General features: G+C 66.2%; 82 protein-coding genes and 2 pseudogenes (1 of these 84 running past the window's edge). 41 read left to right on the top strand and 43 right to left on the bottom strand.

Annotated features, from left to right (window positions below; genetic code table 11):
• From KYG_RS09745 to rpmH, 7 genes and pseudogenes are all read right to left on the bottom strand, one after another.
• A pseudogene (locus tag KYG_RS09745) lies at positions 1–524 on the bottom strand (hypothetical protein); the annotation flags it as partial.
• A gap of 110 nt (positions 525–634) precedes the next feature.
• Positions 635–1,126 (bottom strand): Crp/Fnr family transcriptional regulator, encoded by a 492-nt coding sequence (locus KYG_RS09740; protein WP_008904717.1) that lies wholly within the window; start codon positions 1,124–1,126, stop codon positions 635–637.
• Positions 1,127–1,248: 122 nt separating this feature from the next.
• Positions 1,249–2,673: a tRNA uridine-5-carboxymethylaminomethyl(34) synthesis GTPase MnmE gene (gene mnmE / locus KYG_RS09735; RefSeq protein ID WP_008904716.1), complete on the bottom strand. Its 1,425-nt coding sequence runs from the start codon at positions 2,671–2,673 to the stop codon at positions 1,249–1,251.
• Between the two features lie 147 nt (positions 2,674–2,820).
• Complete coding sequence (yidC, locus tag KYG_RS09730; RefSeq protein ID WP_008904715.1) at positions 2,821–4,530, bottom strand: membrane protein insertase YidC; 1,710 nt, start codon at positions 4,528–4,530, stop codon at positions 2,821–2,823.
• Positions 4,527–4,823: a membrane protein insertion efficiency factor YidD gene (yidD, locus tag KYG_RS09725; RefSeq protein ID WP_034693951.1), complete on the bottom strand. Its 297-nt coding sequence runs from the start codon at positions 4,821–4,823 to the stop codon at positions 4,527–4,529. Before yidD ends, yidC begins: the two co-directional genes overlap by 4 nt.
• Positions 4,824–4,825: 2 nt before the next feature.
• On the bottom strand, positions 4,826–5,338 hold the full coding sequence (locus KYG_RS09720; RefSeq protein ID WP_008904713.1) for a ribonuclease P protein component: 513 nt from the start codon (positions 5,336–5,338) through the stop codon (positions 4,826–4,828).
• Positions 5,339–5,411: 73 nt separating this feature from the next.
• Positions 5,412–5,546, bottom strand: a complete 135-nt coding sequence (gene rpmH / locus KYG_RS09715) for a 50S ribosomal protein L34 (RefSeq protein WP_005798102.1) — start codon at positions 5,544–5,546, stop codon at positions 5,412–5,414.
• A 384-nt stretch (positions 5,547–5,930) separates the two neighbouring features.
• On the opposite strand from rpmH, the gene dnaA reads away from it, so the two are divergent.
• The 3 genes from dnaA (at position 5,931) to gyrB (ending at position 11,367) form a co-directional block, all read left to right on the top strand.
• Positions 5,931–7,355: a chromosomal replication initiator protein DnaA gene (gene dnaA / locus KYG_RS09710; protein WP_008904712.1), complete on the top strand. Its 1,425-nt coding sequence runs from the start codon at positions 5,931–5,933 to the stop codon at positions 7,353–7,355.
• Between the two features lie 130 nt (positions 7,356–7,485).
• Positions 7,486–8,604 carry a DNA polymerase III subunit beta gene (dnaN, locus tag KYG_RS09705; RefSeq protein ID WP_008904711.1) on the top strand — a complete coding sequence of 373 codons (1,119 nt, stop codon included), beginning with the start codon at positions 7,486–7,488 and terminating at the stop codon, positions 8,602–8,604.
• Between the two features lie 144 nt (positions 8,605–8,748).
• The gene (gyrB, locus tag KYG_RS09700) at positions 8,749–11,367 is read left to right on the top strand and encodes a DNA topoisomerase (ATP-hydrolyzing) subunit B (RefSeq protein ID WP_008904710.1); all 2,619 of its coding nucleotides are present in this window, start codon (positions 8,749–8,751) and stop codon (positions 11,365–11,367) included.
• 152 nt (positions 11,368–11,519) lie between these two features.
• Here gyrB and KYG_RS09695 read toward each other — a convergent pair whose 3' ends face one another.
• From KYG_RS09695 to hsdR, 6 genes are all read right to left on the bottom strand, one after another.
• Positions 11,520–11,951 (bottom strand): hypothetical protein, encoded by a 432-nt coding sequence (locus KYG_RS09695; protein ID WP_008904709.1) that lies wholly within the window; start codon positions 11,949–11,951, stop codon positions 11,520–11,522.
• Positions 11,939–12,517, bottom strand: coding sequence for a type II toxin-antitoxin system MqsA family antitoxin (locus KYG_RS09690; protein WP_008904708.1), 579 nt, complete (start codon positions 12,515–12,517; stop codon positions 11,939–11,941). The genes KYG_RS09695 and KYG_RS09690 overlap by 13 nt, the downstream gene beginning before the upstream one ends.
• A 13-nt stretch (positions 12,518–12,530) precedes the next feature.
• On the bottom strand, positions 12,531–12,962 hold the full coding sequence (locus KYG_RS23275) for a hypothetical protein (RefSeq protein ID WP_139019349.1): 432 nt from the start codon (positions 12,960–12,962) through the stop codon (positions 12,531–12,533).
• Between the two features lie 12 nt (positions 12,963–12,974).
• The gene (locus KYG_RS09680; RefSeq protein ID WP_008904706.1) at positions 12,975–14,654 is read right to left on the bottom strand and encodes a restriction endonuclease subunit S; all 1,680 of its coding nucleotides are present in this window, start codon (positions 14,652–14,654) and stop codon (positions 12,975–12,977) included.
• Between the two features lie 11 nt (positions 14,655–14,665).
• Positions 14,666–16,144, bottom strand: coding sequence for a class I SAM-dependent DNA methyltransferase (locus tag KYG_RS09675; RefSeq protein ID WP_008904705.1), 1,479 nt, complete (start codon positions 16,142–16,144; stop codon positions 14,666–14,668).
• Between the two features lie 99 nt (positions 16,145–16,243).
• Entirely contained in the window at positions 16,244–18,712 is a 2,469-nt protein-coding gene (hsdR, locus tag KYG_RS09670; RefSeq protein WP_008904704.1) for an EcoAI/FtnUII family type I restriction enzme subunit R, read from the bottom strand.
• 115 nt (positions 18,713–18,827) lie between these two features.
• On the opposite strand from hsdR, the gene KYG_RS09665 reads away from it, so the two are divergent.
• Together KYG_RS09665 and KYG_RS09660 are read left to right on the top strand one after the other, a co-directional pair.
• A complete protein-coding gene (locus tag KYG_RS09665; RefSeq protein WP_008904703.1) occupies positions 18,828–19,241 on the top strand; it encodes a YkgJ family cysteine cluster protein in 414 nt (137 codons plus the stop codon).
• 94 nt (positions 19,242–19,335) lie between these two features.
• Complete coding sequence (locus KYG_RS09660) at positions 19,336–20,160, top strand: DUF72 domain-containing protein (protein ID WP_139019348.1); 825 nt, start codon at positions 19,336–19,338, stop codon at positions 20,158–20,160.
• A gap of 18 nt (positions 20,161–20,178) precedes the next feature.
• Here the strand turns inward: KYG_RS09660 and KYG_RS09655 are convergent, their stop codons facing one another.
• Entirely contained in the window at positions 20,179–20,496 is a 318-nt protein-coding gene (locus KYG_RS09655; protein ID WP_008904701.1) for an acylphosphatase, read from the bottom strand.
• A 77-nt stretch (positions 20,497–20,573) separates the two neighbouring features.
• Between KYG_RS09655 and KYG_RS09650 the strand changes: the two genes are divergently transcribed.
• The 4 genes from KYG_RS09650 (at position 20,574) to KYG_RS09635 (ending at position 23,247) form a co-directional block, all read left to right on the top strand.
• On the top strand, positions 20,574–20,834 hold the full coding sequence (locus KYG_RS09650) for an ATP-binding protein (RefSeq protein ID WP_182120972.1): 261 nt from the start codon (positions 20,574–20,576) through the stop codon (positions 20,832–20,834).
• A 142-nt stretch (positions 20,835–20,976) separates the two neighbouring features.
• A complete protein-coding gene (locus KYG_RS09645; RefSeq protein ID WP_008904699.1) occupies positions 20,977–21,414 on the top strand; it encodes an OsmC family protein in 438 nt (145 codons plus the stop codon).
• 70 nt (positions 21,415–21,484) lie between these two features.
• On the top strand, positions 21,485–21,724 hold the full coding sequence (locus KYG_RS09640) for a hypothetical protein (RefSeq protein WP_008904698.1): 240 nt from the start codon (positions 21,485–21,487) through the stop codon (positions 21,722–21,724).
• 137 nt (positions 21,725–21,861) lie between these two features.
• A complete protein-coding gene (locus tag KYG_RS09635; protein ID WP_008904697.1) occupies positions 21,862–23,247 on the top strand; it encodes a homoserine dehydrogenase in 1,386 nt (461 codons plus the stop codon).
• Positions 23,248–23,431: 184 nt separating this feature from the next.
• On the opposite strand, the gene KYG_RS09630 is transcribed toward KYG_RS09635, so the two are convergent.
• Positions 23,432–24,058, bottom strand: coding sequence for an FMN-binding negative transcriptional regulator (locus tag KYG_RS09630; RefSeq protein WP_008904696.1), 627 nt, complete (start codon positions 24,056–24,058; stop codon positions 23,432–23,434).
• Between the two features lies 1 nt (position 24,059).
• Positions 24,060–24,539 carry an OsmC family protein gene (locus tag KYG_RS09625; protein WP_008904695.1) on the bottom strand — a complete coding sequence of 160 codons (480 nt, stop codon included), beginning with the start codon at positions 24,537–24,539 and terminating at the stop codon, positions 24,060–24,062.
• 108 nt (positions 24,540–24,647) lie between these two features.
• On the opposite strand from KYG_RS09625, the gene KYG_RS09620 reads away from it, so the two are divergent.
• Both KYG_RS09620 and KYG_RS09615 read left to right on the top strand, forming a co-directional pair.
• A complete protein-coding gene (locus tag KYG_RS09620) occupies positions 24,648–26,120 on the top strand; it encodes a PLP-dependent aminotransferase family protein (RefSeq protein WP_008904694.1) in 1,473 nt (490 codons plus the stop codon).
• 116 nt (positions 26,121–26,236) lie between these two features.
• On the top strand, positions 26,237–28,117 hold the full coding sequence (locus tag KYG_RS09615) for a radical SAM protein (RefSeq protein ID WP_008904693.1): 1,881 nt from the start codon (positions 26,237–26,239) through the stop codon (positions 28,115–28,117).
• A gap of 101 nt (positions 28,118–28,218) precedes the next feature.
• Here the strand turns inward: KYG_RS09615 and KYG_RS09610 are convergent, their stop codons facing one another.
• Positions 28,219–28,518 (bottom strand): hypothetical protein, encoded by a 300-nt coding sequence (locus KYG_RS09610; RefSeq protein WP_034693908.1) that lies wholly within the window; start codon positions 28,516–28,518, stop codon positions 28,219–28,221.
• A 152-nt stretch (positions 28,519–28,670) separates the two neighbouring features.
• On the opposite strand from KYG_RS09610, the gene dinG reads away from it, so the two are divergent.
• Together dinG and KYG_RS09600 are read left to right on the top strand one after the other, a co-directional pair.
• On the top strand, positions 28,671–30,833 hold the full coding sequence (gene dinG, locus KYG_RS09605) for an ATP-dependent DNA helicase DinG (RefSeq protein ID WP_008904691.1): 2,163 nt from the start codon (positions 28,671–28,673) through the stop codon (positions 30,831–30,833).
• A gap of 115 nt (positions 30,834–30,948) precedes the next feature.
• Positions 30,949–31,455: a pyridoxamine 5'-phosphate oxidase family protein gene (locus KYG_RS09600; protein ID WP_008904690.1), complete on the top strand. Its 507-nt coding sequence runs from the start codon at positions 30,949–30,951 to the stop codon at positions 31,453–31,455.
• A gap of 49 nt (positions 31,456–31,504) precedes the next feature.
• Here the strand turns inward: KYG_RS09600 and KYG_RS24675 are convergent, their stop codons facing one another.
• Complete coding sequence (locus KYG_RS24675; RefSeq protein ID WP_160165343.1) at positions 31,505–31,660, bottom strand: hypothetical protein; 156 nt, start codon at positions 31,658–31,660, stop codon at positions 31,505–31,507.
• On the opposite strand from KYG_RS24675, the gene KYG_RS09595 reads away from it, so the two are divergent.
• From KYG_RS09595 to KYG_RS09560, 8 genes are all read left to right on the top strand, one after another.
• Entirely contained in the window at positions 31,659–32,081 is a 423-nt protein-coding gene (locus tag KYG_RS09595; RefSeq protein ID WP_008904689.1) for a CopG family transcriptional regulator, read from the top strand. The genes KYG_RS24675 and KYG_RS09595 overlap by 2 nt on opposite strands.
• Before the next feature lie 59 nt (positions 32,082–32,140).
• Complete coding sequence (locus tag KYG_RS09590; RefSeq protein WP_008904688.1) at positions 32,141–33,346, top strand: PHB depolymerase family esterase; 1,206 nt, start codon at positions 32,141–32,143, stop codon at positions 33,344–33,346.
• A gap of 90 nt (positions 33,347–33,436) precedes the next feature.
• The gene (locus KYG_RS09585; protein ID WP_034693906.1) at positions 33,437–34,285 is read left to right on the top strand and encodes a DMT family transporter; all 849 of its coding nucleotides are present in this window, start codon (positions 33,437–33,439) and stop codon (positions 34,283–34,285) included.
• A gap of 73 nt (positions 34,286–34,358) precedes the next feature.
• Positions 34,359–34,970: a PolC-type DNA polymerase III gene (locus KYG_RS09580; RefSeq protein WP_008904686.1), complete on the top strand. Its 612-nt coding sequence runs from the start codon at positions 34,359–34,361 to the stop codon at positions 34,968–34,970.
• A 228-nt stretch (positions 34,971–35,198) separates the two neighbouring features.
• Positions 35,199–35,456: a DUF3297 family protein gene (locus tag KYG_RS09575; protein WP_008904685.1), complete on the top strand. Its 258-nt coding sequence runs from the start codon at positions 35,199–35,201 to the stop codon at positions 35,454–35,456.
• Positions 35,453–35,965 (top strand): ribonuclease HI family protein, encoded by a 513-nt coding sequence (locus KYG_RS09570; protein WP_008904684.1) that lies wholly within the window; start codon positions 35,453–35,455, stop codon positions 35,963–35,965. Before KYG_RS09575 ends, KYG_RS09570 begins: the two co-directional genes overlap by 4 nt.
• A gap of 81 nt (positions 35,966–36,046) precedes the next feature.
• Positions 36,047–36,568 carry a C40 family peptidase gene (locus KYG_RS09565; RefSeq protein ID WP_008904683.1) on the top strand — a complete coding sequence of 174 codons (522 nt, stop codon included), beginning with the start codon at positions 36,047–36,049 and terminating at the stop codon, positions 36,566–36,568.
• A gap of 190 nt (positions 36,569–36,758) precedes the next feature.
• The gene (locus KYG_RS09560) at positions 36,759–37,859 is read left to right on the top strand and encodes a 3-deoxy-7-phosphoheptulonate synthase (RefSeq protein WP_008904682.1); all 1,101 of its coding nucleotides are present in this window, start codon (positions 36,759–36,761) and stop codon (positions 37,857–37,859) included.
• Positions 37,860–37,877: 18 nt separating this feature from the next.
• On the opposite strand, the gene KYG_RS09555 is transcribed toward KYG_RS09560, so the two are convergent.
• A complete protein-coding gene (locus KYG_RS09555) occupies positions 37,878–38,336 on the bottom strand; it encodes a PaaI family thioesterase (protein WP_008904681.1) in 459 nt (152 codons plus the stop codon).
• Positions 38,333–38,797 (bottom strand): MerR family DNA-binding transcriptional regulator, encoded by a 465-nt coding sequence (locus KYG_RS09550; RefSeq protein WP_008904680.1) that lies wholly within the window; start codon positions 38,795–38,797, stop codon positions 38,333–38,335. The genes KYG_RS09555 and KYG_RS09550 overlap by 4 nt, the downstream gene beginning before the upstream one ends.
• A gap of 243 nt (positions 38,798–39,040) precedes the next feature.
• Here KYG_RS09550 and KYG_RS09545 point away from each other — a divergent pair, with 243 nt between their 5' ends.
• Positions 39,041–43,930 carry an EAL domain-containing protein gene (locus KYG_RS09545; protein ID WP_008904679.1) on the top strand — a complete coding sequence of 1,630 codons (4,890 nt, stop codon included), beginning with the start codon at positions 39,041–39,043 and terminating at the stop codon, positions 43,928–43,930.
• Positions 43,931–44,871: 941 nt separating this feature from the next.
• Here KYG_RS09545 and KYG_RS09540 read toward each other — a convergent pair.
• Positions 44,872–45,489 carry a Spy/CpxP family protein refolding chaperone gene (locus tag KYG_RS09540; RefSeq protein ID WP_008904678.1) on the bottom strand — a complete coding sequence of 206 codons (618 nt, stop codon included), beginning with the start codon at positions 45,487–45,489 and terminating at the stop codon, positions 44,872–44,874.
• A gap of 361 nt (positions 45,490–45,850) precedes the next feature.
• Between KYG_RS09540 and KYG_RS09535 the strand changes: the two genes are divergently transcribed.
• Positions 45,851–46,888, top strand: coding sequence for a recombination-associated protein RdgC (locus KYG_RS09535; protein WP_008904677.1), 1,038 nt, complete (start codon positions 45,851–45,853; stop codon positions 46,886–46,888).
• A 31-nt stretch (positions 46,889–46,919) separates the two neighbouring features.
• Here KYG_RS09535 and KYG_RS09530 read toward each other — a convergent pair whose 3' ends face one another.
• From KYG_RS09530 to KYG_RS09480, 11 genes are all read right to left on the bottom strand, one after another.
• A complete protein-coding gene (locus tag KYG_RS09530; protein WP_008904676.1) occupies positions 46,920–47,648 on the bottom strand; it encodes a gamma-glutamylcyclotransferase in 729 nt (242 codons plus the stop codon).
• A gap of 21 nt (positions 47,649–47,669) precedes the next feature.
• A complete protein-coding gene (locus tag KYG_RS09525; protein ID WP_034693937.1) occupies positions 47,670–48,443 on the bottom strand; it encodes a pirin family protein in 774 nt (257 codons plus the stop codon).
• Positions 48,444–48,753: 310 nt separating this feature from the next.
• Positions 48,754–49,932: an acyl-CoA dehydrogenase family protein gene (locus KYG_RS09520; RefSeq protein WP_008904674.1), complete on the bottom strand. Its 1,179-nt coding sequence runs from the start codon at positions 49,930–49,932 to the stop codon at positions 48,754–48,756.
• Positions 49,933–49,992: 60 nt separating this feature from the next.
• Entirely contained in the window at positions 49,993–51,180 is a 1,188-nt protein-coding gene (locus KYG_RS09515) for an acetyl-CoA C-acyltransferase family protein (protein WP_008904673.1), read from the bottom strand.
• A 29-nt stretch (positions 51,181–51,209) separates the two neighbouring features.
• Positions 51,210–51,998 carry an enoyl-CoA hydratase/isomerase family protein gene (locus tag KYG_RS09510; RefSeq protein ID WP_008904672.1) on the bottom strand — a complete coding sequence of 263 codons (789 nt, stop codon included), beginning with the start codon at positions 51,996–51,998 and terminating at the stop codon, positions 51,210–51,212.
• Between the two features lie 69 nt (positions 51,999–52,067).
• On the bottom strand, positions 52,068–53,888 hold the full coding sequence (locus tag KYG_RS09505) for a long-chain fatty acid--CoA ligase (RefSeq protein WP_008904671.1): 1,821 nt from the start codon (positions 53,886–53,888) through the stop codon (positions 52,068–52,070).
• Between the two features lie 172 nt (positions 53,889–54,060).
• A complete protein-coding gene (locus KYG_RS09500) occupies positions 54,061–54,894 on the bottom strand; it encodes an ABC transporter ATP-binding protein (protein ID WP_008904670.1) in 834 nt (277 codons plus the stop codon).
• Between the two features lie 13 nt (positions 54,895–54,907).
• Positions 54,908–56,095, bottom strand: a complete 1,188-nt coding sequence (locus tag KYG_RS09495; protein WP_008904669.1) for an ABC transporter substrate-binding protein — start codon at positions 56,093–56,095, stop codon at positions 54,908–54,910.
• A gap of 62 nt (positions 56,096–56,157) precedes the next feature.
• Entirely contained in the window at positions 56,158–57,195 is a 1,038-nt protein-coding gene (locus KYG_RS09490; RefSeq protein WP_008904668.1) for a branched-chain amino acid ABC transporter permease, read from the bottom strand.
• Positions 57,195–58,073 (bottom strand): branched-chain amino acid ABC transporter permease, encoded by an 879-nt coding sequence (locus tag KYG_RS09485; protein ID WP_008904667.1) that lies wholly within the window; start codon positions 58,071–58,073, stop codon positions 57,195–57,197. The genes KYG_RS09490 and KYG_RS09485 overlap by 1 nt, the downstream gene beginning before the upstream one ends.
• Positions 58,073–58,945, bottom strand: a complete 873-nt coding sequence (locus tag KYG_RS09480; RefSeq protein ID WP_008904666.1) for an ABC transporter ATP-binding protein — start codon at positions 58,943–58,945, stop codon at positions 58,073–58,075. The genes KYG_RS09485 and KYG_RS09480 overlap by 1 nt, the downstream gene beginning before the upstream one ends.
• Before the next feature lie 149 nt (positions 58,946–59,094).
• On the opposite strand from KYG_RS09480, the gene KYG_RS09475 reads away from it, so the two are divergent.
• Positions 59,095–59,904, top strand: coding sequence for a TetR/AcrR family transcriptional regulator (locus KYG_RS09475; RefSeq protein WP_008904665.1), 810 nt, complete (start codon positions 59,095–59,097; stop codon positions 59,902–59,904).
• 66 nt (positions 59,905–59,970) lie between these two features.
• Here the strand turns inward: KYG_RS09475 and cueR are convergent, their stop codons facing one another.
• Positions 59,971–60,492: a Cu(I)-responsive transcriptional regulator gene (gene cueR, locus KYG_RS09470; RefSeq protein WP_008904664.1), complete on the bottom strand. Its 522-nt coding sequence runs from the start codon at positions 60,490–60,492 to the stop codon at positions 59,971–59,973.
• A gap of 149 nt (positions 60,493–60,641) precedes the next feature.
• The gene (locus KYG_RS09465; protein ID WP_008904663.1) at positions 60,642–60,848 is read right to left on the bottom strand and encodes a cation transporter; all 207 of its coding nucleotides are present in this window, start codon (positions 60,846–60,848) and stop codon (positions 60,642–60,644) included.
• 242 nt (positions 60,849–61,090) lie between these two features.
• Between KYG_RS09465 and KYG_RS09460 the strand changes: the two are divergent.
• The 3 genes and pseudogenes from KYG_RS09460 (at position 61,091) to KYG_RS09450 (ending at position 65,981) form a co-directional block, all read left to right on the top strand.
• Positions 61,091–63,447, top strand: a pseudogene (locus tag KYG_RS09460) (heavy metal translocating P-type ATPase).
• A 117-nt stretch (positions 63,448–63,564) separates the two neighbouring features.
• On the top strand, positions 63,565–65,235 hold the full coding sequence (locus KYG_RS09455; RefSeq protein WP_008904662.1) for a methyl-accepting chemotaxis protein: 1,671 nt from the start codon (positions 63,565–63,567) through the stop codon (positions 65,233–65,235).
• Between the two features lie 158 nt (positions 65,236–65,393).
• Entirely contained in the window at positions 65,394–65,981 is a 588-nt protein-coding gene (locus KYG_RS09450; protein ID WP_008904661.1) for a hemerythrin domain-containing protein, read from the top strand.
• A gap of 148 nt (positions 65,982–66,129) precedes the next feature.
• Here KYG_RS09450 and KYG_RS09445 read toward each other — a convergent pair whose 3' ends face one another.
• Complete coding sequence (locus KYG_RS09445; protein ID WP_008904660.1) at positions 66,130–67,233, bottom strand: alkene reductase; 1,104 nt, start codon at positions 67,231–67,233, stop codon at positions 66,130–66,132.
• A 162-nt stretch (positions 67,234–67,395) separates the two neighbouring features.
• Between KYG_RS09445 and KYG_RS09440 the strand changes: the two genes are divergently transcribed.
• Positions 67,396–68,622 carry a YbfB/YjiJ family MFS transporter gene (locus KYG_RS09440; protein WP_034693899.1) on the top strand — a complete coding sequence of 409 codons (1,227 nt, stop codon included), beginning with the start codon at positions 67,396–67,398 and terminating at the stop codon, positions 68,620–68,622.
• A gap of 164 nt (positions 68,623–68,786) precedes the next feature.
• On the opposite strand, the gene gstA is transcribed toward KYG_RS09440, so the two are convergent.
• The 6 genes from gstA to KYG_RS09410 form a co-directional block, all read right to left on the bottom strand.
• Complete coding sequence (gstA, locus tag KYG_RS09435; protein ID WP_008904658.1) at positions 68,787–69,395, bottom strand: glutathione transferase GstA; 609 nt, start codon at positions 69,393–69,395, stop codon at positions 68,787–68,789.
• Between the two features lie 268 nt (positions 69,396–69,663).
• Entirely contained in the window at positions 69,664–70,437 is a 774-nt protein-coding gene (locus tag KYG_RS09430; protein ID WP_008904657.1) for a class II aldolase/adducin family protein, read from the bottom strand.
• 174 nt (positions 70,438–70,611) lie between these two features.
• Positions 70,612–71,073: a carboxymuconolactone decarboxylase family protein gene (locus tag KYG_RS09425; RefSeq protein WP_008904656.1), complete on the bottom strand. Its 462-nt coding sequence runs from the start codon at positions 71,071–71,073 to the stop codon at positions 70,612–70,614.
• A 124-nt stretch (positions 71,074–71,197) separates the two neighbouring features.
• Positions 71,198–72,142, bottom strand: a complete 945-nt coding sequence (locus tag KYG_RS09420) for an RNA polymerase sigma-70 factor (protein ID WP_008904655.1) — start codon at positions 72,140–72,142, stop codon at positions 71,198–71,200.
• A 151-nt stretch (positions 72,143–72,293) separates the two neighbouring features.
• The gene (locus tag KYG_RS25140; protein ID WP_008904654.1) at positions 72,294–72,584 is read right to left on the bottom strand and encodes a YkgJ family cysteine cluster protein; all 291 of its coding nucleotides are present in this window, start codon (positions 72,582–72,584) and stop codon (positions 72,294–72,296) included.
• 13 nt (positions 72,585–72,597) lie between these two features.
• The gene (locus KYG_RS09410) at positions 72,598–73,191 is read right to left on the bottom strand and encodes an NADPH-dependent FMN reductase (RefSeq protein ID WP_008904653.1); all 594 of its coding nucleotides are present in this window, start codon (positions 73,189–73,191) and stop codon (positions 72,598–72,600) included.
• A 272-nt stretch (positions 73,192–73,463) separates the two neighbouring features.
• Here KYG_RS09410 and mnmG point away from each other — a divergent pair, with 272 nt between their 5' ends.
• The 13 genes from mnmG to KYG_RS09345 all read left to right on the top strand — a co-directional run bounded on the left by mnmG (position 73,464) and on the right by KYG_RS09345 (position 86,966).
• The gene (gene mnmG / locus KYG_RS09405; RefSeq protein WP_008904652.1) at positions 73,464–75,449 is read left to right on the top strand and encodes a tRNA uridine-5-carboxymethylaminomethyl(34) synthesis enzyme MnmG; all 1,986 of its coding nucleotides are present in this window, start codon (positions 73,464–73,466) and stop codon (positions 75,447–75,449) included.
• Positions 75,446–76,126: a 16S rRNA (guanine(527)-N(7))-methyltransferase RsmG gene (rsmG, locus tag KYG_RS09400; protein ID WP_008904651.1), complete on the top strand. Its 681-nt coding sequence runs from the start codon at positions 75,446–75,448 to the stop codon at positions 76,124–76,126. Before mnmG ends, rsmG begins: the two co-directional genes overlap by 4 nt.
• A 117-nt stretch (positions 76,127–76,243) precedes the next feature.
• Positions 76,244–76,858 carry a LysE family transporter gene (locus KYG_RS09395; protein ID WP_008904650.1) on the top strand — a complete coding sequence of 205 codons (615 nt, stop codon included), beginning with the start codon at positions 76,244–76,246 and terminating at the stop codon, positions 76,856–76,858.
• 24 nt (positions 76,859–76,882) lie between these two features.
• Positions 76,883–77,695 carry a ParA family protein gene (locus KYG_RS09390; protein WP_008904649.1) on the top strand — a complete coding sequence of 271 codons (813 nt, stop codon included), beginning with the start codon at positions 76,883–76,885 and terminating at the stop codon, positions 77,693–77,695.
• Positions 77,696–77,729: 34 nt separating this feature from the next.
• Positions 77,730–78,269 carry an alpha/beta hydrolase gene (locus KYG_RS09385; RefSeq protein WP_008904648.1) on the top strand — a complete coding sequence of 180 codons (540 nt, stop codon included), beginning with the start codon at positions 77,730–77,732 and terminating at the stop codon, positions 78,267–78,269.
• Positions 78,270–78,278: 9 nt separating this feature from the next.
• Complete coding sequence (locus KYG_RS09380; protein WP_008904647.1) at positions 78,279–79,196, top strand: ParB/RepB/Spo0J family partition protein; 918 nt, start codon at positions 78,279–78,281, stop codon at positions 79,194–79,196.
• 363 nt (positions 79,197–79,559) lie between these two features.
• Positions 79,560–80,915 carry a hypothetical protein gene (locus tag KYG_RS09375; protein WP_008904646.1) on the top strand — a complete coding sequence of 452 codons (1,356 nt, stop codon included), beginning with the start codon at positions 79,560–79,562 and terminating at the stop codon, positions 80,913–80,915.
• A 10-nt stretch (positions 80,916–80,925) separates the two neighbouring features.
• Positions 80,926–81,669 carry a hypothetical protein gene (locus KYG_RS09370; RefSeq protein ID WP_008904645.1) on the top strand — a complete coding sequence of 248 codons (744 nt, stop codon included), beginning with the start codon at positions 80,926–80,928 and terminating at the stop codon, positions 81,667–81,669.
• Positions 81,670–82,083: 414 nt separating this feature from the next.
• Positions 82,084–83,532 carry a COG3014 family protein gene (locus KYG_RS09365; RefSeq protein WP_237707237.1) on the top strand — a complete coding sequence of 483 codons (1,449 nt, stop codon included), beginning with the start codon at positions 82,084–82,086 and terminating at the stop codon, positions 83,530–83,532.
• A gap of 39 nt (positions 83,533–83,571) precedes the next feature.
• Positions 83,572–83,958, top strand: a complete 387-nt coding sequence (locus KYG_RS09360) for a YcfL family protein (RefSeq protein WP_008904643.1) — start codon at positions 83,572–83,574, stop codon at positions 83,956–83,958.
• Positions 83,959–84,136: 178 nt separating this feature from the next.
• Positions 84,137–84,751, top strand: a complete 615-nt coding sequence (gene lpoB / locus KYG_RS09355) for a penicillin-binding protein activator LpoB (RefSeq protein ID WP_008904642.1) — start codon at positions 84,137–84,139, stop codon at positions 84,749–84,751.
• A gap of 188 nt (positions 84,752–84,939) precedes the next feature.
• Positions 84,940–85,902 carry a hypothetical protein gene (locus KYG_RS09350; RefSeq protein WP_008904641.1) on the top strand — a complete coding sequence of 321 codons (963 nt, stop codon included), beginning with the start codon at positions 84,940–84,942 and terminating at the stop codon, positions 85,900–85,902.
• 23 nt (positions 85,903–85,925) lie between these two features.
• Positions 85,926–86,966, top strand: coding sequence for an alpha/beta hydrolase (locus KYG_RS09345; protein ID WP_237707236.1), 1,041 nt, complete (start codon positions 85,926–85,928; stop codon positions 86,964–86,966).
• A 25-nt stretch (positions 86,967–86,991) separates the two neighbouring features.
• Here KYG_RS09345 and KYG_RS09340 read toward each other — a convergent pair whose 3' ends face one another.
• Both KYG_RS09340 and KYG_RS09335 read right to left on the bottom strand, forming a co-directional pair.
• Positions 86,992–88,095, bottom strand: coding sequence for a calcium/sodium antiporter (locus KYG_RS09340; RefSeq protein WP_008904639.1), 1,104 nt, complete (start codon positions 88,093–88,095; stop codon positions 86,992–86,994).
• 119 nt (positions 88,096–88,214) lie between these two features.
• Positions 88,215–88,572, bottom strand: partial view of a flavin reductase family protein gene (locus KYG_RS09335; protein ID WP_034693892.1) — the 3' portion only. The gene runs 281 nt beyond the window's last position; the window shows 358 of its 639 coding nt (coding positions 282–639); its start codon lies off the right edge, out of view; it ends in the stop codon at positions 88,215–88,217.

Here is an 88,572-nt window from a genome sequence, read left to right as displayed (position 1 = left end):
GCCACCGGGGCAGGGCGCCGGGGCAGCGCTGGCGCAGCCTGCAGGGCAGCGCCCTGGGGTGCCACGCCCTTTTGCGGTATGCCCACCGCCACGTGGTCGTTGATGCGCCAGTAAACGGCCGTCACCAGAATGTCATAGCGGGTCTTGGCGGTTTGCGCAATCAGGGCCTCGATCTCGGACAGACGCACGGTTTCGCCGCCGTATTCACGCGCCAGATCCATCATCACCAAAAACTGGCGCCCGCGCTGGTCCAGCGAGAGCACCTTGAACTTGTAGCTGGCCGACAGCACCCCTGCACGCACCATGGCGTCACGCACCACGGTGTACAGCAGCTCACGCCGCTCCATGCGCTCGTTCTTGCGGTTGGCAGCGTGTTCGGGGGGCAGGGGCTCCACCAGCGGCTTGCTCTGGCGGCCGGGCGTAAGCGGCACCGTCGCATCGGCGTTCAACAGCCCCGAGGGTTCGGCCAGCGGCCGGGGCTTGGGGGGGGCAGGTTTGCGGCTGAACCAACTGAACAGGGACATGGCTTGCTTTCTACGGGACGGCGCCGGAAAAATCCGAATCGAGTGTAACGTGCCGTACACCCGTTCGAACCCCGAACAAGCCCGCAGGCCGAATCAGCGCGGGTCGCCTGTCAGGTGGCCGCAACGCGGCGGCGGCGGTTGCCCAGCCGTTTGGCCAGCACCGCCCCGGCGGCCATCACCAGGCCCAGTGCGATGGCAGGCTGGCGGTTGGTGAGTTCGGTAAAACGGATCGCCGGCAGGCTCCAGAGTTTGCAGGGGGCGCTGGCCTGCACCGTGGCGCTGCGCGTGCGGTGCGAAAAGAACGCGCCTTCCCCCACTACAGACCCGGGCCCCACGATGGCCAGCCGCAGACGCTCCTTTTCATCCTGGTAGTGCACGCTGAGGCTGCCGCTTTCGACGAGGTACAGCGTGCGGTCGGTCGCGCCCTGGCTGAAAAGGATTTGCCCTGCGGGCAGCACCACAGGCAGCAGGTAGGACGACAGGATGTCCCACTGCGCCGGGGTCAGCGGATTGGTCATGCTGTCATCGGCGCTGGCCTGTGCGATGGCGTCGATCAGACCTTGCAGGTCCACCTTGGAAACAACAGGCGTGGAGGCATTCATGGTGTGCGAAGCTACCCTTGTTACAGATTGCGCACAAGCGCTGTTTACGTCCGTTTACAACATTAGCGACGAGCGGGCGGCGGCGCCCGGCGACCGGGGCTGCACCGCGCTGCCGGTGCCGCCTACTTGCCGATGCAGAAGCTGGAAAAGATCACGCCCAGCAGGTCGTCGGAGGTGAATTCGCCTGTGATGGCGTTCAACGCAGTCTGCGCCAGGCGCAGCTCTTCGGCCAGCAAGTCGAGCGCGGGGCCCTGTGCGTGCAGCTGGTCGGCCGCCTCTTGCAGGTGTACGCCCACGGCCTCCAAGGCCTGCACATGCCGGGCACGGGCTGTGTACAGGCCTTCGGGCGCCGACTGCCAGCCCGCCACGTCCAGCAGCAGGCGGCGCAGCGCGTCCAGCCCCTCGCCCGTGCGGGCGGACAGGCGCACGCCGGGCCGGGTACTTTCAACTGCCGGGGCTGTCGCACCGGGCGCCTTGTCGAGCTTGTTCCAGACATCAATCACGGGGATGTTCTGAGGCATTTTTTGGCCCATAGCGCTTGCTATGACTGCGTCACCAGCTATGTATTCAGGAGCATCCATGCGCTCCAGGTCGTGCAGGAACAGCACGGCATCCGCCCCCGCGATCTCGTCCCACGCGCGCGCAATGCCGATGCGCTCCACCTCGTCGCTGCTGTCGCGCAGGCCGGCGGTGTCAATGATGTGCAGCGGCACGCCTTCGATCTGGATGGTCTGCTGCACCTTGTCGCGCGTGGTGCCTGCAATCGGCGTGACGATGGCCAGCTCGGCTCCTGCGAGTGCGTTGAGCAGCGAGCTCTTGCCGGCGTTGGGCTGCCCGGCGATGACCACCTTGATGCCCTCGCGCAGCAGCGCGCCCTGGCGCGTGCGCTGCATCACCGCCGCCAGGGTTTGCTGCAAATTCGATAGCTGTCCGCGCGCATCTGCCTTGCGCAGGAAGTCGATTTCTTCTTCGGGAAAATCCAGCGTGGCCTCGACCAGCATGCGCAGGTGGATGAGCGCGTCGCGCAGGCCATGGATCTCGGCCGAGAACGCGCCGCTGAGTGATCGGCTGGCGCTGCGGGCGGCCGCGGAGGTAGAGGCGTCGATCAGGTCGGCAATGGCCTCGGCCTGGGCCAGGTCGATCTTGTCGTTGAGGAAGGCGCGTTCCGTGAACTCCCCCGGCTGGGCGACACGCAAGCCCCGCAGGCGGGGCTGGCCGGTAGCGGTGTCGGCAGCGGCCCCCGCCTCCAGACAGCGCGCCAGCAGCAGCTGGAGCACCACGGGGCCGCCGTGGGCCTGCAGCTCCAGCACGTCTTCGCCGGTGTAGCTGTGCGGACCCGGAAAAAACAGCGCCAGCCCCTGGTCAATGGCTTCGCCCTGGGCATCGCGAAAGGGCAGGTAGGTGGCTTCGCGGGGCTTGAGCGCGCGGCCACACAACGCCTGCACCAGCGCATCCAGCCCCCGGCCCGACACGCGAACGATGCCGACGGCCCCACGCCCCGGGGCGGTGGCAATGGCGACGATGGGGTCTTGGTGGCGGGCAAGCATGTGCGGCGATTTTGGGAATAGAGCGCCAAAAATTGGCGCGGCCCAAGCGCGAGACACCGCGCAAGGGCCGCCCCGCCGCGCTGGTGTCGTCCCCCTTCCCGCGCGCAGCGCGAGAGAAAGGGGGAAGCGGCGCAGCCGCTCAGGGGGTTACTTAAATTTCGGCAAGTTAAATTGGGGTGGCACGCCCATGCGGGTGTTGATGATCCACTGCTGTGCAATCGACAAAATGTTGTTCGTCAGCCAGTACAGCACCAGGCCGGCCGGGAAGAAGAAGAACATCACGCTGAAGATCAGCGGCATGAACCACATCATCTTGGCCTGCATCGGGTCTGGCGGCGCGGGGTTCAACGCGGTCTGCAGCAGCGATGACAGCGTCATCAGCAGGGGCAGGATGAAGAACGGGTCGGGCGTGGAGAGGTCGTGGATCCAGCCGATCCAGGGCGCGTTGCGCATCTCGACGCTGGACAGCAGCACCCAGTACAGCGCAATGAACACGGGGATCTGGATCATGATCGGGAAGCAGCCCCCCATGGGGTTGACCTTCTCCTCGCGGTAGATACGCATCATCTCCTGCTGCATCTGCTGCGGCTTGTCCTTCAGGCGCTCGCGCATCTCCATGATCTTGGGATTGACCGCCTTCATCTTGGCCATGCTGGCGTAGGCCTTGGCATTGAGCCAGTAGAACGCAATCTTGAGCAGCAGCACCAGGCCCACGATGGACCAGCCCCAGTTGCCCAGCAGCTTGTGCAGCTGGTCCAGCAACCAGTACAGCGGCTTGGACAGGATGGTGAGCCAGCCGTAGTCCTTGACCAGCTCCAGGCCCGGGTAGAGCTTTTCCATCTGCGTCTCGACCTGCGGGCCCGCGAACAGGCGCGCGTCGATGGCTTTGCTGGCGCCCGGTTCAATGCTGCCCAGCGAGGTGAGCATGCCCACGGAGTACAGGTTGGTGTCCACCTTGCGGGTGAACAGTTCACGCTGGGTGCCGTCTGCCAGCAGCCATGCGGTGGCAAAGTAGTGCTGCACCATGGCCACATAGCCATTGGGCGAATCGCGGGGGATGTCGACCTTGCCGTTCTCGATGTCCTTGAAATCAACCTTCTGGTACTTCTTGGCGTCGGTGAACACCGCCGGGCCCGTGAAGGTGGAATAGAAGGAGGACTCACCGGGCGGGGGATTGCCGTCACGCACCAGTTGCAGGTAGAGCTGGGGCGACACGGCCACGTTGCCGGTGTTGACCACTTCGTGCTTGACCGCGATGTCATACGCTCCACGCTGGATGGTCCAGGTCTTGACCAGCTTCAGCCCGCCCTGTTCAGGAGACTCGAAACGCACCGTGATCGCGTCTTGCCCATCCTGCAACTCGCGCGGGCCGGGCACGGCAGTCATCAGGGTCTTGTGCGTGGGGAAGCTGCCGCCAATCAGGCCGGTCTGCGCCACGTACACACGTTGCGCGCTCTCGTCCAGCAGCAGGAAGTTGCGGGACTTGTCGGCCATGTCGATGTGCTGCAGCAACTCGGCCTTGATGAGCGAGCCCCCTTCACTGTCAAAGGTCAGGCGGTACAGGTCGGTTTTCACTTCCACCCGTTCGCGCGCAGCCGGTGCGGCTGCCGGGGCGGGCTGGCCAGGCACGGCCGATGCACCCTGCTGCGAGGCCGCCGCCAGCGGAGCACTGGAGACGGGGACACTGGCGGCACCGGTGGCGCCGGATGCCGCGGTGGCAGCGGCTGGCGCGGTGACCGCCGGCGTGGTGGGGAAAAACGTGGCCTGTTTGCCGTTGTGCAGTTGCCACTTGTCCCACAGCAGAACCATGGAAAAGCCAAAAATCACCCACAGGATGGTGCGGCGAATGTCGTTCATGAAGACTTCTTTGGTGAGGATGGTTGGGTGGTGGAGGATTGTTGCAGCCGCGAAAAAAGCCTCATGCCGCGCGGCAGTTCTTGCGGGACCGGGTCATGCCCCCCATCGCACCAGGGGTGGCAGCGTACCAGCCTGCGCACCGTGAGATAACTGCCGGCTGCAGCGCCATGCTGCTCCAGCGCCTGCAATGAATAGACCGAGCAGGTGGGCTCGAACCGGCACGACGACCCCAGCCAGGGGCTGAGTACCAGCCGGTAGCCCTTGACCACGCCCATCAGCAGACGCTGCATCACCGTCATGGTGCCGCCATCACATGCATGGCTTGCACGGCAGGTGCGGCCGTCGCCGCGGTAGCACCCGGGCGCCGCACCGCATGAGCAAACAGCTGCAGCAGCTCTGCGCGCACCGCCTGCTTGAGCTGGTCCGATGTTGCGCTGACAAACTGTTTGCGGTCAAAAGCGGTGCGAAGGCGCACCACATGGGCGGCGCGTGGCAACTGGGCCTCGAAGGTGGCACCCACGGTGTAGATCTGCCGCTTGATGGTGTTGCGTGTCACCGCCCGGCGCGCCCAGCGCTTGGGCACCATGGCACCCAGCCAGACGCCCTGCACGGCAAACAGGGCCTGCGGCCCTTGCGTTGTCGGCAAGGAACCGGGCCCTGTGGGTGCAGCAGCATTGGCCGGGCTGACAGCGATGGCGCCGCCAGCCGCTTCCAGCACCAGACGGTGCAGCGCAAAATGCGCTGTGCGGGATACAGTCCCGCCCGCCATGGCTGCCTGGAACTGGGGACGGGTTTTCAGCCTTTGCATGCAAGCGCCCCGTTGGGAACCTGACGGCACAAACCGGCAGCCATCGGGGAGCAGGCCGTAGACCGGAATGGCCTTAGACGGCCAGGCGCTTGCGGCCCTTGGCGCGGCGTGCGTTGATCACAGCACGGCCGCCGCGGGTCTTCATGCGAACGAGAAAACCGTGGGTACGTGCGCGGCGCGTCTTGGAGGGTTGGTAAGTGCGTTTCATGATGCTATTCCTTGAGGTTCAGTTTCGGACGCTGCGCTTGAAGCCCCTGCCGCCTGCACCACCACACACCCTGCAAGGGCACCTTGGCGGCAGACCAGCGGGGCACAAATGTAGGCGCGCCGGGTCAAATCACCCTGAACACATTCAGGGAAACCCGAAATTATCGCAGGCTTGTTCAGTGCTGGCAATGCCTTTTGGCCGCTGGGCCTATCTCCAGGTTGCGTTTCCCTGATCCAGGGGCAGGTCGCATGGCGATGTTGCCACCGGTTCCAAAGCCCCGGCACCCACATCTGGCGCCTTTTAAAAATTGTGGATAACTGTCTGACAAGCTACAATCCGCCGCCCGGACCCGTTCCTCCTATCCACAACAAGAACCACTCTGAAATGACCGAGGAACCCTCCCGCAGCCCCCTGTCGTCACCCGGCTCCGATGCCGGCCAGGGCCTGTGGCAAGCCTGCGTCGAGCAACTGGCGCAAGACCTGCCCGAGCAGCAATTCAACACCTGGATCAAGCCCCTGGTCGCCCAGGTGGCGGAAGACTTCTCCAAGGTCACGGTGCTCGTGGGCAACCGCTTCAAACTCGACTGGATCCGCGCGCAGTACGCGGGCCGGATAGCGGCACTGCTGGAGGGCCTGTATGGCCAGCCCGTCACGCTGGAGTTAGCGCTTGCTCAGCGGGAATCCGTTGTGCGCACTTACGCGCGCCCCGCGCAGACTGAGCCGTCGAACGCCGCGCCACCGTCGGACTCACCCTCCGGCAATGGCGATGACGCCTCGGCCGGGGCTTTCCGCAACCGCCTCAACGCAGCCCTCACCTTCGAGACCCTGGTGGAAGGCACGGCCAATCGCATGGCGCGCTCGGCCGCCATGCATGTGGCGGGCATGCCCGGCCACCTTTACAACCCGCTTTTCATCTATGGCGGCGTAGGCTTGGGCAAAACCCACCTGGTGCACGCGGTGGGTAACCGCCTGCTGCAGGACAAGCCCGACGCCAAAGTTCTCTACATCCATGCCGAGCAGTTCGTGTCGGATGTGGTTAAGGCCTATCAGCGCCGCACCTTCGATGAGTTCAAGGAGCGCTACCACTCGCTCGACCTGCTGCTCATCGACGATGTGCAGTTCTTTGCCAACAAGGACCGCACGCAGGAAGAATTCTTCAACGCCTTCGAGGCCCTGCTGGCCAAGAAGTCGCACATCGTGATGACGTCGGACACGTATCCGAAAGGCTTGGCCAACATCCACGAGCGGCTGGTGTCGCGCTTCGACTCGGGCCTGACGGTGGCCATCGAGCCACCCGAGCTGGAAATGCGCGTGGCCATCCTGATCAACAAGGCCCGCGTCGAAGGCACCGAGATGCCCGAAGAAGTGGCTTTTTTCGTGGCCAAGAACGTGCGCTCCAACGTGCGCGAGCTCGAGGGCGCGCTGCGCAAGATCCTCGCGTACTCGCGCTTCAACCAGAAGGAAATCTCCATCCAACTGGCCCGTGAGGCGCTGCGCGACCTGCTGTCCATCCAGAACCGGCAGATTTCTGTGGAAAACATCCAGAAGACGGTGGCCGACTATTACAAGATCAAGGTCGCCGACATGTACAGCAAGAAGCGCCCGGCCAGCATTGCCCGCCCGCGCCAGATTGCGATGTACCTGGCCAAGGAACTGACGCAAAAGAGTCTTCCCGAGATCGGAGAATTGTTTGGCGGGCGCGACCATACGACCGTTTTGCATGCCGTGCGCAAGATTTCGGGTGAGCGCCAGCAGCTGACCGAGCTGAACCAGCAGCTGCATGTGCTGGAACAGACCCTGAAAGGCTGATAACCGGTGGGAGAGACCCCGAAAAGAGCCCACCCGGTAAACGGGCAAAATGGCGGGTTATACAGCAGGGGGAGGCACGGCCCGTGCCGCTGTCCACGCACCGTCCCAAAAACCACAAGAGGTTGAAGACATGATCGTCCTGAAGGCAACACAAGACAAGGTTCTCGCGGTTCTGCAGTCCGTGGCGGGCATCGTGGAGCGCCGCCACACGCTGCCCATTCTGGCCAACGTGCTGATCCGCAAGACGGGCAACGCCCTGCAGCTGACGACCAGCGACCTCGAAATCCAGATCCGCACCACGGCCGAACTCGGCGGCGACACTGGCGACTTCACCACCACGGTGGGCGCGCGCAAGCTGATCGACATCCTGCGCACCATGCCCGGCGACCAGACCGTGAGCCTGGAATCGCAGGCATCCAAGCTGGTGCTCAAGGGCGGCAAGAGCCGCTTCACGCTGCAGAGCCTGCCGGCCGAAGACTTCCCGCTGGTGCAGGAGTCCGCCGCCTTCGGCCCCGTGTTCGCCGTACCGCAAAAGACGCTGAAGGACCTGCTCGGCCAGGTGAGCTTTGCGATGGCGGTGCAGGACATCCGCTATTACCTCAACGGCATTCTGTTCGTGGCCGAGGGCAAGACCCTGAGCCTGGTCGCCACCGACGGCCACCGCCTGGCCTTTGCCAGCGCCACGCTGGATGTGGAAGTGCCCAAGCAGGAAGTCATACTGCCGCGCAAGACCGTGATCGAGCTGCAGCGCCTGTTGTCTGATGCGGGCGGCGAGAACCAGCCGCACATCGAGATGCAGTTTGCCAACAACCAGGCCAAGTTCACCTTTGGCGGCATGGAGTTCGTCACCAAGCTGGTCGAGGGCAAGTTCCCCGACTACAACCGCGTGATCCCCAAGAACCACAAGAACAGCATCACCTTGGGCCGCGCCCCCCTGCTGGCCAGCCTGCAGCGCACGGCCATCATGACCAGCGACAAGTTCAAGGGCGTGCGCCTGAACCTGGAGCCCGGCACCCTGCGCGTGGCGTCGAACAACGCCGAGCAGGAAGAGGCCGTGGACGAGCTCGACATCGACTACGGTGGCGACACCATCGAGATCGGCTTCAACGTGACCTACCTCATCGACGCCCTGGCCAACATGGGCCAGGACATGGTGAAGGTGGAGCTGTCGGACGGCAACAGCTCTGCGCTGCTGACCATCCCCGACAACGACAGCTTCAAGTACGTCGTGATGCCCATGCGCATCTGAGGCGGCCCCCGCCCTGCTGCACAGCCTGGTCACGATTACTACAATTTTGATAGCTGTTAGCGCTTACTGGATAAGCGCTAAAGCCCAATTTGACCCATATTGACACATCGGAAACACCGGTTTCCACGGATCCCAAGGCCCACCATGACCGTTGACAACAACATCCCTTCCGAGCCCGAAGCCTCCGGCGTCTCCGGCCATGTTGAGCCCACCCTCACCAAGATCGACACCAACCAGGCCGGCGCGAGCGAAGGCTATGGCGAAGGCGCCATCACCATCCTCGAAGGCCTGGAGGCCGTGCGCAAGCGCCCCGGCATGTACATCGGCGATACCAGCGACGGCACCGGCCTGCACCACCTGGTGTTCGAGGTGGTCGACAACTCCATCGACGAGGCCCTGGCCGGGCATTGCGACGACATTGTGGTCACCATCCACACCGACAACTCCATCAGCGTCACCGACAACGGCCGCGGCATTCCCACCGGCGTGAAGATGGACGACAAGCACGAGCCCAAGCGCTCGGCCGCCGAGATTGCGCTGACCGAACTGCACGCGGGCGGCAAGTTCAACCAGAACAGCTACAAGGTTTCGGGCGGCCTGCACGGCGTGGGCGTGAGCTGCGTCAACGCGCTCAGCAAGATGCTGCGACTGACCGTGCGCCGCGAGGGCAAGGTGCATGTGCTGGAGTTCAGCAAGGGCTTCGTGCAGAACCGCATCGTTGAAACGGTGAACGGCGTCGAAGTCTCGCCCATGCAGGTGCTGGGCGACACCGACAAGCGCGGCACCGAAGTGCACTTTTTGCCCGACACCGAGATCTTCAAAGAGAACAACGACTTCCACTACGAGATCCTGGCCAAGCGCCTGCGCGAACTCTCGTTTTTGAACAACGGCGTGCGCATTCGCCTGAAGGACGAGCGCAGCGGCAAGGAAGACGACTTCTCGGGCGCTGGCGGTGTGCGCGGCTTTGTGGAGTTCATCAACAAGGGCAAAACGGTGTTGCACCCCACATCGTTCTACGCCGCAGGCGAGCGCCCGGCTGAGACGTATGGCGGCATCCCCGGCACGCACATTGGCGTGGAAGTGGCCATGCAGTGGAACAGCGCGTACAGCGAGCAGGTGCTCTGCTTCACCAACAACATCCCCCAGCGTGACGGCGGCACCCACCTCACCGGCCTGCGCGCCGCGATGACCCGCGTCATCAACAAGTACATCGAAGAAAACGAGTTCGCCAAGAAGGCCAAGGTCGAAGTGACCGGCGACGACATGCGCGAAGGCCTGTGCTGCGTGCTGAGCGTGAAGGTGCCCGAGCCCAAGTTCAGCAGCCAGACCAAGGACAAGCTGGTGTCGAGCGAAGTGCGCGCGCCGGTCGAAGACATCGTGGGCAAGCTGCTCACCGACTACCTGCAAGAGCGCCCGGCCGATGCCAAGATCATCTGCGGCAAGATCGTGGAAGCCGCCCGTGCCCGCGAGGCCGCCCGCAAGGCCCGCGAAATGACCCGCCGCAAGGGCGTGCTCGACGGCATGGGCCTGCCCGGCAAGCTGGCCGACTGCCAGGAAAAAGACCCCGCCCTGTGCGAGATCTACATCGTCGAGGGCGACTCCGCCGGTGGCTCCGCCAAGCAGGGCCGCGACCGCAAGTTCCAGGCCATCCTGCCCCTGCGCGGCAAGATCCTGAACGTGGAAAAAGCCCGCTACGAAAAGCTGCTCACCAGCAACGAAATCCTCACGCTGATCACGGCCCTGGGCACCGGCATCGGCAAGGCGGGTGGCACCACCGGGGGCGACGACTTTGACGTGGCCAAGCTGCGCTACCACCGCATCATCATCATGACCGACGCCGACGTGGACGGCGCCCACATCCGCACCCTGCTGCTCACCTTCTTCTACCGCCAGATGCCCGAGCTGGTCGAACGCGGCCACATCTACATCGCCCAGCCACCGCTGTACAAGGTGAAGGCCGGCAAGGAAGAGCTGTACCTGAAGGACGCGCCTGCACTCGACGGCTTCCTGCTGCGCATTGCGCTCAACCACGCCAGCGTGACCACCGGCGGCGCCAACCCGCAAACGCTGACCGGCGACACCCTGGCCGAACTGGCCCGCAAGCACCAGATCGCAGAAAGCGTGATCGCCCGCCTGGGCAACTTCATGGACGCCGAAGCGCTGCGCGCCATTGCCGACGGCGTGAGCCTCAAGCTCGACACCGTGGCCGACGCTGAAGCCAGCGCCGTGGCCCTGCAGGCCAAGCTGCGCGAACTGAACACCACCGGCGCCCCCGCCGAAGTGGCTGGCGAGTTCGACGCCCGCACCGACAAGCCCCTGCTGCGCATCAGCCGCCGCCACCACGGCAACATCAAGAGCAGCGTCATCACGCAAGATTTTGTACACGGCGCCGACTACGCCGCCCTGGCCGAGGCCGCAGAAACCTTCCGAGGCCTGCTGGCCGAAGGCGCCAAAGCGATGCGCGGCGAAGGCGACAAGCAGAAGGAAGAAAAGGTCAGCGACTTCCGCCAGGCCATGAAATGGCTCATCAGCGAAGCCGAACGCACCACCAGCCGCCAGCGCTACAAGGGCCTGGGCGAAATGAACCCCGAGCAGCTGTGGGAAACCACGATGGACCCCAACGTGCGCCGCCTGCTGCGCGTGCAGATCGACGACGCGATCGAGGCGGACCGCGTGTTCACGATGCTGATGGGGGATGAGGTGGAGCCGCGGCGGGATTTCATTGAGACGAATGCGCTGCGGGCGGGGAATATTGACGTTTGAGGCGTTTATTCGCCCCAAGGAAAACAACGACTTATCCAAGTCGTTGTTTTTACTGAATTTTTAACTTCCAACGTTGTTGTTATCTTCGGGCATAGATAACAAAACCAACTCAACACCCGCCTCGTTCGGCTTGGTGTCCGCCATAAAAGCTCTCAGTTGTAGGGCAACCCCAGCGGCAGCTCCCGCGCATCCAGCCCCATGGACTGCAGCTCGCGGCGGAAATGGGTCATCGCCAAAGGGAAGGCCTGGGCGACCAGGGCATATTGGTAGTCACGGTCATCCAGCAAGGCATTGGCCGCCGTCTCTTCCAAGCCCGGTGCATAGATGAATCGGGCTTCGTACTCGGCAGCGCAGGTCGCGATGTCGCTTGCATCTGCCTCATTGGTAGCAGTGGCGTCCAGCTTGATCACCACCCCCACCATCAGCGGTGCCTCCGGCGTATTGGGTACTGCCAAACCGACCTCGATCTCTTGCTGCACCGTCAAGCGCATCTTTGCCCCGGCTGCGTCACCCTTGTTTTTGCCGCTCAGCCCCAGCACACGGAAGCTGCGCAGCGTGGGGCGCGGTGTGTTTACTGCAGGCATAGCACGGCTCCATGGCTGAATGAATGGCGGCGGAACTCGCGGGGGTTGTAGCTTGGGTCGGGGCTGCCTACTTCGGAGCGCACCGCAGTGATGGACACCACTTTGCTCATGGAGCGCAGCGGCGCCTGGGGCTTCGCAATCTCTGCCTGCAAGCCCTTTTCTTCCACCAGCGCACAAAAAGCCGCTGGGCTGCGGCGTACCAGGCGCAGCAGCGTGTCCATGGCCTCCGACTGGGCCACATCGTCGTTTTCGTACTTGCTGAATGCCACCGGCCCACCACCAAACAGCTTGGCAGCTTGCGCCTGGGTCAGTTGGTATTGCTTGCGCAGTGCAGTGATTTCATCACCCGTCAGCAAGCCATCCACCTGCTTGCGGAACGCCATCACGATGCGCTTGTTCAGCTTGCTTTCGGCCATGCCTGCAAAGTCAGAGGTACAGGTGTCGCATTGCTGGTAGTGCGAGGGCAGCTCTGCCTTGTGGCCCTTGTATTCGTACTCCACCATCTGCACCGATGCGGTGACATGGCCTTCACCGCAGATCGGGCAAAGCTCTTGTTGTGCGCTCATTGGGGCACTCCTTTCAAGCGTGGCAAGACACGATCAGCACCAGGGCCCCGGTCTTGCTCACTGCAAACTTCACAAAATATTCCATCCGAACAGTTCGCCCGGTGGCTGGAGCGGTCTCCAGCACGTTGACGCTGTAAGCATCACAGGCCGCCCAGGCACCTTTGCCGTTTTCACACCATTCCGAGTCGATGTAATCCCCCGGTTTCAGCGACAGGATCAAATCGCCCACGCGCTCCAAGTCATCGTCAAACCACTTGCGCACATCCTTGCGGCACTTGTCCGTCCAGGCCTTCAGTCGGCTCTCGTCTCGGGCCAGGATATGTACCCGTTCCAACCCATACAGCGGGCCATTGGCAATCTTGACGCGCCCCTGCCCATTTTCCGGAGGATCCCGACTGTACTCCGAAAGGACCATAATTTTTACCATGGTGGTAATTTTAGACAAGGCGGTGGGGGATTACGCCACAGACGCCACCAGCGCCTCGGCCAGGCGGGCCTGCACGGACTGGCGTTCGGCCAGGCGCTGGCGCAGGTCGGCGCACAGGCGGCGCAGGGCGGTGACGCGGGTGTCGATGCGGGATTGCTCGGCGAGGGGCGGCAGCGGAGCAAGAAAGTTTCGCAACGGCCGAATTCCCACTGTAGGTTGCGCGGTACCCGTCAAGCTTCGGGTAGCTTGCGTATAAATGAGCTGCGAAGACAAGAGATAGCTGAGGTATTGCAGACTCATGTGGATCGAGGGTTTCAAAATTCCGATATGCCGCTGCACGCAAAAAGCCCTATCGGAGTCCACAACGACCGCACGGCCATAGCTCGCGCCTACCACGGTATAGAGAATGTCGCCTTCTTGTGGCCGCCGGTACTCAGCAAGCGCATCAAAGTAGTCTTTCGGCACCAACCTACAACCAGCGAAGTTAAGCCTGCCAGCACTGATATTTCCAATCGTGAGAAATGCGATCCCTTCGGCTGCAACGGGTGGGGGTAAATGATCGCCATCAGTAATTACTCGGAATACGGCATCCAAGCGCACCCACTCCCACCCCACCGGCAACGCAAACGGTTTTTCCTCGTCAGTGATGGGCGGCAGGGGTTTGTCGAGTTTGATCTGGCCGGTGGCGATAAGGCGGTCTTTTTCGGCGCGGATTTTTTGCAGCAGGGCGCTGGCGGGTTCGTCGGTGGGGTCTTGGGGCGCGAGCAGGCCGCGCACGGCCAGTTGCAGCAGGGTTTGCTCCAGGGCATCGATGGCTTCGGGGCGGTCCAGCAGCAGGTCGAAGTGCTGGGCCACGCGCTGCCAGTTGTCGGCCAGCTCTTCGGGCGTGGTGCTGGCGGTGAGCGTGCCCAGCAGGGTGCTGACCAGTTGGGCGTGTTGCGCGGCCTCCAGCTGGCCCTTGGCCTCCAGCGCATCGCACAGGCGCATGAGGGCTTCGACACGGGCGACGATGCGGGATTGTTCGGCCTCTGGAGGCAAAGCGATAAGACCCTGGAAAAAATTGGCGTCATTAATTGCAGGGTAGGCAATGCCAACAGCTTTGCTATTCACGTAGTCCGTGAACGGTTGACTGCGCAAGTAATGCAGCAAGTACTGGGGAACAACACCAGAGTGCGGATGCATAACCGCAAACGCTGTGCTCGCAATGGCTCTTGGTGAGTAATCTCGCTCAATTACTGCGATGTTCTTCAAGTACGGACGTATCGTGGAATAAATCACCGTTCCTAGCGCAACATTCTTTCTCGCACGCGAAGGCGCATCGGCTGCTTCCAGAACCTGAATCGCGGAAGCGACGCACCCCTTTAGGTTATCAACCGAGGCAACGTCGATATAGCTAAATGCCCCCGTTGGCTCCCCTTGCCCTAAGTTATGAGTCACCTCGGGTATGCGCACCCACTCCCACCCAGCTGGCAACTCAAACGGCATTTCCTCTTCCCCAATCTCCGCCAGCGCCTTGTCCCGCTTGATCTTGCCCTCGGCGATCAGCCGATCCTTCTCCGCCCGAATCTTCTGCAGCAGCACGCTCGCCGGTTCATCGGCCGGGTCTTGCGGCACCAGTTTGCCTTGCACGGCCAGGGTAAGGATGAGTTCGCGCAGCTTGGCGACGCCACCGGGGGCGGTGGCGATTAGCTCCATATTTGATAGCAGCATGCGCTTATTCCTCAAGCGCTAGCGGCTGTTTTTGCCAGTGACTGGGCGAGGATGCCCTTCAACTCCTCACGCAGGGCCTGGGCTTCGGCCTGCAGGCGGGCGTAGTCGGCCAGCAGCTCGTCGGGGTCGTGGCTTTGCTGCTCGCCGATGTGGGGGTTCTTTTGGTCCAGGTTGTAGCCAGCGGCCTTGATCTGGTCGATGCCAACCTTCCAGGCCCGTTCGTTTTCCACGCGGGCGGCAAATCCATCGGCCTCAGTGCCCCACCAGGCTTTCTCGGCATCGAACTCGTCGATGCGGATGGGCTTGGTCTTGTTGTAGTTCTTCACGCCCGGTGGGTAGGGGTGTTCGTAGTACCAGATGTGCTGCGTGGGCTGGCCTTTGGTGAAGAACAGCAGGTTGGTCTTGATGCCGGTGTAGGGCGCAAACACGCCGTTGGGCAGGCGCACGATGGTGTGCAGGTTGCAGTGCTGCAGCAGTTGTTCTTTGATGCGGGCCTTGGCGCCTTCGCCAAACAAAAAGCCATCGGGCAGCACCACGGCGGCGCGGCCGCCGGGTTTGAGCAGGTGCTGGATGAGCACGAGGAAGAGGTCGGCGGTTTCCTTGGTGCGCACGTCGGCCGGAAAGCCCGCTTCAATGCCCGGCTCTTCAATGCCACCAAAGGGTGGGTTGGTGAGGATGACGTTGACGCGGTCTGCCGCCGTGTAGTCGCGCAGCGGGCGGGCCAGGGTGTTGTCGTGCACGATCTGGCTGGGCACTTCGATGCCGTGCAGCAGCAGGTTGGTGACGCACAGCATGTGCGGCAGCTGCTTCTTCTCCACGCCGCGAATGCTGTTTTGCAGCACGGCTTCTTGCTCTGCGTTGTGCACTTGTTTGCGCAGGTGCTCGATGGCGCAGACGAGGAAGCCGCCGGTGCCGGTGGCCGGGTCCATGACGCTTTCGCCCAGCTGGGGGTTGGTCATGTCCACCATGAACTGGGTGACGGCGCGGGGGGTGTAGAACTCGCCCGCGTTGCCTGCGCTTTGCAGGTCGCGCAGGATTTTTTCGTACAGGTCGTTGAACTGGTGGCGCTCAGCCTGGCGGTTGAAGTCGATGGCGTTGAGTTTGTTGACCACCTGGCGCAGCAGGTGGCCGCTTTTCATGTAGTTGTAGGCGTCTTCAAACACGCCGCGCACCACGTAGCCGCGCGGGTTGCGCTGCGGGTCTGCGCTCAGGCCCTTGAGGGCGGGGAAGAGTTGCTTGTCCACAAAGTCGAGCAAGGCGTCGCCGGTCATGCCCTCGGCATCGGCCGCCCAATGGCGCCAGCGCAGGTGCTCGGCAATGGGGCTTTGGTAGTCGTCGCGGGTGAGTTCGAGTTCCTCTTCCAGCGCGTCAAACACCTTGAGGAACAGCAGCCAGGTGAGCTGGCTGATGCGCTGGGCGTCGCCATCCACGCCGGAGTCCTGGCGCATGATGTCTTGGATGGATTTGATGACGGGGGTGAGGTTAGACATGGGGTGGAAATTCAGAACAAAAACAGGCCCTTGCGCCTGATAGGTAAGCGCTAGCAGCTATCAAAACAGGAGTATCTGGCAGTACACAACGGCACACAGCTAGTGGGCCGGGTGCGTAGCGTACAGCGCTTGCTCCAGCGCCTGCAGTGCGCTCAGATATTGCGGGCGGCCGCCAAAGCTGCGCACCAGCTCTACGGGGCTGCCCAGGTCGGTGAAAGGCTGGAGTTTGAAGACTTCGTTGCTCTCGATGGTGGCGATGCCTTCGTCGGCGTATTTGTCGAGCAGGGCATCGAGCACCTTGCGGGCCACGGGGCCGTATTGGGTGAAGACGTTGCGCTTTTTGACGCGCTGGGCGCGCTCGCGGCGGGTGAGCGGGGGCTGGTCGTAGGCGACGTGCAGCAGCAGGTCGAACGGGTCGAGGTCTTTGCCGACCTCTGCGGCCAGGGCGTCCAGCAGAACCCCTTCGGACTCCAGTTCGGCCAGCAAGGCGGCCTTGCGGTCGGCCTGCTGCCAGGTTTGCAGAAACTGGTCGAGCGAGTCGTACTTTTTGAGCAGGTTGATGCGGGTGTAGTCGCGCAGGCTTTCGGTGATGAGCTTGCCGTCTGCATTGAGGTACTGCACCCGCTCGCGCGCCACGGCCACGGTGACGTTGTTGCCCAGGGTGTATTTGCGGGGTCCGTCGGTGCCTGCGCCGCCCTCGCCAGGGCCTGCGGTGGTGGGCGGCCAGGCGTCAGGGCCCGCACCACCGGGCTGGGAGGTGGGGGGTAAGTCCACCGGCGGGGGCGGGGCCATGGGCTCGCCGGGCTGGGGTTCGTACACCTGCACGGGTTCGCCGTCGAAGTCTTTGTCGGCAAAGAGTTCGGTGGCGCGTTTGAAGTCGAGAATGGTGAACCAGCTTTTGCCCAAGTCTTCGCGCAGGCGGGTGCCCCGGCCAATGATCTGCTTGAACAGCGTCATGGACTTGATGGTCTGGTCCAGCACGATGAGCTTGCAGGTTTGGGCATCCACGCCCGTGCTCATGAGCTTGGAGGTGACGGCGATGACGGGGTAGGGCTTCTCGGGGTCGATGAAGTTGTCCAGCTCGCGCTTGCCTTCGGTGTTGTCGCCGGTGATCTGCACAACGTACTTTGGCTGGGTTGCGCACAGGTCGGCATTGGCGTTGCTGAGTGCCTTGCGCATGCGCTCGGCGTGCTCGATGTCTTCGCAAAAGACGATGGTCTTGGCGTAGCGGTCGGTGGCCTTGAGGTATTCGGTGACCTTGGCGGCCACGACGGCGTCGCGCTGCTCCATGACGAGCTTGCGGTTCATGTCGGCGCCGGTGTAAATGCGGTCTTCGATGAGGTGGCCGAACTTGTCGCGCTGGCCCTCGGTGGGGCGCCAGCCGAAGGTGTCTTTGTCCAAATCCACGCGCACCACTTTGTAGGGCGCGAGGTAGCCGTCTTCAATGCCTTGCTTCAAGCTGTAGGTGTAGAGCGGCTCGCCAAAGTAGTCGATGTTGGAAACATCTTCCGTTTCCTTGGGCGTGGCCGTGAGGCCGATCTGCGTTGCGCTGGCAAAGTAGGTGAGGATGTCGCGCCAGGCGGAGTCTTCGGCCGCGCTGCCCCGGTGGCATTCGTCCACCACGATGAGGTCGAAAAAGTCGGGGCTGAACTGCTTGTAGATGTTGCGCTCTTCTTGCGTGCCGGTGACGGCCTGGTAGAGCGAGAGATAGATCTCGTAGCTTTTGTCCACCACCTTGGTGGTCTTGTTCACGGCCAGGTCCACGTCTTCCACGGTGACTTGGCCTTGGGCGTCCACCCGCTCCACGCCCTTGGCGTGGGGGCTGAGCTTGGCCATCGCGCCCTTGAAGGGGCGGAAGTCATTGACCATGGTCTGGTCGATGAGGATATTGCGGTCGGCCAAAAACAAGATGCGCTTCTTGGCCCCGCTTTTCCACAGCCGCCAGATGATCTGGAACGCGGTGTAGGTTTTGCCCGTGCCTGTGGCCATGACGAGCAGCACGCGGTTTTGGCCTGCGGCAATGGCCTCGACCGTGCGGTTGATGGCACCGAGCTGGTAGTAACGCGGGGTTTTGCTGGGGGCGTAGTCGGTGGCCGCAATGTGCTCGACTGCAGGCGTCCAGCCCTTCCAAGCGCAGTACTTGGCCCACAGCTCGGCGGGGGTGGGAAATTGGTGCAGCGTCATGTCGCGCTCCAGCACGCCATCGGACAACGTAGCATCGCGAAACACAAAGCCATCGCCATTGCTGGCAAAGCTGAAGGGCACGCCCAATAGCTCAGCATATTGAATGGCCTGGGGCATGCCCGCGCCGACGGAGTGCTTGGCGTCTTTGGCTTCCACCACCGCCAGCGGCACGTTGGGCTTGTGGAACAGCACGTAGTCGGCCCGCAGCATGGAGGCCTTGTCGCGGTGCGATGCTTGGCCGCGCACCACCACGCGGCCGGGGCGCAGGGTGTATTCGCGCAGGATGTGCTGTTCGCGCGTCCAGCCCGCTTGCACCAGTGCGGGCGTGATGAAACGGTCGCAGATGTCGGTTTCGCTGAGATGGCTTTTGGGCGATGCGCTCACTCGTCGGACCTTGTGGTGGGAGGGGTGGACAGCGGGGTGTTGGCTGCCTTGCGAGTATGGCCCAAGTGTTACCAAGTGCAGCGCCCTGTATTGCACGCAGGCACAATCCCACCCCATGCGCTCCCCCATCGCCATCGTTGACGTAGACCGCCTGGACACCTGGACCCGCTACCGTGCAGGCCTGTGCGACACCTGCGCGGCCAACTGCTGCACGATGCCGCTGGAGGTGCAGCTCTCGGACCTGGTGCGGCTGGAACTGGTGCACCCGTTCGAGGCCGAGCATGAAGAAATCCGCCACATCGCCAAGCGGCTGCAGAAGGCGCGGCTGATCGACCATTTCAACCACAAGAACGCGGTCTTCACGATGGCGCGGCGGGCCAGTGGGGACTGCAACTTTCTCGACCCCAAGACGCGGCTGTGCACGGTGTATGACAAGCGGCCCGAAACCTGCCGCCTGCACCCGCAGAAGAAAAGCCCCAAGCCGGGCTACTGCGCCTACGGCGCGCGGGATCTGCAACGCCGCGGCTGAGGCCCTGCGGCGCAGCCAGCGCCCGGCATTGGTATGGAGGCACAAGGGTCCGCTGCTACAGTGGCCGCTCCGTGGACTCGTGAAGGACAACGCCGTGGATACCGATGCCAGCAGCAATGCGCCCCGCAGCAACAGCAGCAGCGGCAGCAGCCCCGGCAAACCGCGCATCTGCGTCGGGATTGGCGGCTGGACCTTCGAGCCCTGGCGCAACAACTTCTACCCCGCAGGCCTTGCGCACAGCAACGAGCTGCATTACGCCAGCCGCCAGCTCACGGCCATCGAGGTCAATGGCACCTACTACAGCACCTTCAAGCCGCCCACGTTTGCCAAGTGGTACGGCGAGACGCCCGAGGGCTTCATGTTTTCGCTCAAGGCCAGCCGTTTTGCGACGAACCGGCGGGTGCTGGCGGAGGCGGGCGATTCGATCGCGCGGTTTGTAGAGAGCGGCATCGCGGAGCTCAAGGACAAGCTCGGGCCCATCGTGTGGCAGTTCATGCCGACCAAGGTGTTTGAGCCCGGGGATTTCGAGGCTTTTCTGGCACTTCTGCCGCGCGAGGTGGGCGGCCGCCGCCTGCGCCATGCGCTGGATGTGCGCCACCCGAGTTTTGCCACGGCGGAGTTTGTGGCGCTGGCCCGCCGATACGGCTGTGTGCCGGTGTGCACCGATTCCGACAAGTTTCCCGCCATTGCGGATGCCGAGGCCGACTTTGCCTACCTGCGGCTGATGCGCAGCCAGGCCGATGTGCCCACGGGCTACACGCCCGAGGCGCTTGCGCAGTGGGCGCAAGGCGTGCGCGCCTGGACGGGCGGCGAGCGGCCGCGTGATGTGTTCGTGTATTTCATCAATGGCGCGAAGGAGCGCGCACCTGCGGGTGCGATGGCGCTGTTGCAGCAATTGGGCATGCGCAGGCGGGCATAGCGCCACCGCGCTTTCGCACTACGCGGTTTCGCGCTGCGTAAAGCCCTGGGGCGGCTCGCCGCCATCGGGCACATTGCCCACCACCACCGCATCCACCCGCGCCGAGGCCGGCCCCTGCTGAGCCCAGTCGATCAGTGCCTGCACGGCGTCTGGCGTGCCCCAGGCGCAGGCTTCGACCCGGCCGTCGTGGCGGTTGCGCACCCAGCCCTGCACGCCCAGGCGGGCTGCGGCCTGCACCATGGACCAGCGGTAGCCCACGCCCTGCACATGGCCACTGACGAGCAGGTGCTTGGTGATGGTGTTCGAAGTGTGAGGGGTGGTGTGGTGGTGCGGCATCGGTGGCGGTGACTGTAACGAACTCGCGGGCATGCGGCGGCACCCATGCGCCGCCGGTGCGTACTATGCTGCCGGGCATGTCCGCACCCCGCAAGGCCCTGCCTGCCATTGATACGCAACGCTGCACAGGCTGCGGGTGGTGCGTGGCAGCGTGCCCGCCGCACGTGCTGACGCTGCAGGTGCTGGGCACGGGCGTGTGGGGGCCCAAGCGCTCCGTGCTGGACGATGCGGCGGGCTGCACCGGGTGCGCGTTGTGTGCGGTGCGGTGCCCGTTTGATGCCATCGCCATGGTGCGGGCGTCGGCCAGCCTCCAGGACCAAAACCCCGTGCCACGGTAGCGGCGTTGTCCCACAGCCGTGCAGGGGCGGGCGTGGTGAGATGGCGGTTTCGTGCAGCGCGGCTGCTGCAACCGGTGCCGTTTTGGCCTGCAACGCATGCCCATTGGCTGCAACCACCCCATCATCCGAAGGAGAACCCCCCATGTCTGAAAAGAAAGCCAGCGTTCACTGGGAAGGTGCCGGAAAGTCCGGCCAGGGCCAGATCAGCACCGAGACCGGCGCGCTCGACAAGTACCCCTATGGCTTTGCCAGCCGCTTTGGCGACGACCGCAAGGGCACCAACCCCGAAGAGATCCTTGGCGCGGCGCACGCGGCCTGTTTCACCATGGCGTTTTCGTTTGCTGCCGACAAGGCAGGCTTCAGGACGGAGTCCATCGACACCACGGCCGCCGTGCGGCTGGCGAAGGAGGGCGATGGGTTTGTCATCGACCGCATCGCGCTCACGCTCAAGGCCAAGGTACCGGGCATGGATGACGCAGCCTTCCAGAAGCTGGCCGCAGATGCCAAGGCCAACTGCCCGCTGTCAAAGGCACTGGCTGCAGTGCCCGAGATCACGCTGACGGCCAGCCTGGTGGGATAACGGATGAGCAGGCTGCGCTGATTAGAGGCCAAATTGGCCTCCAGCGCTTATGCAGCAAGCGCGAGCAGCTATGAAATGTATACCCAACGGCCCGCAGCAGAGTCTGCCCCGCCCACACGCTGGGCCGCTGCGCCTGGTGCTGCGCTACACTGCGCCCTTCATGTCGTACGCTTTCCGCCCCTTCATCAACGCACGCGCCGCTGCCTTCCAAGGCATGGGCATGATGCCGCCCGCACACACGCGGGCCAATGGTGAACAGCGGGCACTGGGTGCACGAATGATTACCACCATTACCACCGCGGCCACCTGAGCACGCGCAGGTGGCCGTTTCGGCAGCCACCTGGTGATCGCTCTCTCTTCTCCCCAAGACGAATTGACTGAAACCCAGCTCTGGCAGCTGGGTTTTTTTGTTTGTCCGTTCGTTTTGTTCGTTAACCGGAGAAGTCCATGGTCCGCGATCCCGTACCGTCCTTTGTTGAAGCCCCATTGCTGCCGCCGTCTGCCACGGCCATGCGCCCCCTGCGTGTGGGCATGATCGGCATTGGCACCGTGGGCGCAGGCACCTTTCGCGTGCTGGCGCGCAACCAGGGGCTGATTGCCGGGCGCGCGGGGCGCGGCATCAAGCTGGTGGTGGTCTGCGCCCGCAGCCTGGCCCGCGCCATGGGCGTGGTGGGCAAGGATGTGGCCCTGACCAACGACCCGATGCAGGTCGCCACCCACCCCGAGGTGGATGTGCTGGTGGAGGCCGCTGGCGGCACCGGCCCCGCGCGCGACTGGGTGCTGGCCGCCATCCGCGCGGGCAAGCATGTGGTCACGGCCAACAAGGCGCTGCTGGCCACGCACGGCAACGAGATTTTTACCGCCGCGCGCCAGCACGGTGTGGCCGTGGCGTACGAAGGCGCGGTGGCGGTGAGCATCCCCATCGTGAAGGCGCTGCGTGAGGGCCTCACGGCCAACCGCATCGAGTGGGTGGCGGGCATCATCAACGGCACCACCAATTTCATCCTGAGCAAGATGCGCGATGAAGGCGTGGGCTTTGCCGAAGCGCTGGCGCAGGCCCAGGCGCTGGGCTACGCCGAGGCCGACCCGACGTTTGACATCGAGGGCATCGACGCCGCGCACAAGATCTCGCTGCTGGCGGCCAATGCGTTTGGCATGCCGGTGCGCTTTGCCGATGCGCAGGTGGAGGGCATCACCGCGCTGCAGGGCCTGGATGTGGCCTGCGCCGGGCAGCTGGGCTACCGCATCAAGCTGCTGGGCGTGGCACGGCGGCGTGGCGATGAAGGCATAGAGCTGCGCGTGCAGCCCGCGCTGGTGCCCGCCACGCACATGCTGGCGCATGTAAACGGGTCGATGAACGCCGTGATGGTCAAGGGCGATGCCTCGGGCGTGACGATGTACTACGGCGCGGGCGCGGGCGGTGAGCAGACCGCATCGGCCGTGATTGCCGACCTGGTGGATGTGGCGCGGCTGGATGGCACCCACGCGGGCCAGCGCGTGCCGCACCTGGGCTTTCACCCCCACGCGGTGGACGGGCAACTGGCGGTGCTGCCCCGCGCAAAGGTGCACACCCGCCACTACCTGCGCGTGCCGGTGCACAGCGCCCAGCAGATCGAGGCCGTGGGCGCCTGGCTGGCCGGGCAGCACGTGCCGGTGCTGCAGGTGGCACTGGCGCATGACACGGCCTTGCCCCCCGGCACCGGCCCCCAGGTGCTGGTGCTGACGGACGCGGTGGCGCAAGCCACCGTGGACCTGGCCGTGCACGCGCTGACCGCGCACACGGCGGTGGCCGGGCCGGTGGTGGCGCTGCGGGTGGAGGTGCTGCAGGGGTGATGCTATCGGTCAACCCCACGGCCGTTCATGCTGAGCCTGTAGACGCGCGGCACACGGCTTCCACAGGCTCAGCCCGAACGGGTTGGGGTGATTGGATCGGGGGGCGAGATTAGTGGTCAAAACAGGCCCTGGCGCTTATCCATCAAGCGCTGGCAGCTATGAAATTTGAATTCTCGGCCCCGAGTCACACCGCCCGCACCAACGCCGCCACGTCCGCCGCGCCGGGTGTTCCCTCGGCCATCAGCCCCTGCACCACGCCGGCACGGTCGGTGGCGGTGCGGTTCTGGCTCACCTTCCAGACGCCCTCCCAGCGCTCCACCGCCAGCTCGATGCCCACGATGGCGGCCAGCAGCTTGTGGATGTAGTCGGGCGGGGCATCGTCAATGCGCCAAGGGTCGGGGCGGTGCGCCTCGTGCCGCTCGCTCAGAATGTGCAGGATGGCGCGCAACTGCACTGGATCGTCCACCGCGCTGAGCGTGCCGTGGGCGTGCACGGTGGCGTAGTTCCAGGTGGGCACCTGCTTGCCGTCGATGGCCTTGGACGGATACCACGAGGGCGACACATAGGCCTGGGGGCCGTGGAACACGGCCACGGCCTGTTGCGGCAGCAGCGGCCACACGCCGTTGCCCCGCCCCACATGGCCCACCAGCGTGCCGTGCGGTCCGCGCGAGGGGTCCAGATACAAAGGCACATGGTTCACATGCAGCGTGCCCTCGTGCGACACGACCAGGGTGGCCAGGGGCTGGGCCTGCACCAGTCCCTGCTGCGCGGCCGGGTCGGTGACTTGAAACTGGCGGTTGGCAATGGTCATGTCAGGCTCCATCCACTTCGAGCACGGGCGCGCAGTCGATCTGCGTCTTGACCGAGTTGGCCAGAAAGCACGATGTGTGGGCGCGGTGGTGCAGGTCGTCCAGCTGGGCAGTGCTGGGCGCGTGGGCCCCATCAAAGCGCGTGACGGGGCGCAACTGCACGTGGGTGACGACAAGCTGCCCCTGCGCGTTCTTGGCCATGGTGCCCACGGCGGCGTCGGCGTAGCTGTTGAGCCGATAGCCCGCGCGGCTGGCGAAGTCCATAAACCACAGCATGTGACAGCTCGACAGGGCCGCGACATAGGCTTCTTCCGGGTCCACCGCTGCCGCGTCGGAATACGGCAGCGGCACGACATGGGGTGACGACGACGCGGCCACGGTGGCGCCGCCATCGAACTGCCACGTGTGGGTGCGGTGGTAGCGCTTGTCCAGAAAGTCATCGTTGCCACGGGACCAGGTGATAGTGGCGGTGTGCTCGGCCATGGATAGGTCTTTCTTGCGGTGGCCGGGCCTTGGAGGCAACACAAGCCCGGGATTTCTAAAATGGCTCTTCAGTTTATGGTTGCATCACCACAACCAAGGGGCCAATTCATGCCAGTTGCCGGAGCCAATCCCAAGACCACAGCCCCCCGGGACGGGCGCCTGGGCCAGTTGCGCCAGCAGGTGTACGAACAGCTGCGCAGCGCCATCGAACAGGGCCGGCTGCCGGCGGGCACGCGCCTGCCGCCGTCGCGCGAGCACGCAGCCAGCCTGGGCGTGTCACGCAACACCGTGCTGTGGGCCGTGCAGCGCCTGCAGGCCGAAGGGTATGTGGAGGCGCGTGTCGGCGACGGCACCTATGTCTCGCAGGCCGCGGGCGCACCGCCCACGCAAGGGCTGGTGGCGCCTCCGCGTGGGCTCTCGCGGCGCGGGCAGCTCATTGCCGAGACGGCTGCCCGCTGGCGCCCGCCGCATGTGGCGGCACGCGCATTCCGCATCGGCGCGCCCGAGGTGGACACGTTTCCGTTTGCGCTGTGGGACCGCCTGGCGCGCCAGGCCCGCCCCGGCCAGCGCAGCGCACGCGCGCAGTACCTGGACCCTGCGGGCGACCCCGAACTGCGCCAGGCCGTGGCACTGTGGCTGTGGGCTTCGCGCGGCATCCGCTGCGATGCGGCGCAGGTGGTGGTGTGCGCGGGCTCGCAGCAGGGCATCGACCTGATCGCGCGGCTGCTGCTGGACGTGGGCGATGAGGTGCTGGTGGAAGACCCCGGCTACCCCGGCATCCGCGCCAGCCTGCTGGGCCACAGCGTGCTGGCGCGGCCGGTGGCGCTGGATGCGCAGGGCCTGCAGATCGACCAAGGCGCGGCACAGTGGCCCGGCGCGCGCATGGTCGTGGTCACACCCACGCACCAGTTCCCCACCGGCGTGTGCATGCATCTCGCGCGGCGGCAGGCGCTGCTGCAATGGGCGCGCACCCACGACGCCTGGGTGGTGGAAGACGACTACGACGGCGAGTTCCAGTACGGCAAGAACGATGGCACGGCCCAGCGCGTGCCCGCACTGTGCAGCCTGCCGGGCTCGGAACGCGTGTTGTACGTGGGCACCTTCAGCAAGACACTGCACCCCGGCCTGCGGCTGGGTTTTGTGGTGGTGCCGCCCGCGCTGGTGGAGGCCTTTGCCATGGCCCGCGCCATCACCGACCGGCACGCACCCGGCGATGCACAAGCCGTGCTGGCGCGCTTCATTGCCGAAGGCCACCTGCTGCGCCACCTGCGGCAGATGCGCGAGCTGTACCAGGCGCGCCAGCAGATGCTGATCGACACGCTGGCCGACGCGAGCAACGGTGCGTGGCAACTGCAACCCAGCGACCGGGGCATGCACCTGCTGCACGAGGTGGCCCCCGGCACCGACGACGAAACCCTGAGCCGCCAGGCCCTGGCTGCGGGCGTGATGCTGGCGCCGCTGTCGCGCTATGCCATGCAGTCGGCGCGACGCGGCTGGCTGCTGGGGTATGCCGGGTATGACCCCGCCGAAATCCGGGCTGCGGCGCGCGTGGTGGGCGCATTGGCACGCAGGCCGGGATAATCGGCCGCTTCACGATCCCCCTGCGGCGGCACCGCATCGCCCCACTGCCTGCTTTCACCATGTCTGCCGTCGCCCCCGCCTCACCCGCCCAGCGTGTCCTCTCCGTCATCCCCCCGATGACGCAGCTGAACACGCCGTATCCCTCCACCGCCTACCTCACGGGCTTTCTGCGCTCGCGCGGTGTCACAGCCTTTCAGGAAGACCTGGCGCTGGCGCTGGTGCTGCAACTGTTATCGCCCGAGGGCCTGAAGGCCGTGGCCGCCAAGGTGGACGCTTTGCCCGCCAAAAAGCAGAGCCCCGCCGTGCAGAGTTTTGCGGCGCAAAAGGACCGGTATCTGGCCACCATCGGCCCCGCCATTGCCTTCTTGCAAGGCCGCGACAGCACGCTGGCGCACCGCATCGTGGGCCGCAACTACCTGCCCGAGGGCCCGCGCTTTGCATCACTGGATGTGTATGTGGATGACGAAGGCGGCGACCCGCTGGGCTGGGCCTTTGGCGCTTTGGGCCTGACCGACAAGGCCAAGCACCTGGCCACGCTGTACCTGAACGACCTGGCCGACGTGCTGCGCGATGCGGTGGACGAGCGCTTCGAGTTTGTGCGTTATGCCGAATCGCTGGCGGGCAGCCAGCCCACGTTTGACCCGCTGGCGAACGCGCTGGCCGCGCCGCACACGCTGGTAGACGACATGCTGGAGCAGCTCACGCTCGCATCCATAGAGCGCCACCAGCCCACCGTGGTGCTGCTGTCTGTGCCGTTCCCTGGCTCGGTGTATGCCGCCTTTCGCATTGCACAAAGCATCAAGGCCCGCCACCCGCACATCGCCACCGTGCTGGGCGGCGGCTTTGTGAACACCGAGCTGCGCGAGCTGGCCGACCCGCGCGTGTTCGACTTCTTTGACTACGCGACGCTGGACGCGGGCGAGCGCCCGTTGCTGGCGCTGCTGGAGCACCTGCGCGGCGAGCGCGGCCGCCAGCGGCTGGTGCGGACCTTTGTGCGCGATGACCGTGAAGGCGGCGATGGCGCGGTGCAGTACATCAACATGATGGAAGCCGATGTGGCCTTTGCCGAGGTGGGCACACCCACCTGGGACGGGCTGCCGCTGGACCGGTATCTCTCGCTGCTGGACATGCTCAACCCCATGCACCGCCTGTGGAGCGATGGGCGCTGGAACAAGCTGACGGTGGCGCATGGCTGCTACTGGAAGAAGTGCAGCTTCTGCGATGTGAGCCTGGACTACATCAGCCGCTACGAAGGCGCCAGCGCCGCCGTGCTGGCCGACCGCATTGAGCAGATCGTGCGCGAGACGGGGCAGACGGGTTTTCACTTTGTGGACGAAGCCGCACCGCCCAAGGCACTCAAGGCGCTGGCCACCGAGCTGATCGCGCGCAACGCTGGCATCAGCTGGTGGGGCAATGTGCGGTTTGAAAAAACCTTCACGCCCGACCTGGCCGAGTTGATGGCCGACAGCGGCTGCATTGCGATCTCGGGCGGGCTCGAAGTCGCGTCGGACCGGTTGCTGCAGCTCATGAAAAAAGGCGTGTCGGTGGACCAGGTGGCCCGGGTGACACGGGCGTTCACCGACGCAGGCATCCTGGTGCATGCCTACCTGATGTACGGCTTTCCCACCCAGACCGTGCAGGACACGGTGGACGCGCTCGAATACGTGCGCCAGCTGTTCGCCAATGGCTGCATCCAGAGCGGGTTTTTTCACCGCTTTGCCTGCACCGTGCATTCGCCCGTGGGCAAAAACCCCCAGGAATACGGCGTCACGCTGGCACCGCTGCCGCCGGGCGCATTTGCCAAAAACGACGTGGCCTTCATCGACCCCACGGGTGTGGACCACGACGCCCTGGGCTTGGGGCTGAAGAAGGCTATCTACAACTACATGCACGGCATCGGGCTGGAGGAAGACGTTCGCAGCTGGTTCCCGTTCAAGGTGCCCAAGACGACGGTGCGGCGCGATCGCATTGAGCGGGCGCTGCGCGAGCGCGGGTGAATGCAACGGCCCATACAGCCGCAGACTTCAAGCCAAAATGGCCGCCATCGCTTGTCGAATAAGCGCCAACAGCTATCAATAGTGAAGCGCCAATAAGGCGATCAATGCTTTTGCTTCTGGTACGCCTTGTCGGCCGGCGGCCCCCGGTCGGTGTCTTGCAACCCACGCTGGACATCACGGTAGGCCTGCTCGATTTGCGGGTCGGGTTCGCCGTGGGTCATGTCCACCGATTCATCCCGCTCGTGGGGCAGCTTGGGCTTTTCTTCCTTGCCGGCCGACTCCCCGGCCTTCACGGGCCCCTGCGTCCTGGGCCCAGGGGCCTGGCGCTTGGTGGTGTCTACCGAGGGTTCCGGGCCGATCGGGGCCGGGGCGGGTTGATCAGGGATTGGGGTATGGGGCATGGGGTCTCCGGGTGCTGGCGGGCTATCTGTTGAATCGTAAAAATGCGCACAACCCAGCCCTGTAGGCCCACAGCCCAAAAGCCCGACGGGTGATGGCGACGGCACGCCAAGCCCTTGCAGCCAACGGCCCGCCGAGCATGCGACACTACTGTATGTCTCAACAGGTGTGGGCCGCGCAGGCCCTTGAATCTTTCGATGCGGTGGTGTCGGCCACTGAGGGTTTTCGCGGCCGCCCGGGCCAGCGGCTGATGGCTGAGCAGGTGGCGCGCACGTTCAGCAGCGCCACGCTGGGCAAGGTGGATGAAGAAAGTGGCGAGGCTGCACCCACGCGCTCCATCGCGGTCATCCAGGCGGGCACGGGCGTGGGCAAGTCGCTCGCGTATTGCGCGCCCGCCATTGCGCTGGCGCTGTCGCGCGGTACGCGGGTGTTGATCTCCACGGCCACCGTGGCGTTACAAGAGCAGCTGGTCAACAAGGACCTGCCCGCGCTGGCGGCGCTGATGCCCCAGCCCTTCAAATTTGCGCTGGCCAAGGGGCGCGGGCGCTATGTATGCAAACTCAAGCTGGACCGCCTGGCGGGCACGGGCGAGGCGGAAGAAGAGGGCGAAGACGACCTGTTTGCCGAGGAGGAAGCAGCCGCCCGCGCCAAGCGCCCCCGGCATGAGACCGAGGCGCGCATCCAGTTCTATTCGACGATGGCGCAAACCTTGTTGAAAGGCGCGTGGGATGGTGACCGCGACAGCCTGGACACGCCGCCCGAGCCCGAGGTTTGGAGCCCCGTGGCGGCCGAGGGCGCATCGTGCACCGGCAAGCACTGCCCCGCCTTTAGCCAGTGCACCTACTACGACAAGCGCAAGGAGCTGGTGGGCGCGCAGGTGATTGTGGCCAACCACGATTTGCTGCTGTCATCCCTGGGCGCACGCGTGCTGCCTGAGCTGGACAACTGCCTGCTGGTGCTGGACGAAGCCCACCACCTGCCATCGACCGCTCTGGATCAATTCGCGTGCAGCATGGACCTGTCGCGCATCACCTGGATCGAGCGCCTGTCCAGCAGGGGCCTGCGCATCGGTGCGCTGCTGGAGGTCGAAGAGATTGCCGACATCCCCAAGCACTCGGCCCAGTTGCGGCAGACGTTGCAAGACCTGGCGCGCATCGTGATGGATGTGTACGGGGTTCAACTCAAAAGCCAGCCCAGCGCCTGGGGCCCGGCGCGCGTGCGGGTGCCGCGTGGCGAGTTGCCCGAGCAGCTCATTGCCCCGCTGGGCCTGCTGGCCGCCAGTGCCGAAGGCTTTCTCGACGCGCTGCGCGCCATCAGCAAAGCCCTGCGCGCCGAGATGCGCGACAAGCCCGACGAGGCCAAGCGCCTGTCCACGCTGTATGCGCAGATCGGCATGCTGGCCCCGCGCCTGGAAGAGCTGCACGCCACCGCGCAACTGCTGCTGCAGGATGCGCCCGAAGGCGCGGTGCCGGCAGCCAAATGGTTCACGCTGGAGGTGGATGGCGACTTCATCGTGGTCAAGGCGCACGCCAGCCCCATCCTGCCTGGCACCACGCTGCGCAACCACCTGTGGAGCGCCGTGCGCGGCGCGGTGCTGACATCGGCCACGCTCACCAGCTGCGGGCACTTTGATTTCTTCCTGCGCGAGGCGGGCCTGCATGGCGATGAAGCCACCACCACGCTCGAAGTGCCCAGCCCCTTCAACTACGCCGCGCAGGGCACGCTGATTGCCGCCGAAACCCGCGCCGATCCCAAGAACGCCGCACAGTTCACCACCGAGATGGTCGATGCGCTGCTGCACGACATTGCCCGCGTGGAATACGGCGCGCTGGTGCTGTTCACCTCACGCGAGCAGATGCGACAGGCGGTGGACGCATTGCCCACCGCCATGCGCAGCGTGGTGCTGGTGCAGAACGCACTGCCGCGCACGCAGTTGCTACGCCGCCACCGCGAGCGGGTGGACAACGGCGAGCCCTCGGTCATCTTTGGCATGCAGTCGTTTGGCGAGGGGCTGGACCTGCCGGGGCGGCTGTGCGAATCGGTCTTCATCACCAAGCTGCCTTTTGCCCCGCCCGACGACCCCGTGGGCGAGGCCCGCGCCGAATGGCTGCGCGCCGTGGGGCGCGACCCCTTCAGCGAACTGGTGGTGCCCGCCACCGCCATCCGCCTGGCGCAGTGGGTGGGCCGCGCGATTCGCACCGAAGAAGACATGGCGCATGTGTACTGCTACGACAAGCGGCTGACGCGCACCAGCTATGGGCAGCGGTTGCTCAAAGGCCTGCCGCCGTTTGCGCTGGAGCAGCGCGCGCCCCTGTGAGGCCGCGCAGTGTCGGACAGGGACCCACGCGCACCCGGGCCGGGGGATGACGCAGCGCGCGCAGCGGGCGCCCTACAGTGGTGGCTACCCCTCCATTCCCACAGGACACCCTCCCATGCAACATCACGACACCGACGCACAGAACACCTTGTGGAAGCTCATCAAGGACATCCGCTTTGGCATGCTCACGCACCGCACGTCCACCGGCATGCTGCACGCGCACCCGCTCACCACGCAAAACCGCAAGATTGACGAACACAACGAGCTGTACTTCTTCATCCCCAAGTCGGGCGAACTGTATGAACGCCTGCTGACCGATGGCGAAGTGAACGTGTCGTATGCCGACCCCGGCGACGACAGCTATGTGTCGGTCTCGGGCCAGGCGCGTGCCGTGGACGACCAGGGCCAGAAGGAGGCGTTGTGGACACCCATGGCCAAGGCGTGGTTTCCGGGCGGCCCCACCGACCCTGACCTGGCGCTGCTGGCGGTGCGCATCCGCCATGCCGAATACTGGGACGTGGACGAAAGCAAGATGGTGCAGCTCTTCAAGATGGCCAAGGCCGCCATCACGGGCGAACCACCCCGCAGCCTGGGCGAGCACAAGGAGTTGACGCTGTCTTGAGGCCCCCGGCACCGGATTACCTATAAAAACAGGCTCCAGCGCTTATCTGTCATGCGCTGACAGCTATTGATTTTATAGCGACACGTTCAAACCAAGGAGCCGCAGGCTCCTTTTTCTTTGGTGGCGCGGTCTTGAAACCCGCCACCTGGCATCCAATTGCCATCCATACACCATCCATATGGATGTTTATTGGAGTCTCTTTCATGAGCAACATCGTTCCCATCGCCCCCCGCAGCAAGGTGCCCGAGTCGGAAAAGGTCACCATCAACCTCGGTTTTGTGGACCTGGGGCATATCGACCTGCTGGTGTCCGAAGGCTTTTACGCCAACCGCACCGACTTCATCCGCACCGCCATCCGCAACCAGCTGTCGGCCCAGAATGAAGCCGTGCGGCAGGTGGTGGCCCGCAAGATGCTTGTGCTGGGGCTGCAGCGCTTTGGCCGCGCCGAGCTGGAGGCGGTGCAGGCGGCCGGCCAGGCGCTGGAGATCCGCGTTCTGGGCCTGGCCAGCATCGACGACGACGTGCCGCCCGCGCTGGCACAGGCCGCCATCGCCTCCGTGACGGTGCTGGGCGCGTTTCATGCAAGTGCCGAAGTCAAGGCTGCGCTGTCGGGGCGCATCCATTGAACCCCGCCACACCGCACCACGGCACGCAGCCCGTGCACCCCACCCCACAAGGAACCCCCATGGACTGGAACATCAACCTCAAGCACCTGATGGGTGAAGCCACCCGGCTGGTGCGCAACGGCCTGCTGGCCGACGCAACGCGGGCCATCCAGCAAACGCTGGGGGGCGGCACGGGCAGTTTTGGAGCCGACGCCCCCGCAGCCGCAGCCCCGCTGCCCGGGCCCGCGGTCAACCTCGCCTCGACATGGCGCAGGGCCGGCACACCAGCCAATGTGGAAGACGCCGTGGTGGTCGAGCGCAGCCCCCGGCAAGCCCCGCGCCCTGCGGCAGGCCCCCCGGTGGCAGAGCCGCCCGGCAGCTTCACGCGTGTGGCGTTTGCCCACCCTGGTGCACGGCACAACCCGCACCACTACCACCTGTACGTGCCGCCGGGCGCCACCGCAGACACGCCCCTGCCCCTGGTGCTGATGCTGCACGGCTGCACACAAAACCCCGTGGACTTTGCCACCGGCACGGGCATGAACGACGCGGCCGCCCCCGTCAACGCACTGGTGCTGTACCCCGAGCAGCCCCACAGCGCCAACCCCAACGGCTGCTGGAACTGGTTTCGCCCGGGCGACCAGCACCGGGGCAGCGGCGAGCCCGCGCTGCTGGTGGCCATGGTGCGTGACGTGATGGCGCGCCACGCGGTGGATGTACAGCGCGTGTACGTGGCAGGCCTGTCGGCCGGCGGCGCCATGGCCGCTGTGCTGGGGCGCGAATACCCCGACGTGTTCGCCGCAGTGGGCGTGCACTCGGGCCTGCAGGCCGGCGCGGCGCACAACGTGATGGGCGCGCTATCGGCCATGAAAAGCGGGGCCAGGCCGGGTGCTGCCACCCGTTCCACCGGCAACGCAGTGGCAAGCCCGCCGCCGCCCCTCATCGTGTTTCACGGCGATGCCGACGCCACCGTGCATGCGCACAACGCAGAGCAGCTCATCCAGGCACAGCTCACCGCCCTGGCCGCCGCGCAGGGCGGTACACCGCACACGGTGCAAGCCGTGCACAAGGGCCAGTCGCCCAATGGGCGCGGCTACACCCGCACCGTCTATGCGCTGCCCGGCGACACTGCAAGCGCCGTGGTGGCAGAGCACTGGCTGCTGCACCACACCGGGCACGCCTGGGCTGGCGGGCACGCGGGCGGCAGCCACACCGACCCCGCCGCCGTGAATGCCACCGCCGAGATGCTGCGCTTCTTCCTGGCGCACCGCCTGCCCAGCCAGTGAGCCGCCGCGCCCCGCCGGTGGTGGCATGCGCGCGCCGGGCGGGCCGCCCACCTTTGCTAGGCTCGGGGGCCCACCACCGCGCCGCACGCCATGCCCTTGTCTCGAACCGTCACTCTCACCGTGCTGGCCATGCTGGCGTTTACAGGCAATTCCCTGCTGTGCCGCGCCGCGCTCCAGCACACCGGGATGGATGCGGCCACGTTCACCAGCGTGCGGCTGGCCACCGGCGCAGCCACGCTGGCGGTGCTGGTGGCATGGCGTAAAAGCGGGCCGGCGTGGCGTGCGGGCAACTGGCCGTCTGCGGCGGCGCTGTGCGTGTATGCGGCCGGGTTCTCGTTTGCCTATGTCAGCCTCACGGCCGCCACGGGTGCGCTGCTGCTGTTTGGTGCGGTGCAGGCCACGATGATCGGCCACGGTCTGTACCGCGGCGAGCGGCTGGGCCCGCTGCCCCTGGCGGGCCTGGTGCTGGCGTTTGCCGGCATCGGGGCGCTGCTGCTGCCGGGCCTGTCGGCACCGCCGCTGGGGGCCGCCGCGTTGATGCTGCTGGCGGGCGTGGCCTGGGGCGTGTATTCGCTGCGCGGCCGCAGCGGCGGTGATGCCACCGACACCACAGCAGGCAATTTTCTGCGTGCCACGCCGCTGGCCCTGCTGCTGAGCATCGCCACGCTGGGCCACACCGCGTGGGACGCGCCGGGCCTCGCGTATGCGGCGGCGTCGGGTGCGCTGGCATCGGGTGTGGGCTACGCGCTGTGGTACGCCGCGCTGCCCCAGCTTCGTGCCACGCAGGCCGCCACGGTGCAACTGAGCGTGCCCGTGCTGGCGGCGCTGGGCGGCGTGGCCCTGCTGGGCGAGCCGCTGACGCTGCGGCTGACGCTCGCGACCGTCGCCATTCTGGGCGGGATCGGGCTGGTGATCCGCGAGAAGACTCCCCGGGTGTAGCTTCTCGGCGTGCAGTTGCAACAGCGATACTGCCGCCCTGTTACCGCTCCTGGCGTTTGCCACACCGCACCCCATGCCCCCCATCGCCGTCATCGACTTTGAAACCACCGGCATCTCGCCCGGCCAGGGCGCGCGCGCCACCGAAGTGGCCATCGTGTTGCTGGAAAAAGGGCAGGTGGTGGACCGCTTTCAGAGCCTGATGAAAACCGGCGCGTGGATACCGCCTTTCATCACCCAGCTCACCGGCATCACCAATGCGATGGTGAACACCGCGCCCGATGCGGCGCAGGTGATGCAGGACGCCGCGCGCTTTGTGGGCGATGCACCCATGGTGGCGCACAACGCCGCGTTTGACAGCAAGTTCTGGCAGGCCGAGCTGGCGCTGGCCGGGCTGACTGCACCGCAGCCGTTTGCGTGCACGGTGCTGCTGTCGCGGCGCCTGTACCCGCAGGCGCCCAGCCACAAGCTGGGCACGCTGGTGGACTACCACGGCCTGCCGCGCACGGGCCAGGCCCACCGGGCGCTGGCCGATGCCGAGATGGCGGCTGCGCTGCTGGCGCGCATGCAGCACGACCTGCGCACGCACTGGCGGGTGGCAGAGCCCAGCTACACGCTGCTGCAAACGCTGCAGCGCTGCGCCCGGCCCAAGGTGGGCGCGCTGCTGGCGCAGCACGCCGTGGCATGAGGGCGTTGCGCTGCCGGGTGGTGCCGTATCAATTACTATTAATTTGATAGCTATCAGCGCTTGATGGATAAGCGCCAGGGGCACTTTTTACTGATATTTTGCTGCGCTGTGCTCCGGCGGCGCCGCAGGCACGGGCAGGGCCAGGGCACCGCGCCGCGGGCACAAATCCCGGAGAATCCGCGCTTTCTGTTTTGTTTCACTCCCGCTTTCCAACAAAGCGCCCTCTGCATGACCGACGCCACCACTTCCACCACGCCGCCCCCCCTGCCCGACCATCTGTCGGTAGACCCCCGCAGCCCCCACCATGTGGCCGAGGTGTTCAAGCACGACATCGGCATCCGTTTCAACGGCAAGGACCGCACCGATGTGGAGGAATACTGCATCAGCGAAGGCTGGGTGAAGGTGCCTGCGGGCAAGACGGTGGACCGCAAGGGCCACCCGCTGATGATCAAGCTCAAGGGCAAGGTGGAAGCCTTCTACAAGTGACGACTGCACGGGCGGCCGCACCGGGCCTCTCCAGCCCCTGGGTGATTCACTGCGACGGCAGCGCCTGGCCCAACCCCGGTCGCATGGGGCTGGGGGCATTGCTGGTGGGGCCCGACGGCACCGTACGGCACCAGATCTCTGAAGCCACCACCTTCACCGGCTGCAACAACGAGGCCGAGCTGCGCGCACTGCTGCGGGCGCTGCAGTGGCTGCAGGGGCAGGCAGCGGCCGCCACCACGGCGGTGCAGGTGTTCAGCGACAGCAGCGTGCTGGTGGAGCAACTGGCCCCACCGGCGGGCGCACCCACCCTGGCCCCCATCGCGCGCCTGGCGCCCCTGTTTGACGAGGCGCGCACCGTGCTGCAGCAGTTTGCACAGGTGAACCTGCAATGGGTTCCCCGCCACCGCAACGGCGCCGCCGATGCGCTGGCGCGCGCCGCGCTGGGGCTGGCGCCCAAAGCAGCCACACCGGCCGGGCGCGTGCAGCGCGGGAAGCGCCGCAGGCGCTGACCGGCCCCCTGGCGGCGCAAATCCCCACGCCGGCGGTGGTTCAGGCGCCCACACGGCATTCCATCCGTTACCCTTCGGCCCATGCGCGCCTTTCACAGCCTGAGCCTTGCCGCCTGCGCCGCCGCCCTGCTGGTGCTGGGCGGCTGCAGCACGTCGCGGGCCCCTTCAGCTTCTTCGTCCTCGTCTTCCGCGTCACCGCCGGCACCGATCCGCACCAGCCCGCCGCTGTCTGCCGAGCAGGCGCACGACATCGCCATCCATGCACTGGGCCTGGTGGGCACGCCGTACCGCTATGGCGGCAACACGCCCGAATCGGGTTTTGATTGCAGCGGGCTGATCGGGTACGTGTACCGCAACCAGGTGGGCACCCCGCCACCGCGCACGGTGGCGCAGCTCAACCGCTGGGGATACCCGATCGACGGCAGCGAGCTGCGGGTGGGCGACCTGGTGGTGTTTGGCACAGGCCGCCAGCCCAACCATGCCGGCATCTATGTGGGGGAGGGACGCTTTGTGCACGCGCCCTCCACGGGTGGCACGGTGCGGCTGGACCATTTGCAGTCGCGCCACTGGGCCCGGCAGAACGCGGCGTTTCGCAGACCTTGAATTCGGACACCCCCCTGAGCGGCTTCGCCGCTTCCCCCCGCTCTGGCATCGCTGCGCGCTGCGGGGCAGGGGGACGACGCACTCGCTGCGGGGCGGCCCTTGCTCTGCGTCTCTCGCGGGGGTCGCGCCAGTCTTTGGCAACGTGCCTCGATTCGGCCAGCGACCGGGCTCCGCGACAATCGGGGCCACCATGACCCATGCACACCGCTCCGCACACCCTGTTTCCACCCACGATACGACGCGCATCGATGACACGCGCATCAAGGCCGTGCGGCCGCTGATCACGCCTGCGTTGCTGCAGGAGTGGCTGCCCGCGCCCGATGCGGCGCAGGCGCTGGTCGAATCGAGCCGCGCCGCCATCTCGCGCATCCTGCACGGGCAGGACGACCGGCTGATCGTGGTGGTGGGGCCCTGCTCCATCCACGACCATGGCCAGGCGATGGAGTACGCGCGCCAGCTCAAGACGCAGGCCGACGCGCTGCAAGATGATCTGCTCGTGGTGATGCGCGTGTATTTTGAAAAGCCGCGCACCACCGTGGGCTGGAAGGGCTACATCAATGACCCGCACCTGGATGGAAGCTTTGCGATCAACGAGGGGCTGGAGCTGGCGCGCCAGCTGCTGCTGGATGTGCTGGCCACGGGCCTGCCGGTGGGCACCGAATTTTTGGACCTGCTCTCGCCGCAGTTCATCAGCGACCTGGTGAGCTGGGGCGCGATTGGCGCGCGCACCACCGAGAGCCAGAGCCACCGCCAGCTGGCCAGCGGCCTGTCGTGCCCCGTGGGTTTCAAGAACGGTACCGATGGCGGTGTGAAGGTGGCTTCCGACGCCATCCAGGCGGCCCAGGCCTCGCACGCCTTCATGGGCATGACCAAGATGGGCCAGGCTGCGATCTTCGAGACACGTGGCAACCAGGACTGCCACGTGATCCTGCGGGGAGGCAAGCAGCCCAACTACAGCGCTGCCGATGTAGATGCCGCCTGCGCCATGCTGCAGGCGGCGGGCCTGCGCGGGCAGGTGATGATCGATGTGAGCCACGCCAACAGCAGCAAGCAGCACCAGCGCCAGATCACGGTCGCCGGCGAAGTGGCGCAGCAGATTGCGGCGGGGGACGCGCGCATCACCGGCCTGATGATCGAAAGCCACCTGCAGGAAGGCCGCCAGGACATCGAGCCCGGCCAGCCGCTGCAGCATGGCGTGTCAGTGACCGACGCCTGCATCAGCATGGCGCAGACGGTGCCGGTGCTCGAGGGGCTGGCGGCCGCCGTGCGCGCGCGGCGCGCGCGGGGCTGACACCTGCGCGGCGGCGGCCTACCGCTGGGGGGCGGGTTCGATATTGCGTGCCGTCGCCAGGAGCGTGGCGCACAGGGTTTCCTGGCCGTTCCCGTCCACCGCAACGACATCTGCCGCACAGACGGTGAGCAACCGCCCCGCATCCACCACGCGCCCGCGCGCACGCAGGCAAGCGCCCCGCGCGGGTGCCACGAGTTTCACGGTGGCGTCCACCGTGGCGTTGGTCCAACCCGGCGGCAGCACAGTGCCCGCTGCCGCCACCGCCGCAAAGTCGGCCACGGCAAACACGGCTGTGGCCTGCAGCTGGCCGGGCCGAAAGCTGAAGGCCTCACTCACCGGGATTTCCACTTCCACCCTCCCCGCTTCGGCATGGACAAAGCGCAGCCCGAGCGTGCGGGCCATGGGCATGGCTTGCACAAAGGCCTGCAATGCAGCGAGGGAGGCGGTGGGCGAGGGGGATGGCAAAGGGGTGGTCATGGCGTTTTCCGGGGCGGTGGGGTGGGGGAAGGGGGCTCTACGGTGGCCCTGGGCCGCACGCGCGGCCAGGTGCGGGCAGTCTCGCGCTTGCGTGGCTGTTGCGCCTGCAACCACGCCTGGTGATCCAGCACCACCTGCTTTTGGGCCTGCAGCTGGCGGATCTGCTCGGCCAGTGCGTCCGCACGCTCCTGCAGGGCCTGCACCATGTCGTCGATGCCCAGCGTGCGCGCGCGGTAGTCCGCAAGCCGCTGTGCAATCTGGGGCAAGGCAAAGCCCAGCTGGCGCGACATGGCGATGAACACCACCTCGCGCTTGACGCTGGCGGGGTAGTCGCGGTAGCCGTTGGGCCGGCGGTGCGGGCGGATCAGCCCCAGCCGCTCATAGTGGCGCAAGGCGTGAACGGACACCGAGGCCTGGCGGGCAAGTTCGGAGATCTGCATGGCGCACAGGCTAGCAAGCATGGCGCTGCGCGAAGGTTGCCTGCGCGACTCTGACGGCCGGCCCCACGCGGTGTAGCATTGCTGCTTTACAAGTTGTCACCCGTCGCCTGCGCCATGGCGCCGGTGTCTGGCCGTTCGGCGTGTGCCGCTTTACCGACCCCACCCTGTGTTGATACAGCTCCAGCCCCTTTGCAACGCCCCGCAGGCCGCCCTGCGGCTGGAGGAGGGCTGCATCACGCCCACGGGCCAGGAGCGGGCGTGACGATGCTGCCTGCCCACGCTTCCCACGAGGCCGCGCGGCTCCAGGCACTGCAGTCCTACGGCATTCTCGACACCCTGCCCGAAGAAGCCTTCGACCAGCTGGCCACGCTGGCCGCACGGGTGTGCGACTGCCCCATGGCGGTGGTCAACTTTGTGGACAGTGAACGCCAGTGGTTCAAGGCCGCCATCGGCGTGCCGTTTGCCCAGACCGACCGTGCCATCGCGTTTTGCGCCTACGCGCTTGATGGCCGCCGCGAGCCAGTGGTGGTGCCCGATGCCAGCCAGCACCCGGTGTTTGCCAACAACCCGCTGGTGGTGGGCGAGCCCTGCGTGCGGTTCTATGCCTGTGTGCCCCTGGTCAACCCCGAAGGTTTTGCGGTGGGCACCCTGGCGGTACTCGACACCGTTCCCCGCAGCCTGGGCGCCGAGCAGATCGAGGGCCTGAGCATCCTGGCCGACCAGGCCATGGTGCAGCTGGAGCTGCGCCGCCAAAAGAGTGCCCTGGCCGAGCTGGTGCAGGAACGCGACTACATTCATGCCGAGCTGCTCAAGCAGGGGCAGGCGCTGCGTGTGGCCGGGCAGATTGCGCGCGTGGGCGGCTGGACGGTCGATATCGCCACGCGCCAGCTCACCTGGTCACAGGAAATTGCCGACGCCTATGGCCTGAGCCATCGCGTCTGCAGCCTGGCCGATGCACTGCAGCTCTACACACCGCCACACCGGGAGACGATGCGCCAGGCCTTTGAAGCCTGCATGGCCCAGGGCACGCCGTTTGATGTGGAAGCCGAGGTGATGATGCCCGGGGGCGCGTGCTACTGGGTGCGAACGGCGGGGCAGGCCGCACGCAACAACGCCGACGGGCAGATCGTGCATGTGCAGGGGGCGTTTCAGGACATCACGGCGCAGTTCCAGGCGCAGCAGGCGCGGCGCGAGAGCGAAGAGCGTTTTCTCCTGGTGTCGCGCGCCACGGCCGATGCCGTGTGGGACTGGAACCTGGTGACCGACCTCATGTGGTGGAACGAGGGCATGCAGAACCTGTTTGGCGTGCCGCTCGACCAGCTGCCGCCCGACAGCACGTCCTGGACACTGCGCCTGCACCCCGAAGACGCCGAGCACACCCTGCACGGCATTCATGCCGCCATCGACGGCACAGCCCACCACTGGTCGGCCGAATACCGCTTTCAACGCCAGGATGGCAGCTACGCCTGGGTGCTCGACCGGGGCTTTCTGATCCGCGATGCCGACGGCAAGGCCGTGCGCATGGTGGGCGGCATGACCGACATCAGCGCCCAGAAGCTGGCCGAGCTGGACGCCCAGCGCGATGCACAGAACCACGCCGAGCTGCTGCAGGTGCAGCAGCGCATTTCGTCCATGGACATGCCCCTGCCCGAGGTGCTGCAGCTGGTCGCCAGCACCGTGCTGCGCCAGACGGAGGCGCGTGGCGCGATGGTGGAGCTGCTGGAAGGCCGCCAGCTGGTGGCCCAGGCCTCGGCCGGCGACCATGTACGGCCCGTGGGCAACCTGCTGGCGGTGGACGAGAGCCTGCTGTGGCCCGCACTCAGCCAGGGCCAGACGGTGGTGTGCAACGACACCGAAGCCGAGGGCTGGGACATGGCCTCGATGCCCCACCGCCATGGCGTGCGCTCGGTGATGGCCGTGCCATTGCGTGCCGGCGAGGCGGTGGTCGGCTCGCTCAAGGTGACCTCTGACAAGGCCCACGCGTTTTCGCGGCGCGATGTGGCGCATCTGGAGATCCTCACAGAGTCCCTGGGGGCCATGGTGCAGCTTCGGCATGTGGCCGGCCAGCTCAAGGCGTCCGAGCAGCAGTACCGGATGCTGTTTGACGAGCACCCGCACCCGATGTGGGTGTACGACAAGGAAACCCTGCGCCTGCTGGCCGTGAACCAATCGATGGAGACGCACTACGGCTACACCGAGGCCGAGCTGCTCAACATGCAGATGACGGACCTGTGGCCCGCAGAACGGCGCGAGGCCATGAAATCTGCCATCGAAGCCATTCCGATCGACCAGCGCAGGAAGCCCGTTGTCAGTCGCCACCTCAAGAAAGACGGCACGTTCATGGACGTGGAGATCACGGCGGGCGGCATCAGCTTCGATGGCCGGCCCGCCCGCCAGGTGCTGGCCACCGATGTGACCGAACGCCTGCGCACCGAGCGCGAGCTCGCCCGCATGGGCCGCGCCCAGCGCCTGCTCAGTGCCTGCAACGAAACCCTGGTGCGGGCCACCTCCGAAACCGCACTGCTGCAGGCCATCTGCCAGATTGCCGTGGACATTGGTGGCTACCGCATGGGCTGGGTGGGTTTTGCGCTGGACGACGAGCGCAAAACCATTGCCGCCGTGGCCCACGCGGGCCACAACCAGGGCTATCTGGAGCAACTGCAGCTGTCCTGGTCGGCCGACGACCCGTATGGCCGGGGGCCGGCAGGGGTCGCCGTGCGCACGGGCAAGCCCGTGATCGTGCAGGACATCCGCACCGAGGGCAATTTCGCCGACTGGACCGGCCGCATGCTGGACCACGGCTTTCACGGCGTCATCTGCCTGCCGCTGCAGGACCGCGACGGCGGTCGCGACCGCACCTTTGGCCTGCTGTACCTCTATGCCCCGGAGATTCTGCAGATCAGCGCCGACGAGGCCGCACTGCTGCAGGAGCTCGCCAACGACCTGGCCTTTGGCATCACCAGCCTGCGTGTGCACAAGGCGCAGCAGCGCCTGCAGGCCTCGGTGCTCAAGGTGGCGGCGGCAGTGTCGGCCAGCACGGGCACCGAATTTTTTGTGCAGCTGGTGCGCAACATGGCCGATGCGCTGGGCGCCCAGGGCGGCTGCGTGGTGCGCCTGCTGCCCGATGCGCCCGGCAAGCCCCCCCGCGTGGCCACGCTGGCAGCGGTGCTAGACGGGCACATGCTGCCCAACAGCGAATACAGCCTGGAAGGCACTCCCAGCCTGTTGCTGATGTCGCAACGCGAGTACGTGGTGGCCGACAAGGTGCAGCAGCGCTACCCCGATGCCCCCGTGCTGCGCGAGGTGGGTGCCCAGGCCTATGCCGGGCAGCAGCTTTGCAATGGCGATGGCGAGGTGGTGGGCATTGTCTTCGTGCTGTTCCGCCAGGCACTGGCAGAGACTGACTTCATCACCTCCACCCTGCAGATCTTTGCGGCGCGGGCGTCTGCAGAAATCGACCGGCAGCTGGCCGACGCGCGCATCCGCCACCAGGCCTCGCTGCTGGACAAGGCGCAGGATGCCATCCTGGTGCGCGACCTGCAGCACCACATCATCTACTGGAACAAGAGCGCCGAGCGCCTGTATGGCTGGACGCAGCTGCAGGCGCTGGGCCAGTCGATCGAAACACTGCTGTACGACGACCCCACCCACTTCCGCCACGCCACGCAGGCCGTGATGGACCACGGCGAGTGGACCGGCGAGATCGTGCAGCTCCACCGGGATGGCAGCCCCATCGAGGTGGAAGGCCGCTGGACGCTGGTGCGGGGCGACGATGGCCAGCCGCAATCCATCCTGGCCATCAACACCGACATCCGCCAGCGCAAGGCCAATGAGCGCGAGATCCAGCGCCTGGCGTTTTACGACGCCCTCACCGGCCTGCCCAACCGCATGCTGCTGATGGACCGCATGGGCCACGCGCTGGCCAATGCCCAGCGGCGCCAGCAGGGCGGCGCGCTGCTGTTCATTGACCTTGACAACTTCAAGACCCTCAACGACACCCTGGGCCACGACCAGGGCGACCTGCTGCTACAGCAGGTGGCGCAGCGGCTGAACACCTGTGTGCGTAGCGTGGACACCGTGGCCCGCCTGGGCGGCGACGAATTCGTGGTGATGCTGGAAGAGCTCAGCCCCAGGCCACACGAGCTGGCCCTGCACGCCCGGGGCGTGGGCGAGAAGATCCTGTCCATGCTGGCCGTGCCGTACGCGCTGGCAGGCTATCAGTACCGCAGCACGCCCAGCATCGGCATCGCGCCCTTCACGGGCGAGCAGACCACGGTGGGCGAGCTGCTCAAGCAGGCCGACCTGGCCATGTACCAGGCCAAGACGGCAGGGCGCAACACGCTGCGCTTTTTCGACCCCGACATGCAGGCCGTGGTGACGGCCCGTGCAGGCCTGGAAACCGACCTGCGTGCCGCACTGGCGCAAGAGGAATTTTTGCTGCACTTTCAGCCGCAGATGCACCAGTCGGGCCGCTGCGTGGGGGTGGAGGCGCTGGTGCGCTGGGCACACCCCCAGCGCGGCATGGTGGCACCTGCGCAGTTCATCCCGCTGGCCGAGGAAACCGGGCTCATCCTGCCGCTGGGCCGCTGGGTGCTGCACACGGCCTGCAAGCTGCTGGCCAGCTGGCAGGACGACCCGGCGCTTTCGCACCTGACCATGGCCGTGAACGTGAGCTCACGCCAGTTCCGGCACGCCAGTTTTGTGGACGACGTGGCCCGGGTGCTGGCCATCACCGGCGCGCCGTCCTCGCTGCTCAAGCTGGAACTCACCGAAAGCGTGCTGGTGGAAGACATGGAAACCACCATCGCCACCATGGCCGCGCTGCGCTCGCACGGCGTGGGGTTCTCGCTGGACGACTTTGGCACCGGCTATTCGTCGCTGAGCTACCTCAAGCGCATGCCGCTCGATCAGCTCAAGATCGACCAGAGCTTTGTGCGCGACCTGCTGACCGACCCGAACGACGCGGCCATTGTGGACACCATCATCGGCCTGTCGCGCAGCCTGGGCCTGGAGGTGATCGCCGAAGGCGTGGAAACGCCCGAGCAGCGCGAGCTGCTGGCCCGCGCAGGCTGCCAGCTCTACCAGGGCTACTTGGTCAGCCGCCCCCTGTCGGTGGACCTTCTGGACGCCTTCCTGCACGCGCCGGCGGCGTAGGCACCCCCGCCCAACCGGCCGACCAGCCCCAGAGCAGCTATTACGGCTGCTTTTTTTCGCGCGGTCGCCGCGCCCGGCCAGGGTCACGGGCGTCGCGGAGGTTTCTCCTTTGTCTTCTTCTTAATGTCTCTATAAATACATAGTCGTAGTAGTAGAGACAGGCCCTGGGTGTGGACAAGTGCGTTTTCCTGAACGCTGGCGCCTACTTGGGTGCGGCCCAACCCTGTGCACCCGCCCCCGCTGCCGCTGTCGTCGCGCCGGGGATAAAACCTGCAAACCTCTCCATGGTGTGGATAACCCCCGGGTTGTGCCAGAACTGTCCCCAGTCTTGTGCACTGGCGTTGGGGTGCGCGGCAATTTCATCAAAAAGGGGCTCAAACGCTTGATGGATAAGCGCAAGCAGCTATTTTTTCATAGTAAAAAGATTGGGCATGGGCGGTGTGGGCGACGGTCGGGCCAGAAAGCGGCTTCACTTCGCACGGCCCGCAACCCATCCGGGCGGCCAACCGGGCGGGCTGACGTTTCGTCCGCTCAGGCTTGGGAATCCCGCGAACCAGGCGCAGCCAGTGGCGCGTATCACCCCTGCAGGGCCAGGGCGGGGTTGGGGTTCTGGTTGTTCTTCTATAGCTTTATATATAAATAACAGTAGTAGTAGAGCAGGCGCATGGGTGTGGACAAGGCGGTTTTCTTCAATCCTGACAAGGGCTTGCGTTGCCGCAAAGTATGTGGGGCGGCATGCACAAAGCGCGGGGCCCGCAGACAACAACTTCGGGCGCGTGCGGTTGTGTGTGGATAACTGCCAGGTTGTGCCACTTTTCTCCACAGCGTTTTCCACAGGTGCCGCCCTGATGGCCTGCCCATGTACGGAACACAGGCGCAAAAAAACCCGGCGTTCGGGGCGGAACGCCGGGTGGGTGGAGGGCCGTGCCGCCGCCGCGGTGTTACTGGGCCGGTGCTGCGGGCTTGCCGTCACCACCGCGCATGCCGCCACCCATGCCACCGTGGTGGGCTCCGTGGCCGTGACGGCCTTCACCGCCCTTCATGCCCGCCATGCGCTGCCCCCGGTGGGACTTGGCGTCAAAGGTTTTTTGCTGCTCGGGTGTCAGGGCCGCGTAGAAGGTCTTGGTGGCCTCGCCCCGGCGGTCGGCTTCGGCCGCGTGCTGCGCGCGCAGGGCCCGCATGCGGTCGATGCGCTCGGGGGTGGTGAGCTGCTCCATGCCCGAGCGGTCCAGGCGGGCGGCGCGCTCGCCGGGCTGCATGGATGCGGTGAAGGCGTTCCAGGCGGGTTCCTGCGCGGTGGTCAGCTTCAGGTCGCTCTTGAGGGCCGCCAGGTGCTTGGCGCGGTACTCAGCGCGATGTTCGGCGCGGTTGCCGTGGTGTTGGCCACCGGCCTTGTGGCCATGGTGGCGTTCACCAGCGTGGTGGAGGCGGCCGTCCTGGGCGGCGGCACCTGCCGTGGGGGCAGTGGTCATGGCGGGTGGTTGCTGCGCCAGTACGGGCAGGGCGAGAGCCGCCAGAACAGCGGTGGCGGCGAAACGGCGTGGAAGATGGAAAGCCATGGCGTGAGTCCTTTCACAGGGGTTGAACAGTCAACTCGCTGGAACGGTGGTTCCGGCGATTGGGGTTCAGTGTCTGCCCCGCATGTATCGCCGCGGTGCATGCGGGATGAGGCTGTGTAAAGTTGTGACAAGAACTTGGTTGCCAGGCCAGCCATTTTTAGAATGAAAATGGCCGTTAGCGCATGATGGATAAGCGCTGACAGCTATCAAAATTCTAGTGAATTGGTTCTCTTGACCGCCATCAAGCCTGTCGTGTGGCTGGGCGGTTGGAGCGGACCACCGACAATGGCGGGCTGGCGTCTGCAGGCTGCAGGTGCCCCACGCTTTCTCCCATTCCCGAACCCCCCGAAAAAGGTTTTCCGTGTTCAAGAACATGATCGTGTACCGCATTGCGCCGCAATGGCAGGTGGAACTGACGCAAGTGGAAGAGGCCCTGGCCAAGGCGCCCTTTCTGGAATGTGGTGCCACGCAGGAAAAGTCGCTCGGCTGGGTGCCGCCGCGCGGTGATGCGCATGGCCCGCTGGCCGAATCGGTGGGCGGGCAGTGGATCCTGCGCTTCATGGTCGAATCCAAAGTGCTGCCCGGCAGCGTGCTGGCGCGCCGCGTGAAGGAAAAGGCCGAACGCATCGAGCAGGAAACCGGCCGCAAGCCCGGCAAGAAGGAAAGCCGGGAGCTGAAAGACGAGGCCAAGCTCGACCTGCTGCCCATGGCCTTCACCAAGCAGGGCTCGATGTGGGTGTGGATCGACACCGCATCGCGCCTGCTGGTGCTGGACACTTCATCTCAAGGCCGTGCGGATGAAGTGGTGACCTTGCTCGTCGAGTCGCTGCCGGGCCTGTCGGTGTCGCTGATCAACACCCAGACCAGCCCGCAGGCTGCGATGTCGCACTGGCTCAAGGAACAGGAGCCGCCCGTGGGCTTCACGGTGGACCGCGAGTGCGAGCTCAAGAGCGCCAGCGAAGAAAAGGCCGTGGTGCGCTACGCCCGCCACCCGCTCGACATTGAGGAAGTGCAGGCGCACATCGACGCCGGCAAGCTGCCCACCAAGCTGGCCCTCACCTGGGATGACCGCGTGTCGTTCATGCTCACCGAGGGGCTTCAGATCAAGAAGGTGGCGTTCCTGGACACCGTGTTTGAAGGCACCAAGGCCGACGATGGTGGCTTTGACACCGATGTGGCCATTGCCACGGGCGAGCTGGTCAAGCTGATTCCCGACCTGATCGAGGCGCTGGGTGGCGAGGCCGAGAGCGGCGTGGCCAGTGCAGCGCAGGCGGTGGCCGCAGGCGCTGCGCTGCCCTCTGCGCCATCCGCGCCCGCGCGCAAGGCGGGGGGCGGTGGTGTGGTTACCGGTCCGCTCGAGGTGCCGGTAGATTCCGACCCGGAGTCAGCACCTTTCTGATGGCGGGGTGGAACCCGCTGGCGCGGGTGCTTCAGCGGCAGGCTTCATCGACCATGCCCGCGAGCGTGTGCACATAGGGGTCCTCGATGCCCAGCACACCGAATTGCGCCACCAGCTGATCGAGGTATTCGCGGTTGCTGCCAATGCGGCCGCAGGCACGCGCAATGATGGCGGCTGTTGCTTGCATCGACAGGTCGCCGCAGTGGTGTGGGTGGGCGGTGTTGGCCGTCAGCACCACGGCCTGCACTGTGCCCTGGGGGGTGTGCAGTGGCAGCAGTACCGGGCAGTAGCTGCCGTGGATCATTTCGCGGCGCCACAGCAGGCGCGATTCGGTTTCGACCAGCGCAGCGGGTATGCGAAACGCCAGGCCCTCGCACTGCCCGTTGTCACTTTGCAGGGTGAGCACCAGGCCGGGGCAATCGGGCGTGCCACGGCCAATGGTGGTGCTCAGCGCAAAGCGGCGCGCAAACCCTGGCAGGTTGGCCCTGCGCACCTCGTCAAAATGAAAGCCCGGGTTCCAGACCAGTGAGCCATAGGCAAACACCCACAGGTCCTCGTGCGCTGCCAGACCGGCCAGCACTGCGTGGCGCGAGCGTTCCACATCGCAGTCGGGCAGGCGCCAGTGGGCGGGCAGTCCCTGGCAGTGCGCCTGTGCGTCCCACTCGGCCAGCACCTCGTCGGTCAGGCGCAGGCCCGAGGCGTGGGGCGGCGTCACCCGGCCTTGCAGCTCGGGCAGGTGTATGAAAGGGTTGCTGGTCATGTCATGGCGCCGCTGGTGTCATTACTTTGGTGACAGGTCGAACACCAGCACCTCGGCTTGATCCCCGTCGTGGAGGGTCAATGCGGATTCCGCCTCCAGCAAGGCGCCATCGCCGCCAGCCAGCGGCACCCCGTTGACCTTGAGCGTGCCCCGGGCCAGGTGCACGTAGGCCAGGCGCTCGGGGTGGAGCGTGTGGGTGGCAGCCTCTTCGGTGCCATCGAACAGGCCGGCCCAGACGTTGGCATCGGCATTCATGCTGACTGAGCCCTCCAGCCCCTTGCGCGACGCAATGCGCACCAGACGCCCGCGGCGGTCGGCCGCAGAAAAATGTTTTTGCTCGTAGCTGGGGCGGATGCCGGTGAACAGCGGCTTGATCCAGATCTGCAGGAAGTGTGTGTCCTGGTCCGGCAGCGCATTGAACTCGCTGTGCTGTACGCCCCAGCCCGCGCTCATGCGCTGCACATCGCCGGGCCGCAGGATGCCGGTAGCAGGCGCGTCGCGCTTGTCACCGTCGGGCTCAGCGCCTGCCGGGCCTACGGGCTGGCGCTGGTGCGTTGGCAGATTGTCCTGGTGGGCCAGCGCGCCATCGAGTACATAGCTCACGATCTCCATGTCGCGGTGCCCATGCGTGCCAAAGCCCTTGCCGGGCGCCATGGTGTCGTCGTTGAGTACCAGCAGGTTGCCATGGCCCTGGTGGCGCAGGTCAAAGTAGGCGCCAAACGAAAAGCTGTGAGCGCTGTGCAGCCAGCCTGTGGAGGAGCGGCCCCGCTCGGAGGATGGGCGGACCGTGATCACGGCGGCGGCTCCCGCAGGGGCCTGGGTGCGGCCGCAGTAGTTGACCTCGCGGAGCTGACACAGACGCAGACGCGCGCGCAAGACCAAGCCTTCGGCGGGCGGGCGTGGTGGCGAGGTCTCGGGCGCAGTGTTTCAACCATGGACTGAACTTTAAATGGCGGTGAACCATGGATAAACAGGCGATGGATGAACTCACTGTTCTGGTGGTGCAATCAATGATGGGTGGCGCATGGGTGGCCCAGGCCACGGGTTGCTTCTCTGCCCGGCCAACAAAAGTGCATGGAACATGGGGGCCCTCGGGCCCGGCGCCTCACCGCCCCAGCAGCGAGCGCGCCACCAGCTCTTTCATGATCTCCGACGTGCCGCCATAAATGCGCAGCACGCGCGCATCGGTCCAGAAGCGCGAGATCGGGTACTCGGCCATGTAACCGTAGCCGCCAAAAAGCTGCAGGCAGGCGTCGGCCACGCGGCTGAACAGCTCGGTGGTGTGCAGCTTGAGCGCGCTCACCGCCTCGGGCGTGAGTTCGCCGCGCTGATAAGCCGCCACGCTCATGTTCAGGAAGGCTTCGGCGGCGGCGATGTCGCTGGCGCATTGCGCCAGCGTGAAACGCGTGTTCTGGAACTGGCCGATGGGCTGGCCGAAGGCCTGGCGCTCCTGCACGTATTGCAGCGTGGCATCGAGCGCGCCCTTGGCGCCGTGCACCGCCTGCACGCCGATGATGAGGCGCTCGCGCGGCAGTTCGCGCATCATCTGCACGAAGCCCTGGCCTTCCACGCCGCCGAGCAGGGCGTCTGCCGGCACGCGCATGTCGTTGAAGAACAGCTCGGAGGTGTCGCCCGCGTGCTGGCCGATTTTTTCGAGGTTCTGACCGCGCGTGAAGCCGGACGTGGCTGCGTCCACCAGGAACAGGCTCACGCCCTTGGCGCCCAGGGCCGGGTCGGTCTTGGCGGCGAGCACCAGCAGGTCGCAGTTCTGGCCGTTGCTGATGAAGATCTTGCTGCCGTTGATGACGTAGTGGTCGCCGTCGCTGTCACTTACCCGTCGCGCCGTGGTGCGGATGGCCTTGAGGTCGCTGCCCGCGCCGGGCTCGGTCATGCCGATGGCGGCAATCGCCTCGCCGCTGGCCATGCGCGGCAGCCAGTACTGGCGCTGCGCCTCGGTGCCGCAGTGCAGCAGGTAGGGCGGGATGATGTCGTTGTGCACCTGCAGCCCGCCGACAAAGCCGCCGTAACCCCGGCGCGAGAGCACCTCGACCACGGCGAACGAAAACGGCACGCTGGCCCCCGGGCCGCCATAGGCGTCGGGCACGTCGGCGCAGAGGTAGCCGTTCTCGCCCATCTTGCGCAGCAGTTCGCGCGGCACGCGGCCGGCCTTTTCCCAGGTGCGGTAATGGGGTTCGATCTCGGCGTCGCAGAAGCGCTCCAGCGACTCGGTGAACAGCTGCAGCTCGGTTTTTTCGTCGGCCGTGAGAAAGGTGTTGGGAAGCATGGTGCTATTGAAAGTAGAGCTGTCAGCGCTTGACCATCAAGCGCTGGAGGCCAAAATGACTCAAACCCGTTCAAAGATGGCGGCAATCCCTTGGCCGCCGCCGATGCACATGGTGACGAGCGCGTAGCGCCCGCCCGTGCGGTGCAGCTCGGCAATCGCCTTGGTGGTGATGATGGCACCCGTGGCACCCACGGGATGGCCGAGCGAAATGCCCGATCCGTTGGGGTTGACCTTGGCCGGGTCCAGGCCCAGCTCTTGCACCACGGCGCAGGCCTGGGCGGCGAAGGCCTCGTTGGCCTCGATCACGTCCATGTCCTGCACCTTCAGGCCCGTGCGCGCCAGCACCTTCTGCGTGGCCGGCACGGGGCCGATGCCCATGTAGGCCGGGTCCACGCCCGCGTGCGCGTAGCCCACCAGGCGGGCCAGGGGTTTGACGCCCAGGGCCTGCACGCGGTCGCCCGCCACCAGCACCACGGCGCTGGCGCCGTCGTTGATGCCCGAGGCGTTGCCTGCCGTCACTGTGCCACCGTCCTTCTTGAACGCGGGCTTCATGCCGGCCAGCACCTCGAGCGTGGTGGCGGCGCGCACATGCTCGTCTTCCTGGAACAGCACGGTGCCTTTGCGCGTGGCGATTTCGACGGGGACGATTTGGTCCTTGAAGTAGCCGGCGGCGATGGCAGCGGCGGCGCGGCGCTGGCTTTCCAGCGCCAGCTGGTCCTGCATTTCGCGGGAGATCTTGTAGCGCTCGGCCACGTTCTCGGCGGTGATGCCCATGTGCATCTTCTGCCAGGGGTCGTGCAGGATGCCGAGCATGTAGTCAATGCTCTTGGCGTCGCCCATGCGCGCGCCGTAGCGGGCCGCGGTGTCGAAATAGGGGCCGCGGCTCATGGACTCGGACCCGCCGCCCACAGCCACGTCGCAGTCGCCATAGCCGATGGCCTGCGCGGCCGAAATGATGGCCTGCAGGCCCGAGCCGCACAGGCGGTTGACGTTGAAGGCGGGCGTCTCGATGGGGCAGCCCGCGTCGATGGCGGCCACGCGGGCGAGGTACGCGTCCTTGGTGTCGGTGGGGATCACGTTGCCCATGACCACATGGCCCACGGCGTCGGGCGCCAGGCCCGAGCGGGCAATGGCGGTCTTGACGGCGGTGGTGGCGAGCTGGGTGTTGGGCACGTCCTTCAGGCTGCCGCCGAAGGTGCCGATGGCGGTGCGGGCGGTGCTGACGACGAAGACGTCACGGTGGGTCATGGGGAAGGCTCCAAAAGAAAGAAAAAGATTCAACGGCCCTGGAAAGCGGCGGGGCGCTTAGCGTGAAAGGCCTCGATACCCTCGGGCAGGTCGGCACTGCGCGCACAGGCCACGAAGGCCTCGGCCTCGGCGGCCAACTGGGTGGGCAGGTCGTGGTCGAAAGCGTTGCGCATCAGGCGGCGCATGTGGCCGTAGGCCAGGGTGGGGCCGCCAGCCAGGCGCTGGGCCAGCTTCTGCACGGCGGCATCGAGTGCGGCGGCGGGCACGACGCGGTTGACCAGGCCCAGGCGCTCGGCTTCGCTGGCGCTGTAGGTGTCGCCGAGCATTGCAATCTCCAGCGCGCGGCGCAGTCCCACCAGGCGCGGCAGGGCCCACGAGGCGCCCACATCGCAACTGGTGCCGAGGTTGATGTAGGCCAGGTTGAAGCGCGTACCCTCGGCGGCCAGCACGAAGTCGGCCTGCAGCATGAGCGAGAGGCCTGCGCCGGCGGCCACGCCGTGCACCTGGGCGATGACGGGGGCGTTCAGTTGCGCCAGCAGCGCCACGGCCTCGTTGAGCGGTTCCAGCAAGTCCTTGGCGCCCTGCACGGGGTCGGCACGCAGCGTGGCCAGGTCGCCCCCGGCCATGAAGCCCTTGCCCGCGCCGCACAGCACCACGCAGCGCACGCTGTCGTCCTGGGCCAAGGAGCGCACGGCGTCGCGCAAGGCGGTGGCCATGGGCACGTCGATGGCGTTGAGCGCGCCGGGGCGATTGAAACGCAGCGTGGCGATGGCGCCGTTGCGCTCCAGCAGCAGGGGCGGTGGCGTGGTCGCGGTCATATTTGCTCCTGAAACAAGAGCTGCCAGCGCTTGCTGGTAAAGCGCTGGAGCCCTGAAAACCCTTTAAATTCAGCGGTACAGCGCCTCGATCTCGGCGGCGTAGGTCTTGTAGATGCTGGAGCGCCGCACCTTCATGGTGGCGGTGACTTCGCCGTCGTCGTGGTCCAGTTCCTTAGGTAAAAGGTGGAACTTGCGGATCTGCGCCACCTGCGCCAGCCTGGCGTTGCCGGTGGCGATCTCGGCGTCGATGAGCTGGCGCACCTCGGGGGTTTCCACCAGCGAGCGGAAATGCGTGAACGGGATGCGCTGCGCTTCGGCCCATTTGCCTACGGTTTCATAGTCGAGCATCACCAGCGCACCGACGAACTTGCGCCCCTCGGCGACGATGACGCATTCCTTGATGTAGGGGCTGGCCTTCATCGTGTTCTCGATCTCGGACGGCGTGAGGTTCTTGCCGCCGGCCGTGATCATGATGTCCTTGAGGCGGTCCACGATCTTGATCTGGCCGTCTTGCAGGCGCACCACGTCGCCGGTGTGCAGCCAGCCGTTGACAATGCTTTGCGCCGTGGCCTCGAGGTTCTTGTAGTAGCCCGCGAACACCATCTCGCCCTTGATCTGGAACTCGCCGCCCATGTCGTCGTCGCTGCCCTTGGCGATGCGCCACTCCACGCCACTGGTGGGCACGCCCACGGTGCCGACCCGCACATCGTCGAGCCTGTGGCCGGTGACCATGCCGGTCGATTCGGTCAGGCCATAGACCTCGACCAGCGGCACGCCGAGCACGCGGAAGAAGCGCACCACGTCCGGCGGAATGGGCGCCGCGCCCGTGAGCGCCACTTTCGCCTCGCGCAGGCCGATGAAGTTCTGCAGCGCGCGGAACACCAGCCAGTAGCTGGCGGTGAAGGTGAACATGTCGCCGATGCTCCATTGCGCACGGGGCTTTTCGGCCAGCGGCTGGCAGGCGGCGTAGGCCTTGCGGAACAGCGCGCGGCGCAGGCCGCCGGTTTCCTGCAGCTTGATGCTGATGGCGGCGTGCATCTTCTCCCAGATGCGCGGCACGCCCAGGAACATGGTGGGTGCCACCTCGCGCAGGTCTTCCTGCACGGTGCGTATGGATTCGCCGAAGTTGACCTGCGAGCCGACGTAGACCGGCACGAAGGTGGTGAGCATCTGCTCGGCCACGTGGCACAGAGGCAGGTAGGACAGATGGGTGGTGTCCTGCGAGAGCTGGAGCCGGTCCACGATGCCGGGCACCACGCCACGGATGTTGCGGTAGGACACCATCGCGCCCTTGGGTTTGCCCGTCGACCCCGAGGTGTAGATCATCAGCCCGATGTCGTCCAGCCGCTGGCGGGCCAGCGCGGCCTCCACGTCCTGCAGCTTGCCGCTTTGCGCGCCCAGTTGCTCCACCTCGCCGAAGGGGATGATGAGGTCGCGCACCCCGGGCGCAAAGCTGCGCAGGCCCTTGGTTTCCATGACCACGATCTTCTTCAGGCGCGGCAGATCGTCCAGGGCTTCGAGCACCTTGTCGGTCTGCTCCTGGTCCTCGCAGACGATGATCTCGATGTCGGCATGGCCCACCACGTAGGCCACTTCCGAAGAGGGGCTGGTGGGATACACGCCGACGGTGACGGCGCCCACCAGGCCCGCACCCATCTGCGTGAGCACCCATTCGATGCGGTTCTCGGAAATCACGCCGACATGGCCGCCATCGGGCAGGCCCAGGGCGCGCAGGCCCAGGCCGAAGTGGCAGGCACGCTCGAAATACTGCGCCCAGGTGAAGGGCTTCCAGATGCCGAAGTCTTTTTGCCGGATGGCGACACGCTGCGCATCCTGGCGTGCGCGTTCGCGCAGCATCTGGGGCAGGGTGAGTTCGGGGAGATTCAACATATCAATGATCCATTGCGCATCGCGAACCCATAGCCGTCAAAACTGGCGCTGCAAAAGCCAGGGCCGCCGTGCAAGGGCCGCCCCGCCGCACGGGCGGCGTCCCTCTTCCCGCATCGCGCAGCGAGGCGAGAGAAGGGGGAAGGCGCGAAGCGCCACAGGGGGTTGTTCGCGCTCACGACAACCAGCGCTTTCTACGCTTGTAGTGCTTGATGTCTTTGAAGCTCTTGGCTTCGCCGCCGCCGCCCATGCCGAGATAGAACTCGCGCACGTCGGGGTCGCCCGCCAGGCGTTCGGCGCTGCCGTCGATGACGATCTTGCCGTTCTCCATGATGTAGCCGCTGTGCGCCACGGCCAGGGCCACAGTGGCGTTCTGCTCCACCAGCAACATGCTGGTACCACGCTCGGCGTTGATGCGCGCGATGATGGTGAAGATGTCTTCGACCAGCTTGGGAGAGAGGCCCAGCGAGGGTTCGTCGAGCAGGATGAGCTGCGGCTGGGCGATGAGCGCGCGGCCGATGGCCAGCATCTGCTGTTCGCCGCCTGACAGGTACCCGGCCAGGCCCCTGCGGCGCTCGTGCAGCCTCGGGAAGTAGGTATAGACAAGGTCGAAGTCGGGCTTGGGCGCTCCATGCTTCGTGTGCTTGCGGCCGGTGAGCGCGTAGGTGGCGGCGACCAGGTTTTCCTCGACCGTGAGGTCTTCAAACACCCGGCGCCCTTCCATCACATGCGAGAGTCCGCTGCGCACCAGCTGCTGCGGCGCCAGCGCGGCCGTGCTCTGGCCGTTGAAGAGGATGCTGCCGCTCTCCAGCGTGCCATCCTCCAGCGCGAGCAGGCCCGACACGGCCTTGAGCGTGGTGGACTTGCCCGCGCCGTTGCTGCCCAGCAGCGCCACGATCTGGCCGCGGGGCACGGCCAGCGACAGGCCGCGCAGGGCCTGCACGACCTTGTTGTAGATGACCTCGATGTTGTTGACTTCGAGGACGTGGTCCGTGGCTTTCTGGGTCATGGCAACAGCAGTATCAGAGCTTGATCCAGTCGGAGGCGGCCACCATTTTTTGTGCCTTCATGTCCGCGCGGTAGACGCGGCCCACGGGGATGGAATTGCCCCGGATGGTGATTGGCACACCGAACAGGCCGCCGGTGTCGAAGTCCTTGATGGAGTTGAGCGCGGCCTTGAGGTTGGCGCCCGTCATCGGCTTGTTGGCGTCGAGGCAGCGCTTGGCCGATTCGAGGAACAGCATGGCGGCGACGAAGCCCTGGATATAGGCCGTGCTCTGGTATTCCGGGCGCATGGCGCGGATTTTTTCCAGCATGGGCGCTTTGTCGGTGTCGTAGTAGTAGCGGAAGGGCATCACGCCCATGAAGCCGTCGCCGTCCGGACCCATCTTCATGACGGTGGAGCTGTCCATGGTCCAGAAGGTGCCCATCCATTTGCTGGTCATGCCCTGCTGCTTGCCCTGGGTGATGAACTCGGGGATGGGCGCGAGGATGTAGCCGTGGAAGATGGTGTAGTCGGGCGCGGCACGGCGCAGCTTGATGACCTCGCCCGAGACGTCCACGCTGCCGGGGGGCGTCATGATTTTCACGACCACGTTCAGGCCGAGCTTCTTGGCCTCGGCCTCGCTCTCGTCGATGGGGTCGCGGCCGAATTCGGAGTCGGAATAGACGAAGGCCACCTTGGCACCGGGCTTTTCCTTGGCGATGTGCTTGAGCAGGATGCCGAACATCTCGGTGTAGTCCGGGCCCACCAGGAACTGGTTGGGGTATTTCTGCGGGTTGTTCAGCTCGGTGGCAAACGAGGCGCCGGCCATCAGGATGTTGCCGTTGCGGTCCAGCTCGGGGTTGATGGTTTTGGAGAAACCCGTGGAGTCGCCGTAGTAGAGGTTGACCTTGTTCTGGCTGGTGATCTTCTTGAACGCAGCCACGGACACATCGACCTTGTAGCCGGTGTCTTCGGGCACGTACTTGACCTTGCGGCCCTTGATGCCGCCCGCGTCGTTGACGATCTTCACGTAGTCCTGGATGCCGGCGTTGATGCCCACGCCCGCGAAGGCGAAGACGCCCGTCATGGGGATGGAGCCGCCGATGACGATGTCTTCGGCGCCCTGCGCGAGCACGGACAGCGGGTGCATGAGCGTGGCGGCGCCTGCGGCGGCGGCGCCCAGCATCAGGCTGCGGCGCTGGGGGGAAATGCGTTGGTGGTCCATGCGTGTCTCCTTCGGTGGTTGGTGTGGTGGCAGGAAAGCGGGGTGTGGCCTGGAACAGGTTCTTAGTTGCGGAAGGGCCACAGGTGGAAGAAGCGGCGGATGCGCCGCCACACTTCGGCCAGGCCATGCGGCTCGAACACCAGAAAGCCGATGATCAAGAGGCCGAAGATGATGGTGCGCACAGGTGACAGGAACACCGTGTATTCGGTGCTGTTGGGCAGCAGGTCGAACACCAGCTTGAGCAGCTCGGGCACCATGGTCATGAACACCGCGCCCAGGATGCCGCCGAGGATGCTGCCCATGCCGCCGACGATGATGGCCGCGAGGAAGAAGATGGACATGAGCAGCGGAAAGCTCTCGGGCGTGACCACGCGGAAGAAGTAGGCCCACAGGCCCCCGGCCACACCGGCATAGAACGACGACAGGCCGAACGACAGCAGCTTGTAGCGCAGCAGCGGAATGCCCAGCACCTCGGCCGAGATGTCGCGGTCGCGGATAGCGATGAAGGCACGGCCGATGCGCGTGCGGAACAGGTTGGCCGCGCCCAGCAGCATGAGAATGGTGACGGGCACGATCAGCCAGTAGAGGCGAAACGAGGTGTCGAGCGGCATGCCGAACAGGCTGGCCGGTGGCACGCTCAGGCCACCCGTGCCGCCGGTGAACTTCAGGTTGGCAAACAGGAAGTGCGCGATGAACGAGGCCGCTATGGTGGCAATCGCCAGGTACAGGCCCTTCACGCGCAGCGAAGGCACGCCCACGACGATGCCGCCGAGCATGGCCACCACGCCGCCTGCCAGGATGTTGAGCAGGAAGGGCGTGCCCACCTTGGCCTGCAGGATGGCCACGGTGTAGGCGCCCAGGCCCATGAAGGCGGCCTGTCCCAGGCTCACCAGCCCGGTGTAGCCCGTGAGGATGTTGAGCCCTGTGGCGCTGGCCACATTGATGCTGACCAGGCAGGCGAGGTAGAGCCAGTAGTCGCTGGCCATGAAGGGGAACAGCACCAGCAGGGCGGCAGCCACGGCCAGCCACGCCTTTTGCGTGCGCGAGTCGAACAGCGCCGCGTCGGCGATGTAGGTTTCCTTGAGGGTTCCGATGCGCATCAGAGTCTTTCGATTTCGTGCGTGCCGAACAGGCCGTAGGGGCGCACCATGAGGATGCCGACCAGCACGATGAAGGTGGCGAGCAGCTTGTATTCCCCGCCCAGGTAGGCGCCGGCCAGGGCTTCGACCAGGCCGATGCACAGGCCGCCGATGAGCGCGCCGAGCACGCTGTCGAGCCCGCCGACGATCACCACCACCAGCACCGACAGGCCGAACACGCCCATGCTGGACGAGATGCCGCCGATCGAGCCGACGATGATCCCGGAGATGGCAGCCAGCATGGCGGAGGCCACCCAGGACAGCGAAAACACGCGCGGCACGTTGATGCCGACCGAATACGCGGCGGCCTGGTCGCTGGCCGTGGCACGCAGCGCCACACCGCCGCGCCAGAAGCGGAACACCAGCAGCACGGCGGCGATGAACACCACCGCAATCACCGCGCCCCAGAACACCTTGGGCGCCAGAAAGGCGTCGCCCACCATGATGGGCTGCGTGGGCATGAAGTCGGGCAGGCGGCGCTGGTCGGCGCTCCAGATCATCTCGACCAGACCCACCAGCACCGAGGCCAGGCCCACGGTGACCATGAACACCGAGATGGGTGGCTCGCCCAGCAGCGGCCGGATCATGGTGCGCTCGATCACCGCGCCCAGCAGCCCGGTGCCGAGCACCGCAGCCGGAACGGCCATCCACAGCGGCAGCGCCATCATGGAGGAAAAGGTGAAGAACAGGTAGGCGCCCACCATGAGCATTTCGCCAATGGCGATGTTCACCACGCGCGTGGCCTTGTAGACCATCACGAAGGCCAGTGCCGCCAGGGCGTAGAGGCCGCCGCTGGCAATGCCCGTGAGGCTGATTTCAAACAGATAGGCCCAATCCATCATGCGGCTCCTTGCGCGGTGGGGGCGCTGGCGGCCCCGGCCTGCAGCTTGCGGCGCAGATCGCCTACGTCGCCCGAGCCGAGGTAGGCGCGGTTGACTTCAGGGTCGGCCTGCACCACGGCGGGCGTGCCCTGCGCGATGACCTGGCCGAAGTTCAGCACCACCACATGGTCGGACAGGTCCATCACCATGCCCATGTCGTGCTCCACCATCAGCACCGTCACGCCCCATTCGGCGCGCACGTCGAGGATGAAGCGCGCCATGTCTTCGGTCTCTTCGCGGTTCATGCCGGCCACGGGCTCGTCGAGCATCAAAATTTCGGGTTGCATGGCCAGGGCGCGCGCCATCTCCACGCGCTTTTGCAGGCCGTAGGGCAGGGCCGCAACGCTGGCGTGGCGGATGTGGTCGATTTCCAGGAAGTCGATGATGCGTTCCTCGATGTCGCGGCGCAGCTCGGCTTCTTCCTTGCGGGCGCGGCCCAGGTAGAACAGCGCATCGAACACATTGGCCTTGAGGTGCGCGTGGCGGCCGAGCTTGATGTTGTCGAGCACCGTCATGCCGCGAAACAGCGCAATGTTCTGAAAACTCCGGCCCAGGCCCATGCGGGCGCGCTGCGGCGCGGGGATGCGCGTGATGTCCTGGCCCTTGAACCGGATGCTGCCCTGTGCGGGCCGGTAGAAGCCCGAGATGGTGTTGAACAGCGAGGTCTTGCCGGCGCCGTTGGGCCCGATCACGGCGGTGATGGAGCCCGGCTGCACGGCAAAGCCCACATCGGTGAGTGCCTTGACGCCACCAAACGCCAGCGTGACCCCCTCAACCTGGAGCAGGGGCGGTGGCGGTGCAGAAGAAGGGCCGGAACGGTGGGTTTCCATGGGCTTTCAATGCGGGTTTGTTCTGAGCGGAAAATCCAGGCAGACGCTGCCGAAGTTCCCTACTTGTGCGTAAACTGTTTACTCACGAGTAGATTCTGGAAGCCACCCCCCGTATTCGGCATCCGTACTTTCCCGAGGAATCTCCATCCATGCCCAACGCCAAAGTGGCAGCACCCCGCAGCGCAGCGCGCAAGCCTTTGTCCAAGCCGACACCCGTGAAGGCACCGGTACCGTCAGACGCTGACGGCGCCGCAGCGTCGCCGTGGGCGCCCGTGTCGCACCGCGAACAGCAGCGCGAGGCCAAGCGCCATGCCGTGCTGCAGGCAGCGGCGCAGCTGTTCAACGAGCGCGGGTTTCACGCCACCTCGCTCGACGACATCGCCGCACGGCTGAACGTGACCAAGCCCACGCTGTACTACTACGTGAAGAACAAGGACGAGATCCTGCTGCAGTGTGTGCGCCAGGGCCTGGACATGATGCTCGCGGGCATCGAGGCCTCGCGCGCTGCGGGCGGCCAGGCCATCGATCAGCTTGTCACCTGCATGCAGGTGTACGCGCGCATCGTCACGCAGGACTTCGGCATGTGCCTGATCCGCGTGGGCGACGAGCAGCTGCCCCCCCAGAGCCGCAAGGAGCTGCGCCGCCTGAAGTCCGCCATCGACCAGGAGTTCCGCCGCCTCGTGGCCGAGGGCGTGGCCGAAGGGTCGCTGCAGCCTTGCGACCCCAAGATGACGGCCTTTGTGATTGCAGGGGCGCTCAGCTGGATCGGCCGCTGGTACCAGCCCGGTGGCGAATACACGCCCGAGCAAGTGGCGCAGCAGTGCATTGCGACGCTGTGTGACGGCGTGTTGCGGCGGCCTGCGGACAACACTGCGCTGGGCGCCGCTGCCGTACCCACCCCTAAACGCAGGGCGGCGGGCAGCAAAGCCAGGACCGCTGTCCGGCCCAGCGGGGGCTGATGCGCCTCGGCAGGTTGAAATTCAAGCAAAATTGGCATCTAACGATTGATGGATAAGCGCGAGCAGCTATTTGTTTGATAGCGTTTTGCGCGGTATCTTGTGGTTGCTGTGTTCTGCCTGCCCCGCCGCCAGGTCATCCAATATCGGGCAGTCAGGCCGGTCGTTGCCCTTGCAGCAGGCCACCAGCGTTTGCAGGCTGCGCTGCATGGCCTGCATCTGGGCGATGCGTTCGCTCAGGTCGTCGATGTGCTGCTGGGCGATGCGTTTGACCTGGCTGCTGGCGCGGCTGCGGTCGTGCCACAGGCCCAGCAGCTCGGCGATCTCTTCCATCGAGAAGCCCAGGTCGCGGCTGCGGCGGATGAAGTGCAGGGCGTGCACGTCGGCCTCGGTGTACTGGCGGTAGCCGCTGTCGGTGCGTGCCACGCCAGTGATGAGGCCCAGCGATTCATAGTGCCGCACCATGCGCGCCGAGATGCCTGCACGCCGGGCGGCGACGCCGATGGGCGCGGGCCAGGTGGTGGCGGGGGGCTCGGCTGGTTTTCCAGGCGTGGGGGCCGGGGTGGTGCGTGCGTGCTGGGGCGTTGGCATTGTCATGGTGGGCCCTTTGTGGGGAGGGGGCAGTAGTGCGTGTTCGCGTTCATCCATCGCAACCGTTCGGGCTGAGCGTGTCGAAGCCTCGCGCGGCGCTTCGACGGGCTCAGCGTGAACGGGTTGAGATTTTTGAGTACATACCCGTATCAGGCGGCTACGGTGTAGCCTTCTTCGGCAATGGCGGCGGCCAGGGCTTCGCGGGGGGCGGTGCTGTCCACGTCCACCTTGCCGCTGGCGCGGTCGATGCGCACCTGGGCGGAAGGGTCTACCTGCTGCACGGCCTGGGTGACGGCGCGCTCGCAGTGGCCGCAGGTCATGCCCTGCACTTGGAGAGTCGTGGTGGTGGTTGCCATGGGATGTCCTTGGTAAGGTTGGAAGGAAGGCCGTTGCATCGACCCGTTCGAATCATGAAGCTTGACATCGTGGCAGAGTCAAACGCCGTGCAAGACACTCATGATGTGAGGGTTGATCAGAATCAATGCTTGACCTTGCCATCACGTCAAGGATCACCATCCCCGCCATGAACACCTCCACCATCACCCCTTCCGTTACTTCCTCCGAGGCAATGCATTCGCTGGACCTGGGCATTTCCGGCATGACCTGTGCAAGCTGTGTGGGCCGTGTGGAGCGCGCGCTGCGCAAGGTGCCGGGCGTGCAGGAGGCCTCGGTCAACCTGGCGACCGAGTCTGCCCGCATTGCCTTTGTCACGCAGGTGGGCGCTGACGCCACTGCCATGGAGGCGGTGCTGCGCCGCGCGGTGCGCAATGCGGGCTACGAGCCACGTGCGGCGGGGCAGGAGGACGCGCCCGAGGATCTGTCGCCCTGGGCCGGCTTTTTACCCGTGGGCATCGGGCTGCTGCTGTCGGCGCCGCTGGTGCTGCCTATGGTGGGCGACCTGTTCGGCCAGCACTGGATGCTGCCCGCCTGGGTGCAGTTTGTGCTGGCCACGCCGGTGCAGTTCATCCTGGGGGCACGGTTTTACAAGGCGGGCTGGCATGCGGCCAAGGCGCTGAGCGGCAACATGGATTTGCTGGTGGCGCTGGGCACCAGTGCGGGCTGGGGCCTGTCGGTGTGGCTGTGGCTCACGGCCCCCACAGACCACCCGGGGCATGTGCCGCATCTGTACTTTGAAGCCTCGGCCGTGGTGGTCACGCTGGTGCTGCTGGGCAAGTGGCTGGAGGCGCGCGCTAAGCGCCAGACCACGGCCGCCATCCGCGCGCTGCATGCGCTGCGGCCGGATGTGGTGCACCTGCTGAGCAAACAGGGCGAGGTGGATGTGCCGGTGGCCGAAGTGCTGGTGGGCGACCAGCTGGTGGTGCGGCCGGGCGAGCGCATCCCCGTGGATGGCACGGTGCATGAGGGCCACACGCAGGTGGACGAATCCATGCTGACGGGCGAGCCCCTGCCCGTGGCGCGTGATGTGGGCGCGGCGCTCACGGGCGGTTCGATCAATGGCGATGGCCGCATCGTGATGGCGGTGACGGCCGTGGGCGCCGAGACGGTGCTGGCCCAGATCATCCGGCTGGTGGAAGACGCCCAGGCGGCCAAGGCGCCGATTCAGCGGCTGGTGGACCAGGTGTCGGCCATCTTCGTGCCCGTGGTGCTGGTGGTGGCGCTGGCGACGCTGCTGGGCTGGCTGTGGATGGGTGTGGGTGTGGAGGCTGCGCTGATCCATGCCGTGGCGGTGATGGTGATTGCCTGCCCCTGTGCACTGGGCCTGGCCACACCGGCGGCCATCATGGCGGGCACGGGCGTGGCGGCCAAACACGGCATTCTGATCAAGGACGTGCAGGCGCTGGAGCTGGCCCACAAGGTGGATGTGGTGGCTTTTGACAAGACCGGCACGCTGACCGTGGGCCAGCCCCGGCTGACGGCGTTTGAGGTGATGCCAGGCCTCGGCGATGCGGCCGTGATGGCGGCGGTGGCGGCCGTGCAAAGCGGCAGCGAACACCCGCTGGCGCGTGCCGTGGTGTCGGCTGCGGGCGAGCGGCAGATCAACGTGGCCACAGCGCAGGACGTGCGCGCCGTGCCCGGGCGCGGCACCGAGGGTGAGGTGGACGGCCAGAGCTACCTGGTGGGCAGCCTGCGCTGGATGCAGGAGCTGGGGGTGGACCTGGGTGCGCTGGCGGCGCGGGCGCAGCAGTTGCAGAACGAGGGAGCCACTGTGTCGGCTGTGGCCCAGCGCGTGACGGAAGGGTTGTTGAGCGGCGCACGGCCGCCCGAAGCCGCGAAGGCCCCCTTGGGGGCAGCGAGGACACGCCAGTGCCGAGCGTGGGGGCCCACTATGTCTTGCGGGCCCTGATGGCTTTTGGCGACGAACCCAAGCCCGGTGCGCGCGAGGCGCTGGCGGCACTGAAGGCGCGTGGCATCCGCACCGTGATGATTTCGGGTGACAACCGCGGCGCGGCCGAGGCCATGGCCCGGCGCCTGGGGCTGGACCCCGACGCGGGCGAGGTGATGGCCGAGGTGCTGCCGGGTGACAAGGCCGCCAAGGTGGCTGCGTTGCAACAGGGCACCGATGGCAAGCACCATGAGCGCCGCCGGGCCGCCCCAAGGCGCGAAGACCCCCTCGGGGGGCAGGGACCCAGCGCAGCGGCGGAGCGTGGGGGCCACATTGTCGCGATGGTGGGCGACGGCGTTAACGATGCCCCGGCCCTCGCGGCAGCGGATGTGGGCATGGCCATGGGCAATGGCACCGACGTGGCCATGCATGCGGCGGGCATCACGCTGATGCGGGGCGACCCGATGCTGGTGGCAGCCGCCCTGGACATCTCGCACCGCACGGTGATGAAGATCCGCCAAAACCTGTTCTGGGCGTTTGCATACAACGTGGCGGGGATTCCGCTGGCGGCGCTGGGCTACCTGAGCCCGGTGGTGGCGGGGGCGGCGATGGCGCTGAGTTCGGTGAGCGTGATGGCAAATGCCCTCCTACTCAAGCGCTGGCGCATGTGATAAACACGTACGACCCTGCCATGGATGTCTGGCACACTGCAACGTTTTGTTGCAAGTCGGCGGCGCCCAGGGGACCGGCGGCCTGTGTGCACATCCCCATCTGAAGGACGACAGATCATGAACCTTTTTTCGCTCATGCGGCAGTTCACCATACGGTTTCGCATGTTGGGCGCCATTGCCGTGGTGCTGGGCCTGCTGGGCCTGCTGGGCGGCGCTGGCATGCTGGGCATGTTCCGCATCCATGCCATGAGCCAGGACTTCATGGACCACTCGTTTGCCGAGGTTGGGTACATGGCCGAGCTGCGGGGTGAGATGGGCGCCATCCGTCAGTTCGAGAAGGACATGATCATCGGCTACGAAAAGCCCGAGGACGTCAAGGCCGCCCACGCCAAATGGCTGGAAAGCCAGGACAAGGCCAAGAAGATTGCCAGCAAGTTCCTGGAAGGCGAGGAAGATTCGGACAACCCGGTGGTGCGCAACATCGTCAAGCGCCTGGACAGCTACCGCGAGCTGTTTGCGCACGTGGCGCGGCAGCTGGAAGCCAGCGGCTATGACACCGCCACCATCGCCAACCGCATGAGCGCAAAGGCCGTGGCCGAATTTGCCGAGGCCGACAAGCTGATGGCCGAGCTGGATACCGTGCTGCGCAGCGAGGTGGCCAAATCGGTGGCGGAGCAGGGCCAGGTGTCCAGCGAGACCGAGTGGCTGTTTGTGCTGGCGGTGCTGATCACCGTGGTGGTGGTGGTGCCCACCACGCTGATGAACATGAACTCCATCTGCCGCCCGCTGGAAGACGCACGCAAGATGGCGCAGGCGATTGCAGGCGGCGACCTGTCGCAGCACATTGCCGCCGAGGGCAAGGACGAAGTGGCCGACCTGCAGCGCGCACTGCGCGACATGCAGCAGGGCCTGGGCGCGCTGGTGGCGCAGGTGCGGGACGCCAGCGGCAACATCGCCACCGCCAGCCAGGAGATCGCCACCGGCAATCAGGACCTGTCGCAGCGCACCGAGCAGACGGCCAGCAACGCGCAGGAGGCCGTGTCTTCGCTGTCGCAGCTCACGTCCACGGTGCAGCAGACAGCATCTTCGTCGCAGATGGCCAACCAGCTGGCGGCGTCGGCATCGCAAATGGCCACGCATGGTGGCGGCGTGGTGCAGCAGGCCGTGGCCAGCATGCAGGAGATTTCGGCGTCCAGCCGCAAGATTGGCGACATCATCGGGCTGATCGATTCGATTGCCTTCCAGACCAACATCCTGGCGCTGAACGCGGCGGTGGAGGCTGCCCGTGCAGGTGAGCAGGGCCGCGGCTTTGCCGTGGTGGCCAGCGAGGTGCGCAGCCTGGCCCAGCGAAGCGCGGCGGCGGCCAGCGACATCAAGGGCCTGATCCAGAGCAGCGTGACGGCCGTGGACGGCGGCGTGCGCCATGTGGAAGAAGCGGGCACGGCGATGAAGGACATCGTGGGCAGCGTGCAGCGCGTGGGCGACATCATTGGCGAGATCACCGCCGCGGCGTCCGAGCAGTCGGCCGGTATCGGTCAGGTGAACAGCTCGGTGGGCGAGATCGACCGCATGACGCAGCAGAATGCTGCGCTGGTGGAAGAGTCTGCCGCTGCGGCCGACTCGCTGCGCGAGCAGGCCGCACGCCTTTCGCAGGTGGTGCAGCAGTTCCGTCTGGCGGATTCGACAGGGCACGCTTACGCGGGCCCCGGGGCCACGGGCGCAGCACCGCCGGCCCGCCCGGCGCAGGCCCTGGGCGCCCACGCGGCCCAGCCCCGGCTTGCGGGCTGATACCTGACGCGCCGCACTGCGGTGAAAAAGTAGCCCCGCTGGCTCCGTCTGCGGGGCTTTCTTTATGGGAGAGGGTGGCCGGTTTATTGACCTGCGTCATGGGTTGGCCGCTTCCTGCATGGCAATCTCGGGGCCTGTGCCTAACCGGGGAGCGCGCCATGTCGTCCATCTGTCTGCGAACCATTCGTGAGGAGCATGCGTCGCTGGCGGCGGTGCTGCAGTCGTTGCACCTGATGCTGGACCAGGGCCCGGGCGACGAGCCCGCGGCGTTCTTTGACGTGATGCGGGCCATGCTGTTCTACATCGACGAGTTTCCAGAGCGCCAGCACCACCCCAAGGAGTCGCAGTGGCTGTTCCCCAAGGTGGCCGAGCGCTCACCCCAGGCGGCAGAGGCCATTGCCCAGCTGGAGCGCGACCACGAAGGCGGCGAGGCGGCGGTGCGTGAGCTGCAGCACCTGCTGCTGGGCTGGGAGCTGATGGGCGATGCGCGCCGCGAGGCGTTTGCCCAGGCGCTGGAGCGCTACATCCGCTTTTACCTGGAGCACATGCGCCTGGAAGAAACCGTGGTGCTGCCCGCCGCGCAGGAATCCCTGCAGCCGGGCGACTGGGCTGCCATCGACGCGGCCTTTGCCAGCAACACCAACCCGCTGGCCCCGGGCAAGCCGCGCGACGCGGCGTATGACCGGCTGTTCACGCGCATCGTGATGCGGGCGCCGAGCCCGATAGGCTTAGGTTCACCCCCCTGAGCGGCTTCGCCGCTTCCCCCGCTCTCGCTACGCGGGCAGGGGGACGCCGCCAGCGTGGCGGGGCGGCCCTTGTGCGGCGGCCCGCGCTAGGCCAGCGCCAGTTTCCACCGGCGCGTGAACCCGGACGCGGCACTCCGTTTTTGCCTGCTCAGGCACCCAGTGCCGGATAGTCCGTATACCCCTCGGCCCCGCCGCCATACAGCGTGGCGCGGTTCACCTCGTTGAGCGGGGCGTTGGCCTTCAGGCGCGCCACCAGGTCGGGGTTGGCGATGAAGGGGCGGCCAAAGGCCACGATGTCTGCGCCGTGGGCCAGGGCGGCATCGGCCAGTTCGCGGGTGTAGGCGTTGTTCACCATCCAGGCACCCTTGCCACCGGCTGCGCGGTAGGCGGCCTTGAGGGCGGCGTAGTCAAACGGGCGGCCTTCCACCTCGCGCGGGCCGCCGGTGGCGCCTTCGATGATATGGAGGTAAGCCAGGCCGAGCGGCGCCAGCTCACGCACCACGTGGTCGAACAGGGTTTGCGGGTCGGCGTCCACGATGTCGTTGGCGGGGGTGACGGGCGACAGGCGGATGCCGGTGCGGCCGCCGCCGATTTCCTCGACGATGGCACGGGTCACTTCCAGCAGCAGGCGGGCGCGGTTGGCGATGCTGCCGCCGTAGTCGTCGGTGCGCTGGTTGGCTCCGGTCTTGAGGAACTGGTCGATCAGGTAGCCATTGGCCGCGTGGATTTCCACACCGTCAAAACCCGACGCAATGGCGTTGCGCGCGGCGTGGCGGTAGTCCTGCACGATGCCGGGGATCTCTTCGGCATCGAGCGCGCGGGGCATGGAGGTGTCGGTGAAGGTGGGCACGCCGTCCTTGATCAGCACGGTCTTGGTGTGGGCGCGGACGGCCGAGGGGGCCACGGGGTGGGAGTTGCCCGGCTGCAGGTCGGTGTGCGAGACACGGCCCACGTGCCACAGCTGCACCACGATCTTGCCGCCGGCGTCGTGCACGGCGCGGGTCACTTTCTTCCAGCCATCCAGCTGCTCGGTGCCGTACAGGCCGGGCACATCGGCATAGCCCTGGGCTTGCGGGCTGATGGCCGTGGCCTCGGAAATGATGAGGCCGGCGCTGGCGCGCTGTGCGTAGTAGGTGGCGACCAGGTCGGTGGGGATGGCCTCGGGCGAGCGGTTGCGCGTAAGCGGCGCCATGGCAATGCGGTTGGCCAGTTGGAGGTCGCCTGCACGGGTGGGTTCAAACAAAGAGGTCATGACGGGGGTCCTGTAAAGCAATGTGCGAAAAGTGCAGCCCTCCAGCTTAATGCTGCAGCGCAAAGCGTGCAGTGCACTGGCGTCAACAAAAGCAATGGTTTTGTGTTAGCCCGTCATGGCCGTGCCAGCAGCACCGCAGGCGTTGCATGAGAATGGGTCGCCATGTCTTTTTCACCGCCTATTGCTCCGACCCCCGTCTCCCCGTTGCGCAGCCTGTGGCTGGCTGTGGCCTTGTCGATGGGTGCGGCCATCTCGCTGGGCATCACGCGGTTTGCCTATGCCTTGCTGTTGCCACCCATGCGCGAAGACCTGGGTTGGTCGTACACGCTGGCGGGCGGCATGAACACGGTGAACGCGCTGGGCTACCTGCTGGGCGCCCTGGCCACGCCCCTGCTGTTGCGGCGCGTGGCTCCCGGGGCGGTGCTGCTCGTGGGCGCCGTGATGGCCACGGTGTTCATGGGCCTGAGCGGATTTTTCACGCAGGCAACACCTCTGCTGGTGCAGCGCCTGCTGGCCGGTGGGGCCAGCGCGCTGGTTTTCATTGCGGGCGGCTTGCTGGCGGCGCGGCTGGGTGCCCAGGTGCCGGGGCGCAGCGGCTTGCTGCTGGGCCTGTATTACGGCGGCACGGGCTGGGGCATCAGCCTGTCGGCCTTGCTGGTGCCTGCGGTGCTGGGCGTGGCGCCTGCGCCGCATGGCTGGACCTGGGCCTGGTGGGCGCTCGCGCTGGCTTGTGTTGCGGCCACGGCGGTGCTGCTGTGGCCCGCGCGGGTGTTGCACGGGCTGGCGGCACCCGTGGCCGCCGCGCCCGGAACCACACCGGCGGCTGCAGTGCCCGACCGCGTGCGCTGGCGGGCGCTGGCCCCAGCGCTGCTGGGCTACGGCCTGTTCGGTGTGGGCTACATCGGCTACATGACGTTTGTGGTGGCGCTGCTGCGCGAGCAGGGCCGGGGTGCGGGCGAGGTGACGCTGTTTTATGCCCTGCTGGGGCTGGCCGTGGTGCTGTCGTCGCGCATCTGGGCCGGGCTGCTGGACCGCAGCCGGGGCGGTGAGGCACTGGCGCGCCTGAATGCGCTGCTGGGCGTGGCCACCATCCTGCCTGCCATCACGGGCGCATGGCCGGTGGTGCTGGCGTCGGGTCTGCTGTTTGGCGGGGTGTTTTTGTCGGTGGTGGCATCGACCACGGCGCTGGTGCGGCACAACCTGCCGCAGGCGCTGTGGGCCAGCGGCATCAGCGCGTTCACCATCGTGTTTGCGGCCGGGCAGATTGTGGGGCCCACGGTGGTGGGCTGGATTGCCGATGGCCCTGGAGGCCTGGCGCGCGGGCTGGTGTTCTCGGCCTGCGCGTTGTGGGTGGGGGCGCTGGTGGCGTGGCGGCAAAAGCCGCTGTAGCGCAACTGGAGTTTTGGCCGTGCGTCGAACTGCGTGCTCCCAATCGATACTGGCGGGGCCTAGGCCAGGAACGCCGAGCAAGGGCCGCCCCGCAGCGAGGGCGTTGTCCCCCTGCCCGCGTAGCGAGAGCGGGGGGAAGGCGCGCAGCGCCTCAGGGGGTGTCCCTATTTCAGCAAGCCTTCCGCCTTCATGGCCGCCTGAACTGCGGGGCGGGCACCCACGCGTTCACGGTAGGCCGCCAGGTTCGCGAGGCCGGAGATGTCGAGCTTGGTGGGCTGGGTCCAGTTGGTCACGGTGAACAAGTAGCCGTCGGCCACGGTGAACTGGTCGCCCATCAGGTACTGCTTGCCGGCGAGCTGGCTGTCGACCCACTGCAGGCGCTGCAGCAGGCGCTCGCGCACCATGGGCTTGTAGTCCTCGGGGGTGGCGGGGTTGAACAGGGGGCTGAAGCCCTTGTGCAGCTCGGTGCCGATGAAGGTCAGCCACTCTTGCAGGCGGTAGCGCGCCAGTGTGCCGTTGGCGGGGGCCAGTTGCTTGTCGGGCACCTGGTCGGCAATGTATTGCACGATGGCCGGGCCTTCGCGCAGGCGCTCGCCGTTGTCCAGCTCCAGCACGGGCACGTAGCCCAGCGCATTGATGGTGTAGAAGTCGGTGCCGTCCTGCAGCTTGTGGCTTTTGGTGCTGGCCAGCACGGGGGTGTAGGCCAGGCCGGCCTCTTGCAGGGCGATGTGGGGAGACAGGGAGCAGGCGCCGGGGGAGTAGTAGAGCTTCATGGATCGGTCCTTGAAAACGGTCGGGAACCGCCGATGCTATGCGCTGTGCAGCTTTCTTGCTGGCGGCCTAAGTTGCACAGGCCGCCGGAGGCGGAAACTGGCACGGCCCAAGTCAGTGCCGCCGTGCAAGGGCCGCCCCGCCGCGCGGGCGGCATCCCCTTGGGGGCTGAGGGCCGCGGCTCCAAGCCTGCCTGCGCAGGCTTGGACGTGATCGAAGAGCTGGCGCCTCTGGCGGCGGCACCGCGGCGCCGAAGGCGACACAGGGGGGTTAGGTGTCGTAGCCTGGAAGGTCGCGCTGCACCTTGCGCAGCAGCGCGGGCCACGCAAAGGCGCCGCCCAGGCCGCCGGTCTGCACGCGCATGGCCTGGGCCACGCCGCTCACGATCTGCGGGTTCACCTGTGTCAGTTCGCCACCGGCCTGCGCGTCAATCTGGATGCGGCAGGTGTTCTCAAACGTGTACATCGACAAGAACGCATCGGCAATCGTCTTGCCCACGGTGAGCAGCCCATGGTTGCGCAGCATGAGGAAGTTGGCCTCGCACAGGTCGGCCTGCAGGCGCGGCTTTTCTTCGTCGCGGAAGGCCACGCCTTCGTACTCGTGGTACGCCAGCGAGCCCAGCACAAAGGTGCTTTGCTGGCTGATGGGCAGCACGCCGCCCTTTTGCGCGCTGACGGCCACGCCGGCGCGGGTGTGGGTGTGCAGCACGCAGCCCGCCTCGGGCCGGGCCTCGTGCACGGCGCTGTGGATCACAAAGCCCGCCGGGTTCACCGGAAAGGGCGAGTCGTGCAGCTTGTTGCACGCCATGTCCACCTTGATCAGGCTCGACGCCGTGATCTCGTCGAACATCAGGCCGTAGGGGTTGATGAGGAAATGGTGCTCGCCCGGGCCCGACACCGACTCGGGCAGCTTGGCGCTGATGTGGGTGAAGACCAGGTCGCTCCAGCCGTACAGCGCAACAAGCCGGTAGCAGGCGGCCAGGTCGCAGCGCAGCTGCCATTCTTCGGGGCTGACGCTGCCCTGCAGCGAGGGGATGGTGAGCATGGGTGGTGTCTCCGCTGTCTGTGTTGATTGTGGGAGGCACCACTGTAGGCCGATGGGGCGCGGGCGACTGTCAGGCAGGCTACACAGGCGCCAGTCGCATGGGCCGCGCGACGTATAAAATGATAGCTGCCAGCGCTTGCTGAATAAGCGCTAACGGCCATTTTGGCTTGAAATTTACACGGCCGGTGCTTCTGGAATCGGCGCGCGCATGCCTGCGTTGACCAGGTTCCAGGCATTGATCACGCCCACGGCAAACCCCAGCTCGGAGATTTCTGCTTGGCTGAACACGGCTTGCAGCCTGGCGAATTCCTCATCGCTTGCGTCGCTGTTGGGTGTGGGGGTCAGGATCTCGGCCCAGCGCAGTGCGGCGCGGTCGCGGTCGCTGAAGAACGGCGCCTCGCGCCAGCCGGCCACCGCGTTCAGGTGGCGTGGCTCCATGCCGTTCTTTACCAGCACATGCCAGTGCATGTCCATGCAGTACGCGCAGCCGTTGATTTGCGACACGCGCAGAAACACCAGCTCGGCCAGGCGCGTGCCCAGCGGGCCTTTCTTGATGGTTTCGGACAGGTTCACCAGGCCCATGAAGGCCTTGGGCGACAGCTGGTGGTAGGCGAGGCGGGCGGTGTGCTGGGCCATGGAAAACTCCTGGAGGGTTGGAAAGACAACAAGCTGCTCTGGAAGAAGCCGCAGCGAACGGGCTGTTGCCGCTTTCCATACCCTTCAAGACGTTGCGCAGTGCGCGGTTGTGACAGCGTGGCTTTTAAAAACCGTCGCTTCTTTGGCGCCAGTGTTCGTGTTCGTCCAGCACCGCAGGCACCCGCGTCAGCTTGTCCGGGTTGCGCACTGCATGGATCGCCACGATGCGCTCGCCATCCGTCACAAAAGCCTGCACCGAGTCGAGGCGGCCATTGGCGTAATGCAGCAGACCCGGCTCGCCGTTGATGAGCGCCATGCGATAGACCAGCTGCGCGCCCAGGCGGCGGTGTTGCGCCCAGTACAGCATGGCAATGCGAAACCTACCCACCAGGGGTTGGGGGAACGCGGCAACCTTGCCGCCCCCATCGCCGATGAGCTGCGCGTCTTCGCTCAGCAGTGCCTCGATGGCGTTGTGATCGCCGCTGTGGGCGGCTTGCATGAAGCGCTGCAGCAGCTGGTGGTGCACCTTGCGCGGCACATCAAAACGCGTGCGTGCCTGTTGCACCCGCTCGCTGGCGCGGTGCACCGTCTGGCGACAGGCGGCCTCGGTCTTGCCCAGATGCGCGGCGATCTCGGGGTAGTCGTAGTCAAACACCTGGCGCAGTAAAAAGGCCGCGCGCTCTTCGGGGCCCAGGCGCTCGAGCACGTACAAAAAGGCCACGGACAACTCGCCCGCCAGCTCGGCCGCTGACTCGGGCGTGTTGTGGTGGATGCCGCCGCTGTCTGCGTTGTCGCCCTGCAGCTCCACCAGCGGCTCGGGCAGCCACCAGCCCACATAGGCCTCCCGCTCGGCCTTCAGTGCCCGCAGCCGGTCGATGGCCAGGCGCGTGACCACCGTCACCAGCCAGGCCTCGGCCGACTGCAGCGCAGCCACGTCCTGGCGGCTCCAGCGCAGCCAGGCGTCTTGCAGCACATCCTCGGCATCGGCGCGCACGCCCACCATGCGGTAGGCGATGCCGAACAGGCGGGGGCGCAGGGTGGTGAAAAGATCAGGGGATGTGGGGTTCATCGCGGCGTGGGGGCTTGTGTGCGAAAGGCTGCAAGGCTTTCATCCCAAGACGTGCCAGCCTGGCGCTGTGTGACAGCGTGCGCCGCCAGCTTTTGTTTTGATAGCTACTTGCGCTTATGGGATAAGCGCTGATGCCCATTTGATGCAGCTTTTACGGTGAAGGCCACTTCACCGCGCCCTCGCCAGGTAAGGGCTGCGTCAGCAGCTCCAGCTGCGTGAGATAGGCCAAGGCCTGCGCATTGTTTGTGCCGCACATCTCGACAGAAGGCATCAGCCCCCCGCACACCGCTGGTCGCTCTGGCTGCCCAAAAATGCGGCAGCGTGCATCGTCCCCCAGTTGAATGCAACGCACCCCCGCAGGCTTGCCCAGTGGCATGCCAGGGATGGGTGAGCTGATCGACGGGGCGATGCAGCAGGCGCCACAGCCGGGGCGGCAGTTCATGGGCTGTGCGGCCCTAAGCAGCGGCGGTGGGCTGCAGGCGGGTGGCGGCCCACAGCACCTGGTCCACCACGGCACGCACGCGGTCGCGGTGGGCGGGCTGGATGAGGGCGCCACTGTCGTCAAACGCGCTGCCCGCCGCGCCCAGGGCAAAGGCCTTGGGCGCTAGCCAGCATTCCAGGTTGATCAGCAGGGGCGCCAGGTGGCTTTGGGAGCGCAGCCCGCCCAGCCCGCCGGGCGACGCGCTGAGCATGCCCACCACCTTGCCGCGAAAGCTCTTGGTGCCGTCCTGCCAGTCGGGGTTGCCCTTCACGGGGCTGGAGGCCCAGTCGATGGTGTTCTTGAGCAGGGCCGTGTAGCTGCCGTTGTACTCGGGCGAGCAGATGATCCAGGCGGGGTGTTGCCAGAGGATTTCCTTGAGCCGGATCACATCGGCGGGCGTGCCCTGGGCTTCGAGGTCGGCGTTGTACAGCGGAATGTTGAAATCAGATAGCTCCAGCAGCGTGACGCTGGCACCCGCGTCGCGCGCGATGGCGGCGGTGGCGTGGGCCAGTTTGCGGTTGAAGGATTGCTGGCGGGTGCTGCCCGCGAAGATGAGAAGTTGGGTCATGCGGCGCATTGGAGCACAAAGCGGTGGCAGGAATACTGCAAGTGAAACACCCTGCAGTGGCAGGTTGTTTCACGTGGAACATGTGGAGGCCGCTCGCGTCGTGACCATGGTTTTGCACAAAAAGCATGCAAAGGTGGGAAAATCGCGGGTTTCCCCCAGCGCCGCCGCCCCCTTGGGGCGTTGCTCGGCCCGTACCTGCAGCCCCTGTCGGATAACGGGCCCCAGCGGGCAGTATTGAAAGACGGGCCATCACCGGCCCCGGAGTGTTCCCCATGTTGTACCCCCAGGAATTTGATGTGATCGTTGTCGGCGGTGGCCATGCAGGCACCGAGGCCGCGCTGGCCGCTGCGCGCATGGGCAGCCGCACGCTGCTGCTCACCCACAACATCGAGACGCTGGGGCAGATGAGCTGCAACCCCAGCATCGGCGGCATCGGCAAGGGCCACCTGGTGAAAGAGGTGGATGCCTTGGGTGGCGCCATGGCGCTGGCCACGGACGAGGGCGGCATCCAGTTCCGCATTCTCAACAGCTCCAAGGGCCCTGCGGTGCGGGCCACGCGGGCGCAGGCCGACCGCATTCTGTACAAGGCCGCCATCCGCCGCATGCTGGAGAACCAGCCGAATCTGTGGCTGTTCCAGCAGGCGGTGGACGACCTGATGGTGGAGGGCGACCGGGTGGTGGGCGCTGTGACGCAGGTGGGCATCCGCTTCCGCAGCCGCACCGTGGTGCTGACGGCGGGCACCTTTCTCGACGGCAAGATCCATGTGGGCCTGAACAACTACGCCGCAGGCCGGGCAGGGGATCCGCCCGCCGTGTCGCTCTCGGCGCGCCTCAAGGAGCTGAAGCTGCCCCAGGGTCGCCTGAAGACCGGCACGCCGCCCCGGCTGGATGGGCGCAGCATTGACTTCTCGAAGTGCACCGAGCAGCCGGGCGACGGCATGCCCGGCGGCGTGAACGAGGGCACGGTGCCCGTATTCAGCTTCATGGGCAATGCACAGATGCACCCCCAGCAGGTGCCCTGCTGGATCACCCACACCAACGAACGCACACACGAGATCATCCGCAGCGGCTTTGACCGCAGCCCCATGTTCACCGGCAAGATTGAGGGCGTGGGCCCGCGCTACTGCCCGAGCGTGGAAGACAAGATCAACCGCTTTGCCGACAAGGACAGCCACCAGATCTTTCTGGAGCCCGAGGGGCTCACCACGCACGAGTACTACCCCAACGGCATCAGCACCAGCCTGCCGTTCGACATCCAGTACGAGCTGGTGCGCAGCATGCCGGGGCTGGAAAACGCGCACATCCTGCGCCCCGGCTACGCCATCGAATACGACTACTTCGACCCGCGCTCGCTCAAGAGCAGTTTCGAGACGCGCCAGATCCAGGGCCTGTTCTTTGCCGGGCAGATCAACGGCACCACGGGCTACGAAGAGGCGGCAGCGCAGGGCCTGTTCGCCGGCCTGAACGCCGCGCTGCAGTGCCGGGGCGACGCCCCTTGGCTGCCCGGCCGCGACGAGGCCTACTTGGGCGTGCTGGTGGACGACCTGATCACCAAGGGCGTGACCGAGCCCTACCGCATGTTCACCAGCCGGGCCGAGTTCCGCCTGCAGCTGCGCGAGGACAACGCGGACATGCGCCTCACGGAAGTGGGGCGCCAGATGGGCCTGGTGGACGATGCGCGCTGGGATGCCTTCAGCCGCAAGCGCGATGCGGTTTCACGTGAAACAGAGCGCTTGAAGGCCACCTGGGTGAACCCGCGCAACCTGCCTGCCGCCGAGTCGCAACGGGTGCTGGGCAAGAGCATTGAGCACGAATACAACCTGTTCGAGCTGCTGCGCCGCCCCGATGTGAGTTACGCCAACCTGATGTCGATGGACGGTGGCAAATACGCATCGGCCGATGTTTCACGTGAAACCCTGGGCGACCTGAGCGAGCCGGTGGTGGAGCAGGTGGAGATTGCCGCCAAGTATGCGGGCTACATCAACCGCCAGAAGGACGAGGTGGAGCGTGCCGCACACTTCGAGAAGCTGCGCCTGCCGCCCGACCTGGACTACATGCAGGTCACGGCCCTGAGCATCGAGGCGCGCCAGGTGCTCACCCGCCACCGGCCCGAGACCCTGGGCCATGCCTCGCGCATCACGGGCATTACGCCTGCATCGATCTCGCTGCTGATGGTGCATTTGAAGAAGGGTGGGTTCAAGGAGTTCGCCGTGGCACCGGCAACGCCCACCAAGGCAGAAGGCGAAGTGGCAGCATGACGATGACAGTGAGCAACGACACCCTGCGCCAGCAACTGCAGGCTGGAGCAGAGGCTTTGTCTCTGGGTTTGGCCGATGCCCAGATCACGCAGTTGATGGACTTCTTGGCGCTGCTGCAAAAGTGGAACAAGGTCTACAACCTGACCGCCGTGCGTGACCCGCAGGAGATGATGACGCACCACCTGCTGGACAGCCTGGCCGCCGTGGCGCCGCTGCGCAGGCATGTGGCGGGCCTGCAGCAGGGTGGGGCGGTGACAGCGGTGAAACTGCTGGATGTCGGGTCGGGCGGCGGCCTGCCCGGCGTGGTGTTTGCCATTTGCTGCCCGGATGTGGATGTGAGCTGCGTGGACACCGTGGGCAAGAAGGCGGCGTTCATCCAGCAGGCGTCGGTGGCGCTCAAGCTGCGCAACCTGCACGGCGTGCACGCACGGGTCGAGACGCTGACCACGCCGTTCGATCTCATCAGCTGCCGCGCGTTTGCCTCGTTGCCAGACTTTGTGACCTGGTCACGCAGCGCGCTGGCCGCGCCCCACGGTGTGTGGCTGGCCATGAAGGGCAAACACCCTGAGGATGAAATCGCCGCACTGCCCGCGGATGTGGCGGTGTTTCACGTGGAACAGCTCGCCGTGCCTGGGCTGGATGCGGAGCGCTGCATCGTCTGGATGAAGCCTGTCTGATGGCATCGGCGCTGCGGCGCCGACTTTTCAGCAGCCGGGGCAGGGGGGTCGCGTAAACTCGGCTCCTCACTCGGACGCATCGTTCATCGCGCCCGACCAAACCCCCCGGGAGAAACCATGTTCGGCATCGCAGACTACGGCGCCTTTGTCGCCGCCATTGTGTTGTTCCTCGCCATTCCCGGTCCCGGTAATCTGGCGCTGATCACCTCCACCAGCAAGGGCGGCGTGCGGGGGGGCATGGCCGCCACCCTGGGTGTGATTGCGGGTGACCAGGTGCTGATGTGGGCGGCGGTGGCCGGTGTGGCCACGCTGCTGGCCACGTACCCGGCGGCCTTCCATGCCGTGCAGTGGCTGGGCGCGGCCTACCTCGCGTGGCTGGGCTTCAAGATGGTCACTGCCAAGCCGGGCGCCCAGCCCATCCTGAACATCGAGCCGCGCCACTACTTCAAGCAGGCCGGGCTCATCACCTTGCTCAACCCCAAGGCCATCGTTTTCTACATGGCGTTCTTTCCGCTGTTCGTCGATCCTGCGCGCCACCAGGGCATGCTGACCTTTGGCGTGATGGCGGCCACGGTGGCCGCGTTGACGTTTCTCTATGGCTTGGTCGCCGTGCTGCTCACGCACCACCTGGCCGAGCGCATGCGCGCCAACCCGCGCATCGGCCGCGTGCTGGAGAAAGTGGCAGGCGTCTTCCTGATCGGCTTTGGCATCAAGCTGGCCATCTCCAAATAACACCACTCGAACTGCAGCACCCACATGGCCAAGATCTTTTGCGTTGCCAATCAAAAGGGTGGGGTGGGCAAGACCACCACCACCGTCAACCTCGCCGCTGGCCTGGCCAAGATCGGCCAGCGCGTGCTGATGGTGGACCTGGACCCGCAGGGCAACGCCACCATGGGCTCGGGGGTGGACAAGCGCAGTCTGGACCTCACGGTGTACGACGTGCTGCTCGAATCCGCCTCGGTGAAAGAGGCGGCCGTGCTGTCGGACAAATGTGGCTACTGGGTGCTGGGCGCCAACCGCGAACTGGCCGGGGCCGAGGTGGAACTGGTGGCGCTGGAGCACCGCGAAAAGCGCCTCAAATCTGCGCTGGCCGAGGCCGATGGTGACTATGACTTCGTGCTGATCGACTGCCCTCCGTCGCTGTCGATGCTCACCCTCAACGGCCTGTGCAGTGCCCACGGCGTGATCGTGCCCATGCAGTGCGAATACTTCGCGCTGGAAGGCCTGACCGACCTGGTCAACACCATCAAGCAGGTGCACGCCAACCTCAATGCCGACCTGCAGATCATCGGCCTGCTGCGCGTGATGTTCGACCCGCGCATCACGCTGCAGCAGCAGGTGAGCGACCAGCTCAAGGGCCACTTTGGCGACAAGGTGTTCAACAGCGTGATCCCGCGCAACGTGCGTCTGGCCGAGGCGCCCAGCTATGGCCTGCCCGGTGTGGTGTTTGACCCGGCCGCCAAGGGCAGTCAGGCGTTTGTGGAGTTTGCGCAGGAGATGGTCGAGCGCGTGCAAACCATGCCTGCGGCAGCGTCTTCCATAGCGAAAATGGCCCCCAGCACTTGATGGCTAAGCGCCAATAGCTATTAATTTGATAGTAATGAAGGCCTCCAACATCCTGCTGCTGCCCGGCTGGCAGAATTCCGGCCCTGACCATTGGCAAAGCCGCTGGGAAGCGAGCCACGGCTACCACCGCGTAGAGCAGCACGACTGGATGCGCCCGCTGCGCGGCGACTGGTCCGCGCGCCTGGAAGAAACCGTGGCCGATGCCGATGGCCCGGTGCTGCTGGTAGCGCACAGCCTGGGCTGCATCCTCACCGCCTGGTGGGCGGCGCACACCCGCCATGCGGCCAAGGTGCGCGGCGCGCTGCTGGTGGCGCCGGGTGATGTGGAGCGGCCCGATCTGGCCGCGCAGATCCACGGCTGGGCGCCCATTGCGCGCCAGCCCCTGCCGTTCCCGGCCGTGCTGGTGGGCAGCCGCAATGATCCGTACTGCAGCTTTGAGCGTGCCGAAGCGCTGGCCCAGGCCTGGGGCGCGCGGTTTGTGGACCATGGCGAGCGCGGGCACATCAATGCCGAATCCGGGCTGGGCGACTGGCCCGAAGGCCACGCACTGCTGCACACCCTTTTGAACGATTGAGAACAAACCATGGTCACCAAAAAACCCAAGGGCCTCGGCCGCGGCCTGGAAGCCCTGCTGGGCCCCAAGGTCGAAGACAAAGTGGAGCAGGTCCAGGCCGCCGAAGCGGGCCTGCCCAGCAGCCTGCCGCTGAGCGAGCTGGTGCCCGGTGTGTATCAGCCGCGCACGCGCATGGACGAAGGTGCGCTGTATGAGCTGGCCGAGTCCATCAAGGCCCAGGGCATCATGCAGCCCATCCTGGTGCGGCGCCTCACGGGCGGGGAGCACGCGGGCAAGTACGAAATCATTGCGGGCGAGCGGCGCTTTCGGGCCTCACGCCTGGCGGGCCTGGCCGAAGTGCCGGTGCTGGTACGCGATGTGCCCGACGAGTCGGCAGCCGCCATGGCGCTCATCGAAAACATCCAGCGAGAAGACCTCAACCCGCTGGAAGAAGCCCAGGGCCTGCAGCGCCTGGTCAAGGAGTTTGGCCTGACGCACGAGCTGGCCGCGCAGGCCGTGGGCCGCTCGCGCAGCGCGGCCAGCAACCTGCTGCGCCTCTTGAACCTGGCCGAGCCGGTGCAGACCATGCTCATGGCGGGCGACATCGACATGGGCCATGCGCGCGCATTGCTCTCGCTGGACCGCGCCGCGCAGATCACGGCCGGCAACCAGATCGCGGCCAAGAAGCTGTCGGTGCGCGAGGCCGAGGCCCTGGTCAAAAAGATCGGTGCCGAGTTCAGCCTAGTGCCGCAAAAACCCCAGAAGGAAAAGTCGCGCGACTTGAAGCGCGTGGAAGAAGAACTCTCGGACCTGCTCATGGCCGAGGTCGAGGTGCGCGTGAAAAAGCGCGTCAAGCGCCATGGCCGGGTGGAGGACATGGGCGAGCTGGCGATCCAGTTCGGGTCGCTGGAGGCTTTGAACGGGCTGATCGACCGCCTGCGCGGCTGAATACGCTTCTCCCCCCTGAGTCGCCTTCGGCGCCTTCCCCCCAGGGGGGACGACGCCCTCGCTGCGGGGCGGCCCTTGCTCGGCGTCTCTTGCTTGGGGCCGCGCCGGTTTCATGCGCTGTGCGCAACGCATAGACGGTACTGTCGTTGTCTCTTGCCGACCGATCGGATGCGTGAAATAGCGCACATAAACGGTTTCCACAAGTAACTTGCACGGGCAAAATGCGTCCTTGCGGGGCCTACACTGCGCTGCGTTCAACACACCCGGGTTGACCGCAAGGCCTCATCACAGGGCGGCGACGATGCCGCTTTGCGGCCCACGATGGTTTGCCGGGTGATTCCTGTATCTCCTGGAGCAGACCTCATGACAACCTCTTTGCGCTACCTGACCCCCGCCTGCCTTGTCGCCGGCCTGTGCATTGCCAGCCTGGGCGCCCAGGCCCAGAACACCAAGGCCCCCAAGGTGCAGTTGTGGATGGACCTGTCCACCGGCACCATGGCGGGGATGCCCGAGATGGACAGCCTGCCCGGTGGCGGCGGCATGCTCGGCGGCCTCATGGGGGGCATGGGCGGCGGTGCGGCGCCGGGCATGGGGGGCGGCAGCAACACGTCGTACGGCAACGCCCGCGCCATGTCCATCATGCCGCCGCGCGTCGTCGACATCGCCTTGCACAACAGCCTGCGCCCCGGCGTCGAGGCCAGCCAGTCCATCCCGCCCGGCATGCGCATGGGCGAGTTCTTGCCGCTGATCCCGCCGCGCGCCCAGCCCACCCAGACCGAGCCGGGCGAAGTGCCGCGTGAGTACCAGCAACAGCAGCCCAAGGGCCGCATCCTGCTGTACTGGGGCTGCGGTAGCGCAGTGCGTGCGGGCCAGCCCCGCGTGATCGATCTGGCACGTGCCAAGCCCACCGACTACGCCCAGGCCTTCGCGGGCCGTGCCGTGCCGGACCGGGGCCCGCGCGTGGGCCCGGCCTATGCGCTGTACCCCAACGAACGCAACCAGGTCAGCCTGTCGCGCGACAGCTCGGTGGTGGGCGAGCACCAGGTGCGTGGCGACGGCGTGCCTGCCTCCATGAAATTCACCCTGGGCGCGGCGCAGGACCTGATGCCCGCCATCGACCTGCGCACCACCGGCAAGCCGCAGGACAGCATGGGCACCAGCTGGCAGCCGGTGCGCAATGCGCGCGCCTATTACCTGCACGCCATGTCGCAGAGCGGCGACGACCTGGTGATGTGGTCCAGCGCCGAGACGCCGGACACCGGCATGGGCCTGTTCGACTACCTCTCGCCCGCCACCATCGACCGCTGGCTCAAGGAGCGCGTGCTGCTGCAGCCCGAAGCCACGCAATGCGCCATCCCGCAGGGCATCTTTGCGGGTGGCGGGCGCGATGCCACGCCCATGTTGCGCATGATGGCCTACGGTGGCGAGAGCCACATCGTGTACCCACCCCGCCCGGCCGACCCCAAGGCCGCGTGGGAGCCTGAATGGTCGGTGCGTGTGCGGGTGAAGTCACACACCATGGCCATGCTGGGTGAAGAGATGCAGGGGCGCCGTGGCGGCATGGGCGCGGCACCCGGCGCACCGTCGGGCGGCACAGGCGCTTACTCCAGCGGCATGGGCGGTGCGCCTGCAGGCCAGCCACCTGCGGGCGACGGCGGCACGGACGCGGGCAACGTGGTCAACCCCGTCAATCTGCTGCGCGGCATTTTTGGCCGCTGAGAACGGAACCATGCTGGCCCTGCGCATGCCCTGGCCCCTGCCCGCGCTGGTGGCGTGGGCGTGCGCATGGCTGGTCTTTGTGGCGCTGCAGCGCGCGGTTCCGCCGGTGGCCGCCTTGCTGGTGGCCTGCCTGCTGGGCACGGCGGCCAGTGTGCTGGGCGACAGCTGGTGGCGCCGCGGGCTGATTGCCGCCGGGTTCCCGTTGTCGCTGGCGCTGCTCGGGGCGGCCAGCCTGCCCACCTGGGCGTGGCTGGTGCCGCTGTCGCTGTTGCTGCTGGTCTACCCGCTCAATGCGTGGCGCGATGCGCCCCTGTTTCCCACGCCGCGTCATGCGTTGCAGTCTCTGGCCGTGCAGGCACCGCTGCCTTTGGGTGCGCGCGTGCTCGACGCAGGCTGTGGCCTGGGCGATGGTCTCAAGGCCCTGCGCCATGCCTATCCCGCCGGCCAGCTGGAAGGGCTGGAGTGGAGCTGGCCGCTGCGCCTGCTGTGCGCCTTGCGTTGCCCCTGGGCCCAAGTGCGGCGTGCCGACATGTGGAAGGCCGACTGGAGTGCTTACCAGATGGTGTACCTGTTTCAGCGACCCGAGAGCATGGCCCGCGCGGCCGCCAAGGCCCAGGCCGAGCTGGCGCCCGGTGCCTGGCTGGTGAGCCTGGAATTTGCGGTTCCCGGCTGGCTGCCCAGTGCCCAGCTGCGCGCGCCCGGCGGGCGGGTGGTATGGCTGTACCGCATGCCGCGCCAGCAGCCGGGGGGATGACATGCATGCCAACCACTCCACGCGCCAGTGCCTGTGTCCATCTGTGTCGTGGGCCCCACACCGTTACAGAAAAGATACAAGCTTTTGCTACATTGCGCGGCTGGCTACAACCCCATACACAACAACCAAGAAACTCACAGCCAGAGGGGGCCGCACACAGCACGTATCCGCGCCGGGAGGGGGCGCACGGGCTGCAGGCACCCGCCTTGACCGGACTTCCATCACGCACGCCGTATTCACAGCACCCTTCCTCTGGCGGGGTTGTTGCGCGGCTGCGCGTGGTAAGCGCGGGGTGTTTCTGGTGAGCAACTGACCGATCTGCAAGGAGCATCCATGACCGCCCACCCATCCTGATTCCGTCCGCGCCTGCTGTGGGTGCTGGCGCTGAGCGCAGCCCTCACCGGCTGCGCCACCATGCAGAGCCACGACAAAACGGCGACCGACATGCAGACCGCCGGGCGCAGTGGCGGTATCCCCGCCGCGCTGGCCAGCCTGGAGAGCACGGCCAAGACCGAAGAAGAAAAAACGGCGCTGCTCTACAACATGGAACGCGGGGAACTGCTGCGCATGGACCGCCGCTACCCTGACAGCACCAACGCTTTCCTGCTGGCCGACAACAAGGTCAAGGAATGGGAAGAGACTGCCAAGACCAACCCCTCCAAGCTCATGGGCACCGTGGGCGCAGCCCTGGTGAGCGAGCGTCTGAAGGTCTATGAGGGCCAGGACTATGAAAAGGTGTGGCTGACCACCCGCCTGGCGCTCAACCGCCTGGCCGTAGGTGATTTTGAAAACGCCCGTGTGGACATCAAGCGCACGCACGAGCGTGAAGCCATCATTGCCGAGTTCCGCGCCAAGGAAACCCTGGCCGCCGAAGAAGAAGCCAAGTCCAAGGGCGCCACGTCGGGCGGCAAGGAACTCAACGGCTACCCGGTCGAAACGCTCAACGACCCCGAGGTGCTGGCCCTCAAGAACGGCTACTCCAACGCCCTGAGCCACTATCTGGCGGGTTTCCTGTACGAAATGCTCAACGAGCCCGGCCTGGCTGCGCCCGGCTACCGCAAGGCCATCGAGCTCAAGCCCGACACCCCCGTGCTCGAAGAAGGCCTGCGCGGCCTGGACACCCGCACCGGCTTCACCTGGAAGCGCCGCCAGCGCATGACCGACGTGCTCTTCATCGTCGAAGCTGGTGACGCGCCTGCGCGCAAGCCCAAGGCGTTTACATTGCCCGTGCCCACGGGTCGCGGCCTGGTCACGGCCAGCATTTCCTACCCCGTGATCGAGCCCTCCACCGATCCGCTGCTCACCACCATCTCTGCGGCTGGCACAGACCTCAAGCTGGAAAAAGTGGTGGATGTGAACGTGATGGCGCGCCGCGCGCTCAAGGACGAAATGCCCGGCATGGTGCTGCGTGGCTTCACCCGTGCCGTCGCCAAGGGCGTGCTGCAAAACGAGCTTCAAAAGCGCGGCGGCCTGATTGGCGGCATCATCGGTGCGGCGGCCTCGGTGGCCACCGAGCAGGCCGACGACCGCATGTGGCGCATGCTGCCGGGCCGCGTGTACGTGGCGCGTGGCTACCTGCCACCGGGCGAGCATGTGGTGACCGTGAACGGCCGCCAGCTGCCCCAGCCCATCAAGATCGACGGCCAGTACGCCCTGGTGCCATTGCGCATGTACGACAACAGCGTGCTGACCGGCGACGTCGCCATGCTGGGCCAGCTGCCCGCCGTGGCCGCCGCTCCGCAGCCGGCCGTGGCGCAGCCTGCCGCGCCTACGCGCACCACCACGAGCAGTACCCGCGCCCGGTCCGTCCCGCGCTCGGCGGTCAAGTCCACCTCGACGCAGCCTGCGCCCGCCGCCAAGTAAACCCTTTCACCTTTTGAAGACCTCCAAGGAGCCTCTGGCATGAGAACCCGTTTTGCCCTTGCAGCCACCGTGCTGACCCTGGCCACCGCCGCTGGCGCCCAGCAGCACGACCCCGCCACGCCCCCGGCCGTTGCCTCCAAGGTGGCGCTGCGGGGCGAGGCCAACAGCATCGCAGTGCGCGAGATGCGCATCGTTCGCCGCAACGACATCCTGGTGGTGCAGGCCGACATGTCCAACATGGGCCGCACCGACCGCACCGTGTTCTACCGCTTCAAGTGGCTGGACAGCGTGGGCAACCAGGTGGGCGATGGCGAGTCCTGGAAGCAGATGACCGTGCTGGGCCTGGGCCAGCAGACGGTCAAGAGTGTGGCGCCGACCTCTGCAGCCATCGATTTACGCCTTGAAATGAATGTGGAGCCTCGCTGAAATGAAGCTCCCCCTGAGTCGCTGCGCGCCTTCCCCCTCTCTCACGCTTCGCGTGGGAGGGGGACGCAGCCAGCGCGGCGGGGCGGCCCTTGCGCGGCTGCCCGCGCACAGGGAGCGCCGGTCTCAAGCGGCCCAGGGCGAAAGAAGCGCAACGTCTTATTAAGAGGAAACAAACACAATGAGCACCAATACCCTCCGGCGCAGCGCGCTGGTCCTGGCCTTCGCGGCCAGCACCCTGGCCCTGTCGGCCTGCCAGAACCTGTCGTCCCCCACCGTGCGTTTTGACCGCCAGGTCAATTACGGCGACGCCAAGGCGGTCGAGCTGGTAACCAACGAGTTCGGCTCCACCGATCTGCAGATGATTGCCGAGAAGATGACCGGCAGCCTGCTGGAAACCGGCATCTTCCAGGGCCGCCCCACCGTCACGCTGGCCCCGGTCAAGAACAAGACCAGCGAGTACATCGACACCAACAACGTGATGAGCTCCATCCAGACGGCCCTCACCAAGTCGGGCAAGGTGCGCTTTGTGCGCTCCATCAACCAGATGCAGCAGGGCGTGGATGAACTGCAGCGCCAGAACCAGAGCGGCCTGTACAAGCAGGGAACCACGGCCCGCGTGGGCCAGATGACCGCGGCCAAGTACCAGCTGGAAGGCGAGCTGACCAGCATCGTCAAGCAGAACAACACCACCAAGGACGTGTACTACAAGTTCACGCTATCGCTGTTCGATGTGGAAGAGGGCACCGTGGAGTGGCAGGACGAAAAGGAAATCCGCAAAACGAGTAAGAGGTGACATCCCCCTGAGGCGCTGCGCGCCTTCCCCCTTCTCTCGGCTTCGCCGGGAAGGGGGACGACGCCCTCGCTGCGGGGCGGCCCTTGCTAGGCGTCCCTCGCCTGGGGCGCGCCAGTTTTTGCCGGCATGAGCACTGCTCGCGTCGGTTGATCGATTCAAGACTTCCTTTAGCTCACAAGGAGCACACCATGCAACGCAGAATCACACTCCACACGGCCCTGGCCGTTATCGCGGCCACCACGCTGGCCTGGGGCACGGGCGCGCAGGCGCAGCAGCCCGGTGCCGCACCCAAGATCGCCGTGACCGACCTGGCCTATGCCCAGCGCGTGTCCGAATATTTTGTGGCCGGCACCTACCAGCACAGCAGCCAGATGAGCGCCCAGGGCAGCCAGGGCGGCAGCCACAGCCACGGCATGTACGGCGGCGGCGGTTCCTACTCGGGCCAGCAGTCCATGCAGGCGTCCGAGCAGGCCAGTGGCACCTATGTGGCCGGGCGCTACAGCTACATCGAGCAGCGCGAGCTCGGTGGCTACACCAACGACATCAAGGGTGCGCTGCTGCAGGGCACGTACTTCCGCCTGGTGCAGGGCAAGGGCTTTGACGCGGGCAAGCCCCAGCCGACCAAGGCCGAGCAGGTGCTCAACCAGGTGCAGGGCGGCAAGATGGCCACGCCCCAGGCGCAGCCCCAGGTCAACAACGTGATCGCCCGCATCAAGAAGGGCGAGTTTGCCGGTGCCGACTACGTGCTCTTCGGCGTGGTCTCCAGCATCGACTTCACCGATGCGCTTTCGCCCCTGCAAGGCACCACCAGTGCCACGCGCCAGTACGGCCTGCAGTTGCTGGCCGACTTCTCGCTCATCAACACCAAGACGTACGAGATCAAGGCCGCGTTCTCCGCCCAGGGCCAGGGCAACGACACCAAAATCCTGTCGATCCGTGGCGACATCGCCCCGCCCAACCGCGCCAAGGTGATCCGCGAGACCTCGCAGTCGCTGGCGCAGGACGTGTACCAGCAACTGGCCACGCAGCTGGGCTACACCGACGCGCACCTGGCCCGCGGCGTGCGACCGCCGGTGGTCTACCAGCAAGGCGGGCAGCCCATGCCGCAGCCCCAGCCGCAGCAGCCCGAGCAGGTGTTGATCCTCAAGTAAACGGTGACCCACCCGTGCCCGCAGTGACGCGCCGCACCGCCACCGCCCTGCGGGGTTCCAAGGCCAGCACCGTGCTGGCCTTTTTCATGCGGGCCTGGCACACAATGGCCCGTGTGCGCCCGCTGGCGCGGTGGTGCGCGCTGGGCCTGCTGGCCGGTTGCGCCACCGTGCCCGGTTCGCCCGAGGCTGTGCCCGGCCTGTCTGGCAGCGGGTTCACCCAGCTGGCCCTGCCGGGCGAGGGCACGGCTGTGGTGCAGGCGCTGCACCGCGTCGAGCGGGTGCCGCCTGTGCGGTACCGCGTCATCGTGGTGCCCGGTTCGGGCTGCGCCGGGATGGGCGCCTTTGCCGGGCGCTACTTTGCCGGCTTGCAGCATGCGCAGGTGCTGGTGCTGCACAAGCCCGGCGTCAGCCCACAGGCGCTTACGGCACCGGGCGACTGCTCCCGTACATTTGTGCAGCACGACCGCCTGTCCACCTGGCTGGCCCACGCGCGGGCCGCGCTGCGCGCCGACGCCCTGGAGCGCCAGGGCCAGGCACCCGTGCCGCAGCTGCTGGTGGGCATTTCCGAGGGGGCTGAGTTGCTGCCCGCCCTCGCACCCGAGGTGCCCGCTCTGGCGGGGCTGGTGCTGATTGCGTCCAGTGGTCTCGACCCGCAGGAGGCGGGCGCGCTGCAGGCGCAGCGCCTGGGCGTGCTGCCGGACTGGCAGGCCGTGGGCGATGAAGTGGCGGGGAATATGCCGGACACGGCGGTGGTGCAGGGCCGCAGCCTGGGCTACTGGCGCGACTTGTGGAGCTGGCGGCTCACCCAGCCCCTGCTGCAGGGCCCCTGGCCGGTGTTGCAGGTGTGGGGCGGCAACGATGCGCTGGTGCCCCCGGCCGCCTACGAGCGATTTGCAACGCTGGCTGCGGCGCGCAGCATGCCTTACTGTGCGCGGCGCTTTGGCGGGGCCGACCACGGCCTGCAAGGCGGCGCGACGGGTGGGGACGGCGTGCAGCGTGTGTGGGCCTGGACTGAGCAATGGGCCCGCAACCCGTCCATCGGGCTGTGCGGCCCGCTGCAATAGCCCGGCGCCAGCCGCCCCCCAGCAGTCACCGCGCTGGCGCCGGGGCCTTACGGATCAGCGACACCACCAGCGTGATCACCGTGAGCGGAATCACAAAACCCATCATCACGGCCGAATAGGTGGGCAGCGCCGCATGTTCCTGCGCCGACATGATGAGGTAGGTGACGTAGGCGGCGTAGTAGGCCAGGAACACGCCCCCTTCCCACCGGGCAATCTCGCGGCCTGAAAGAAAGATGGGCAGCGTGGCCAGCGCCACCGCCAGCATCACCCACATATCGAAGGCCATCAGCGAAGAAGGCACCACCAAACCCGAGCTGCCCGAAACCAGACCAGATAGCCCCAGGCAGCCCAGGATGTTGAAGGTATTGCTGCCAACCACATTGCCTACGGCTATGTCTCTCTCGCCCTTGATCGCTGCTGCGATCGAAGTGGCTACCTCTGGCATTGATGTGCCTGCCGCCACGATGGTCAGACCAATCACCACATCACTCACCCCCAGGGCCTTGGCAAACACCACCGACGCCGTCACCATCCAGTCCGAGCCCACCACCAGGAGCCCCAGCCCCACCACGATCAGCACCAGTTGCACCCACAGGCGCGAGTCCCAGGCGCCCGGCGCAGAGGGTTTTAATTCGGTTTCGTACTCGTTGGGTGTGGCGTGTGCGTCCTGCGCAGCGCGGGTTTCACGGCGCGACTGCATGATGAGAAACACCGTGTAGGCCACCAGCAGACTGAAGAGCAGCGCACCATCCAGCAACCCCAGGCGACCGTCCAAGCTCAGCACCAGCAGCAACAGCGACGCGCCGATGATGATGGGCACCTCTTGCCGGATGAGCTGGATATGCACCACCAGCGGCGCGATTAGCGCGCTCAGCCCCAGAATGAAGAGCACATTGAAGATGTTGCTGCCCACCACATTGCCGATAGCCAAGTTGGTTTGCCCATTGAGAACTGCCCCTACGGACACCGCCATTTCCGGGGCGCTGGTGCCAAAGGCCACGATGGTCAGACCCACCACCAGCGGCGAGATGCCAAACGACAGCGCGAGCTTGGACGCGCCCCGCACCAGCACATCGGCACCGGCCACCAGCGCGGCCAGGCCCGCTGCGAACATCAGAAAGTTGAGCATGGATGCACCTCGCGAGGACAGGATGGAAATTCAGCGGCAAAGACCCGCAGTGTGCCCGCGCGCTCGGCCGGACGGACCAACGAGCCCAGACGGACAGGGGCTTTTAAAGACACCCGTTTTTACCGGGGCCGGTACATCCTGAACAGCTGTTCCGGCCCCACCGTGAAGTAGTCCGCCGGGCCGCCACCGCGCAGGATATGGCCTGCACCCGCCGTGTGGTACACCCCGTCCTTGAGCAGCGCCCGGTCGATGTGCACGGCCACCACTTCGCCCAGCACCAGCCAGGTGTCCACCTTGGCACCGTCCACGCCCTGCAGCTGCAGGATCTGGGTGCTGCGGCATTCAAAGGTGACGGGGCTTTCGGCCACGCGCGGCGGTGCGACCAGGGTGGAGGGCAGCGGGGTGAGACCCGTCAGCGTGAACTCGCTCACCTCGGGCGGCACGGCGGCGCAGCTCTGGTTCATCACCTCTGCCAGG

This window comes from Acidovorax sp. NO-1 (assembly GCF_000238595.1).
Taxonomy (GTDB): domain Bacteria; phylum Pseudomonadota; class Gammaproteobacteria; order Burkholderiales; family Burkholderiaceae_C; genus Acidovorax.
The sequence above is the reverse complement of the archived record's forward strand: the minus strand, read 5'-3'. Positions and strand labels throughout refer to the sequence as shown.

Bases quoted from the DNA above. Each gene is read 5' to 3' on its own strand.
- KYG_RS09560 (WP_008904682.1), top strand. From the start codon at position 36,759: ATGACCCATGCACACCGCTCCGCACACCCTGTTTCCACCCACGATACG.
- KYG_RS09640 (WP_008904698.1), top strand. From the start codon at position 21,485: ATGAAATGTATACCCAACGGCCCGCAGCAGAGTCTGCCCCGCCCACAC.
- KYG_RS09590 (WP_008904688.1), top strand. From the start codon at position 32,141: ATGGACTGGAACATCAACCTCAAGCACCTGATGGGTGAAGCCACCCGG.
- dnaN (WP_008904711.1), top strand. From the start codon at position 7,486: ATGATCGTCCTGAAGGCAACACAAGACAAGGTTCTCGCGGTTCTGCAG.
- KYG_RS09485 (WP_008904667.1), bottom strand. From the start codon at position 58,073: ATGGATTGGGCCTATCTGTTTGAAATCAGCCTCACGGGCATTGCCAGC.
- KYG_RS09575 (WP_008904685.1), top strand. From the start codon at position 35,199: ATGACCGACGCCACCACTTCCACCACGCCGCCCCCCCTGCCCGACCAT.
- KYG_RS24675 (WP_160165343.1), bottom strand. From the start codon at position 31,660: ATGAAAGAGACTCCAATAAACATCCATATGGATGGTGTATGGATGGCA.
- KYG_RS09450 (WP_008904661.1), top strand. From the start codon at position 65,394: ATGTCGTCCATCTGTCTGCGAACCATTCGTGAGGAGCATGCGTCGCTG.
- KYG_RS09445 (WP_008904660.1), bottom strand. From the start codon at position 67,233: ATGACCTCTTTGTTTGAACCCACCCGTGCAGGCGACCTCCAACTGGCC.
- KYG_RS09365 (WP_237707237.1), top strand. From the start codon at position 82,084: ATGCAGAGCCACGACAAAACGGCGACCGACATGCAGACCGCCGGGCGC.
- KYG_RS09500 (WP_008904670.1), bottom strand. From the start codon at position 54,894: ATGACCCAGAAAGCCACGGACCACGTCCTCGAAGTCAACAACATCGAG.
- KYG_RS09555 (WP_008904681.1), bottom strand. From the start codon at position 38,336: ATGACCACCCCTTTGCCATCCCCCTCGCCCACCGCCTCCCTCGCTGCA.
- KYG_RS09410 (WP_008904653.1), bottom strand. From the start codon at position 73,191: ATGACCCAACTTCTCATCTTCGCGGGCAGCACCCGCCAGCAATCCTTC.
- KYG_RS09455 (WP_008904662.1), top strand. From the start codon at position 63,565: ATGAACCTTTTTTCGCTCATGCGGCAGTTCACCATACGGTTTCGCATG.
- KYG_RS09650 (WP_182120972.1), top strand. From the start codon at position 20,574: ATGTCCGCACCCCGCAAGGCCCTGCCTGCCATTGATACGCAACGCTGC.
- KYG_RS09360 (WP_008904643.1), top strand. From the start codon at position 83,572: ATGAGAACCCGTTTTGCCCTTGCAGCCACCGTGCTGACCCTGGCCACC.
- KYG_RS09370 (WP_008904645.1), top strand. From the start codon at position 80,926: ATGCTGGCCCTGCGCATGCCCTGGCCCCTGCCCGCGCTGGTGGCGTGG.
- KYG_RS09615 (WP_008904693.1), top strand. From the start codon at position 26,237: ATGACGCAGCTGAACACGCCGTATCCCTCCACCGCCTACCTCACGGGC.
- KYG_RS09580 (WP_008904686.1), top strand. From the start codon at position 34,359: ATGCCCCCCATCGCCGTCATCGACTTTGAAACCACCGGCATCTCGCCC.
- KYG_RS09390 (WP_008904649.1), top strand. From the start codon at position 76,883: ATGGCCAAGATCTTTTGCGTTGCCAATCAAAAGGGTGGGGTGGGCAAG.
- KYG_RS09565 (WP_008904683.1), top strand. From the start codon at position 36,047: ATGCGCGCCTTTCACAGCCTGAGCCTTGCCGCCTGCGCCGCCGCCCTG.
- KYG_RS09620 (WP_008904694.1), top strand. From the start codon at position 24,648: ATGCCAGTTGCCGGAGCCAATCCCAAGACCACAGCCCCCCGGGACGGG.
- lpoB (WP_008904642.1), top strand. From the start codon at position 84,137: ATGAGCACCAATACCCTCCGGCGCAGCGCGCTGGTCCTGGCCTTCGCG.
- KYG_RS09585 (WP_034693906.1), top strand. From the start codon at position 33,437: ATGCCCTTGTCTCGAACCGTCACTCTCACCGTGCTGGCCATGCTGGCG.
- KYG_RS09645 (WP_008904699.1), top strand. From the start codon at position 20,977: ATGTCTGAAAAGAAAGCCAGCGTTCACTGGGAAGGTGCCGGAAAGTCC.
- KYG_RS09430 (WP_008904657.1), bottom strand. From the start codon at position 70,437: ATGCTCACCATCCCCTCGCTGCAGGGCAGCGTCAGCCCCGAAGAATGG.
- KYG_RS09510 (WP_008904672.1), bottom strand. From the start codon at position 51,998: ATGACCGCGACCACGCCACCGCCCCTGCTGCTGGAGCGCAACGGCGCC.
- KYG_RS09490 (WP_008904668.1), bottom strand. From the start codon at position 57,195: ATGCGCATCGGAACCCTCAAGGAAACCTACATCGCCGACGCGGCGCTG.
- KYG_RS09630 (WP_008904696.1), bottom strand. From the start codon at position 24,058: ATGACCATTGCCAACCGCCAGTTTCAAGTCACCGACCCGGCCGCGCAG.
- mnmG (WP_008904652.1), top strand. From the start codon at position 73,464: ATGTTGTACCCCCAGGAATTTGATGTGATCGTTGTCGGCGGTGGCCAT.
- KYG_RS09695 (WP_008904709.1), bottom strand. From the start codon at position 11,951: ATGCCTGCAGTAAACACACCGCGCCCCACGCTGCGCAGCTTCCGTGTG.
- KYG_RS09545 (WP_008904679.1), top strand. From the start codon at position 39,041: ATGCTGCCTGCCCACGCTTCCCACGAGGCCGCGCGGCTCCAGGCACTG.
- gstA (WP_008904658.1), bottom strand. From the start codon at position 69,395: ATGAAGCTCTACTACTCCCCCGGCGCCTGCTCCCTGTCTCCCCACATC.
- KYG_RS09665 (WP_008904703.1), top strand. From the start codon at position 18,828: ATGCGCTCCCCCATCGCCATCGTTGACGTAGACCGCCTGGACACCTGG.
- KYG_RS09380 (WP_008904647.1), top strand. From the start codon at position 78,279: ATGGTCACCAAAAAACCCAAGGGCCTCGGCCGCGGCCTGGAAGCCCTG.
- KYG_RS25140 (WP_008904654.1), bottom strand. From the start codon at position 72,584: ATGAACTGCCGCCCCGGCTGTGGCGCCTGCTGCATCGCCCCGTCGATC.
- yidC (WP_008904715.1), bottom strand. From the start codon at position 4,530: ATGAACGACATTCGCCGCACCATCCTGTGGGTGATTTTTGGCTTTTCC.
- KYG_RS09610 (WP_034693908.1), bottom strand. From the start codon at position 28,518: ATGCCCCATACCCCAATCCCTGATCAACCCGCCCCGGCCCCGATCGGC.
- KYG_RS09425 (WP_008904656.1), bottom strand. From the start codon at position 71,073: ATGGCCCAGCACACCGCCCGCCTCGCCTACCACCAGCTGTCGCCCAAG.
- KYG_RS09600 (WP_008904690.1), top strand. From the start codon at position 30,949: ATGCAACATCACGACACCGACGCACAGAACACCTTGTGGAAGCTCATC.
- rpmH (WP_005798102.1), bottom strand. From the start codon at position 5,546: ATGAAACGCACTTACCAACCCTCCAAGACGCGCCGCGCACGTACCCAC.
- dnaA (WP_008904712.1), top strand. From the start codon at position 5,931: ATGACCGAGGAACCCTCCCGCAGCCCCCTGTCGTCACCCGGCTCCGAT.
- KYG_RS09635 (WP_008904697.1), top strand. From the start codon at position 21,862: ATGGTCCGCGATCCCGTACCGTCCTTTGTTGAAGCCCCATTGCTGCCG.
- KYG_RS09680 (WP_008904706.1), bottom strand. From the start codon at position 14,654: ATGCTGCTATCAAATATGGAGCTAATCGCCACCGCCCCCGGTGGCGTC.
- KYG_RS09505 (WP_008904671.1), bottom strand. From the start codon at position 53,888: ATGTTGAATCTCCCCGAACTCACCCTGCCCCAGATGCTGCGCGAACGC.
- KYG_RS09625 (WP_008904695.1), bottom strand. From the start codon at position 24,539: ATGGCCGAGCACACCGCCACTATCACCTGGTCCCGTGGCAACGATGAC.
- KYG_RS09520 (WP_008904674.1), bottom strand. From the start codon at position 49,932: ATGCTTCCCAACACCTTTCTCACGGCCGACGAAAAAACCGAGCTGCAG.
- KYG_RS09720 (WP_008904713.1), bottom strand. From the start codon at position 5,338: ATGCAAAGGCTGAAAACCCGTCCCCAGTTCCAGGCAGCCATGGCGGGC.
- KYG_RS09550 (WP_008904680.1), bottom strand. From the start codon at position 38,797: ATGCTTGCTAGCCTGTGCGCCATGCAGATCTCCGAACTTGCCCGCCAG.
- mnmE (WP_008904716.1), bottom strand. From the start codon at position 2,673: ATGCTTGCCCGCCACCAAGACCCCATCGTCGCCATTGCCACCGCCCCG.
- dinG (WP_008904691.1), top strand. From the start codon at position 28,671: ATGTCTCAACAGGTGTGGGCCGCGCAGGCCCTTGAATCTTTCGATGCG.
- KYG_RS09530 (WP_008904676.1), bottom strand. From the start codon at position 47,648: ATGACCAGCAACCCTTTCATACACCTGCCCGAGCTGCAAGGCCGGGTG.
- KYG_RS09740 (WP_008904717.1), bottom strand. From the start codon at position 1,126: ATGAATGCCTCCACGCCTGTTGTTTCCAAGGTGGACCTGCAAGGTCTG.
- KYG_RS09420 (WP_008904655.1), bottom strand. From the start codon at position 72,142: ATGAACCCCACATCCCCTGATCTTTTCACCACCCTGCGCCCCCGCCTG.
- KYG_RS09480 (WP_008904666.1), bottom strand. From the start codon at position 58,945: ATGGAAACCCACCGTTCCGGCCCTTCTTCTGCACCGCCACCGCCCCTG.
- rsmG (WP_008904651.1), top strand. From the start codon at position 75,446: ATGACGATGACAGTGAGCAACGACACCCTGCGCCAGCAACTGCAGGCT.
- KYG_RS09595 (WP_008904689.1), top strand. From the start codon at position 31,659: ATGAGCAACATCGTTCCCATCGCCCCCCGCAGCAAGGTGCCCGAGTCG.
- KYG_RS09515 (WP_008904673.1), bottom strand. From the start codon at position 51,180: ATGACCCACCGTGACGTCTTCGTCGTCAGCACCGCCCGCACCGCCATC.
- KYG_RS09440 (WP_034693899.1), top strand. From the start codon at position 67,396: ATGTCTTTTTCACCGCCTATTGCTCCGACCCCCGTCTCCCCGTTGCGC.
- KYG_RS09395 (WP_008904650.1), top strand. From the start codon at position 76,244: ATGTTCGGCATCGCAGACTACGGCGCCTTTGTCGCCGCCATTGTGTTG.
- KYG_RS09540 (WP_008904678.1), bottom strand. From the start codon at position 45,489: ATGGCTTTCCATCTTCCACGCCGTTTCGCCGCCACCGCTGTTCTGGCG.
- KYG_RS09350 (WP_008904641.1), top strand. From the start codon at position 84,940: ATGCAACGCAGAATCACACTCCACACGGCCCTGGCCGTTATCGCGGCC.
- cueR (WP_008904664.1), bottom strand. From the start codon at position 60,492: ATGCCAACGCCCCAGCACGCACGCACCACCCCGGCCCCCACGCCTGGA.
- KYG_RS09465 (WP_008904663.1), bottom strand. From the start codon at position 60,848: ATGGCAACCACCACCACGACTCTCCAAGTGCAGGGCATGACCTGCGGC.
- KYG_RS09340 (WP_008904639.1), bottom strand. From the start codon at position 88,095: ATGCTCAACTTTCTGATGTTCGCAGCGGGCCTGGCCGCGCTGGTGGCC.
- KYG_RS09655 (WP_008904701.1), bottom strand. From the start codon at position 20,496: ATGCCGCACCACCACACCACCCCTCACACTTCGAACACCATCACCAAG.
- KYG_RS09475 (WP_008904665.1), top strand. From the start codon at position 59,095: ATGCCCAACGCCAAAGTGGCAGCACCCCGCAGCGCAGCGCGCAAGCCT.
- KYG_RS09690 (WP_008904708.1), bottom strand. From the start codon at position 12,517: ATGAGCGCACAACAAGAGCTTTGCCCGATCTGCGGTGAAGGCCATGTC.
- gyrB (WP_008904710.1), top strand. From the start codon at position 8,749: ATGACCGTTGACAACAACATCCCTTCCGAGCCCGAAGCCTCCGGCGTC.
- KYG_RS09675 (WP_008904705.1), bottom strand. From the start codon at position 16,144: ATGTCTAACCTCACCCCCGTCATCAAATCCATCCAAGACATCATGCGC.
- KYG_RS09495 (WP_008904669.1), bottom strand. From the start codon at position 56,095: ATGGACCACCAACGCATTTCCCCCCAGCGCCGCAGCCTGATGCTGGGC.
- KYG_RS09385 (WP_008904648.1), top strand. From the start codon at position 77,730: ATGAAGGCCTCCAACATCCTGCTGCTGCCCGGCTGGCAGAATTCCGGC.
- KYG_RS09375 (WP_008904646.1), top strand. From the start codon at position 79,560: ATGACAACCTCTTTGCGCTACCTGACCCCCGCCTGCCTTGTCGCCGGC.